The 105,368-nt window shown below is 74.1% G+C and carries 89 protein-coding genes and 1 pseudogene; 42 read left to right on the top strand and 48 right to left on the bottom strand.

The features are described 5' to 3' along the window. The first annotated feature begins 39 nt into the window (after positions 1 to 39). On the top strand, positions 40 to 1,623 hold the full coding sequence (locus Mco01_RS22100) for a glycoside hydrolase family 88 protein (protein WP_204058801.1): 1,584 nt from the start codon (positions 40 to 42) through the stop codon (positions 1,621 to 1,623). A gap of 63 nt (positions 1,624 to 1,686) precedes the next feature. Further along, positions 1,687 to 2,481, top strand: coding sequence for a heparin lyase I family protein (locus tag Mco01_RS22105; RefSeq protein ID WP_204058802.1), 795 nt, complete (start codon positions 1,687 to 1,689; stop codon positions 2,479 to 2,481). Here Mco01_RS22105 and Mco01_RS22110 read toward each other — a convergent pair. The 3 genes from Mco01_RS22110 to Mco01_RS22120 all read right to left on the bottom strand — a co-directional run bounded on the left by Mco01_RS22110 (position 2,459) and on the right by Mco01_RS22120 (position 5,039). After that, positions 2,459 to 2,887 (bottom strand): hypothetical protein, encoded by a 429-nt coding sequence (locus Mco01_RS22110; protein ID WP_204058803.1) that lies wholly within the window; start codon positions 2,885 to 2,887, stop codon positions 2,459 to 2,461. The genes Mco01_RS22105 and Mco01_RS22110 overlap by 23 nt on opposite strands. Positions 2,888 to 3,011: 124 nt before the next feature. Beyond that, on the bottom strand, positions 3,012 to 3,965 hold the full coding sequence (locus tag Mco01_RS22115) for a Ppx/GppA family phosphatase (RefSeq protein WP_204058804.1): 954 nt from the start codon (positions 3,963 to 3,965) through the stop codon (positions 3,012 to 3,014). A 57-nt stretch (positions 3,966 to 4,022) separates the two neighbouring features. Beyond that, the gene (locus Mco01_RS22120; RefSeq protein WP_204058805.1) at positions 4,023 to 5,039 is read right to left on the bottom strand and encodes an NADPH:quinone reductase; all 1,017 of its coding nucleotides are present in this window, start codon (positions 5,037 to 5,039) and stop codon (positions 4,023 to 4,025) included. Positions 5,040 to 5,149: 110 nt separating this feature from the next. Between Mco01_RS22120 and Mco01_RS22125 the strand changes: the two genes are divergently transcribed. Further along, on the top strand, positions 5,150 to 6,901 hold the full coding sequence (locus tag Mco01_RS22125; protein WP_204058806.1) for a RecQ family ATP-dependent DNA helicase: 1,752 nt from the start codon (positions 5,150 to 5,152) through the stop codon (positions 6,899 to 6,901). A 95-nt stretch (positions 6,902 to 6,996) separates the two neighbouring features. Beyond that, positions 6,997 to 7,395: a hypothetical protein gene (locus Mco01_RS22130; RefSeq protein WP_204058807.1), complete on the top strand. Its 399-nt coding sequence runs from the start codon at positions 6,997 to 6,999 to the stop codon at positions 7,393 to 7,395. A gap of 6 nt (positions 7,396 to 7,401) precedes the next feature. Here the strand turns inward: Mco01_RS22130 and Mco01_RS22135 are convergent, their stop codons facing one another. After that, positions 7,402 to 8,118 carry a hypothetical protein gene (locus Mco01_RS22135; protein WP_204058808.1) on the bottom strand — a complete coding sequence of 239 codons (717 nt, stop codon included), beginning with the start codon at positions 8,116 to 8,118 and terminating at the stop codon, positions 7,402 to 7,404. Between the two features lie 408 nt (positions 8,119 to 8,526). Here Mco01_RS22135 and Mco01_RS39840 point away from each other — a divergent pair, with 408 nt between their 5' ends. After that, on the top strand, positions 8,527 to 10,512 hold the full coding sequence (locus Mco01_RS39840; RefSeq protein WP_204058809.1) for a glycosyl hydrolase family 18 protein: 1,986 nt from the start codon (positions 8,527 to 8,529) through the stop codon (positions 10,510 to 10,512). 221 nt (positions 10,513 to 10,733) lie between these two features. Here the strand turns inward: Mco01_RS39840 and Mco01_RS22145 are convergent, their stop codons facing one another. Further along, positions 10,734 to 12,647, bottom strand: coding sequence for an APC family permease (locus tag Mco01_RS22145; protein ID WP_239103813.1), 1,914 nt, complete (start codon positions 12,645 to 12,647; stop codon positions 10,734 to 10,736). A gap of 238 nt (positions 12,648 to 12,885) precedes the next feature. Here Mco01_RS22145 and Mco01_RS22150 point away from each other — a divergent pair, with 238 nt between their 5' ends. Then, positions 12,886 to 15,252, top strand: coding sequence for a Tex family protein (locus Mco01_RS22150; RefSeq protein ID WP_204058810.1), 2,367 nt, complete (start codon positions 12,886 to 12,888; stop codon positions 15,250 to 15,252). A 179-nt stretch (positions 15,253 to 15,431) separates the two neighbouring features. On the opposite strand, the gene Mco01_RS22155 is transcribed toward Mco01_RS22150, so the two are convergent. The 5 genes from Mco01_RS22155 to Mco01_RS22175 form a co-directional block, all read right to left on the bottom strand. Continuing rightward, positions 15,432 to 16,622, bottom strand: coding sequence for an allantoate amidohydrolase (locus tag Mco01_RS22155; protein ID WP_204058882.1), 1,191 nt, complete (start codon positions 16,620 to 16,622; stop codon positions 15,432 to 15,434). A 101-nt stretch (positions 16,623 to 16,723) separates the two neighbouring features. Next, complete coding sequence (gene hutU / locus Mco01_RS22160; protein ID WP_239103814.1) at positions 16,724 to 18,394, bottom strand: urocanate hydratase; 1,671 nt, start codon at positions 18,392 to 18,394, stop codon at positions 16,724 to 16,726. Positions 18,395 to 18,474: 80 nt separating this feature from the next. Next, positions 18,475 to 19,521, bottom strand: a complete 1,047-nt coding sequence (locus Mco01_RS22165) for a MurR/RpiR family transcriptional regulator (protein WP_204058812.1) — start codon at positions 19,519 to 19,521, stop codon at positions 18,475 to 18,477. A gap of 80 nt (positions 19,522 to 19,601) precedes the next feature. Next, the gene (locus Mco01_RS39210) at positions 19,602 to 22,484 is read right to left on the bottom strand and encodes an aromatic amino acid lyase (protein WP_239103815.1); all 2,883 of its coding nucleotides are present in this window, start codon (positions 22,482 to 22,484) and stop codon (positions 19,602 to 19,604) included. After that, the gene (locus tag Mco01_RS22175; RefSeq protein ID WP_204058813.1) at positions 22,481 to 23,368 is read right to left on the bottom strand and encodes a hypothetical protein; all 888 of its coding nucleotides are present in this window, start codon (positions 23,366 to 23,368) and stop codon (positions 22,481 to 22,483) included. The genes Mco01_RS39210 and Mco01_RS22175 overlap by 4 nt, the downstream gene beginning before the upstream one ends. Positions 23,369 to 23,450: 82 nt before the next feature. Between Mco01_RS22175 and Mco01_RS22180 the strand changes: the two genes are divergently transcribed. From Mco01_RS22180 to Mco01_RS22210, 7 genes are all read left to right on the top strand, one after another. Beyond that, complete coding sequence (locus Mco01_RS22180) at positions 23,451 to 24,074, top strand: TetR/AcrR family transcriptional regulator (RefSeq protein WP_239103816.1); 624 nt, start codon at positions 23,451 to 23,453, stop codon at positions 24,072 to 24,074. A gap of 233 nt (positions 24,075 to 24,307) precedes the next feature. Then, positions 24,308 to 25,357, top strand: coding sequence for a sugar ABC transporter substrate-binding protein (locus Mco01_RS22185; RefSeq protein ID WP_239103817.1), 1,050 nt, complete (start codon positions 24,308 to 24,310; stop codon positions 25,355 to 25,357). Continuing rightward, entirely contained in the window at positions 25,354 to 26,829 is a 1,476-nt protein-coding gene (locus Mco01_RS22190; protein ID WP_204058815.1) for a sugar ABC transporter ATP-binding protein, read from the top strand. Before Mco01_RS22185 ends, Mco01_RS22190 begins: the two co-directional genes overlap by 4 nt. Next, complete coding sequence (locus tag Mco01_RS22195; protein ID WP_204058816.1) at positions 26,826 to 27,827, top strand: ABC transporter permease; 1,002 nt, start codon at positions 26,826 to 26,828, stop codon at positions 27,825 to 27,827. The genes Mco01_RS22190 and Mco01_RS22195 overlap by 4 nt, the downstream gene beginning before the upstream one ends. A 157-nt stretch (positions 27,828 to 27,984) precedes the next feature. Further along, on the top strand, positions 27,985 to 29,091 hold the full coding sequence (locus Mco01_RS22200) for an MBL fold metallo-hydrolase (protein WP_239103818.1): 1,107 nt from the start codon (positions 27,985 to 27,987) through the stop codon (positions 29,089 to 29,091). A gap of 131 nt (positions 29,092 to 29,222) precedes the next feature. Next, positions 29,223 to 30,206 carry an ATP-binding cassette domain-containing protein gene (locus tag Mco01_RS22205; RefSeq protein ID WP_204058817.1) on the top strand — a complete coding sequence of 328 codons (984 nt, stop codon included), beginning with the start codon at positions 29,223 to 29,225 and terminating at the stop codon, positions 30,204 to 30,206. After that, a complete protein-coding gene (locus Mco01_RS22210; protein WP_204058818.1) occupies positions 30,203 to 30,997 on the top strand; it encodes an ABC transporter permease in 795 nt (264 codons plus the stop codon). Before Mco01_RS22205 ends, Mco01_RS22210 begins: the two co-directional genes overlap by 4 nt. Here the strand turns inward: Mco01_RS22210 and Mco01_RS22215 are convergent. Continuing rightward, positions 30,979 to 34,554 (bottom strand): AfsR/SARP family transcriptional regulator, encoded by a 3,576-nt coding sequence (locus tag Mco01_RS22215; RefSeq protein WP_204058819.1) that lies wholly within the window; start codon positions 34,552 to 34,554, stop codon positions 30,979 to 30,981. The genes Mco01_RS22210 and Mco01_RS22215 overlap by 19 nt on opposite strands. Before the next feature lie 126 nt (positions 34,555 to 34,680). Between Mco01_RS22215 and Mco01_RS22220 the strand changes: the two genes are divergently transcribed. From Mco01_RS22220 to Mco01_RS22230, 3 genes are all read left to right on the top strand, one after another. Further along, positions 34,681 to 35,052 (top strand): hypothetical protein, encoded by a 372-nt coding sequence (locus Mco01_RS22220; RefSeq protein ID WP_204058820.1) that lies wholly within the window; start codon positions 34,681 to 34,683, stop codon positions 35,050 to 35,052. A gap of 94 nt (positions 35,053 to 35,146) precedes the next feature. Next, the gene (locus tag Mco01_RS22225; RefSeq protein WP_204058821.1) at positions 35,147 to 35,821 is read left to right on the top strand and encodes a DUF6766 family protein; all 675 of its coding nucleotides are present in this window, start codon (positions 35,147 to 35,149) and stop codon (positions 35,819 to 35,821) included. A gap of 164 nt (positions 35,822 to 35,985) precedes the next feature. Beyond that, positions 35,986 to 37,185, top strand: a complete 1,200-nt coding sequence (locus Mco01_RS22230; RefSeq protein WP_204058822.1) for a hypothetical protein — start codon at positions 35,986 to 35,988, stop codon at positions 37,183 to 37,185. A 66-nt stretch (positions 37,186 to 37,251) separates the two neighbouring features. On the opposite strand, the gene Mco01_RS22235 is transcribed toward Mco01_RS22230, so the two are convergent. Beyond that, positions 37,252 to 37,833, bottom strand: coding sequence for a hemerythrin domain-containing protein (locus tag Mco01_RS22235; protein WP_239103819.1), 582 nt, complete (start codon positions 37,831 to 37,833; stop codon positions 37,252 to 37,254). A gap of 182 nt (positions 37,834 to 38,015) precedes the next feature. Continuing rightward, on the bottom strand, positions 38,016 to 39,374 hold the full coding sequence (locus tag Mco01_RS22240; protein ID WP_204058823.1) for a cellulose-binding domain-containing protein: 1,359 nt from the start codon (positions 39,372 to 39,374) through the stop codon (positions 38,016 to 38,018). A 479-nt stretch (positions 39,375 to 39,853) separates the two neighbouring features. Between Mco01_RS22240 and Mco01_RS22245 the strand changes: the two genes are divergently transcribed. The 4 genes from Mco01_RS22245 to Mco01_RS39845 all read left to right on the top strand — a co-directional run bounded on the left by Mco01_RS22245 (position 39,854) and on the right by Mco01_RS39845 (position 42,864). Beyond that, positions 39,854 to 40,882, top strand: coding sequence for an ROK family protein (locus Mco01_RS22245; RefSeq protein WP_036319821.1), 1,029 nt, complete (start codon positions 39,854 to 39,856; stop codon positions 40,880 to 40,882). 87 nt (positions 40,883 to 40,969) lie between these two features. Then, the gene (locus Mco01_RS22250; protein WP_204058824.1) at positions 40,970 to 41,713 is read left to right on the top strand and encodes a class I SAM-dependent methyltransferase; all 744 of its coding nucleotides are present in this window, start codon (positions 40,970 to 40,972) and stop codon (positions 41,711 to 41,713) included. Between the two features lie 169 nt (positions 41,714 to 41,882). Then, positions 41,883 to 42,515, top strand: a complete 633-nt coding sequence (locus Mco01_RS22255) for a hypothetical protein (RefSeq protein WP_204058825.1) — start codon at positions 41,883 to 41,885, stop codon at positions 42,513 to 42,515. Positions 42,516 to 42,738: 223 nt separating this feature from the next. Continuing rightward, positions 42,739 to 42,864, top strand: coding sequence for a hypothetical protein (locus tag Mco01_RS39845; protein ID WP_275410544.1), 126 nt, complete (start codon positions 42,739 to 42,741; stop codon positions 42,862 to 42,864). Positions 42,865 to 43,164: 300 nt separating this feature from the next. Here the strand turns inward: Mco01_RS39845 and Mco01_RS22260 are convergent, their stop codons facing one another. Continuing rightward, on the bottom strand, positions 43,165 to 43,359 hold the full coding sequence (locus tag Mco01_RS22260) for a CsbD family protein (RefSeq protein ID WP_036319828.1): 195 nt from the start codon (positions 43,357 to 43,359) through the stop codon (positions 43,165 to 43,167). A 198-nt stretch (positions 43,360 to 43,557) separates the two neighbouring features. Here Mco01_RS22260 and Mco01_RS22265 point away from each other — a divergent pair, with 198 nt between their 5' ends. Further along, positions 43,558 to 44,010 (top strand): SPW repeat protein, encoded by a 453-nt coding sequence (locus Mco01_RS22265; protein WP_204058826.1) that lies wholly within the window; start codon positions 43,558 to 43,560, stop codon positions 44,008 to 44,010. A gap of 245 nt (positions 44,011 to 44,255) precedes the next feature. On the opposite strand, the gene Mco01_RS22270 is transcribed toward Mco01_RS22265, so the two are convergent. From Mco01_RS22270 to Mco01_RS22295, 6 genes are all read right to left on the bottom strand, one after another. Next, on the bottom strand, positions 44,256 to 44,921 hold the full coding sequence (locus tag Mco01_RS22270) for a dihydrofolate reductase family protein (protein ID WP_239103820.1): 666 nt from the start codon (positions 44,919 to 44,921) through the stop codon (positions 44,256 to 44,258). 115 nt (positions 44,922 to 45,036) lie between these two features. Further along, a complete protein-coding gene (locus Mco01_RS22275; protein ID WP_204058827.1) occupies positions 45,037 to 45,405 on the bottom strand; it encodes a VOC family protein in 369 nt (122 codons plus the stop codon). A gap of 182 nt (positions 45,406 to 45,587) precedes the next feature. Continuing rightward, positions 45,588 to 46,736 (bottom strand): glycosyltransferase, encoded by a 1,149-nt coding sequence (locus Mco01_RS22280; RefSeq protein ID WP_204058828.1) that lies wholly within the window; start codon positions 46,734 to 46,736, stop codon positions 45,588 to 45,590. Continuing rightward, a complete protein-coding gene (locus tag Mco01_RS22285; RefSeq protein WP_239103821.1) occupies positions 46,729 to 49,593 on the bottom strand; it encodes a bifunctional glycosyltransferase/CDP-glycerol:glycerophosphate glycerophosphotransferase in 2,865 nt (954 codons plus the stop codon). The genes Mco01_RS22280 and Mco01_RS22285 overlap by 8 nt, the downstream gene beginning before the upstream one ends. A 103-nt stretch (positions 49,594 to 49,696) precedes the next feature. Beyond that, positions 49,697 to 50,626 carry a M56 family metallopeptidase gene (locus tag Mco01_RS22290; protein ID WP_204058829.1) on the bottom strand — a complete coding sequence of 310 codons (930 nt, stop codon included), beginning with the start codon at positions 50,624 to 50,626 and terminating at the stop codon, positions 49,697 to 49,699. Between the two features lies 1 nt (position 50,627). Further along, the gene (locus Mco01_RS22295; protein ID WP_204058830.1) at positions 50,628 to 51,005 is read right to left on the bottom strand and encodes a BlaI/MecI/CopY family transcriptional regulator; all 378 of its coding nucleotides are present in this window, start codon (positions 51,003 to 51,005) and stop codon (positions 50,628 to 50,630) included. A gap of 96 nt (positions 51,006 to 51,101) precedes the next feature. On the opposite strand from Mco01_RS22295, the gene Mco01_RS22300 reads away from it, so the two are divergent. Together Mco01_RS22300 and Mco01_RS22305 are read left to right on the top strand one after the other, a co-directional pair. Next, positions 51,102 to 52,343 carry a glycosyltransferase family 4 protein gene (locus Mco01_RS22300; protein WP_239103822.1) on the top strand — a complete coding sequence of 414 codons (1,242 nt, stop codon included), beginning with the start codon at positions 51,102 to 51,104 and terminating at the stop codon, positions 52,341 to 52,343. Between the two features lie 17 nt (positions 52,344 to 52,360). After that, positions 52,361 to 53,335, top strand: coding sequence for a glutathione S-transferase family protein (locus Mco01_RS22305; protein WP_204058831.1), 975 nt, complete (start codon positions 52,361 to 52,363; stop codon positions 53,333 to 53,335). Here the strand turns inward: Mco01_RS22305 and Mco01_RS22310 are convergent. Together Mco01_RS22310 and Mco01_RS22315 are read right to left on the bottom strand one after the other, a co-directional pair. Continuing rightward, complete coding sequence (locus Mco01_RS22310) at positions 53,323 to 54,501, bottom strand: aminotransferase class V-fold PLP-dependent enzyme (RefSeq protein WP_204058832.1); 1,179 nt, start codon at positions 54,499 to 54,501, stop codon at positions 53,323 to 53,325. The genes Mco01_RS22305 and Mco01_RS22310 overlap by 13 nt on opposite strands. Before the next feature lie 45 nt (positions 54,502 to 54,546). Next, positions 54,547 to 55,455: a LysR family transcriptional regulator gene (locus Mco01_RS22315; protein WP_204058833.1), complete on the bottom strand. Its 909-nt coding sequence runs from the start codon at positions 55,453 to 55,455 to the stop codon at positions 54,547 to 54,549. 115 nt (positions 55,456 to 55,570) lie between these two features. Between Mco01_RS22315 and Mco01_RS22320 the strand changes: the two genes are divergently transcribed. The 4 genes from Mco01_RS22320 to Mco01_RS22335 all read left to right on the top strand — a co-directional run bounded on the left by Mco01_RS22320 (position 55,571) and on the right by Mco01_RS22335 (position 58,567). Next, positions 55,571 to 56,479: an MFS transporter gene (locus tag Mco01_RS22320; RefSeq protein ID WP_239103823.1), complete on the top strand. Its 909-nt coding sequence runs from the start codon at positions 55,571 to 55,573 to the stop codon at positions 56,477 to 56,479. Between the two features lie 48 nt (positions 56,480 to 56,527). Beyond that, positions 56,528 to 56,848, top strand: a complete 321-nt coding sequence (locus tag Mco01_RS22325) for a helix-turn-helix transcriptional regulator (protein WP_204058834.1) — start codon at positions 56,528 to 56,530, stop codon at positions 56,846 to 56,848. Between the two features lie 163 nt (positions 56,849 to 57,011). Beyond that, positions 57,012 to 57,956, top strand: a complete 945-nt coding sequence (locus Mco01_RS22330; RefSeq protein WP_204058835.1) for a TerC family protein — start codon at positions 57,012 to 57,014, stop codon at positions 57,954 to 57,956. A gap of 140 nt (positions 57,957 to 58,096) precedes the next feature. Beyond that, positions 58,097 to 58,567, top strand: a complete 471-nt coding sequence (locus tag Mco01_RS22335) for a DUF4231 domain-containing protein (protein ID WP_204058836.1) — start codon at positions 58,097 to 58,099, stop codon at positions 58,565 to 58,567. 66 nt (positions 58,568 to 58,633) lie between these two features. Here the strand turns inward: Mco01_RS22335 and Mco01_RS22340 are convergent, their stop codons facing one another. After that, on the bottom strand, positions 58,634 to 59,542 hold the full coding sequence (locus Mco01_RS22340; protein ID WP_204058837.1) for a LysR family transcriptional regulator: 909 nt from the start codon (positions 59,540 to 59,542) through the stop codon (positions 58,634 to 58,636). Positions 59,543 to 59,628: 86 nt separating this feature from the next. Between Mco01_RS22340 and Mco01_RS22345 the strand changes: the two genes are divergently transcribed. The 5 genes from Mco01_RS22345 (at position 59,629) to Mco01_RS22365 (ending at position 64,486) form a co-directional block, all read left to right on the top strand. Further along, a complete protein-coding gene (locus Mco01_RS22345) occupies positions 59,629 to 61,008 on the top strand; it encodes an MFS transporter (protein ID WP_204058838.1) in 1,380 nt (459 codons plus the stop codon). Between the two features lie 129 nt (positions 61,009 to 61,137). Beyond that, positions 61,138 to 61,959 carry a metallophosphoesterase family protein gene (locus Mco01_RS22350; protein ID WP_204058891.1) on the top strand — a complete coding sequence of 274 codons (822 nt, stop codon included), beginning with the start codon at positions 61,138 to 61,140 and terminating at the stop codon, positions 61,957 to 61,959. Beyond that, positions 61,956 to 62,591 carry a 4'-phosphopantetheinyl transferase family protein gene (locus tag Mco01_RS22355; RefSeq protein ID WP_204058839.1) on the top strand — a complete coding sequence of 212 codons (636 nt, stop codon included), beginning with the start codon at positions 61,956 to 61,958 and terminating at the stop codon, positions 62,589 to 62,591. The genes Mco01_RS22350 and Mco01_RS22355 overlap by 4 nt, the downstream gene beginning before the upstream one ends. A 184-nt stretch (positions 62,592 to 62,775) precedes the next feature. After that, the gene (locus Mco01_RS22360) at positions 62,776 to 63,543 is read left to right on the top strand and encodes a VOC family protein (RefSeq protein WP_204058840.1); all 768 of its coding nucleotides are present in this window, start codon (positions 62,776 to 62,778) and stop codon (positions 63,541 to 63,543) included. 265 nt (positions 63,544 to 63,808) lie between these two features. Next, complete coding sequence (locus tag Mco01_RS22365) at positions 63,809 to 64,486, top strand: endonuclease V (protein WP_204058841.1); 678 nt, start codon at positions 63,809 to 63,811, stop codon at positions 64,484 to 64,486. A gap of 87 nt (positions 64,487 to 64,573) precedes the next feature. Here the strand turns inward: Mco01_RS22365 and Mco01_RS22370 are convergent, their stop codons facing one another. Then, positions 64,574 to 64,930, bottom strand: a complete 357-nt coding sequence (locus tag Mco01_RS22370; protein WP_204058842.1) for an MmcQ/YjbR family DNA-binding protein — start codon at positions 64,928 to 64,930, stop codon at positions 64,574 to 64,576. Further along, a complete protein-coding gene (locus Mco01_RS22375; protein WP_269750534.1) occupies positions 64,927 to 65,238 on the bottom strand; it encodes a thiamine-binding protein in 312 nt (103 codons plus the stop codon). The genes Mco01_RS22370 and Mco01_RS22375 overlap by 4 nt, the downstream gene beginning before the upstream one ends. A 123-nt stretch (positions 65,239 to 65,361) precedes the next feature. Between Mco01_RS22375 and Mco01_RS22380 the strand changes: the two genes are divergently transcribed. Further along, entirely contained in the window at positions 65,362 to 66,429 is a 1,068-nt protein-coding gene (locus Mco01_RS22380; RefSeq protein ID WP_239103824.1) for an FAD-dependent oxidoreductase, read from the top strand. A gap of 122 nt (positions 66,430 to 66,551) precedes the next feature. Here Mco01_RS22380 and Mco01_RS22385 read toward each other — a convergent pair whose 3' ends face one another. Continuing rightward, positions 66,552 to 67,496: an SDR family NAD(P)-dependent oxidoreductase gene (locus tag Mco01_RS22385; protein ID WP_204058843.1), complete on the bottom strand. Its 945-nt coding sequence runs from the start codon at positions 67,494 to 67,496 to the stop codon at positions 66,552 to 66,554. A gap of 131 nt (positions 67,497 to 67,627) precedes the next feature. On the opposite strand from Mco01_RS22385, the gene Mco01_RS22390 reads away from it, so the two are divergent. Continuing rightward, complete coding sequence (locus Mco01_RS22390) at positions 67,628 to 68,215, top strand: TetR/AcrR family transcriptional regulator (protein WP_204058844.1); 588 nt, start codon at positions 67,628 to 67,630, stop codon at positions 68,213 to 68,215. 30 nt (positions 68,216 to 68,245) lie between these two features. Here the strand turns inward: Mco01_RS22390 and Mco01_RS22395 are convergent, their stop codons facing one another. Then, positions 68,246 to 69,280, bottom strand: coding sequence for a serine hydrolase domain-containing protein (locus Mco01_RS22395; protein ID WP_204058845.1), 1,035 nt, complete (start codon positions 69,278 to 69,280; stop codon positions 68,246 to 68,248). Further along, positions 69,273 to 70,175: an N-acetylmuramic acid 6-phosphate etherase gene (gene murQ / locus Mco01_RS22400; protein WP_204058846.1), complete on the bottom strand. Its 903-nt coding sequence runs from the start codon at positions 70,173 to 70,175 to the stop codon at positions 69,273 to 69,275. Before murQ ends, Mco01_RS22395 begins: the two co-directional genes overlap by 8 nt. A gap of 34 nt (positions 70,176 to 70,209) precedes the next feature. On the opposite strand from murQ, the gene Mco01_RS22405 reads away from it, so the two are divergent. After that, positions 70,210 to 71,319: an exo-beta-N-acetylmuramidase NamZ family protein gene (locus Mco01_RS22405; protein ID WP_204058847.1), complete on the top strand. Its 1,110-nt coding sequence runs from the start codon at positions 70,210 to 70,212 to the stop codon at positions 71,317 to 71,319. A gap of 2 nt (positions 71,320 to 71,321) precedes the next feature. On the opposite strand, the gene Mco01_RS22410 is transcribed toward Mco01_RS22405, so the two are convergent. The 11 genes from Mco01_RS22410 to Mco01_RS22460 all read right to left on the bottom strand — a co-directional run bounded on the left by Mco01_RS22410 (position 71,322) and on the right by Mco01_RS22460 (position 83,309). Next, positions 71,322 to 72,215 carry a GNAT family N-acetyltransferase gene (locus Mco01_RS22410; RefSeq protein ID WP_204058848.1) on the bottom strand — a complete coding sequence of 298 codons (894 nt, stop codon included), beginning with the start codon at positions 72,213 to 72,215 and terminating at the stop codon, positions 71,322 to 71,324. After that, a complete protein-coding gene (locus tag Mco01_RS22415; protein ID WP_204058849.1) occupies positions 72,212 to 73,237 on the bottom strand; it encodes an ABC transporter ATP-binding protein in 1,026 nt (341 codons plus the stop codon). The genes Mco01_RS22410 and Mco01_RS22415 overlap by 4 nt, the downstream gene beginning before the upstream one ends. Next, positions 73,234 to 74,250: an ABC transporter ATP-binding protein gene (locus Mco01_RS22420; protein ID WP_239103825.1), complete on the bottom strand. Its 1,017-nt coding sequence runs from the start codon at positions 74,248 to 74,250 to the stop codon at positions 73,234 to 73,236. Before Mco01_RS22420 ends, Mco01_RS22415 begins: the two co-directional genes overlap by 4 nt. A 5-nt stretch (positions 74,251 to 74,255) precedes the next feature. After that, entirely contained in the window at positions 74,256 to 75,188 is a 933-nt protein-coding gene (locus Mco01_RS22425; RefSeq protein ID WP_036319884.1) for an ABC transporter permease, read from the bottom strand. Beyond that, positions 75,185 to 76,219, bottom strand: coding sequence for an ABC transporter permease (locus Mco01_RS22430; protein WP_204058850.1), 1,035 nt, complete (start codon positions 76,217 to 76,219; stop codon positions 75,185 to 75,187). The genes Mco01_RS22425 and Mco01_RS22430 overlap by 4 nt, the downstream gene beginning before the upstream one ends. Continuing rightward, positions 76,216 to 78,024, bottom strand: a complete 1,809-nt coding sequence (locus Mco01_RS22435; RefSeq protein ID WP_204058851.1) for an ABC transporter substrate-binding protein — start codon at positions 78,022 to 78,024, stop codon at positions 76,216 to 76,218. The genes Mco01_RS22430 and Mco01_RS22435 overlap by 4 nt, the downstream gene beginning before the upstream one ends. Positions 78,025 to 78,100: 76 nt before the next feature. Next, on the bottom strand, positions 78,101 to 79,045 hold the full coding sequence (locus Mco01_RS22440) for a MurR/RpiR family transcriptional regulator (RefSeq protein WP_204058852.1): 945 nt from the start codon (positions 79,043 to 79,045) through the stop codon (positions 78,101 to 78,103). 40 nt (positions 79,046 to 79,085) lie between these two features. Then, positions 79,086 to 80,600, bottom strand: coding sequence for a glycoside hydrolase family 3 protein (locus Mco01_RS22445; RefSeq protein WP_204058853.1), 1,515 nt, complete (start codon positions 80,598 to 80,600; stop codon positions 79,086 to 79,088). Continuing rightward, positions 80,584 to 81,606: an N-acetylglucosamine kinase gene (locus Mco01_RS22450; RefSeq protein WP_239103826.1), complete on the bottom strand. Its 1,023-nt coding sequence runs from the start codon at positions 81,604 to 81,606 to the stop codon at positions 80,584 to 80,586. The genes Mco01_RS22445 and Mco01_RS22450 overlap by 17 nt, the downstream gene beginning before the upstream one ends. 120 nt (positions 81,607 to 81,726) lie before the next feature. Continuing rightward, the gene (locus Mco01_RS22455; RefSeq protein ID WP_036319889.1) at positions 81,727 to 81,951 is read right to left on the bottom strand and encodes a hypothetical protein; all 225 of its coding nucleotides are present in this window, start codon (positions 81,949 to 81,951) and stop codon (positions 81,727 to 81,729) included. 80 nt (positions 81,952 to 82,031) lie between these two features. After that, the gene (locus Mco01_RS22460) at positions 82,032 to 83,309 is read right to left on the bottom strand and encodes an alpha/beta hydrolase (RefSeq protein WP_204058854.1); all 1,278 of its coding nucleotides are present in this window, start codon (positions 83,307 to 83,309) and stop codon (positions 82,032 to 82,034) included. A 198-nt stretch (positions 83,310 to 83,507) separates the two neighbouring features. On the opposite strand from Mco01_RS22460, the gene Mco01_RS22465 reads away from it, so the two are divergent. Further along, a complete protein-coding gene (locus Mco01_RS22465) occupies positions 83,508 to 85,379 on the top strand; it encodes a bifunctional copper resistance protein CopD/cytochrome c oxidase assembly protein (protein ID WP_204058855.1) in 1,872 nt (623 codons plus the stop codon). 16 nt (positions 85,380 to 85,395) lie between these two features. On the opposite strand, the gene Mco01_RS22470 is transcribed toward Mco01_RS22465, so the two are convergent. Further along, positions 85,396 to 87,084: a DEAD/DEAH box helicase gene (locus tag Mco01_RS22470; protein ID WP_204058856.1), complete on the bottom strand. Its 1,689-nt coding sequence runs from the start codon at positions 87,082 to 87,084 to the stop codon at positions 85,396 to 85,398. Between the two features lie 206 nt (positions 87,085 to 87,290). On the opposite strand from Mco01_RS22470, the gene Mco01_RS22475 reads away from it, so the two are divergent. The 5 genes and pseudogenes from Mco01_RS22475 to Mco01_RS22495 all read left to right on the top strand — a co-directional run bounded on the left by Mco01_RS22475 (position 87,291) and on the right by Mco01_RS22495 (position 90,945). Next, the gene (locus Mco01_RS22475) at positions 87,291 to 88,532 is read left to right on the top strand and encodes a monooxygenase (protein ID WP_204058857.1); all 1,242 of its coding nucleotides are present in this window, start codon (positions 87,291 to 87,293) and stop codon (positions 88,530 to 88,532) included. 231 nt (positions 88,533 to 88,763) lie between these two features. After that, complete coding sequence (locus Mco01_RS22480; protein WP_204058858.1) at positions 88,764 to 89,135, top strand: alpha-amylase family glycosyl hydrolase; 372 nt, start codon at positions 88,764 to 88,766, stop codon at positions 89,133 to 89,135. Between the two features lie 5 nt (positions 89,136 to 89,140). Continuing rightward, positions 89,141 to 89,287 (top strand): annotated as a pseudogene (locus Mco01_RS40245) (alpha amylase C-terminal domain-containing protein); the annotation flags it as partial. A 52-nt stretch (positions 89,288 to 89,339) separates the two neighbouring features. Beyond that, the gene (locus Mco01_RS22490; protein WP_204058859.1) at positions 89,340 to 89,726 is read left to right on the top strand and encodes a carbohydrate-binding module family 20 domain-containing protein; all 387 of its coding nucleotides are present in this window, start codon (positions 89,340 to 89,342) and stop codon (positions 89,724 to 89,726) included. Between the two features lie 28 nt (positions 89,727 to 89,754). Next, entirely contained in the window at positions 89,755 to 90,945 is a 1,191-nt protein-coding gene (locus Mco01_RS22495) for an MFS transporter (protein WP_239103827.1), read from the top strand. Positions 90,946 to 91,061: 116 nt separating this feature from the next. Here Mco01_RS22495 and Mco01_RS22500 read toward each other — a convergent pair whose 3' ends face one another. From Mco01_RS22500 to Mco01_RS22535, 8 genes are all read right to left on the bottom strand, one after another. Then, positions 91,062 to 91,688 (bottom strand): GOLPH3/VPS74 family protein, encoded by a 627-nt coding sequence (locus Mco01_RS22500; RefSeq protein WP_204058861.1) that lies wholly within the window; start codon positions 91,686 to 91,688, stop codon positions 91,062 to 91,064. Between the two features lie 15 nt (positions 91,689 to 91,703). Continuing rightward, positions 91,704 to 91,967, bottom strand: coding sequence for a type II toxin-antitoxin system antitoxin (locus tag Mco01_RS22505; RefSeq protein ID WP_204058862.1), 264 nt, complete (start codon positions 91,965 to 91,967; stop codon positions 91,704 to 91,706). 2 nt (positions 91,968 to 91,969) lie between these two features. Further along, a complete protein-coding gene (locus Mco01_RS22510) occupies positions 91,970 to 92,896 on the bottom strand; it encodes an SPFH domain-containing protein (RefSeq protein WP_204058863.1) in 927 nt (308 codons plus the stop codon). Positions 92,897 to 93,072: 176 nt separating this feature from the next. After that, positions 93,073 to 95,793: a glycoside hydrolase family 3 protein gene (locus Mco01_RS22515; protein ID WP_204058864.1), complete on the bottom strand. Its 2,721-nt coding sequence runs from the start codon at positions 95,791 to 95,793 to the stop codon at positions 93,073 to 93,075. A 156-nt stretch (positions 95,794 to 95,949) separates the two neighbouring features. Next, positions 95,950 to 96,942, bottom strand: a complete 993-nt coding sequence (locus tag Mco01_RS22520) for a GlxA family transcriptional regulator (RefSeq protein ID WP_204058865.1) — start codon at positions 96,940 to 96,942, stop codon at positions 95,950 to 95,952. Between the two features lie 55 nt (positions 96,943 to 96,997). Then, positions 96,998 to 97,411 carry a universal stress protein gene (locus tag Mco01_RS22525; protein ID WP_204058866.1) on the bottom strand — a complete coding sequence of 138 codons (414 nt, stop codon included), beginning with the start codon at positions 97,409 to 97,411 and terminating at the stop codon, positions 96,998 to 97,000. Between the two features lie 28 nt (positions 97,412 to 97,439). Beyond that, complete coding sequence (locus tag Mco01_RS22530; RefSeq protein WP_204058867.1) at positions 97,440 to 98,654, bottom strand: YbfB/YjiJ family MFS transporter; 1,215 nt, start codon at positions 98,652 to 98,654, stop codon at positions 97,440 to 97,442. Positions 98,655 to 98,819: 165 nt separating this feature from the next. Then, positions 98,820 to 100,244 carry an acyl-CoA carboxylase subunit beta gene (locus Mco01_RS22535; protein ID WP_204058868.1) on the bottom strand — a complete coding sequence of 475 codons (1,425 nt, stop codon included), beginning with the start codon at positions 100,242 to 100,244 and terminating at the stop codon, positions 98,820 to 98,822. 485 nt (positions 100,245 to 100,729) lie between these two features. On the opposite strand from Mco01_RS22535, the gene Mco01_RS22540 reads away from it, so the two are divergent. Beyond that, a partial coding sequence (locus tag Mco01_RS22540) for a type I polyketide synthase (RefSeq protein ID WP_204058869.1) occupies positions 100,730 to 105,368 on the top strand: 4,639 nt, incomplete at its 3' end.

Consider the following 105,368-nt stretch of genomic DNA (forward strand, 5'->3'; position numbering starts at 1 on the left):
GGACGATTCCCCCCGTCGCCGAGCTAAGGAGACCGTCAGGTGTTCCTTCAGATCCGAGGTCCGAGAGCGCTCACGGCCGCGCTCGCGCTCATCGCGCCACTCGTGGCGGGCCTCCTGCCCGCCTCCGCCGCCGCCGGCAGCGCCGTCTACGAGGCGGAGAACGCCACGATCTCGCAGGGCGCCGTGGCGAGCGACCATCCCGGGTACACCGGCACCGGCTTCGTGGACTACACCAACGTCGCCGGCGGGTACATCCAGTGGACCGTCGCCGCGACCAGCGCCGGACGCCGGACCCTCACCCTGCGGTACGCCAACGGCACCGGGTCGGACCGCCCGCTGACCGTCAGCGTCAACGGGACCGCCGTGGCCACCTCGCTGTCCTTCCCCGGCACGGGCGGCTGGGACGCCTGGGCCACCCGGCAGGTCACCGCCGACCTCGCCGCCGGGACGAACGTCGTCAGGGCGACGGCCACGGGCTCCAGCGGGGGCCCCAACGTCGACTCGCTGACGGTCGCCGACGGCGCGCCCGCCACCGACTGGTCCACGGCAGTGGTCGAGTCGACGATGGCCCGCTACACCCCGTCGACGATCGGCGGCTGGAGCTACCCGGTCGGGCTCTACCTCTACGGCCAGTACCTCGTCTACCAGCGCACCCACGACCCCCGCTACCTGCAGTACATCAAGGACTGGGCCGGGCGCTTCGTGGACGCCGACGGGAACATCGGCCAGAGCTTCGGCAGCCTTGACAGCATGCAGGCCGGCAACATCCTGCTCGTCCTGTACAAGGAGACCGGCCAGAGCCGGTGGCGGGTGGCCGCCCAGAAGATCCGCACCCGGCTGAACAGCTACCCCCGCACCTCCGACCGCGGCTGGTGGCACGCCGACAACGACTCCCGCCAGGGCCAGCTCTGGGGCGACGGCGTCTTCATGGTCGACCCGTTCGTGATCCGGTACGGCCATCTGCTGGGCGACGCCGCGTGGGGCGACGACAACGCGGCCGAGCAACTGGCCGTCTACGCCAGGCACCTCCAGCGGACCACCGGCCCGCAGGCCGGGCTCCTCTGGCACGCGTACGACGAGCCCGGAGGGCTGACCGCGAGCTGGGTCCACCCGGAGCTGGGCAACACCAACGGCATCACGTGGTGCCGCGCCGAGGGCTGGTACGGCATGGCGATCACGGACATCCTCGAACTGCTGCCCGCCGACCACCCCCGGCGCGCCGCGCTGATCGACATCACCCGCAAGCTCGTCGCCGCGTTCGCCGCGTACCAGGACCCGGCCACGGGCCGCTGGTGGCAGGTCGTCGACAGGCAGGGGGCGTCCGGGAACTGGCTGGAGACCTCCTGCTCGGCCATGTACACCACGACGATCTCCCGGGCGGTCGAGCGCGGGTACGTCGACCCGGGCTACCAGGTCTACGCCGACCGGGGGTACCGGGGCGTGCTGGCCGAGGTGTCGCTCGGATCGGACGGCCGCACGAACATCAGGGACATCTGCGTCGGCACCAACGCCAGCGACTCCCTCGACTTCTACTACGGCCGCCAGCGGGCGACCAACGACAACCACGGCCTGGGCGCCTTCCTCATCATGAACGAGCAGATGATCAAGACCGGCCGGGCCTGACCGGCGGCCCGTGCGCTCCACGCATGACTTCACCCACCCGACCCCCTCCACGAGGTGACCCCCATGACCCGGACCCGCGCCCTCCCGCCCGCGCTCTGCGGACTCGCCCTGCTCGGCGCCCTGTCCCCCGCCCTGTCCCCCGCCTCCCCGGCCCACGCCGCCTCCTGGCAGCTCAGGTGGTCGCCGTCCGCCGCCAAGGACGGGCTCGCCGCGTTCGAGGGCGTCGAGGACGACCGGGCCGGCTCCCACCCCGGCGTGACGCACATCTACGTCCAGGGCGACGCCTACCGGTTCGACATGCACATGCGGGACCGCGACAGCTCAACCGACCGGCAGCGCCAGGAGGTCAAGGGCATGCGCAGCCCTGCGGGCGGGCCGTACCTCGTCTGGAAGAAGGGCCAGACCTGGCGGCTGACCTACGCCATGTACATCCCGGGTTCGCTGAAGGCCACGACGACCTTCACGCACATCATGCAGATGAAGATGCCCGGGAACGACAGCTCGCCGATCCTCACCACGTCCCTGCGCCGGTACGGCAGCACCCCGAAGATCGAGCTCAAGGTGGAGAACTCGGGGAACGCCCTGGTCGGGGCCGCCGACCTCGCCCCGCTGCAGAACAAGTGGATCAACGTCGAGTTCGAGATGAGGATCGACGACGCCCCGAACGGGACGGTCCACTGGGTGATCCGCGACGGCTCCACGACGGTCCTGGACGCCACCAAGACCAAGCTCGACACCTGGCTGAGCGACCGGGTCCGCCCGAAGTGGGGGATCTACCGGTCGCTGGGCGACAAGTCGGGCTCGCTCCAGGACTGTTACCTGCTGCTGCGCGACCTCAAGGCGTACCAGCTCGCCTGACGGGCGGCCGGCGGGCCGGCTGGGGGCTGGTTCGGGGCGTCTGCGCGGAGCGGGCCGGAGCGGGCTTGGCGGCCTGGCTCCTGGCCCGCGTCTCAGCCTGGCCCTGGGGCGACGGCCGGCGGGCCTGCGAGGAGCCGGGCGGGGACCCGGCAGGGGTGACGGGGGACGGCTCGGGCGGGGACGCCGGTAAGCCCGTCGCCGGCCAGGGCCGGGCGGGGGCGGGTGACGGGGCCCGGGCGGGAGCGGTCGCCCGCGGGACGTGCTCCCGCCCGTACGTCTCCCGTCCGGTGGCGGCGGCCATGACCCCCAGCGCGACCAGCGTCACGACCGAGATGACCACCAGCGCCAGCAGGACGAGTGCCGTAACGGCCGCCAGGGAGACGGCCGCTCCCAGCAGCTCCACCATCGCGTGCCCTCCACAGATCGACCCCGACATCCGGTGTTCCCGCACGGGAGAGCGCCGCGACGCGGCGGGCGAGCGGGAACGTCCGGGCAGCGTGTGCCTTGCCCGTATCCGTCCTTGTCATGCCTTACCGATCCGCCACCGCTGAGCGACTCAGGGGGAGCACGTCGAGGCGGCGGAGGATCATCCCCTCGCGGAGCGCCCAGGGGCAGATCTCCAGCTGCGGCAGCTCGAACAGGTCCATGGCGGCGTCGGCCACCACGGCCCCGGCGAGCAGCTGCTCCGCCCGGCCCGCCGACACGCCGGGCAGCTCGCTCCTGCGGGCCACCGGCATGCGGGCGAGCCGGTTCGTCCAACCGGTCAGGTCGTCGTGGGCCAGCGTCCGCTTGACGTACGGCCCCTCGCTGGAGGGGGCCGCGCCCGCGATCCGCGCGAGCTGGCGGAACGTCTTGGACGTCGCCACGACGTGGTCGGGCCTGCCGTACTTGGTGACGACGCCGACGGTCCGCGCGATCTGGGTGCGGGCGTGCCTGCGCAGCGCGCGGACCTCGTCCGGGTCCGGCGGGTCGCCGGTGAACCAGTCGCGGGTCAGCCGGCCCGCCCCGAGAGGCAGCGAGGCCGTCACGTCGGGCTCCTCGTCGATCCCCGACGCGATCTCCAGTGAGCCGCCGCCGATGTCCACGACCAGCAGGCGGCCGTACGACCAGCCGAACCAGCGGCGGACGGCGAGGAACGTGAGCCGCGCCTCGTCGTCGCCGGACAGGACCTGGATGTCCACCCGGGTGTCGGCCTTGATCTGGGCGAGGACCTCCTCGCCGTTCACCGCGTCGCGCACGGCGGAGGTGGCGAACGCCACGAGGTCCTCGACGCCCTTGTCCTCCGCGATGACCATGGCCTCCTGGACGAACCTCGCCAGGCGGGCGGCGCCCTCGCCGGAGAGGCGGTCGCCGTCCACGATGTGCTCGGCCAGCCGCATCTCCTCCTTGTGGGAGAAGGCGGGCAGAGGGCGGGCGCCCTGGTGCGCGTCCATCACCAGCAGGTGCACCGTGTTGGAACCGACGTCCAGGACTCCGAGTCGCATGGCCATGACGCTACAGCCTGCGACCGGGCAGCCGCTCCCGGGCACCGGCTTCCGCGATCACTCGTCCCCCGCCACGTCGACGAGCACCTTGCCGACCGTGCCGGCCTCGACCGCGTCGTGGGCCTCCGCCGTCCGCTCCAGCGGGAACCGGTGCAGCGGCAGCCCGGCCTCGGTGCCCACCCGGATCGCCCCGGCGGCGACGGCCGCGGACACGTCCTCCACCGCGGCCAGCTTGGCGGCCTCCGTCACGGTGTAGACGAGGACGAACTGGTAGCGGATGTTGCGGGTGAACAGCTCCCGCACCCGCACCGTGATCTCGTCTCCGCCGTTGTTGGCGTAGACGGCCACCACCCCGTCGGGCGCGAGCACCGCGGCGTCGAGCCCGGCGTTCGGCCCGGGTGCCACCTCGACCACGATGTCGATCCCGTCCGGCGCGGCCGCCCTGATCGCCCCGGCCGCGTCCTCCTCCCGGTAGTTCACGACGTGGGACGCGCCGGCGGCGCGGGCGAGCGCGGCCTTCTCCTCGCTGCTGACCGTGGTGACGACGACCGCTCCGGCCCAGCGGGCGAGCTGGATGGCGGCGTTGCCCACGGCCCCGGCGCCGCCCGCGACCAGCACCGTCCTGCCGTCGAGGGCGCCGGGGGCGAGCCGGTCCGGGCCGCCGTCCGCCACCGTGAGGCAGCGGTGGGCGGTCAGCGCCGGGATGCCGAGCGACGCGCCGAGGTCGAAGGACGCGCCGTCGGGCAGCGGGACGGCCTGACGCTCGGGCAGCACGACGTACTCCTGGGCCGTGCCGCCGGGACGCTGCCAGGCGGCCTCCCACAGCCACACGCGCTGCCCCGTCCGAAGGCCCTCCACCCCGGGGCCGATGGCGTCCACCACGCCCGAGCCGTCCTGGTTCGGGACGGCTTCGGGGAACTCCAGCCGGCCGCGCCGGGACTTCCAGTCGGTCGGGTTGACCCCCGACCTGACCACGCGGACCCGGACCTCCCCCGGTCCCGGTTCGGGCACGGGCCGCTCGGCCTCCCGCAGGACGTCGCTGTCGCCGGTCTTCTCGTACACGATCGCTCTCATACCGGCTCCAATTCCCTCGTACATGAGGGTATTCCGGCCGGGGCCAGGCCGGTGATTCGACGCCCCCGCCAGGGGTACTGCAACCGCCGATCGGCGAGGAGACGATGTCCATGGGCGTCACGCAGAGATTCGGGAGCCGCTCCGGCGGCACGCCGGGCGACCGGCAGAGCGGCGGCACGTGGGGCGGCTGGACCCGCGGCTGGACGGGGAGCTGGGCCAACGGGTGGGCGGGCGGCCGGTTCGGGAGGCGGTTCGGCCGCCGGGCGCGGGCGCTGCGCTCGACCGCACGGGACGCGTTCGGGTGGCAGCAGCTGCGGCCGGGCCAGCAGGAGGCGATGGAGCACCTGCTCGCGGGACGCGACGTGCTGCTCGTCATGCCGACCGGGGGCGGCAAGTCCGCCGTCTACCAGGTGCCCGGCCTGCTGCTCGACGGTCCGACCGTCGTGGTCTCCCCGCTCATCGCCCTGCAGCGCGATCAAGTCATGAGCCTGCTCAAGGCCGGCGCCGCGGGCGCGGTGGCGGTGAACTCGGCCGGGTCGGTGGAGGCCGGGCTCGACCAGGTGACGGCCGGAGCCGCGGAGTACGTCTTCCTCTCCCCCGAGCAGCTCGCCAAGCCCGACGTCGTGGAACGGCTCGCGCAGGCCAGGCCCTCGCTGATCGCGGTGGACGAGGCGCACTGCGTGTCGGCGTGGGGCCACGACTTCCGGCCGGAGTACCTGCGGCTCGGCAAGGTCATCGAGGCGCTGGGCCACCCGCCGGTGATCGCGATGACCGCGACGGCGGCCCCGACCGTCCGCGAGGAGATCGTCGAGTCCCTCGGGATCATGGGGGCCCAGCAGATCGTCCGCGGGTTCGACCGGCCCAACCTCGACCTGGAGGTCCGCCGGTTCACCTCCGACGACGACAAGCGCCGGGCGCTCGCCGGCCACGCCGCGGCGCTTGAGGGCGTCGGCCTCGTCTACGTGGCCACCCGGCGGCAGGCGGAGGAGTACGCCGAGGCGCTGCGCGGACGGGGCCGGCGGGCCGAGCCGTACCACGCGGGCATGGCGTCCAAGGAGCGTCGCCGGATCCACGAGATGTTCCAGGACGACGACCTCGACGTGGTGGTGGCGACCTCGGCGTTCGGGATGGGCATCGACAAGCCGGACGTGCGGTACGTGCTGCACGCCGCTCCCCCGGAGTCGCTCGACGCGTACTACCAGGAGATCGGCCGGGCGGGACGCGACGGCAACCCCGCGGCCGCGGTGCTGTTCTACCGGCCCGAGGACCTGGGCCTGCGCAAGTTCTTCACCGGCGGCCGGGCCGACGAGGACCTGATGCGGCGCATGGCCGTCGTCGTCCGGGAGCACGGCGGCGAGGTGGCCTCCGCCGAACTCCGCGAGCTCGTCGGCGTCGGCGCGGCCAAGCTCGCCTCGCAGCTCAACCTGCTGGAGCGCACCGGCGCGATCGAGGTGGCCCACGGCGGCGGGCTCAGGTACGCGGACGACGGGCCTTCCCCCGACGAGGCCGCCGCCCGCGCCATGGAGATCGACGCGACCCGGCACCGGCTGGAGGACTCCCGGCTCGCCATGATGCGCGGCTACGCCGAGACGACCGGCTGCCGGCGGCGCTTCCTGCTCGAGTACTTCGGCGAGCCGTACGAGCGGGCCTGCGGCGCCTGCGACACCTGCCGGGCGGGCACCGCCGCCACCCCGGAGACCGGCGACGGCCCCTACTCGATGCACGCGAGCGTCCGCCACGCCGAGTGGGGGCACGGGGTCGTGATGAGCCGCGAGGCGGACCGCATCACGGTGCTGTTCGACGAGGTGGGCTACAAGACGCTGGCTCTGGGCGTGGTCGACGACGTGCTCGACCTCACCTGAGCGATTGGTCGCTGTTAGCGATGAAATGATTACTCTTCGTGGCATACGTCCCCTTGCAGGGGTTCCAACCCGGCGCCCACACTCGAAAGCGGGAGATGTCGTATTCCACGGGGGTGATGGGGGTGCACGGGGAAAACAGCACCTACGAGACGTGGCCGTTCGAGTGCCTGCACTGCCTGCGGGTGTGGGAGGAGGAGTACCTGGTCCAGCGGGTCCCGGACGGGCACGGCGCCGACGTCGCCGTGTGGACGCGGGGCGGGGTGCAGGTCCAGCCTCCCTGGTCCGGGATGATCTGCCCCGAGTGCGGCTGCGGCACCGTGACGACGTTCCCCATCGGCTACCTCGCCCACCACAAGGAGATCCCCCTGACCCGTCCCGGGCCCGGCGCGGACGCCCCGGCGCGCCGGCCGAGGGCGCCGCTCGCGCCGCACACCGTGACGACCCTGGCGATCGTCCTGCTGGCCGGCCTCGGGCTGTACCAGCGCGTGCGCTGACCCCGGTCAGGCCGCCGTCTCCGAAGCCGCCGCCTCCGCCGTCGCCTCGGCGGTCGTGGGGAGCGCGGCGGACGGATAGTAGGAGATCCAGTCCGCGTCGGACATGCGCAGGATCCTCAGGCCGATCGAGCCGAGGGCGACCAGCGGCAGCGTCCACAGCACCACCGTGGCCGGTCCGTACGGCACGGGCAGCGCGCCGATGTAGCCGACCGCGGCCAGCGCGGGGACCCACCACCGGACGAACCCGGCCCGCCACACGGCGACCGTCACCAGCGGCACGCCGAACAGCGCGAAGAACAGCCACGGCATCTGGTAGCCGAAGATGACGCCGGGGAGGCCGAGGACCTCGTTGGTGAGCCGCTCCGCCTCCGCCACCGGGTAGTGCCGGCCGAACCACCACTCGACGGGGTCGACCAGCATGAGCGCCGACATGTTGATGGCGCCGAGGACCGACACGACCCCGGCGACGTGGCCGAGCACGACGGCCCTGCGCCGCACCACGTGCAGCACGCCGATCACCGCCACCGCGGTGAGCAGCCAGCTCCAGTGGAACAGCACCGACTCCAGCTGGGCGAGCGCCGGGTTGTCCCCATAGCTCACGGCCTCGCGGTCGTCGCCCCAGGTCCCCGGGTCCACGATGACGGCGAGCATCAGCAGGAGCGGGGCCAGGACCAGCAGTGCGCCCGTGGCGACGCGCCTGAACCTCGCGGATTGGGTGAACATCGTTCCCTCCTCGGCTGTGCCGTCGCGGCGCTTCCCGGGACGGCTTCCTTCCGGTCGAGCCGCCGGGTGCGACGGCTCCTGTCTCGTTCCGGACCGGAACGGTAGGCCCGCGACGGGCCACGCCTCGTCCGCCGTGAGGCTGATCCGCCGTCACCCGCGGAGGCGACCCGGGACGGCGGGATATTGACGGCCCTCCGGGCCGCGGGTACGTTCACCTCAAAACTAAAAGGAAACCTTACTAATAGTTTCCCTCAGCGTCACAGGCAGGAGCGTCCCCGATGCCGCGATCCCCGCCCGTATCCGTTCGTCCGGCCTGTGCCCGCACCGTTTCCGCGACCGGCTCCGCCGTCTCGCGCGCGTCCACCGCACCCCTCCCCCCGCCATCAGCCCATGGACGTGGAGCACCACATGAAACGAAGGATCATCCCGACTCTCCTCGCGGCCCTGGGGGCACTGCTGATCCCCCTGGCCGTCTCGGCGCCCGGCGCGTACGGCGCCGTGACCGTCCCGATCCGCGCCGACGCCAACGGCCCCGCCTTCACGGACGGCTCGGGCAACACCTGGTCGGCCGATAAGGCGTACTCCAGCGGGAGCTGGGGCTACGACACGCTCTACGGGGCGAGCTCGACGAGCAGCCCGATCGCCGGCACCGCCGACGACGCGCTCTACCAGACCTACAACCTGTTCAGCGGGTGGACGGGCTACAAGTTCGACGTGGCCAACGGCACCTACCAGGTCACGCTGAAAATGGTCGAGGACTGGGCGAACGCCGCGGGCCAGCGCAGGTTCGACGTGCGCGCCGAGGGCGTCACCGTGCTCACGGCCTTCGACATCTACGCCGCCTGCGGCGCGCTGACCGCCTGCGACAGGACGTTCACCACGACGGTCTCCGACGGCCAGCTGAACGTGCAGTTCAACATGAACGGCGGGGCCAACTACGCCACCGTCTCGGCGATCTCCGTGACCGGCGGCACGGGCGGAGGCGGGGACACCACCGCGCCGAGCGCGCCCGGCAACCTGCGCGTCACCGGCACCACCTCCTCCAGCGTCGCCCTCGCCTGGGACGCCTCCACCGACAACGTCGGCGTGACCGGCTACAACGTCTACCGCGGCAGCACCCTCGTCACCACCGTCACCGGCACCTCCTACACCGACACCGGCCTCGCGGCCAGCACCGCCTACAGCTACACCGTCAAGGCCAAGGACGCCGCCGGAAACCTCTCCGCCGCCAGCAACGGCGTCACCGGCACCACCCAGAGCACCGGAGGCGGCGGTGGCGGCAACAAGCTGCTCGGCTACTTCGCCGAATGGGGCGTGTACGGCCGCCAGTACTTCGTGAAGAACATCGAGACGAGCGGCTCGGCCGCCAAGCTCGGCTACATCAACTACGCGTTCGGCAACGTGACCAACGGCCAGTGCGCGATCGGCGACTCCTACGCCGACTACGACATGGCGTACACGACCGCGTACAGCGTGGACGGCAAGGCCGACACCTGGGACGCCGGCGTGCTGCGCGGCAGCTTCGGCCAGCTCCGCAAGCTCAAGGCCCTCCACCCGGGCCTGAAGATCCTCTGGTCGTTCGGCGGCTGGACCTGGTCTGGCGGGTTCGCGCAGGCCGCGGCCAACCCCACGGCGTTCGCCAACTCCTGCTACAGCCTCGTGGAGGACCCGCGCTGGGCCGATGTGTTCGACGGCATCGACATCGACTGGGAGTACCCGAACGCCTGCGGGCTCAGCTGCGACAGCAGCGGCACCGCGGCGTTCAAGAACCTCATGGCGGCACTGCGCGCCAGGTTCGGGCCCAACTACCTGGTCACCGCGGCCATCACGGCGGACGGCACCAACGGCGGCAAGATCGACGCCGCCGACTACGGGGGCGCGGCGCAGTACGTCGACTGGTACAACGTCATGACGTACGACTACTTCGGCGCCTGGGCGGCCACCGGCCCGACGGCGCCGCACTCACCGCTCACCTCCTACAGCGGCATCCCGACCGCCGGGTTCTATTCGGACGCGGCGATCCAGAAGCTGAAGAGCAAGGGCGTGCCGGCGAGCAAGCTGCTGCTCGGCATCGGCTTCTACGGCCGCGGCTGGACCGGCGTCACCCAGGCCGCCCCCGGCGGCTCGGCCACCGGCGCGGCCCCCGGCACCTACGAGGCCGGCATCGAGGACTACAAGGTCCTCAAGAACACCTGCCCCGCCACCGGGACCGTCGCCGGCACGGCGTACGCCAAGTGCGGCGGCAACTGGTGGAGCTACGACACCCCGAGCACCATCGGGGGGAAGATGAGCTACGCGAAGAACCAGGGCCTCGGCGGTTCGTTCTTCTGGGAGCTCAGCGGCGACACCACGAACGGCGAGCTCATCACGGCCATGAAGAACGGCCTGGGATGAGCGCGTAGGACCGGCTGATCCACACCGGCCGGGGAGGGCGCGCCGAACGTCTTCGGTGCGCCCTCCCCGGCCGGCACCGTCTCCATGCCCCGTCTTCATGCCCCGTGCCCACGCCCCCTCGCGCTCGGCCCTGCCCCCGTGCCCGCGTGCTCCACGTGCCAGGCGCTGCACCCGTGCCCGCGGCAGCGGCACGGGAGCGGGGGCGCGGGCGGCTGGCGTGGTCAGCCCACGTGGACCTGGGGGCGGCGGGCGACTTCGGGCTCGGCCTTGCGGATCACCTCCCGCGTCAGCGGGGGCACGTCGCCGCCGCCGAAGACGAGGTAGCGCAGCAGCGCGCCGACGGGGTTGCCCTCGGCCCAGTGGAAGTACACGTGGGGCCGCTTGCCCGTCATGTCGCGCAGGGAGAACAGGATCGCGGCGATCGTGTTGGCCACGGCGGGACTGGTGACGGTCAGCACCTTGTAGCCGTGGCGGGTCTCCCCGCGGACGCACAGCTCGGACTCGAACTCGGAGGCGTCCCCGAGCGTGACCTCCAGAAAGATCATCGGCTCGTCGTCGGGCAGGTGGTGGTACTCCCGGGTCTCGCGGTCCTTCTCGGCGTACTCCGCGGGATCGCGCGCGTCCGGCTCGTTGGCGATGAGCCGGAGCTCGCCGTCGATGCCCGTGACGATCTCCCTGGCCGTCTCGTCGAGCTCCACGTCCGTGGCGCGCAACTCGGTGCTGCGGGTGGCCCGGGAGATGAGCGAGGTGACCACGATGGCCAGGACGAAGAACAGCGCGATCTGCAGGCCGTCGGGGCGCTCCCGGATGTTCTCCACCGCCGCGTAGACGAGCACCGCCGCGATGAGGCCGAACAGGACCGCGCGGACTGTGCGGCCCTCGACGAACGCGGTGATCGTCACGGCCGCCGCCGCGGACAGGATCAGCGCGAGCACGCCGGTGGCGTACGCCCCGCCCTGGGGCTCGACCTGGGCGCCGAAGAGGATCGTGATGCCGAAGGAGATCACGGTGAAGACCAGGACCAGCGGGCGCACCGCGCGAGCCCAGTCGGGGGCCATGCCGTACCGGGGAAGGTAGCGGGGGACGATGTTGAGCAGGCCGGTCAGCGCCGACGCCCCGGCGAACCAGAGGATGGCGATGGTGCTCACGTCGTAGGCCGTGCCGAACCAGTCGCCGAGGTACTGATGGGCCAGGTAGGCGAGCGCGCGGCCGCTGGCCTTGCCGCCCTCCTGGAACTCCTTCGCCGGGATGAGCACGCTCGTCGCGACACTGCTGGTGAGCAGGAACACGCTCATGATCAGGGCGGCGGTCGTCAGCAGCCGGCGGGTGCCCCGGATGCGCTGCTCCAGGTCACCGTTGACCTGCGGCATCACCGCGACGCCGGTCTCGAAGCCCGACAGGCCGAGCGCCAGCTTCGGCAGCACGAGGAGCGACATCGCCACCATGGCGATCGGCCCGGAGTGCTCGGTCGTGAGCGCGTGCTGCCAGCCGCGGAGCAACTCGGGGTGGACGACGACCTCGCGCAGGGCCACGGCCACCACCACGACGTTGAGCGCGAGATAGGTGGCGACCAGCACGACGGCGAGCCCGATGGCCTCGCTGAACCCGCGCAGGAAGATCCCGCCGAGCACCGCGATGAGCAGCAGCGTGATGGGGACGCGCTGCCCGTCGAGGAACGCCGGGACGAACGGGTTCTGCAGGATGTGGGCCGTGGCGTCGGAGGCCGACAGCGTGATCGTGAAGACGAACGCCGTCGCCACGAAGCCCAGCAGCACGAGCACGAAGAGCTTGCCCCACCAGCGGGGAAGCAGCCGCTCCAGCATCGCGATCGAGCCCATGCCGTACGGGCTGCGCTCCGCGACGGCGCGGTAGGTGGGCAGCGCGCCGAACAGCGTGAGCGCCACCAGCAGCGACGTCGCGATCGGCGACAGCGCGCCCGCGGCGAGCGCCGCGATACCGGGCTGGTAGCCGAGGGTGGAGAAGTAGTCGACGCCGGTGAGGCACATGACCTGCCACCACGGGTGCCGCTTGCCCGGCTCGTCGGCGTGGGGGCCGGCGGAATGGCGGTCGCGCTGGAGGCCCTCGAGCAGCCAGGCGCGCACGGGCCCCGTCTCCTCCTGGGTGGACGTGGTCAACCCGCTCACTCTCCTTGTCTCGTGGTGACCCGCTGCCCATGCGGGCGGCTCTCACGCCGGCGCCGCCGGCACAGCTGGACAGACGATATCGGTGCCGCCGCGGTTCCCGGCGGGAAGATCGCCTCCTGTGGAAAACCCCGTGGGCACAGGCGCCGGAGGCGGGATATCCACAGGCCGGGCGAGGGGGCCGGTTGATCCGGCAGAATGAGAGCCCTCCCGGAAGAAGGCGGACAGGATCGTGACGACCTCCATTCAGCAGCGGATCGCCGAAGAGCTCGGTGTGCGCGAGAGCCAGGTGACCGCGGCCGTGGACCTGCTCGACGGCGGGGCCACGGTGCCGTTCATCGCCCGCTACCGCAAGGAGGCGACGGGCGCGCTCGACGACGCGCAGCTTCGCACGCTGGAGGAGCGGCTGCGCTACCTGCGCGAGATGGAGGAGCGGCGGACGGCCATCCTCGACTCGATCCGATCCCAGGGCAAGCTCGACGAGGCGCTCGAGGCGCGAATCCTGGCGGCCGACTCGAAGGCGCGCCTGGAGGACATCTACCTCCCGTTCAAGCCCAAGCGCCGCACGAAGGCGCAGATCGCCCGCGAGGCCGGGCTGGAGCCGCTCGCCGACGCCCTGCTCGGCGACCCGTCCCTCGACCCGCAGGCCACGGCCGAGGCGTACGTCGGCGAGAGTGTGGCCGACGCGGCGGCCGCGCTGGAGGGCGCCCGGGCCATCCTGGTCGAGCGTTTCGCGGAGGACGCCGACCTGATCGGCGACCTGCGTGAGCGGATGTGGGGCCGCGGTCGCCTCGTGTCGCAGGTGCGGGAGGACAAGCAGGAGGCCGGGGCCAAGTTCTCCGACTACTTCGACTTCTCCGAGCCGTTCACCAAGCTGCCGTCGCACCGCATCCTGGCGATGTTCCGGGGGGAGAAGGAGGAGATCCTCAGCCTCACGCTCGACCCGGCGGCCGAGGAGCCCAACGACTACGAGGCGCGGATCGCCCGGCGGTTCGGGGTGTCGGACCAGGGCCGTCCCGCCGACCGGTGGCTGTCGGACACCGTCCGGTGGGCCTGGCGCACCCGCATCCTCGTCCACCTCGGCATCGACCTGCGCACCCGGCTGTTCCAGGCGGCCGAGGAGGAGGCCGTCCGCGTCTTCGCCGCCAACCTGCGCGACCTGCTGCTCGCCGCGCCCGCGGGGACCAGGCCCACGATGGGCCTCGACCCGGGGCTGCGGACGGGTGTGAAGGTGGCGGTCGTCGACGCCACGGGCAAGGTGGTGGCCACCGAGACGATCTACCCCCACGAGCCGAAGCGGCAGTGGGACCAGTCCCTCGCCGTGCTCGGGCGGCTCGCCACCCAGCACGGCGTCGAGCTCATCGCCATCGGCAACGGCACGGCCTCGCGTGAGACCGACAAGCTCGCCGGGGAACTGGTCAAGCTGATGCCGCACCTGACGAAGGTCGTGGTGTCCGAGGCGGGCGCCTCGGTCTACTCCGCCTCGGCGTACGCGTCGCAGGAGCTGCCGGGGCTCGACGTGTCGCTGCGCGGCGCGGTGTCGATCGCCCGGCGCCTGCAGGACCCCCTGGCCGAGCTCGTGAAGATCGACCCGAAGTCGATCGGCGTGGGGCAGTACCAGCACGACGTGTCCGAGGTGAAGCTGTCGCGCTCGCTCGACGCCGTCGTGGAGGACTGTGTGAACGGGGTCGGCGTCGACGTCAACACCGCCTCGGTGCCCCTGCTGACCCGCGTGTCCGGCATCAGCTCCGGACTCGCCGAGAACATCGTGTCCCACCGGGACGCCAACGGCCCGTTCCGCTCCCGGCAGGGGCTGAAGGAGGTGTCGCGGCTCGGCCCGAAGGCGTTCGAGCAGTGCGCCGGCTTTCTGCGCATCCCGGGCGGCGACGACCCCCTCGACGCGTCCAGCGTGCACCCCGAGGCGTACCCGGTGGTGCGCCGGATCCTGCACTCCACGGGTGGCGAGCTGCGCACGCTGATCGGCAACACGGTGGTGCTGCGCAAGATCCGGCCGGAGGAGTTCGTCGACGGCAGCTTCGGACTGCCTACCGTCACCGACATCCTCAAGGAGCTCGAGAAGCCGGGCCGCGACCCCCGTCCCGCCTTCAAGACGGCGACCTTCAAGGAGGGCGTCGAGAAGATCTCGGACCTGACGCCCGGCATGGTGCTGGAGGGCGTGGTGACGAACGTCGCGGCGTTCGGGGCGTTCGTCGACATCGGCGTGCACCAGGACGGGCTCGTCCACGTGTCCGCCATGTCCAGCTCCTTCGTGAAGGACCCGCGCGAGGTGGTCAAGCCCGGCGACATCGTCCGGGTGAAGGTGCTCGACGTCGACATCCCGCGCAAGCGGATCTCGCTCACGCTGCGCCTGGAGGACGAGGTCGCGCGCAACGGGCAGCGGTCCGGGCAGGACGGCGAGGCCCGCGGCGGCGGACGGCAGGGCCGCCCGGGCGGGCAGCGCGACCAGTCCCGCCGGGAGCAGGGCGGATCCGGGCGTGGCAACGGCCGGGGCAACGGCCGCAACTCCGGCGCCCCCGCCGGTGGCGCCATGGCGGAGGCTCTGCGCCGGGCCGGCCTCACCGGCCCCGACTCCCGCTGACCACCCAGACCGTTCTGGAGAAGAACGCGCCGCCCTCCGGCCGCCGCACGCACACGGCGCGGCGGGCGGCGCGGAGCGCGCCGGGGCGGCGACGCAGACGGGCGGCCCGGACGGCGCCGGCGGCGCAAACGCACGGCGCCGCGCGGGGGCGCTGCCGGATGTCGAGTCGCGGTCGCCGATCAGCCGGGCGGGGGCGACGTGGCGGAGGCGGCGCCGAGGAGGTCGGCGAGGACGGTGGCGAGGGCGGAGGCGCCGGTGAGGCAGTCACGCTCCTCGGCGTGCTCGTACGGCGAGTGGGACACCCCGGTCGGGTTGCGCACGAACAGCATGGCCGTGGGAACGGCGGCCGCGAGGATCCCGGCGTCGTGTCCCGCACCCGTCGGCAAGACCGGGACCCCGCCGAGCACCCCCACCAGCCGGTCGCGCAGCGTGCCGTCGAAGGTCACAACCGGGGTGAAGGACTCCCTCGTGACCTCGGCGCCCTCCGAGGCCTCGGCGATCTCCTCCACCAGGGCGTCCACCACCGCGGAGTCGGGCGCCCGGCAGTCGAGCCAGGCCGAGACCAGCGACGCGATCGCGTTGGTGCCGTTCGGCTCGACCCGGACGCGGCCGAAGGTGGCCAGACCCCCGGCTCTCGCGGCGCTCTCCCTGGCCGCGAGGACAGCCGCGGCGTAGCCCAGCATCGGGTCGCGGCGGTCCTCCAGCCGCGTCGTGCCGGCGTGGTTGGCCTCGCCCCGGAAGTCGAAGCGCCAGCGGCCGTGCGGCCAGATCGCCGAGGCCACCCCGACGGCGTGCGGGATGTCCGCCAGGCAGCGGCCCTGCTCGACGTGCAACTCCACGTACACGCCGATGCGGGCGAGGCGTTCGTCGTCCCGCCCGAGGGCGGACGGGTCGATCCCCGCGCCCTCCATGGCGTCCGCCATAACGAAGCCGTCGGCGTCGCGCAGCGACCTCGCGGACTCGGGGGCGAGGGCCCCGGTCATGAGCCGCGACCCGGCGCAGGCCACGCCGAACCGAGAGCCCTCCTCCTCGGCGAAGTTCACCACCGCCAGCGGCCGGCGCGGCGACACCCCCGCATCGCGCAAGGCGTCGAGTGCGGCGAACGCGGACACCACGCCCAGCGGGCCGTCGTACGCCCCCCCGTCGGGGACCGAGTCGAGGTGCGAGCCGGTGACGACGGCGTCCCCGGCGGCGGGGTCCCCGAGCCAGGCCCACTGGTTGCCGTTCCTGTCGACCTCGTACCGCAGCCCGCGGCCGCGCGCCTGCTCGGCGAACCACGCCCGGCACTCGGCGTCGGCGGCCGTCCAGGCGTGACGCCGGTAGCCGCCGGTCGCCTCGTGCCGTCCGATCGGGAGCAGGTCGCGCCACATGAGGCGGAAGCCGTCCTCCACGAGCTCGGCAGGAACCGGCGAGAGAGCCGGCTCGCCGCCGGTGCTCGCCGGCCCGGCTCCGCCTGGCTGTCCGCCTGGGCTCACGCGCCGGCCTCGGCCATCGGCACCCGTACGCCCCGCTCGTGGGCGACCTCGGCCGCGCGGTCGTAGCCGGCGTCCACGTGCCGGATCACGCCCATCCCCGGGTCGTTCGTCAGCACCCGCCGGATCTTCTCGCCCGCGAGGGCGGTGCCGTCGGCGACCGTGACCTGCCCCGCGTGGATGGAACGCCCGATGCCGACGCCGCCGCCATGGTGGATCGACACCCAGGACGCGCCGGACGCGACGTTCACCATCGCGTTGAGCAGCGGCCAGTCGGCGATGGCGTCGGAGCCGTCCAGCATCGCCTCGGTCTCGCGGTACGGCGAGGCCACCGACCCGCAGTCGAGGTGGTCGCGGCCGATCACGATGGGCGCGGAGACCTCACCGGACGCGACCAGGTCGTTGAACCGCTCGCCGGCCCGGTCGCGCTCGCCGTACCCGAGCCAGCAGATCCGGGCCGGCAGGCCCTGGAACCGCACCCGCTCCCCGGCCATCGTGATCCACCGGGCCAGCGACTCGTTCTCCGGGAACAGGTCGAGCACGGCCCGGTCGGTGCGCGCGATGTCGGCGGGGTCGCCGGACAGGGCGGCCCACCGGAACGGGCCCTTGCCCTCGCAGAACAGCGGGCGGATGTAGGCGGGCACGAAGCCGGGGAAGTCGAAGGCCCGGGAGTACCCGGCCAGCCGCGCCTCCCCGCGGATCGAGTTGCCGTAGTCGAACACCTCGGCGCCGGCGTCCTGGAAGCCGACCATCGCCTCCACGTGCCGGGCCATCGACTCCCGCGCGCGCTGGGTGAAGCCGTCGGGGTCCTTGCGCGCCTCGGCGGCCATGTCCTCGAACGCGACGCCGATCGGCAGGTACGCGAGCGGGTCGTGGGCGCTGGTCTGGTCGGTCACCACGTCGATCTCCGCGCCGCGGGCGAGCAGCTCCGGGACGGCCTCGGCCGCGTTGGCCTCCACGCCGACGGACAGCGGGCGGCGGGCGTCCCGTGCCTCGTACGCCAGGCGCAGGGCCTCGTCCAGGTCGGCGGCCCGGACGTCCAGGTAGCGGTGCTCGATCCGGCGGTCGATGCTGCGCGGGTCGCAGTCGACGCAGATCGCGACGCCGCCGTTCATCGTGACGGCGAGCGGCTGGGCGCCGCCCATGCCGCCGAGGCCCGCGGTCAGCGTGATCGTGCCGGCGAGGCTGCCGCCGAACCTCTTCGCAGCGACCGCGCCGAACGTCTCGTACGTGCCCTGCAGGATGCCCTGGGTGCCGATGTAGATCCACGACCCGGCCGTCATCTGGCCGTACATCGTGAGGCCCAGCTGCTCCAGCCGCCGGAACTCGGGCCAGGTGGCCCAGTCGCCCACCAGGTTGGAGTTGGCGATCAGGACGCGGGGGGCCCACTCGTGCGTCGTCATCACCCCGACCGGACGGCCCGACTGCACGAGCAGCGTCTCGTCGCCGCCGAGCGTCGCGAGGGTGCGGACGATGGCGTCGTAGGAGGGCCAGTCGCGGGCCGCCTTGCCGGTGCCGCCGTAGACGACCAGCTTGTCCGGGTGCTCGGCCACCTCCGGATCGAGGTTGTTCATCAGCATGCGCAGGGCGGCCTCCTGCTGCCACCCCCGGCTGTTCAGCCCCGCGCCGCGCGGCGCCCGGATCGGCTCCCGGCCGTTGCCTTGGGCCACGTCCCCTCCTCCGAAAGCTCCCGTGTCCGACCCCGGCCACGGAGAATTCATTTATTCACCGATATCGCGTATGAATATCTTCAGTCAACGGGCTGGTCGATGAACAGCCCCCGCGAGGCCGCCGACAGCTCGAAGGCCTCCAGCCGGGCCTGGGCGCCGGGCAAGGCGTCGCACATCAGCTCCAGCAGCACCCGCCCGAGCACCATCGGCGCGCAGGCGGTGTCGAACACCAGCCGGGTGCCGACCGGCGCCGTCAGCAGCACGTCGGACAGCTCCGCCAGGGCGGTCAGGGCGCCGGCGGCGACGGTCACCACGCTCAGCCCGGCGGCCCGGGCCGCCGCCAGCGCGTCGAGCAGCTCGGACGGGTGCCGGGGCAGCGCGAAGCACAGCAGCGCGCCCGCCCCCGCGGCGGCCGCCTGCTCGATCCGGTCGGCCAGCAGGGAGCCCCCCTCGTCCAGCAGCCGTACGTCGGGGTGGATCTTCGCGGCGAAGTACGCGAACGCGGCGGCCTCGGCCGCGGCGGCGCGCAGGCCGAGCACGGGGAGCGGCCGGGACGCGGCCAGCGTCCGTGCGGCCTCCGCCACCGGTGCCGGGTCGGCGAGCAGCGCCCACACCTGCCCCAGGTTGGCGATCTCGGCCTCGACCGCGCGCTGGAGCTCGTTCGCCGCGTGCCGCCGAGATCGCCCGTCCGGCCCGGCGACGTCCGGCCCAGCAAGGTCCGGCCCAGCAAGGTCCGGCCCGGCAAGGTCCGGCAGCAGCCCGCCCCGACTCGGCCGCGCATCGCCCAGGCCCGCCGCGCCCGGCTGCCCGTGCCCCAGCCCCGCCGCGCCCATGAAGGCGCCCAGACCTATCTCGCCCGGCCGGCCCCCGTCCGTCCCCGCCTCGTGCAGGCCCACCTGGCGCAGCCGCCGCCGCAGCTCGGGGTAGCCCTCGAAGCCGAGCGCCGTCGCGAAGCGTGTGACGGACGGCTGGCTGACCCCGGCCAGCTCCGCCACCTCGACGCTCGACAGGAACGGCGCGTCCGCGGCGTGCTGGACCAGGCAATGGGCGATCCGGCGCTGGACGGGCGTCAGCCGCCGCCCCTCGAACAGGCGCAGCATGCGCGCCCGGACGTCGTCTCCGGTCATTCCTCTCCTCGGTCGGGGGCGGTGAGGCACAAGGGCGCAAGGGGCACAAGGCGTCGGGGGCACACCGCACCAGGCATCCGTCACAGGTCAGCGAGCCGGTCGAGCAGGGCGGTCGCGGCGGCCACGTCGGCGGTCAGCGGGCGGTCGGCCATCGATGGGTCGAGCGCGGCGTCGGCCAGGGCGAAGGCACGCCCGGCCGGCACGGACAGATCCTGCCAGACCGGGTCCTTGTCGCACTCTCCCATCGGCCGGACGGCGTGGTGCTGCCGCAGTGCCCGTACGGCGGCGACCAGTTCGCAGCCGAGCACGACGCGGTAGGCGTCGGCGGCGCGCAGCGTCTGGCGGGCCGACTGCGTCGCGAAGCTCGCCGCCTCCTCCACGCCGCGGGACAGCACGGCGTGGCCGAGCGTCGCGGGACCGGCCTCGCCCCACAGGGCGGCGAGCGCGGCGTTGGCGCTGTACTCGAGGATCAGCACCCCCGACCCGGCCGGCACGTCGTCGGCCAGGAACGGCCGCAGGCCGGTGACGGCGGGCTCGAACAGTGCCGACAGGCGGGCGGCCGACAGGCGGGCCGTCTGCAGGAGGGCGGGCCGCAGGTGGTCGAGCGCGAGCGCGAGATGGGCGGCGTAGAAGCCGCCATGGTGGTAGGCCGCCGGGCCGCCGCCGGGGCCGTCCGGGCTGATCAGCGGGTTCTCCGCGGCCGCGTTCAGGTCGACCGCGAGCACGTCGTCCAGCGCGGCGCACGCGTCGAGGGCGGCGCCGTGCACCTGCGGGAAGCACCGCAGCGCGTACGGGTCCTGCACCCGGTCGGCGGGCGGGGCCGGCCGGTCGGCGGCGCCGATGAGACGCCGGATCTCGGCGGCCGCCCTGATCGACCCGGCATGCGGGCGGCGGGCGTGCACGGGGGCGGCGAACGCCTCGGCCGATCCCCGCACGGCGAGCAGCGACAGCGCGGTGACCGCGCAGGACGCCTGGAGGAGCCGCCCGAGGTCCTGGCGGGCCAGCGCCGCCTGCCCCAGGCAGAGGGCGTTGCTGCTCATCAGCGCCAGCGCGTCACCGGTCTCCAGGCCGACCGGGGGCGGCGGGGTCCCCTCCCCCTGCCAGGGCAGCTCTCCGGCGAGGGCGAGCCCGAGCCCGGCCAGGGCGGACAGGTCGCCGGTGCCGACCGCGCCGTACTCGTGGATCTCCGGGTGCACGCCCGCGTTGAGCGCCAGGGCGAGGGCCTGGACGACGGCGGGCCGGACCCCGGATCCGCCCGCCAGGAGCTGGTTCAGGCGGACCGCCATCATGGCCCTGACCTGTCGGGCGGGCAGCGCCGTCCCGGCGCCGCCCGCGTGGCTGCGCAGGAGCCGCGCCCCGTGGGTTGCCGCGTCCTTCGGGTCCACCTCGACCGTGCGGTTGGCCCCGACTCCGGTGCTGCGGCCGTAGACCCGGCCGGAGGCCGTCAGCTGGGCCGCCCTGGCCCAGGCGTCCCCGGCCTCCCGTACGGCCCGCGGGTCGAGCGTCACCGCCGCGCCCCCGGCGATGCGCGCCACGGCCTCGCCGGTCAGGCCGCGCCCGTCGAGAGCCACCGGCGGGACCGTCCCGCCGGTCACCGGAGACGCCATGGCGCTCGACCTCCCCGCACCCGCCACGAGCAGGCGGCTCGCATGAATGAACCTATTCAGGCAGAGTCTGCCCGGGGCGGGCCGCGGCGGCAAGGGCGCCCGCTCCAGGAGTCCCCCGAGGCCTCCCGGCGGCGACGCGGGCAGGTCCCGGGGTCCGGCGCCCAGGGCGTCGGCGCAGACCTGGGCGAACCACCCGATCCCCGGTAGCAGGAGCACCCAGCCGGCCAGTGCCCAACCGAGGTGGAGGTGCCCGGCCGCATGAGCGAAGGCCGCCACGCCCTCGGCTCGCAGGCCGTCGGCCCGCTCGTACGTCATCCGCCGAGGCCGTCCGGGGTGGGCCTCGGCCGGCAGCACGCGCAGCCGGACGGGACGGCGGCGGGCGATCCACCACCCGAGGGGACGGCACAGGTCGCAGGTCGAGGAGACGTGGACCACGGCCTCCGGCATGACGGCGGCCGGACGGAGCCGGGGCAGCCAGGGGCGCACGCGCCGCCGGTAGGCCGCCCAGTCGTCCCCGTGTCGTTCGGCGAGCCGCAGGCCCTCGTGCCAGGCCGCCAGCCCCGCGCCGTACGCGACGGCCGAGGCGGCCGCCAGCAGGAAGCGGCCGTCCAGCGCGCCGAGGAGCGCGTAGACGGCGGCGATCGAGACCTGCATGGGATTGCGCACGTACGCGTACGGCCCACCGGTGACGAGTCGCGGCGGCGGGTCGTACGGCAGGGGTGTGCCGCCGCCGGCGGTGGCGAACTCCCGCGCCGCGGCGACGCCCAGCACCATGGGGACCGCGACGACCTGGACGGCCAGGCCGCACAGCCAGGCCGGCTGCCGCCACACCCCGGTGAGCGCCACCGGCACCGCCACCATGAGCCCCCCGGCGAGCACCACCTGGAGGGCCGCGCGCGCGGCCAGGCGGCGTCCCTCGCTCGTCCACCGGGCGAGCAGGAGCCCCGGGACCAGGCCCAGCGCGACCGCGAGCGCCTCCCCCAGCAGCCAGCCCCTCCCGAGCACGACGAGCGGCCGCGCGATCGGCATGAACGCCAGGTCCAGCCAGACGAGAACGGCCGCCGTGAGCGGGACCGGGAGCCGGGAGGCGGCGTGCGCGGGCAGCGCGCCCCACAGGAGGGCCCAGCCGAGCAGCACGTCGACGGGCACGCCCGCGACGACCGCTCCCTCGGCGCCGAACCTCCACCAGCCCGCCCCGAGCGCGACCGCGTTGACGAGGGACAGCGCGAGCAGGTTCCACGCCGTGGCGAGGATCATCGCGGCGACCGCCCTCTCCGAGGGCGGCCGCACGGCCGCGGCCACCCACACGGCGGCGAGCGGCGCGAACATGGCCAGCGCCCGTTCGGCCGCGATCACGGGACGAACGCGGCGGCGAGGTAGCCGGCCGCCTCGGAGAGGGCGTACCGCTGGAGGGGGCCGAAGTACCAGCCCGGGTCGAAGGTGCGGCGGTAGCGCAGCGTCACCTCGAGCCGGCCGTCCCCCCACCGGAACTCGGCCGCGTGCAGATCGAGCCACCGGGCCAGCGTGGTGTCGCGCTCCACCCCGAAGACGGCCAGGCCGGGCCCGCGGGAGACCACGCGGAGCGTCATGCTCCGCGGCTCCAGCGGCGCTCCGATGCCGAGCGACCGGCGGGGGGTGAAGACGACGGTCCGCGCGTCCCCGGCGGCGAGCCCGAGTCCCTCGGACCGGACCGGCCGGGGGAAGCCCAGCCGCAGGAACGGCGAGGTCACCGGCCCGAAGCGCGGCGACCCGGCGAGGGCGGCCTCGACGTCGGTCCCGGGCGCCACCGCCCGGACCGCGGTCACCTCCCCCTCTCTGGGCAGCGAGGTCGCCGGGGTGGCGCCCTCCAGGGCGACGGCGAGCAGCAGGGGCGCGACCACGAGGGACGCGTTCCTCCGCCCGGTGTCCCGGCGCATCCAGTCGACGGCCAGCCCGACGACCAGGCCGACCAGGTAGAAGAGCGGGGCCGCCATCAGCAGGCACACGACGCCCTCGCCCAGCAGCGGCCCGGCCAGCGCCAGCCCGATGGTGATCGTCGCCATGATCAGGCCGGTGCAGGTGCGCGCCCTGGCCGTCAGCGCCACCGTGATCGCGATCACCGCCGGGACGCCCACGTAGAACAGGGAGGTCTGCTGCAGGCCGTTCGCCTCCAGGACCTGGTAGAGGCCGAGGGCGGCGAACAGCCCGGCCAGGACGCCGGCCAGCGTCAGGCGGGCCCTCCATCCGGGTTCGAGACGCATGCGCGACCCCTTCACCGATCGATTTAACCAAGTGATTAAACCGTATGCTGAACGCCTGGCGGGATGTCAAGGGGAGGATCACGTGACCGACAGGCGGCAGCCGGGGACGGAGACGCGCGACCGGCTGATCGAGGCGGCGGCCGAGACGTTGCGGACCGAGGGGTACGCGGGGACGAGCGCGCGGGTGATCGCCAAGGCCGCCGGCGTGAACTCGGCGCTGGTCTTCTACCACTTCGGCGGGGTGGATCCCCTGCTGCTCGCGGCCCTCGACCGCTCGTCGGAGGAGCGCATGCGCACCTACCGGGAGAGCCTCGCCCAGGTGCGGACGCTGGAGGAGCTGGTCGAGGCCGCGACCATCATCTATCGGGCCGACCTGGAGGGCGGGCACATCACGCTGTTCTCCGAGCTGGTCGGCGCCGGCATCGCCCGTCCCGAGCTGCGCGAGGAGATCGTGAGGCGCGCCGAGCCGTGGATCGAGTTCGTCGAGGGGACGCTGGAACGGGTGATCGGGGGCTCGCCACTCGCCCGGCTGCTGCCCCCGCGCGAGCTGGCCTACGCCGCCATCACGTTCTACCTGGGCGTCAACCTCTTCACCCACCTGGACGCGGACCGCAGCAGGACCGAGGCCGTGTTCGCCCTCGCGGAGCGGGTGGCGCCGCGTGCCAGACTGCTCACCATGCGCCTGCCCCGTCGACGGCAGGAGTGATGGAACGCTCGGATGTCTGAGCGCCCTCTGTCACGTCGGCCCGTGCCTCGCCGCCGCCGTCGCCACGAGCCGGTCCCTCGCCGGAAATCCCTTGTACCGTGCGGGTTCTGGGTGGCGATCGGCTAGATACCGATCGCGTTTCGGCTGCCGTTCTCCCCGTTGACGCTACAAGAGCCCGAGCGCTATACATCGGATCATTAATGCGATGTTGCTGCAATGTTGCGGAGGGCGGCATGAACACACGCATTCCCATCGGGCTGGCGGCCGGGATGGTGGCGGCGCTCGCGCTGGCCGCCTGCGGGTCGACCGGGACCGGCACGGACGCGGGCACCACGGCGAGCGGAGGCGGCGGAGGCAAGATCGGCATCGATCACCCCCGCGCGGACTCCGACTTCTGGAACTCCTACATCAAGTACGTCCCGGAGCAGGCCAAGGCGCTCGGCGTCGACCTGCTCCCGGCCACCAACTCCCAGAACGACGTGCAGAAGCTCGTCGCCAACACCAACGCGCTCGTCGGCCAGGGCGCCAAGGCCATCGTCATGGCCCCCCAGGACACCGGGGCCATCGCCAACACGCTCGAACAGCTCGCGAACAAGAAGATCCCCGTCGTCTCGGTCGACACCCGCCCGGACAAGGGCCCCGTCTACATGGTCGTACGGGCCGACAACCGGGCGTACGGCGAGAAGGCCTGCGAGTTCCTCGGCGACAAGCTCGGAGGCAAGGGCGAGGTCGTCCAGCTCATGGGCTCGCTGTCCTCCGTCAACGGCCGCGACCGCGCCGAGGCTTTCCGCGACTGCATGAAGAGCAAGTTCTCCGGCATCACCGTCTACGAGGCCCCCACCGAGTGGGACGGCGGCAAGGCCGCGTCGATGCTCCAGACGCTCCTCCAGCAGCACCCGGGCATCAAGGGCGTCTACATGCACGCCGGCGGCGTCCACCTGGCCCCCACCCTGCAGGTGCTCAAGTCGAAGAACCTGCTCGTCCCGCCCACCGACCCCAAGCACGTGTTCGTCGTGTCCAACGACGGCATCCCCCAGGAGCTCGCCGCGATCCGCGACGGCCAGATCGACGCGACCGTCTCGCAGCCGGCCGACCTGTACGCGAAGTACGCCCTGTACTACGCCAAGGCCGCGGTGGAGGGCAAGACCTTCCAGCCCGGGCCCACCGACCACGACAGCACGATCATCCAGCTCCCCAACGGCCTCGAGGACCAGCTTCCCGCTCCCCTGGTGACCAAGGACAACGTGGACGACAAGGCGCTGTGGGGTAACCAGATCAAATGACGGCCGTCGAAGCGGTTGACGTCACCAAACGGTTCGGCGCCACGGTCGCCCTCGCCGCAGCGAGGATAAGGATCGAGGACGGCAGGACGCACGCCCTCGTCGGGCGCAACGGCGCGGGGAAGTCGACGATGGTGTCCATCCTGACCGGCCTCGCCCGGCCCGACGAGGGCTCGGTCCTGTTCGCGGGCGAGCCCGCGCCGCCCCTGTCCGACCGGGACGGGTGGCGGCGCAGGGTCGCCTGCGTGTACCAGAGGTCCACCGTCATCCCGAGCCTCAGCGTCGCCGAGAACCTCTTCCTCAACCGGCAGTCGGACGGCGGCCCGATCCGGTGGCGGCGGCTCCGGCAGGCGGCCCAGGAGGTCCTGGAGCGATACGGCGTGGCCGTCCCGGCGGACCGGCTCGCCGGGGACCTCACGGTCGAGCAGCGCCAGCTTCTGGAGATCGCACGGGCGCTGTCGGCGGGGGCGCGGTTCATCATCCTCGACGAGCCGACGGCCCAGCTCGACGGGCCGGCCATCGAGCGCCTCTTCGGCCGCATGCGCGGGATGAAGGAGCAGGGCGTCACGATGCTGTTCATCTCCCACCACCTCGACGAGGTGTACGAGGTGTGCGACGACGTGACCGTGTTCCGCGACGCCCGGCACGTGCTCACCGCGCCGGTCGCCGAGCTCCCCCAGGCGGACCTGGTCGCCGCCATGACGGGCGACGCGGTCTCGCTCGGCGAGCGGTCGGACCGGCCGTCCCCCGGCGAGAAGGTCGTGCTGCGCGCCGAGGGCCTCACCCTCGCCGGGCAGTACGAGGACGTCTCGCTGGACGTCCGCGGCGGCGAGGTGCTCGGGCTCGCGGGTTCGGGCAGCAGCGGCAAGGCGGCGGTGGCCGAGACCCTCGCGGGCCTGCGCCGCGCCGACTCCGGCGCCGCGTACCTCGACGGCGTGCCGCTGCGTCCCGGCGACGTGGCGGCCGCGGTCGCGGCCGGGCTCGGCTTCGTGCCGCAGGACCGCGGCAGGGAGGGCTTCGTCCCGCTGCTGTCGCTCGCGGAGAACGCCACCCTGCCCGTCGCCGGCCGCCTCGGCCGGTACGGCACGGTCTCGGCGCCGCGGCAGCGGGCGTACGCGACCCGGATGATCGACGAACTGGACATCCGGACGAGCGGGCCGGCGCAGCCGGTCGGCGAGCTGTCCGGGGGCAACGCGCAGAAGGCCGTGCTCGCGCGGGCCCTGTCCAACGACCCCACGGCCCTGGTCGTGATCGACCCCACGGCCGGGGTGGACGTGCGGGCGAAGGAGGCGCTGCTCGGCGCCGTCGAGAACGCGGCGCGCGGCGGCTCGGGGGTCCTGGTGGTGTCCGACGACCCGGACGACCTGCGCGTGTGCGACCGCGTGCTGGTGATGTTCCACGGCCGGATCGTGCGGGACCTGCCAAGGGGCTGGTCCGACCAGGAACTGGTGGCGCTGATGGAAGGCATCGCATGACGCAGCAGAGCGAGCGGATGAGGATGGCGCCGATCTCCATCCGGCTCGGACGGTTCAGGGACCTCACGCTGGTCCCGGTGATCATCGTGCTGTTGGGCGCCGGCGCGTTCGTCAGCCCGACCTTCCTCAGCCCGGAGAACCTCCTCAACGTCCTGCAGCAGCAGACGGCGCTGGCGCTGGTGGTCCTGGCCGAGACGCTGATCCTGATCTCCGGCAAGTTCGACCTGTCGCTGGAGTCGACGGTTGGCCTGGCGCCCGCGCTGGCGGTGATGCTGGTCATCCCGCCGGAGGCGGGCGGCTTCGGCATCGGCCTGCCCACGTTCCTCACGATCCCGCTGTGCCTGCTGATCGGGGCGCTGATCGGGCTGTTCAACGGCTTCCTGATCCTGCGCTTCCAGCTGTCGGCGTTCGTGGTCACGCTGGCGATGCTGATCGTCGTACGGGGTCTGCAGCTCGGCCTGACCGGCGGCAAGAGCCTGTTCCAGCTGCCGCAGTCGTTCCTCTACCTCGGCAGCGCGAGCTGGTTCGGGGTCCCCGTGTCCATCTGGATCACGGGGGTGCTGTTCGCCGCCGGCATCGCCGCGCTCGGCTACTTCCGGCTCGGCCGCGCCCTGTACGCCATCGGCGGCAACGCGGACGCGGCCCGGGCGGCCGGCGTGCGGGTCGAGCGGGTCGTGTGGGGCGTCTTCGTGATCGGCGGCGTGCTGGCCGCCCTCGCGGGCGTGCTCACGACGGGCTGGCTGGGCTCGATCAGCGCCAACCAGGGCAACGGCTGGATCTTCATGGTCTTCGCCGCGGCCGTGATCGGCGGCGTCAGCCTCGACGGCGGCAAAGGCACCGTGTTCGGCGCGCTCACCGGCGTCCTCGTCATCGGCCTGGTGGAGAACATCCTCACCCTCCGCGGCGTCCCCGGCGAGTGGAAGCAGCTGGTGTACGGCGGGATCATCCTGGTGGCGCTGATGATCAGCCGGGTGGCGGGGGGCAAGGCCCAGGACTGACGCTCCCGTTCCCCTCGGGGCGCCGCCACGCGCTCCCGTCCCCCCGGGGGCGCCTCGTGCGCTTCCGGGGGGGACGTTCGCGTCCGCCGACCGTGCGCGCGGCGGCGGCCGGACGACCTAGTCTGATCGGCAGGATTCCCAGCGAGGAGAAACACCGTTGATCAGTACAAACGGCCGGACGGCGCGCCTGGCCGCGGGCGCCCTCGCGCTCGCGGCCCTGGCCTGGGCGGCGCGGGACGTCCCCGCGGCACTCGGGGCGCGCCCGTCCGGCGACCGCGCCGGGCGCGTCCGCCGCTCCCGGCAGTTCCGCGGCGGCGCGTTCCGCAACACCCAGCCGAGCCCGATCCTGCCCCCGGGCGTGCGGCGCCAGGTCATCCGGGACCTGCTGTTCGGCAGGGAGCCCAAGAGGCCACGCCTGCCGGTGCCGCTCGCCACCCCCGGCTCGCCGTCCGGCGGCGACCTCGACGCCGTCTGGTACGGCCACTCGTCGGTCCTCGTGGAGATCGAGGGGCGGCGGGTGCTGCTCGACCCGGTCTGGAGCGAGCGCTGCTCCCCCGTCTCCTTCACCGGCCCCCGGCGCCTCCACCCGCCGCCGGTCCCCCTGTACGAGCTGCCCGAGCTCCACGCGATCGTGATCTCCCACGACCACTACGACCACCTCGACATGGCGACCGTGCGGGAGCTGGTCCGCACCCAGTCGGCGCCGTTCCTCGTGCCGCTGGGCGTCGGCGCCCACCTCGAACGGTGGAAGGTGCCGGCCTCCCGGATCGTGGAGCTCGACTGGGACGAGGAGGCCGTGGTCGGCGGCCTGCGGTTCGTCGCGACGGCCGCCCGCCACTTCTCCGGCCGGGCGTTCCGGCGCGACGGGACGCTCTGGGCCTCCTGGGTCATCGCGGGCGAGCGCCGCCGGGTGTTCTACACGGGCGACTCGGGCTACTTCGACGGGTACGCCGAGATCGGCGCCGAGCACGGGCCGTTCGACCTGTCGGTGATCCAGATCGGCGCCTACAGCGCCGGCTGGCCGGACATCCACATGACGCCGGAGGAGGCGATCCTCGCCCACGTCGACGTGCGGGCCGACCTGCTCCTGCCGGTGCACTGGGGGACGTTCAGCCTGTCGGCCCACGCCTGGGGCGACCCCGTCGACCGGCTGTGGCGCGAGGCGAAGAACCGGGGCGTCCGCCTCGTCGTGCCCCGCCCCGGCCAGCGCGTCGCGGCCGGCGACCCGCCGCCGGTCGACGGCTGGTGGCAGACGATCGCCTGACTCGCCGCCGCCCCGCTCCGCCGTTCCGGCACGGCGGCGTGCCCGCCGCGCCGGCGGCGTGCGGGGCGGGCCGCGCGCGATGACAGCGGCGTGTGCGCGCGGTGTCAGCGCCCCCGGCGATCGTGGGCCGCATGGATTCCACGTACGCGATCCAGGCCGAGGGCCTGGTGAAACGGTACGGGGAGACGACCGCGCTCGACGGGGTCGATCTCTCCCTTCAGCCGGGCCGGGTGCTCGGGCTGCTCGGGCCCAACGGCGCGGGCAAGACGACGGTGGTCCGCGTCCTCGCCACGCTGCTGCGCCCCGACGCGGGCACGGCGCGCGTCGGCGGGTTCGACGTGGTGCGGCGGCCGCAGCGGGTGCGCGAGCTGATCGGGCTGACCGGGCAGTACGCGGCCGTCGACGAGGACCTGACCGGCCAGGAGAACCTGGTCCTCGTCGCCCGGCTGCTGGGCCTGACCCGGGCGGAGGCGCGACGACGCGCCGGCGAGATGCTCGACCGGTTCGGGCTGGCCGAGGCGGCCCGGCGCCCCGTGCGGACGTACTCCGGGGGGATGCGCCGCCGGCTCGACCTCGCCGCGAGCCTCATCGGCCGCCCGCGGGTGCTGTTCCTGGACGAGCCGACCACGGGGCTCGACCCCCGCTCGCGCGGCGACGTCTGGGACCTGGTGCGGGACCTGGTGACCGACGGCATGACCGTGCTGCTGACCACCCAGTACCTCGACGAGGCCGACCGGCTCGCGGACGAGGTGGTCGTCGTGGACCACGGCCGGGTGGTCGCCGCGGGCACCCCCGCCGAGCTCAAGGCGAGGACCGGCGGCCAGACGCTCGACGTGCGACCGGCCGACCGCGCGGCGGCGGCCGCGGTGGCCGCGATCGTCGCGGAGGCCGGGGGCGCCGCGCCGGTGCGGGAGGCCGCCGACGGCCTCGTGTCGGCCCCGGTGGAGCCCGGCAGGTCGGGGGCGCAGGTGCTCGCGGAGGTCGCGCGGCGGCTCGACGCCGCCGGCGTCCCCGTGGCCGAGCTCGGCCTGCGGCTGGCCGGGCTGGACGAGGTGTTCCTCGCGCTCACCGGCGGGCCGCGCGGGCGTGCCGCGGACGAGGGGGCGGTGCGATGACCGCGACGTCGACGGCCTCCCGGCCGGCCGCGCCGGTGCGGATCGCCCGGGAGGGGCTGACGCTCGCCTGGCGGAGCCTCCTCAAGATCAGGCACTCACCCGACCAGCTGCTCGACCTGTCGCTCATGCCGATCACGTTCGTGCTGCTGTTCACGTTCCTGTTCGGCAAGGCCGTCGCCGGGGACTGGCACGCGTACCTGCAGTACGTGCTTCCCGGCGTGGCCGTCCAGGCGCTGGTGTTCGCCTCGATGAACACCGCCCTGGGCTTCAACTCCGACCTGCGCTCCGGCGTCTTCGACCGGTTGCGCAGCCTGCCCATATCGCGGGCCGCGCCGCTGATCGGGCGGGTCCTCGGCGACGCCGTCCGCAACGTGGTCACGCTCGCCGTGGTGGCGGTCGTCGGAGCCGTCCTCGGGTACCGTCCGCACGCGGGGCCGCTGCCCGTCCTGGGGGCCTGCGCGCTGGTGCTGGCGTTCTCGCTGGCCATGTGCTGGGCGGCCGCGCTGGCCGGGCTGCTGGCGCGCGGCCCGGAGACCATCGGCGGGTTCGTCTTCGTGGTGACCGTCCCGCTCACGTTCGGCAGCACGGTGTTCGTGCCGACCGCCGACCTTCCCGGCTGGCTGGGCGGATGGGTGCGGATCAACCCGGTGACCCGCGTGTCCGAGGCGGCCCGCGCCCTGGTGACGGGTACCCCGGCCGGCCTCCACATCCGGGACTCCCTGCTGTGGACCGCGGCCGTCCTCGCGGTGTTCGCCCCGCTCGCGATCCTGGCCTACCGCCGCAGGACCTGAGGGTCCTCCGCGGCCGCGTAGGCGGCATCGAGGGGCCCTGCGGCCGTGTGCGCCACGGCCGGCCCGAGGGCCGCCGTGGCCGCGGAGGCGGGATCGAGGCCCGCCCCGCCCGCGTGCGCCGCGTCCGGGCCGGCCCCTGAGGCCGCGTACGGCTCGTCCGGGCCGAGGGCCGCCGTGGCCGCGTACGCCGCGTCGGGGTGGAGGGCCGCGGCCGCGGAGTAGGCGGCGTCGTAGGCGCGATCTCCCAGGGCGGCCCGGGCCGCGGCCTCCGTCCTCCGGACGTCGGGGCTGCCCAGGTCGGGCGCCCCCCGCACGGCCGCGGCGAGGCCGAGCAGCCGGGCCGCCTCCCGGGGACGGCCCTCGGCCCCGGCGACGGCGGCGAGCCCCTCGACCGCCGCGGCCACGACCGGCCGTTCGCCCGCCGTCCGGGCCACGGCCAGCGCCGCGGCCACGCGGTCCCGGGCCCCGTGGACGTCGCCGTCCGCGAGGCGGACGCGGCCGTCGGCGGTGAGGGCCCGCGCCCGCAGCTGGCCCGGAACGCCGGCGACGCCCTGGAGGTCGCGGAGGGCGGCGCTCAGCAGGGCCCGCGCCGCGGGCAGGTCGCCGCGGACCCGGGCCAGGTCCCCCAGCCCGGTTCGCGCCGAGAGCGCGAGCACCGGTGAGCGCCGGGCCCGCCCGTACGTCTCCGCCTCCTCGAGGTCCGACCGGGCGACGTCGAGGTCGCCCATGCGCGTGCGCTCCAGGCCGAGCTCCACGAGCATCCAGGCGGCGTCGTCGCCTGAGCCGAGCACCCGGAGGAAGCGCAGGCCCTCGGTCAGGGCCGCGACGGCGGTGGCGTGGTCGCCGCCGAGGCTGTGCGAACCGCCGAGCGAGCTCACGGCGACGGCCGTGCCCCAGCGGTCGCCGAGCACGGCGAAGGCGTCCCGGGCCGCGGTGAGGTCGGCGGCTGCGCGGCCCGCCCCGCCGAACGCGGTCAGCGCGAGCCCGCGGAACAGCCGGGCCGCCGCCGCGAGCCAGGGGTCCGGGCTCGACGTCAGGTCGTCGAGCCGCCGATGCGCGTCCGCACCGCCGTGGCCGTTGTCCGGATGCATGTCCGCGAGCACCGACATGAGCGCGATCACCGGGTCGTCCGCGAGCCCGGGCTCGGCCGCCGTGAGCCGTCCGGTCTCGGCCGCGGACCGCAGGGCCGCCTCCGGGTCCTGGACGGCGAAGTGGTGCATCGTGTGGAAGGCGTACGCGCGGGCGAGGGCCCGGCCGGACACGGTGCCCGGCGCGCCGGCGCCCGGCAGGGCCAGGGCGTCGCGCAGCCAGGAGGCCGCCTCCTCGTGCGCGCTCATCAGGTTCCAGAACCAGCCGAGCGCGGCCGTCAGCCGGATCGCCGTCCCCGCGTCGGCCTCGTCGACGGACCGGCGCAGGGCCGCGGTGAGCTCGGCGCGTTCGCGGCCGAGCCGGGCCAGCCACTCCAGCTGGGCGGAGGTGCGCAGGGCGGGATCGGCCGCCTCTGCCAGCGCCAGGAAATGGGCGGCGTGCGCGCGCCGCACCCGCTCGGCCTCCCCCGGGGCGGCCGGCGTCGCCGCGGCGTACGCCCGGATCGTGTCGAGCATCCGATAGCGCGGCGGCCCTCCGGGCGGCTCCACGAGCACGACGAAGGACTTGTCGACCAGCCCGGCGAGCGCGGGCAGGACGTCGGGCCCGGCCAGGACACCACCCAGAACGCCGGACGCGTCCAGGAGACCGGACGCGCCCAGGACATCACCCAGGACGCCGGACGCCGCCTGGACGTCCGGGCGGCCGTCCAGCCCGGACGGCGCCCGGGGATCGGGCGGGTCGGCGCAGACGGCCTCGGCCGACTCCGCGGTGGCGCCCCCGGCGAAGACCGCGAGCCGGCGGGCGAGCGTCCGCTCGGGCTCGGTCAGCAGGCCCCAGCTCCACTCCACCACCGCCAGCAGGGTGCGGTGCCGCGGCAGCGCCGTCCGGCTTCCCGCCGTGAGCAGGCGGAACCGGTCCTCCAACCGGCGGGCGATCTCCTCCAGCGGCAGCGTCCGCAGGCGCGCGCAGGCCAGTTCGAGGGCCAGCGGCAGGCCGTCCAGACGGCGGCAGACCTCGGCGACGGCGGGCAGCGTGGCCTCGGTCAGGGCGAACCCCGGGCGGACGGCGGCGGCCCGGTCGAGGAACAGGCGGACGGCCGGGAACCTGGACGCCTCCGCCACGGAGACCCCCTCCGGCGGCACGGCGAGCGGGCCCACGGGGTGAAGGACCTCGCCGGTGACGGCCAGCGGCTCGCGCGAGGTGGCGAGAACGCGCAGGCCGGGACAGCGGCCCAGCAGCTCCTCGGCCAGCCGCGCGCACGCCTCGACGAGGTGTTCGCAGGTGTCCAGCACGATCAGCGCCCGGCGCTCCCGCAACGCCTCCGCCAGCCGCTCCACCGTCCCGCGCGCCCCGTCGCGCTGGGAGGTGTCGCGCTGGGAGGTGTCGCGGACGCCGAGCGCGGCGGCGACGGCGGACGGCACCCGGGCCGGGTCGTGCACGGCGGCCAGGTCGACCGGCCAGATCCCGCCCGGCATCTCTACCCGCGCCGCGACCTCGCAGGCCAGCCGCGTCTTGCCGGCGCCGCCCGGCCCGGTCAGCGTGACCAGTCGCGTCCCGGGGACGAGCGCGGCGAGGCGCGCCAGGTCCTCCTCCCGGCCGACGAAGCTGGTCAGCGGCACCGGGAGGGCGGCGGGCGGCGCGGTGCTCGGCTCCGCGGCCTGCCGGGCGTCCGACGGCGACCGGTGACGGGGAGCTCCCCGCAGGATCGACACGTGCAGCGCCCGCACCTCGGGCGAGGGGTCGGCGCCCAGCGCGTCGGCGAGCGTGCGGCGCAGGTCGTCGTAGACGGCCAGGGCCTCGGCCGTTCGGCCGGCGGCGTCGAGCGCCCGCATCCGCAGCGCCCACAGCCGCTCGCGCAGGGGGTGGGCGGCCGCGAGCCCGTCCAGCTCGGCGACCAGGGCGGCGGGGTCGCCGAGGGCGAGCCTGGCCTCGGCGAGGTCCTCGACCGCCCGCAGCCGCGTCTCCGTCCACCGGGCGACCTCGGCCGACGCGAAGGCCGCGTCCCCGAGGTCGGCGAGCGGCGCGCCGCGCCAGAGGGCGAGGGCCTCGGCCAGCCGCTCCGCCGCCTTTCGCAGCTCGCCGTGGCGGAGGTCGTGCGGATCACCCCGCGGGCCCAGCGCGGCGGCGAGGGCGGACCGGCCGTCCGCGGCGAGCCGTTCGAACCGGCCCGCGTCGACGTCGCCCTCCCCCACGCGCAGCCGGTACCCGTACGGCAGGGACTCCAGCAGAGCGGCGTCCGCCGAGGGGAGCGCGCGGCGCAGCCGGGAGACGAGCGACTGGAGGGCGTTCGCCGCTCCGGCGGGCGGGTCGTCACCCCAGATCGCGTCGGTCAGCGCCGCCGGCGCCACCGGGCGCCCCGGCGTGAGGGCGAGCCGGGCCAGGAGCGTGCGGAGGCGGAGCCCGGCGACCTCGATCGGGAGGCCGGCGTCGTCCCGGGCCTCCACCGGGCCCAGCAGCGCGATCCGCACGCCGTCAGCGTCTCACAGGCGCGATCTCCCGGCACACGCCGCGAACCGCCGGCCAGGCCGCGCACACAGGTGAGAACGGACACAGGGCCGCCGGTTTCCCGGCCGCACCACGGGTAGTGGGCGGCCATGGGCATGCGAGCGACGGCGGTCGTCTGCCTTCTGCTGCTCGTGACGGGGTGCGCGTCGGCGGGCGGCGACCCGGCCGCGCGTACGGCCGCGCGCTTCCTGTCCGCCGCCGCCCAGGGGCGCGGGCAGCAGGCGTGCGACCTTCTCACCCCCCGGGCGGCCGAGTCGGTCGACGACTGCGCGACGGAGATCCTCTCGATGGGCCTGCGCGCCGGCGCGGTGGGCGACACCCAGGTGTACGGGGACGAGGCACAGGTGCGGGTGGGGGGCGACACGGTGTTCCTGCACCGGTTCCCCGGCGGCTGGCGGGTGCGGGCGGCCGGGTGCCGGCCACGATCGGGACAGCCGTACGAGTGCGAGGTGGAGGCGTGAACGGGGCGCGCACGCTGTACGTGATCATGCTGGTGGCGGTGGCGCTGGGTCTCGCCTACGTGGCCGTGCTGGGCCTGCTGCGGAGGTAGGGGACGTGAGACGGGCGATCCGGGACAACGCCCTCGGGCTGTGCTTCCTGCTGCTGTTCCTGCTGAGCCTGGCCGGGCAGTCGGTCTCCGGGCTGGCGGCGTTCAACGAGGAGCAGGTGGCGCAGGGCGGCGCGCCGATCTCGTGGGCGGCCTACGTCACCTCGTCCGACTTCGGGGTGGACGTCGCGGAGAACTGGCAGTCGGAGTACCTCCAGTTCTTCCTCTACATCCTCATCACCGTGTGGCTGGTCCAGCGGGGGTCGCCGGAGTCGAAGGAGCCGGGCGAGGAGGGCCAGGAGTCCGACGCCGACCAGAAGGTGGGCCGCCACGCCGGCGCGGACTCCCCCGCCTGGGCGAGGGCCGGGGGCTGGCGGCTGACCCTGTTCTCCCATTCGCTCGGGGCGGTGATGGGCCTGATCTTCGTGCTGTCGTGGCTCGCGCAGTCGGTCGCCGGGGTGGCCGCGTACGACGCCGAACGGCTGTCGCGGCTGGAGGACCCGGTCGGCTGGACAACGTACGTCACCTCCGCCGAGTTCTGGAACCGGACCCTGCAGAACTGGCAGTCCGAGTTCCTGGCCGTCGCCTCGATGGTGCTGCTCGCCGTGTTCCTCAGGGAGCGGGGATCGCCGCAGTCGAAGAAGGTGGGCGACCCCCACGCCGCGCCCGTGCCGGGCCGCTGAGGGCGCGCGGGCCTCGACTGTCACGGGACGCGGCCAAACGGCAGCACATCGGGCGGCAAAACCTCCCTGACCTGCCCATATGACGCTACACGGGGAGGTTTGTCGCGTTCTGGCCTTTGGGTACGCCCAGCCCAATTGGGCGCCCGGGGGAAGGAGCAGCCGAGATGACGTTCAACCCGCTGCAGGAGCGCGGCATCCCGCTCGACCGTCAAATCCGCAACTGGCGGGAACTGAACGTGACGCCCATCGATCCGGATCACGCGGATCCGTACACGCGGTGCCGGATCATCACGATGAACGGCATCGAGATCGAGGCCATCATGTTCAGCCACCACTTCAGCCGCCGCTGCCCGGATCTCGAGGTACGGCAGAAGATGGCGGAGACGCGGTACGTCGAGGCGCAGCAGCAGAAGGCCGTCAACTGGCTGCTGCCGGGCCTGAACTCGGTGCTGGAGACGACGATCGGCTACGAGCAGGTGGCCGTGGACCTGACGGCCTGGGTGGCCCGGATGGAGCCCGACCCCTACCTCAAGCAGGCCTACCAGTTCGGCGTCCTGGAGGACTTCGACCACCTGTACCGGTACGCCAACCTCTACGAGATGATCGAGCACCGCAAGGCCGAGAAGATCGTCGACCAGCTCACCGAGGTCATGCCCGGACGGCCCACCAAGATGCACCACCGGCACCCGATCGACAACGTCAGGGACCACTACGACAAGGACCGGGCAGCCCCGATCAGCAAGCTGCACGCGTTGACGATCATGTCGGCGGAGCAGCAGACGATGAACTTCTACATGAACGTCGGCCCGACCTACATGGAGCCGATCGCCCGGCAGCTGTACCAGGAGATCGGGCTCATCGAGGAGGAGCACGTCACCCACTACGAGTCGCTCGTCGACCCCGGTGAGACCTGGTGGGAGCAGCTGCTCAACCACGAGTACAACGAGTGCTACCTGTACCACTCGTTCATGGAGACCGAGTCCGACCCCAAGGTGAAGGCGATCTGGGAGCTGCACCTGAACATGGAGCTGGAGCACCTGCGCATCGCCGCCGACCTGTTCCGCCGCCACGACGGCCGCGACCCCGAACAGGTGGTCGCCCCCACCCTGCCCCAGCCGGTCACCTTCGAGCCGAACAAGGGCTACCTGCGCGAGCTGATCGCCACCCAGATCGACTACACCACCCTCGGCACCGGCTACGTCCAGGAGGCCCACGAACGGTTCCAGCGGTTCCAGGAGCAGATCCACGACGCGGTCGAGCCGGCGAGCGAGCGCGTCATCGACGAGAACCGCGCCCGGTCGGGCGAGGAGTACCGCCTGGAGACCGAGGGCACCCACCCGCTCTACAGCCTGCGCAGCCACTGAGACGCCGTACGGCCCGGGTCGGGCGGTCCGGGCCGTACGCGCAGGTGGTGAGTCCTGGTGGGCGGGTCAGCGGCCGGTGGCCCGGCGGATCAGGTCGCGGGCCCGGTCGACGATGGCGGCCGGAGGGCCGAACAGCAGGTTCTTCGTGGCCGACTCCACCCCCGGATGCGGGCGGGTGGGGGCCATCGCCTGGGCCGCCCGCACGCCGAGCGCCATGGCCCGCCGCTCGGCGGCCGTGGCCTCGGCCCGCAGCCGGCTGAACTCGTACCGCTCCTCGGCCCTGGCGTGGGCGAGCACGGCGACGCGGAGCAGGTCGAGGTTGGCCATGAAGTCGGGGTGGTCCACGCCCTGCCGGTCGAGCAGCGCGAGCAGCCGCTTGGCCTCGTGCTCCTCGCGCAGCCGGTCCTCGACGATGCCGGCGCCCCCGTCGACGCGCCGCCGCGCGTAGGGGTGGACGATCTCCTCCTCCGCCGTCTCGTGGACGGCCAGCATGCGCACCAGCCGCCGGAACGGCTCGCGGCGCTCTCCGGGCGCGGCCCGCTCCACCTCGTCGAACATGTCCCGGATCAGACCGTGCTGGTGGATCAGCAGATCGACGACGTCGGGCTCCTTCATCAGCTCGGGAACCGGGTGCCGTCCCTCGGTCATGTCCCTCTCCCTTCGGATGCGGTGCCCGGGCCGCCTGAGGCGGCCCGGACGGCTGCGGGGGGAGCGGTGCGCGGACGAATGCCGACGACGATGCGGTTGCCTGCTCGCATGTCTACCCGTTCCCGGCGCGATGACGCCGGGCGCGGGGCCGGGCCGGACTCTCCCCGCCCGGCCCCGCCGGGTCAGCAGGACAACGGGTTGGGGCCGAGCGCCACGTCGTCGTACCAGAGCGTGTCCGAGTCGCCGCCGTAGCTCTCCCAGCCGAGGCGCAGCGTGGTCGGCCGGGGGGCGGTCGTACGGCGCAGCCACTGGGCGTCCACGTCCTGGGTGGGCGTGGAGTCCACGTGGAGGCCGGCCACCTCCCGGTCGTCCAGGTAGGTGCGCATCGACTGCTGGGTGGTGTCGACCTGGAACCGCAGGCAGACCCAGCGGCCCGTGGGCAGCGGCGTGCTCTGGGCGACGCCCGCGGGGCTCTGCTCCGGCAGGGTGGCGTCGTCGGACTCCCGGTTCCACTGCAGGGCGCCGTTCTGGCCGCCGATCCGCAGGTCCTTGCCGCCGTCCCGGGAGTCGGCCATCGTGATCATGGCGATGTGGTTGGCCGGGAGGGCCGTCGTGTGCCGCACCCACATCCGCCCGTACACGACGGGGGCGATGGACGAGACGTTCTTCGTGGTCGCGGCGAAGGCGTGGCCGCAGTACCCGCCGGCGCCGTTGATCCGCAGCGATCTGCTCCCGCTGTGCGCGGTGGAGGCGTCGATCACGGCGGTGCCGCTGCCCTGGCAGTTGGGGAACACGACCTGCCAGTCACCGGCGGGGGACGTGCCGTTCTGGTCCTCGAAGCCCGAGCACACCACGGCGCCCTGGCAGCCGCCGCCCGTCGGCGTCGGCGTCGGCGTCGGGGTCGGCGTGGGAGTCGGCGTCGGGGTGGGCGTCGGGGTGGGCGTCGGCGTAGGCGTGGGGGTCGGCGTGGGCGTGGGGGTCGGCGTAGGCGTGGGGGTGGGGGTCGGGGTGGGGGCGCCGCCGCAGGGGACCCCGTTCAGGGTGTAGCCGGTCGGCGTGGGGAGAGATCCCGACCAGGTGCCCTGGAAGCCGAAGTCCGCGCTCGCGCCGGTGGCCAGCGCGCCGTTCCAGGAGGCGTTCACGGCCGTGACCGTGGTGCCCGACTGGGTGACCTGGGCGCTCCAGGAGTTCGTCACCTGCTGGCTTGAGCCGGCGGTCCACCGGAGCGTCCACCCGTTCACGGCGGGACCGAGGTTCGTCAGCTTGACCTGGGCGGTGAAGCCGCCGGTCCACTGGTTGACGGAGTAGTCGACCCGGCAGACCGGGTCGGCCGCCGAGGCCGCTCCGGGCACCAGCGCGACCGCCGATCCGGCCGTCAGCGCCGCCGCCGCGGCGAGCGCGACCCGCGTCCACGCCCGGGGCCGGGCCTCCCGTGCCGGGTCCGGGATCGGTGCGCCGCCGCCGCGGGGCCACAGGGCCGCCCGGAGGCGGTGCCGGAGCCCCTCCCGTCTCGGGGCGGGAGGGAACTGGGGACCGTTCATGACGTTCCTCGCTTCCTGCGCGTCTCCTCGTTCGCGGTGCCCGTCGGGCGCCGCCGGAGGAGCGGCCCGGCCGGGCCCGCGCCCGCTCGCCGTACCGCCGGTCCGGCCGCCCGGTGTACGGCCGGGCCGGCGGCACGGGGCACGCGCGCCGGACAGGCCGCAGGACCGGGCGCGCGGGCGGGGTGGCGGGACCGCGGGGCGCGGGCCGTGGCCGCCCCGGACGCCGATGGTTCGTCCGCCCCCGCCGCCGGGTCAACGCGGGCCCGCGCGCCCCCGGCGCGCGTCGCCCCGGGGCCGTCCGCTCCCCCGCAGGTCACAGCCGTGCGGGAGCCTCCCCTCGCGGACCGCGCCACCTGAATCTTTCACCTCTCCGGCATTCCGGATCCCGGGCGGAATCCGACCCCGGCGCGGGCTGGTGCTCCCGCGGCCAAACTCTCGTAGTCTTCGCTCTGACAAGCGCGACAGAAGGACATCCCCCTATGGCAGATGCAGGGTCGTGGGTCGTCGTCGGCCTCGACAACGGCGGCACCAGCAACAACGCGACCGTCCTCGACGCCGCCGGACGGTTCCAGGTGGAGCGGCTGGTCGAGACCCCCAGCCTCGTGCGGGAGGGTCCCGCGGTGGCGGTCGAGCAGCTCGTGCTCGCCCTCGACAACGTGCTGGAGCTCACCGGCACCCCACGCTCGCGGGTGCGCGCGATCGGGCTGGACACCCCCGGCCCCGCGAGCGCCGACGGGGTGATCTCCTCCAAGGGCGCGACCAACTTCGTCGACCCCGGCTGGTACGGCTTCGACTTCCGCGGCGCCCTGGAGGCCCGGGTCGGCGTGCCGGTGATCTACAACAACGACGGCAACGCCGCCGCGCTGTACGCCCACCACGTCCACTTCGGCCCCGACTCCTGGGAGCGCTCGTCGGTCTCGGCCATCGTCGGCACCGGGCTCGGCGGCGGCGTGGTCGAGGCCGGGCACGTCGTGAAGGGCGCGGCCGGCATGGCCGGAGAGCTGGGCCACGTCCACATCCCCCTGCACGGCCTGCTGGAGGACGGCCAGCCGATCCCCGCGTGCAACTGCGGCTTCGAGGGCGACGCGGAGAGCGTGGCGTCGCTGACGGGCATCGAGAAGAACCTCCTGCCGTTCTGGCTCACCCGCTTCCCCGACCACGAGCTGGCCCGGGTCGAGCCGATCGGCAAGGCCGCCAAGCTGCTGCGCGGCCACGGCGAGAACGGCGACCCGCTCGCGCTGAAGGTGTTCGAGCAGCAGGCGATGGCCATCGGCCGGCTGTTCACCGTCGCCGCAAACTTCACCGACCCGCACGCGTACTTCCTCGGCGGCGGCGTGGTCGAGGCGGCTCCGCACTTCCGCGAGTGGTTCCTGGAGACGGTCAAGGAGAACATCCTGCTGCGCGAGGAGCAGCGCCGGGTCGCCACGATCGCGCTGGTGCGGGACCTCGACATGGCGGGGGCCCGGGGCGCCGCCCTGGCCGCGCTCGCCGCCATCGTCGGCCGCTGACCGGGCGGCCGCCGGCGGCGCACCAGCCATACCCGTAGCGTCGAAAATCGTTGGACAACGCGTACGGCCCGTCGCGATCGTGAAGAAATGCGACAGGAGGAGATCTGGGACGCCGACACGGCCGGGAGTTACGACACGCCGGGCGTCGGCATGTTCGCGCCCGAGGTCGTCGGACCCGCCGTGGACCGTCTCGCCGAGCTCGCGGACGGCGGGCGGGCACTGGAGTTCGCCATCGGCACCGGCCGCCTGGCCGTCCCGCTCGCCGGCCGCGGGGTGCCCGTCACCGGCGTCGACCTGTCAGGCCCGATGATCGAGCGGCTGCGGACGAAGGCGGACGAGGAGACGATCCCCGTCATCGTCGGCGACATGGCGACCGTCACCGTCCCGGGGCGGTACACGCTCGTCTACCTCGTCTACAACACGATCTCGAACCTGCTCACGCAGGCGGAGCAGGTCGCGTGCTTCCGCAACGCCGCCCGCCACCTCGTCCCCGGCGGCCGGTTCGTGATCGAGCTCTGGGTGCCCGAGCTGCGCAAGCTCCCACCGGGTCAGCAGGCCACGGTGTGGCAGTGCGCGCCCGGCTACATCGGCCTGGACACCTACGACGTCCTGCGCCAGCACGTCGTGTCGCACCACTTCACGTTCGACGACGGCAGGCAGGCGCGGCTGACGCGCAGCCCGCACCGGTACATCTGGCCGGCCGAGCTCGACCTCATGGGTCAGCTGGCCGGGTTCGAGCTGGAGAGCAGGCACGCGGACTGGGCCGGAGCCGAGTTCACCGACGAGTCACGCACCCACGTGTCGGTCTACCGCCTCCCTGCGGACGCCTGACGTCGTCCCTGGGAGGAAGGACCGCGGCAAAACTCGGCAAACAACCGCTATCAGCACCAGAAACCTCACCAGGCACGATGGAGGATAGAAAGGTCATTTTGCAAGGGACACCTCGCGGGCCGCTCGTCGGCGGTCCGTTCACGAGGGTTACGCATTCGGGGGAGGAACCATGACCGTGACCGAGGCGACCCGAACGGGCCAATCGACGCGGACGTCCCGGGGCCGCACGACGACCGCGACCCCTGCCACAACCGCCGAGAAGCCGGTGCCCACGCCGCCGGTATCCGCGGAGAAGACGGACCAGGGATTCAACCTGAGCCTGCCGTTCCTGCGGATCCAGGTCCGGCCGCCGGACATGCACCTGCCGCACGTGGGGCTGCCGAAGATGAACCGGCGTGACATGGGCCACGCCGTGGACATCGCACGGACGTTCCTGCCGCCGCCGGAGCGCATCGTCTACTACGGCGGGCTTGGCGCGCTGGCTGCGATCGGGCTGCTCGACTGGCCGGTGGCGGCCGCCATCGGCGCCGGCACGATGATCGCCCAGCGAACACGGGCGAAGGACCAGCGCTGGTCGCCGCTGCGCGGGCAGCAGGAGCAGCCGGGACGGCAGGCCACCGGGGCCGCCGCGACCGCCGGGGCCACCAGGGCCACCAGGGCCGGCGGCCGGACCACCGGGGGCAGGACGGCCGCGCAGACGGCCGGGGCCGGCACGACGACCGGCCGCGCCGCCGGCCAGAGGGCCGAGGCGCGGACCACGGCCAGGAGCACGACGGCCCGTTCCAGGGCCGGAACCAAGTGACGGGCCCCGTCAGTACGCCGTCCTGACAACGGGACGACCGGCCGGCGTCACGACCTCCGGGTCGGGACGCCGGCCTCGCCATGTCCGCTCATCTGCGACGATCGACGTCACGGACAGTGAACGGTCACTGACAGTTCACCAAACGGTAACCTGAATGATGCCGATCTGGGAGGTTTATCGGTCACTCTTCCATAGAAGCCACTTTGTCCATCTGAGGTATACCGTGTCTGATTTCCTCGCCGCCATTCTCGCCAAGGCGGCTCTGATGGTCCTGGAGGCCCTGCTCATGCGGCTCCTCCAGGCTCTGGTGACGTCGTCGTTCCGCTTCATGGCTCCGCAGGCGGCCTGACCGCCCGCTCCATCGCCACGCCGGATCGGCGCCGCCCCTCATCCACCCGGCCGCACGGGCGGCCGGTCCCGCGGTCCCGCCGTACGGGACCGCGACCGCACCCCCGGTTCCGCCTACCCCGATTCGCGCCGTCCGCGGCGCCCCTTCCACTTCCCCGGCTCCCGGCCCGGACATGCGACGGGGACGAGGTCGCGGAGGCCGCCCGGCCTCTCTGCGTTCCCTCGTCCCCGGTGACGGCGCCCGGTCGCGCCCGCATCGGCGGGCGCCGGACCGGCGCCGTGGTTCCCGCCCTCGGGCGGGTCAGTCCGTGAAAGCGTCCTTCACCTTGCCGGCGGCGTCCTTGACCTTCTCGCCCGCCTGCTTCATGCGGCTCTTCGACTGGTCGGCCTGACCCTCGGCCTCGAGGCTCTCGTCGTCGGTCACCTTGCCGAGCCCTTCCTTGGCCTTGCCGGTGACCTCTTCGGTCTTGTTGCGGAACTTGTCCTCCGTGCTCATCGGTCGTGCTCCTCTCCCGTGGTTAGGCGACCCCACCCCTCTTTCCGCTGGTGGGCGCCCTAAACGCGACGCACCCGGGCGTGACCGGCGTCACGGTCATCACACCGACAAAACCTCATAAAACGGGAAGAACGGGCGAAACGGGCGTACTCTTGGAGTAACGGATCCACTACCGTCCCAAGAAGGGTGGTGTGACGGATGAGCCACAGTGCGGACATCGGAACGCACCCCGACATCATGCAGATGCGCGCCCGCTACGACACCGCGGCCGCCAATCCCGCAGCACAGCTGGCAGACGGGTTGACGCTGCTCAGCGGCATGTACCTGGCGCTCTCGCCATGGATCGTGGGGTTCGACCGGATGACCCCTCTAACCGTCAACAACCTGATCACGGGTATCGTGGTCGCGCTTCTCGCTCTCGGCTACAGCTCGGCCTTCGGCCGCACCTACGGCATCTCCTGGGTGGCTCCCGTGATCGGCCTGTGGACCATCGTCGCGCCGTGGATCATCCGGGGAGGCATGGCCACCACGGGGACGATCGTGAACAACGTGATCGTCGGCGCGCTCATCCTGATCCTGGGCCTGGCCACCATGAGGTTCGGCATGATGGAGCGCGGCCGGCCGGGCGGTTTCCGGGGCGCCGCGGCCTGACGGAGCGCCACGAGTCCCCCCGGACCCCCTGACCCGCCGCGGGCAGGGGGTTCTCGCGTCCCGTAAGCCGTTCGCCGCAGACGAACGGGGGTGGCGGCGGGGCCTCCCCAGCACGCCCGCCGCCTCCCCCGGTCTCCCCTGATCACGACGACCGGCCGGGTCACCGTTGTGCCACACGATAGACGGCGCCAGGTAAGCGTCCGGTGAACGCGGAGGCGGCGACGATCCTTCGCCGCGAAGCCTCGCTACTTCCCGGGCACCCGGTCTTTGACCTCGTCGTAGCCGACCTTGGCGGGTGCCTCGGCCGGCGAGTAGATCAGGCGGATCACGCCCGTCGGAAACACCTCTGCCGCCGTCGTCGTGAGGTGGTACGGCGTATCGCCGTCGTCGAACAGCCTGCGGCCCTTGCGCGCCGCCACCGGGTGCACGAGCAGGCGCAGCTCGTCGACCAGCCCCGCGGCGAGCAGTTGCTGCACCACGGAGATCGAGCCGGGGATCAGGATGCCTCTGATGCCGGCATCGGCCTTGAGCGTCGCGACGGCCTCGAGAAGGTCGCCCTCGATCAGCTCGGAGTTGCGCCAGGAGAACTCCAGCGGCTGGCGCGAGACGACCACCTTGCGCACGTCCCCGAGTCGCTTGGCCATGGGTGCGTCGTCCCCACCCGCCGCCTCCCGGCCGGGCCACGCTCCTGCGAAGCTGTCGTAGGTCACGCGGCCGATGAGAAGCACGTCGGAGGTGTCGTAGTCATCGGTGACGGCGCGGCCCATGTTCTCGTCGAAGTACGGAAAGTGCCAATCAGGGTCGATCTCGGCCACGCCGTCGGCCGAGATGAACAGCGTGGAGATGACCTTTGCCATCGCGGTGATCCCTTCGAGCTCGGGTGGTGTCATGCACTGGTACGGCATCCGCATTTCGTCGTCCGGCCACGGATCCGTCTCCGCCGGCGATCACGGCCGCGCTCGACGGGAGAAGAGGGCGGTTCGGCGGGACGGCAGACGTGTCCGGAGCGAGGATGAAGCGGTTGGTTCAGCGAGATCGGTGGCAGACCGCCTCGACGTTGTTGCCGTCCGGGTCGCGTACGAAGGCGCCGTAGTAGTCAGGGTGGTACTCCGGCCAGACCCGCGGCTCATGCAGGACCTCCGCGCCGGCGCCGACGGCCGCCGCGAAGAACGCATCGACGAACTGGCGGTCGGTTGCCGCGAAAGCGATGTGCGACTCACGGAAACCGTCGCCGGTCGCCTGCTGACCGATCCAGAACGTGGGGCTGTCCACGCCGTACCCGATCACCGGACCGAACTCCATGATCCGCCGGCCGCCGAGCGGCGCCAGAACAGCGTCGTAGAAGGCCGCGCTCCTGCCGAGATCTCCGCACTGAATCGAAAAGTGATCGAGCATGGCGGCAGTCTGCCAGACGCCACCGACAGCAAACGTGACGATGATTGACGCACCATGCCTGGCGACTGGCTCATCAGGCTTTGCGATAGGCCCTTGGGCGGCGCCAGGTCAGCGCCCGGTGAGCGCGGAGCCAGGCGAACGGAGGCGCCGACCTCGCGGCCACGGCCGTACCGGGGCCGCGGTCAGCGATCGAGGAGCGCGAACAGGCGCTCCCACCGGTCCACGACCGCGTCCGGCGAGAACCGCCGGACGGACTCGCGGGCGGCCCCGCCGAGCCGCCGGCGCAGCTCGTCGTCCTCCATGAGCCGGGTCAGCGCGCCGGCGAACCCGGCCGTGTCGCCCGGCGGGACGAGGAGCCCGGCGGCCTCGTGGGCCACCAGCTCACGGACCCCGGGCGCGCAGTCGAACGCCACGACCGGCAGACCGTACGCCATGGCCTCCATGACGGACATGGGGAAGCCCTCCTCCCGGGACGACAGCGCGAACACCGAGCCGCCGGTGAGCGCCCGCTCCAGGTCGTGGGTCGGCCCGGCGAACTCGACGCCGCCGTCCACTCCGAGCTCGCTCGCGAGCGCCCGGATCCCGGGCTCCTCGGAGCCGGAGCCGTACAGCCGCAGCCGCCAGCCGGGGTACCGCGGCGCCACCCGCGCCCAGGCCTCCAGCAGCAGGTCCAGGCCCTTCTCGTACGACATGCGGCCCAGCCACACCACGACCCGCTCGTCCAGCGAGGCCGTACGGGCGGGGTGCACGTGCAGCGGGTTCGGCATCGCGGCGGCGGCCGGCATGCCCGCCACGGCCCAGGCGTCGGCGTCCTCCCGGGTGAGCGCGAGGAAGGCGTCGGCGCCGGAGAAGTACCTCTTCACCCGTTCGTAGCGGGAGGACGCCCGGGTCGCCGCGTACGACTCGTGGCTCATGCCGACGACCGTCATCCCCCGGGTGTCGGCGAGCGCCACCCACTCCATCGCCCACACCTGGGCGGCGATGACGACGGCCCCCGGACCGGCCGTGCGGAAGATCTCCGTCAGCCGTCCCGCGGCCCTGCGCATGCCGGCGCGCCGCACGGCCATGCGGGTCCAGGCGGCCGCGTCGAGCCGGTCGAGGGCGGTGCGGGGCCGCCACCTCGGCGCGGGCGGCCGCTCGTACAGCACCGAGATCTCGTACGGTGTGTCCCGGCCGTAGTCGTGGGGGTGGTCGGCGTGCGTGACCCCGACCAGGCGCACCCGGTGGCCGCGCTCGGCCAGCAGCCGGCCGATCTGGTGAGCCCAGCGCTGGAGGCCGCCCAGCTCCTCGACGTTGTTGCAGACGACGAACACGTCCCGGTGCTCACCCACGGGGGCCTCCGGCGAAGATCGCGTCGACGACGGCCTTGGCGGCCGAGCCGGTGTCGTACTCCCCGAACCGCTCGGCGAAGCGCCGCCGCCGCCCGGCGTGCCGGTCCGGGCCGGAGCGGGCCTCCCGCAACGCGTCGAACAGCTCGTCCTCCCCGGTGACGACGGGCCCGGGCGCCACCTCGGCGAGGTCGAAGTAGGCGCCGCGCCGGCTCACGTAGGCGTCGGCGTCGGGGGTGTGGAACACCATGGGCCGGTCGAGCAGCGCGTAGTCGAACATCAGGGACGAGTAGTCGGTGACGAGCACGTCCGACAGCAGCAGCAGCGGGGTCACGTCGTGCACCTCGCCGACGTCGACGACGGCGTGCCCGAGGCCGGGCGGCACCACGACCGCGCTGAGGTAGTGGGCGCGCACCAGCAGGACGTGGGTGCCGCCCAGTTCCCGGACGAAGCGGCCGAGGTCGAACGGGATCTCGAAGCGCCGCTCCGGCCTGCCCTTCTCGTCGGCGCGGAACGTCGGCGCGTACAGCACGACGGTCCGGCCGGCCGGCAGCCCCAGCCTGCGCCGCAGCGCGTCCAGCTCCCCGGGGTCGCCGCCGTTGACGAGCGGGTCGTTGCGCGGGTAGCCGGTGGGCAGCAGGTCCGCCGTCACGCCGAGGCCCCGGACCAGGGTGCGCCGGTCGTGCTCCGAGCGGATGAGGAAGTGGTCGTACCGCTCCACCATGGCGCGCATCCGCTCGCGCCGGGCGCGGGTGCCCGCCTTCGTCCGCGGCTCGTCGAGGCCCATCCGCTTGTACGCCGAGCCGTGCCAGGTCTGGAGGTACGTCGTCTCCGGCCGCTTGACCAGCCCCGCGGGGAAGCCCTGGTTGTCCACCCAGAACTCGGCCCGCGCGAGCGCGTGGTAGTAGGCCCAGGAGCCGCGCCTGACCAGCTCGGCGTCCGCGGGGAAGCCCTTGGCTGCGCCGCGGTACGACCAGACGGCCCGGTGGCCGGTCTTCCGGCGGCGCAGCTCCTCGTAGACGTACTTGGGGTTGTCGGAGTACTGCGCCCCGAGGTGGCTTTCGAACACGACGGTCCCCCGCCGGATCGGGAGCCGCCGCAGCAGCGCGTTGTAGACGGCGATCTTGGTCCTGCGGCTCCTCAGCGCGGCGAGGACCGCGCGCTCGCGCCGGGTCACGGCCCGCCAGATTCGGGCGCCGCCGCCGCTCGCCGCGATCCTGCGGGCCAGGGGCAGGGTGGCTCTGGCGATCGCGCCCCTGGCCACCGTGCGGAGGGCGAGCTCGCCCGACTCCGGCACGTAGAACTCCATGAAGTCGCCGGCCACGCGGGTCAGGCGCGGCCGGACGGCCAGTCCGGGCTCCTCGTAGCCGACGTCGGAGGAGGTGAGCCGGACCGTGACGTTCCGCCCGTCGGCCGACAGCACCAGCCACAGCCCGAACGTCTGGTCCACGAGGCCGATCGGCCGGATCACCCTCCCCGGATGGAAGGACGCCTCCCAGCGGATGCGCCTGCCGTCCGTGGAGACGGCGGCCGGCACCGAGAACGCCCTGCCCTTGCGCTGCCGGTCCCGGAACTCCAGCCTCCCGGTGAGGCGGTCCGGGGCGATGCGGCCCAGCGGGTTCACCGCGTCGCCGGCGACGCGCACCTCGCTTCCCCGCCGGGTCACCGAGGTCACCCGCCCGCCCAGCTTGAACGACCGGAACGGCGCGCTGTGCACGCCGAGGTCGGTCACGTCGAGCACGCGCCGGGCGAACGCGCCGTCGAGGTGGCGGTCGCACCAGTAGACGCGGCCGTCGCGCTCGACCAGGTCGGTCGACAGCGTCGGGCGCACGCCCTTCCTCGGCCGGTAGTCGGCCGCGGCCAGCGCCGCGTCGTAGTCGCCGCACAGGACCATCAGCCCGGCGATCGCGGGGATCGGCCGGCCCTCCTCGAACGCGGCGGGGCCCAGCTCCGCGAGGTACTCCCGGGCCAGGTCGAGGAACTCCCGGCGGTACTCCGCGTCCCGGCTGCGCAGCTCCCGCAGGTAGAGGATCAGGTCGTGGTTGAGGAACTTGGCGTCCTTGCGGCGCTTGAGCCCGGCCGCGCCGTGCCACAGGAACTCCTCGTCCACGGCCCGGTGCACGGCCAGCCGGTCGGCGAAGTTGCGCAGGTCCGCCCGGCGGTTCGTGATGGACAGGTTCGGCCCGCGGCGCACGACGGCCCAGTTGTAGACCCGGTGCGGCACGACCGCGATCCGCCGGGCGGCCAGGTACGCCTGGGCGCTCCACAGCAGGTCCTCGTAGTGGAGGCCCTCGACGAAGCGGAGCCCGGCCCGCTCGATGAAGTCGCGGCGGTAGCACTTGTTGGTGCTGAGCGTGTCGTACAGGAGGTCGGGGTTGTCGAGGACGCTCTCGTAGACAGCCGAGCGCCGGTACTGGCCGGGGTACCAGGCGCGCTCCTCGCCCGTGTCCGTGAACACCCGCACGCAGCGCCCGGAGACGAGGTCGGCCCCGGTCTCCTCGGCCGCGGCGAGCAGGGTGCGGCAGGCGTGCCGGTCGAGGGTGTCGTCGCTGTCGAGGAACATCACGTGGTCGCCGCGGGCGTGCTCCAGGCCCACGTTGCGCGGCCGGCCGCATCCGCCCGAGTTCTCCGGCAGCCGCACGACCCGCACCCGGTCGGGATGGGACGCCGCGAACCGCTCGGCGACCCGGGCCGAGCCGTCCGTGCTCGCGTCGTCGACGATCACCACCTCGACCGACCGCAGGGACTGCTCCAGCACGGACCGCACCGCGTCCGGCAGCCGGCGGGCGTCGTTGTAGACGATCACCACCACGCTGACCGCGACGCCGCCGGACGCCCCCCGCGAGGACACCACGGGCACCCACCACCCCTCGATTACTACTACCGCCGTAGTAGTCGCGAGATGCTAGTACCCGCTCGGTTAACTCCGGGTTCACGGAGTTAGCGCAATGTGCCGGAAATGTTCACGCATGCGAGGTGAGCGTGGCGGGCTCCGACCTCTCGAACAGCGACTCGGTGTCGGCCCTGGCCTCGTTCACGGCGATCAGGCACAGGGTCAGGACCGCCACGAGCGCGGCCACCGCGAACGGCCGCCGCCGCGGCGGGGCGTCGAGCAGGCAGGTGATGCGGTCGGGCACGGCGCCGTCGCTGAAGGCCAGCGCGGCCGGTCCCACGGCGTGCCTGCTGGTCGCGAGCGCGGCGCGGATGACGGCGCGGGCGGCCAGGCGGCGGTCGCCCACGTGGGCCGCGGCCCGCTCGTCGGCCCATCGCTCGGTCGTGTACTCGACGGTCCGCGGCAGCGCGGCGAGCATCGGGTTCAGCGCGGCCGTGACGGCCGCGGCCAGCCGGTAGAGGTGGTGGCGGTCGCCCAGGTGAGCCCGCTCGTGCGCCAGCAGCACCCGCCGCTCCTCGGCGGTGAGCGCGCGGAGCATCCCCGTCGTGACGACGATCCGGCCCGCGCGCCGCCCGGGCACGGCCCGGGCGCGGGGTACGGCGTCCCTCACGATGACCAGGTCGCCGGCGCCGGGGTGGGCCCCCCGGCACGCGCGGGCGGCCTCCGCGAGGGCCAGGCCCCGCCGTACGGCGGTCGCGGCGGCGAGGACGGCGAGCACGGCCAGCAAGCCCAGCGCGGCCTGGCCGACCAGCGGCGGCACGGGATCGTTGGCCTTCAGCAGCCGCACCGACCAGTCCCCGAACGCGGCCACGGCCGGAAGCTGGCCGACGTAGGTGCCGGCGAGCGCGGCCAGCGCGAACGCCGTGCTGAGCGCGCACGCGGCGCCCGAGGCGACCAGCAGCCGGGTCCCCGTGGCCGGCGCCAGCCGCCGCCCGAAACGCGGGATCGTCAGCCCGAGCAGGGCCGACACGAGGAACGGCAGGTAGACGACGAGGCGCATGTCAACCGTCGACCTCCCGGAGCAGCCGCTGCAGCACCTGCTCGTCGTCCGGCGACAGCCGGGAGACGAACTCGGCCAGCACGGCGGCGCGGTCGCTGCGGCGTGCCAGCAGGTCGCGCATGGCTTCGGCCGTGTGCGCGGCCTCGCCGACCGCGGGGGCGTAGACGAACCCGCGACCGGCCCGCTCCCGCGTGGCCAGGCCCTTGCGGTGCAGCCGGGCCAGCGTGGTCATCACGGTCGTGTAGGCGAGCGAGCCGCCCAGCTCCGCCTGGACGTCGGCCGGGCTCATCGGCCCGGCGGCGGCCCACAGCGCGGCGAGGACCTCGTCCTCCAGCATCCCGGGCGACCTCTTGTCGGAGTGTCCCTGATCCCCGGCCATGGGAACGCGCCTCCCTTTCACCACGTCCTACTATCGGGATAGTAGAAACTATCGGGGTAGTAGTTCAGGAGCCTACACGGGCGAAGGAGGCGGCGGATGGAACCGTCGGAGGACGGCACGGCACGCGAGGGGGGCCGCATGACGGTGCGCTACCTCCTCATGAACGCCTACAGCGTCGGCGGCACGATCCGGACCGTGATCAACCAGGCGAACGCGATGGCCGCCGCGGGACACGACGTCGACCTTGTGAGCGTCTTCCGGACCCGGCAGGAGACGAGGTTCCCCGTCGACCCCCGGGTGCGGCTGCGCTCCCTCGCCGACCTGCGCGGGCCCGAGTGGCGGCACCCGCTGCGCACCTGGCTCGTCCGCCGTCCGAGCACCCTCGTGCCGCCGGCCGAGGTCCGTTACACGACGTTCAACCGCTTCAGCGACCCCCGGATCGTCGCCTACCTGCAGACTTTGCACGGCGGCGTGCTGGTCACGACGCGGCCCGCATTGAACCTGCTGGCGGCCCGGTTCGCGCCGAGGGACGTGGTCCTGGTGGGGCAGGAGCACATGCACCTCGACTCGCACAAGGCCGGCCTGCGGGCCGAGATCGAGCGCTGGTACCCCCGGCTCGACGCGCTGGTCGCGCTCACCGAGACCGACGCCGCCCGGTACGGCGCGCTGCTCGCCGGGAGCGACGCCGCGGTGGTCGCGATCCCGAACGGGCTCACCCCGGCCGAGCGGCGCCCGGCGGACGTGGACGGCACCACCGTGGTGGCGGTCGGCCGGCTGACCCCGCAGAAGGGGTTCGACATGCTGATCACGGCGTTCGCCGCCGTCGCCGCGGCCCATCCGGAGTGGCGGCTGCGCATCTACGGGGACGGCAGGGAGCGGGCCCGGCTGCTCAGGCTGGCCGGCCGCCTCGGCCTGCGCGACCGCGTCTTCCTCATGGGGACGACCATGAAGATCGAAAAGGAGCTGGCGAAGGGGTCGCTGTTCGTGCTCAGCTCCCGTTCCGAGGGCTTCGGCATGGTCCTCATCGAGGCCATGGCCCACGGCCTGCCCGTGGTCAGCTTCGACTGCCCCGAGGGCCCGGCGGAGATCGTCACGCCGGAGCGGGACGGTCTGCTGGTCCCGCCCAAGGACGTGGACGCCCTCGCGGCCGCGATCACGCGCCTCGTCGAGGACCCGGCGCTGCGCGCGTCCCTGGGGGCGGCCGCCCGCGCGTCGTCGGCCCGCTACGGGATGGACGTCGTCCACGCCCGCTGGGAGGCCCTGTTCGCCCGGCTCCTGACGGCCCGCGAGAACGCCGGAATTCAGGGAGGTACGCTCGGAAAGGCCGCGAACCGGTGACGAGAGGACGACCGCCGATGACCACCACAGCCCCTGTCGCGAGCCCCGTCGACTTCGCCGCCTTCGGCGACTACACGGTCAAGGCCGCCACCCGGCCCGACGGCTCCTTCGTCCGCCCGCTCTACCCGTTCCGGGACCGGATCACGGCGGACGGCTCCAGCGGTTTCCCCGCCGAGCCCGGCCGCTACCACCTCTACGTGTCGCTGGCCTGCCCGTGGGCGCACCGTTCGGTCATCGTCAGGGCGCTGCTCGGGCTGCAGGACGTGGTGTCGATGTCGGTGGTCGACCCGATCCGCGACGGGCGCGGCTGGGCGTTCCGCGAGGGGCCTGGCCACGGGCCGGACGAGGTGAACGGCTTCACGCTGCTGCGCGAGGCGTACGAGGCGACCGAGCCGGGGTACGACGGCCACGTCTCCGTGCCCGTGCTGTGGGACCGGCGGACGGGCCGGATCGTCAGCAACAACTTCCCCGACATCAGCATCGACCTCGGCACGCAGTTCGGCGCGTGGGCCGCGCCGGGGATCGACCTCTACCCCGAGGCCCTCCGCCCGGAGATCGACGCCCTCAACGACACGGTGTACGCCACCGTCAACAACGGCGTCTACCGGTGCGGCTTCGCCGAGAGCCAGGCCGCGTACGACGAGGCGGTGACCGCGTTGTTCGCCACGCTCGACGAGCTGGAGGAGCGGCTGGCCGGCCGCCGGTACCTGTTCGGCGACCGCGTCACCGAGTCGGACGTGCGCCTGTGGGTGACGCTCGCCCGGTTCGACTCCGTCTACGTGACGCACTTCAAGGCCAACCTGCGGCGGCTGTCGGACTACCCCAACCTGTGGCGGTACGCCCGCGACCTCTACGGGAACCCGGCGTTCGGCGGCACCACCGGCTTCGGCCACATCAAGCGGCACTACTACGGCACCCACCCGCGGCTCAACCCGCTGCGGATCGTCCCCGCCGGCCCCGTGATCGACTGGAGCCTTCCTCAGGAGGGGTGACCGGGGAGCGCGGCGCAGAGACGGTCGAGCTCCTCCTCCGTGTTGTAGTAGTGGACCGAGGCCCGGACCATCGGCGGCAGCCCGCGGGCCTCGAAGTCCCACCGTGCCGAGGTCGGCCAGGACACCGACACGTTGATCGCCTGTTCCGACAGCGCGCGGGCGACGCCGGCGCTCTCGTGGCCGTCGACGGTGAACGTCACGATGCCGCAGCGCCGGACGCCCGTGTCGCGCACCGTCACGCCGGGGATCGCGCGCAGGCGCTCGCGCAGGGTCTCCGCCAGCCCGGTCACCCGCTCCTCGATCGCGTCAAGGCCGAGGCCGAGGGCGTAGTCGGCGGCCACCCCCAGGCCGATCTTGCCGGCCACGAAGCCCTCCCAGTTCTCGAACCGGCGGGCGTCGTCGTGGACCGTGTACCCCCCGGCCGAGGTCCAGGTCGCCGCGTGCAGGTCGAGGAACGGCGGCTCCAGATCACGGAGGATCCGGCGGGAGCAGTACAGGAACCCGGTGCCCCGGGGTCCGCGGAGGAACTTGCGGCCGGTCGCCGACAGCAGGTCGCAGCCGATCTCGCGGACGTCCACCCGCATCTGGCCGACCGACTGGCACGCGTCGAGCAGATAGGTCACCCCGGCCTCGCGGGCCACCCGGCCGATCTCGGCCGCCGGGTTGACCAGGCCGCCCTGGGTGGGCACGTGGGTGACGGCGATCAGTCGCACCCGCTCGTCGATCATGTCGCGCAGGGCGCCGGCGGACAGCGCGCCGCTCTCGTCGTCCGGGACCGGCTCGACGCGCACGCCGTGCCGCCGGGCGATCTGGAGGAACGGGATCACGTTGCCGGCGTACTCGGCGCGGGATGTGAGGATCCGGTCGCCCGGCCGCCAGGGCAGCGAGTAGAAGGCCATGTCCCAGGCGCGGGTGGCGTTCTCCACGATGGCGATCTCGTCGCGGCCGGCCCCGACGAGCGCGGCCAGCGCGTCGTAGGCGTGCTCGGTCCGCGCCTCCTCGGCGCGGGCGGCCCTGTAGCCGCCGATCCGCTCCTCCAGCCGCAGGTGCCCGACGACGGCGTCGGTCACCGGCCGCGGCGGCAGGGACGATCCCGCGTTGTCGAGGTGGACCACCTCCGCGCATCCCGCCGTGTCGGCCCGCACCCGCTCGACGTCGATCCCCACGGCCACCTCCGCGTACGGTCCCGGACGACCATTCTGCCCGCCTGATCACCGAGGTGACCGGACGGCGTCCTGTCCCAGCACGTGGTGGTCGACGAGGTCGAGGAAGGCCCGCACGGCCGCGCTGGGCCGCCGGGTGGCCGAGGTGGCCACGGACAGCGACCAGGTCAGGGTGGCGCCGGCGGTCCGCAGGACCCGCAGGTCGGGGTCGTGCGGCGCGACGAACTCGGGCAGGAACGCGACGCCGAGGCCGTGCCGGACGTAGGCCGAGCCGGTCGCGACGTCGGCCACCTCCAGCCGGACCCGCCGCTCCACCCCGGCGGCGGCGAAGGCCCGGTCCACGACGGTCCGGTTGCCGTACCCGGGCGGGAAGTCGATGAACTCCTCCTCCGACAGCCGCGCCAGCGGGACGGCCTCCTCCCCCGCCAGCGGGTGGTCGGCCGGCACGACGAGCACCAGCGGCACCGCCGCCAGCTCCCGTATGGCGAGCCCCGGCAGGGGCCCGGGCAGCGAGACGAACGCGGCGTCGAGTTCCCCGGCGACCAGCGCCTGGGCCAGCCCGGCCGAGCCGGTCGGCGCGATCCGCAGGCGCATGGTGACGCCGGGATGCTCCGCGTGGAAGCGCCCGAGCAGGGCGGGCAGGTCGACGAGCGGCAGCGAGGTCAGCGTGCCGATGTCGATCGTGCCGCGCAGACCGTCCTCGGCCGCCTGGACGGCCTCCCGGGCCGAGCGGACCGCGTCCAGCACGGCTCTGGCCTCGGGTAGCAGCACGCACCCGGCGTCGGAGAGGGAGACCCGCTGGGAGGTGCGGTCGAACAGCGTCACCCCGAGCTCCCGCTCCAGCGACCGGATGGCGGCCGAGACCCCGGACTGCACCACGTGCAGCCGCCGGGACGCACGAGTGAAGTTCAGCTCCTCGGCGACGGCCACGAAATACTCGAGATGACGCAGCTCCATACTGCGATTATCACAGATCGTGATTGATCTCAGCACCAGCATTCGTTGGACTCGATCGCTGGGCGACGGCCATCCTTGTCGTGGACGAGGACCACCGCGAGCGAATGGACGAGACGTGCCCATCGCCCCCCGGACGCAGATCGAGATCCGCCGGACCGCCGGCCGTCCCTCCGCGTCCCACCACGCCGGATTCTGGTTCGCCGCCGTCGCGTTCGCCGTCCAGATGGGGTTCGGCACGGCGCCCACCCCGCTCTGGCCGCTGTACGAGGCCGGTGACGGCTTGGGGCCCACGACGGTGACCGTCGCCTTCGCCCTGCTCATGGTGGGGGCGGCCGCGAGCTTCCGCACCCTCGGCCACCTGTCCGACCGGCACGGCCGGCGGCGGGTGATCGTCCTGGCGCTGCTGACGGCGACGGCCGCCACCCTCGTGCTCCTCGCGTGGCCCTCGCTCCCCGGCCTGCTCGCCGGGCGGTTGCTGACCGGCGTGGCCCTCGAGATGCCGGCCTCCACGGCCACGACGCACCTGTCCGACCTGTACGGCCGGGCGCACCCCCGCCGCCCCGGGTCGGGCGTGCCCGACGTGGTGGCGACTGCGGCCATGATCAGGGAGCGGCTCGGCATCGGCGCCCCGCTCGCGGGCGGGCTGCCCGGGTTCGTCACGTTCCTGGCCGCCGCCGGGGGCCGGCTCGCCCTCGGGCACGCCGCGCCCCGGCGGATCCTCCTGACCGGGCTCGCGCTGTTCCCCGCCGGCCTGGCGCTGGTCGCCGTGTCGCTCGGCCCCCCGGCCCTGTGGCTCTACCTGCTCGCCTCGGCCGCGGCGGGAGCGGGAGCCGGGCTGCTGTTCAAGGGCGTGCTCGCCGTGTTCTTCGTCGTCGCGTACGCCGTCATGGGCCTGCAGGCGATCGGGTTCGGCGTCGCGAACCAGGGCTTCGGGCTGCTGCCGTCGATGATCGGCTTCGCGGTCCTGCTGTCGGCGGGAGCGGCCGCCTCGGTGGCCGCCCTGCCGGGCAGAGCCGGCGCCTGAGGCACAGGCGCTGTTCTATTCGCGAATCGGGGCTCGCATAATCGGGACATGACCGAAACGAGCCCCGTCCGCGCGGAGGGGTGGGCGTTCCTGACCAACCACGCGCACGTGCTGCTGGCCATCGCCCGCGACCCCGACGCCCGGCTGCGCGACGTGGCCGAGGCCGCCGGCATCACCGAGCGCGCGGCCCAGGCCATCGTGGGCGACCTGGAGGAGGCCGGCTACCTGCGCCGGGAGCGGGTGGGCCGCCGCAACCACTACGAGATCAACGCGCTGGCCCGGCTGCGGCATCCCGCGGAGCGGGAACACGGCGTCGCCGACCTGCTCGCCCTGTTCGGGCCCCGGCCCGCCCTTGACGGCGGAAGTTGATTTCGTGAATACTGAAACGTAGTTCGAGGGGGAGTACCCGCACGCCTCAGCGTCGTCACCACGGCCGCCGCCGACCGGCGGTCCGGCGCGAGGGCCGTCCTCCGGCCCGGGGAGACCGTCGACCCGCTCTGTCCGCCGTACGGCGGAGATGGAGAGGTTGACGATGCCGTCGAATGTCCCGTTGTGGGCGTGGGCCGCGGTTCTCGCGATCATCCTGCTCATGCTCGCGATCGACCTGGTGGCCCACCGCAGGGCCCACGTCGTCGGGTTCCGGGAGGCCCTCGCCTGGTCGGGGGTCTGGGTGGCGCTCGGCCTCGGGTTCGGGGCCGTGGTCTGGCTGACGCTCGGCCCGGACGCCGGGGGGCAGTACCTGGCGGGATACCTCATCGAGAAGTCCCTCGCCGTGGACAACGTGTTCGTGTTCGCGCTGCTGTTCGGCTTCTTCGCGGTGCCCCGGGAGCTCCAGCACCGGGTGCTGTTCTACGGCGTGCTCGGCGCGCTCGTCTTCCGCGCCCTGTTCATCGGCGTGGGCGCCGTGCTCCTGCAGAACTTCCACTGGGTGCTCTACGTCTTCGGGGCGTTCCTGCTCTACACGGGCGTGAAGATGGCCCGCCACTCCGCCGTCGAGGTGCACCCGGACCGCAACCCGGTGCTGCGCGCCATGCGCCGGGTCGTGCCGGTCGCCGGGGAGTACCACGGCGCCCGCTTCTGGATCCGCGACAACGGGCGGCTGGTCGCCACCCCGCTGATGGCCGTGCTCGTCGCGGTCGAGACCACGGACATCGTCTTCGCCGTCGACTCGATCCCGGCGATCTTCGCGGTCACGAACGACACGTTCCTGGTGTTCACGTCCAACGCGTTCGCGATCCTGGGCCTTCGGGCCATGTACTTCCTGCTCGCCGGGGCCTTGCACCGGTTCGGCCACCTCCGGTACGGCCTGGCCGCGATCCTGGTGCTGGTGGGCGTGAAGATGCTGCTCGCCGACGTGTACAAGGTGCCCGTCTGGCTGTCGCTGTCCGTGATCGCGGCCTGCCTCGCGGCCTCGGTCGCCTGGAGCCTGGTCGCGAGCCGCCGGTCGGAGCACGTCCCCGAGCCGTCCCGCGAGTGACGGCCGGGCGCGACGGCGGCGGAACCGGGCCTCGCGCGCGGAGGCCGGCTCGCCCTACGCTGCGGAGATCGACGATCTGGCAACGTGGCCGGCGGCACGGGACGACCGGCCGCCGGCACGCGGGAGGAGAGGTATCCGCCGTGGTGAACGGATCCGCCCCGGACGACGCCGCCGCGGTCGCGCTGACGAGGGTGACCGGCATGCGCGACTGGTACGCCCGGCAGGCGGCCAGGGCCAGGCTCGGGCACCGGGGCACCGAGCTGGGCGTCATCGTGCTCGGCGCGGCGGTCCCGCTGACGGCGGCGCTGGGCCTGGGCAGCACGGTCGCCGCCGTGCTCGGCGCCGGGGTCGTCGTCCTGACGGGCGTCCGCGGGCTGTACCAGTGGCACGAGAACTGGCTCGCCGCCATCGACGCGCAGCTGTCCCTCGAGACCGAGCTCGCGCTGTTCGCGGTGGGCGCGTCCCCCTACGACGGCCCCGATCGCGCGGCGGTCCTGGTCCGGACGGCCGAGGCGGTGAAGACGGCGGACGCCCGGCAGTGGAGCAGCCGCCGCCGAGCGGCTCGCGTCCCCGACGGCGCCGGAGCCGGTTCCGCGGCCGACCTCAGCTGACCGCGCGGCCCGGCGCCGGTCTCGTGGCCGACTCCGGACGACCTCGCGGGGCCGGCGCGGGCGGGGTCAGGAGAGGGCCTGGCCGACCGGGTGGCGGCGGGCCAGCCGCAGCAGGGCCTGCACCGACGGCTCGACGGGCCCGAGGCCGGGCCGCCACCACGCCTGGACGGCCACCGTCGCGGGCCCGGGGACGTCGAGGGCCACCAGGTCGCCCGACGCGAGATCGGCGGCCACCGCGAGCCGCGGCAGCAGGCCCACGCCGCGCCCCTGGGCGATCATCCGTCCGAGCGCGGCCTTCGAGCCGGTGACCACGGTGCGGGACTCCACCGGAGCCGCGCCGTCGAGCCGGGAGCCGAGATGGGAGTAGAGCATCTGCGAGGTGCAGCCCTCCTCGGCGAACACGAACAGGGCGGCCGCGAGCGCCTCGGGGGTCGCGGCGCCCGGCTCGGCCAGCGGGTGGCCGGGCGCGGCGACCAGCACCACCCGGTCCCGGCCGATCACGGCGTGCGGGCCTGGCGCCGGCGCCCCGTTGTCGTACAGGAACAGCAGGTCGAGCCGTCCCTCCGAGAGGGCCTCGCGGAGCCGCTCGCGGGTGTCGACGGTCAGCGTCACGTCGACGGCCGCGGCGCGCCCCGCGGCGCCGTGGTCGAGGGCGGTGAGCAGGTCGGGCAGCCAGTGGAAGGCCAGCGTCTCCTGCGCGCCGACTCGCAGCCGGGGCCGCAGGCCCGCGACGGCCCGGCGCATGCGCTCGTCGAGGTCGAGGGCCTCCCGCGCGTACGGCAGGAGCGTCAGCCCGGCCTCGGTGGGGGTCGCGCCCGAGCTGCTCCTGTGCAGCAGCGCGACGCCGAGCTCCCGCTCCAGGCGGCCGAGCTGCGCGCTGAGGCTCGACTGGGCGTAGCCGAGCTTCTCGGCCGCCGGGGAGATCCCGCCGAGGTCGGCCACGGTCACGAACGCCTGCAGGAGCCGCGAATCCACCGGCTCATCGTCGCATCGGACACTCCGATGGGGCCATCGGATATCCGGCGTGGCCGGTTCCGCGGTCTCGCCGCGACCCTCGGCACATGGCACTCATCACCGCCCGGGGGCCGCGCACCGCCCCCGCCTTCGCCGCTGTCGCGGCGGGCAACTTCCTGGTGCTGCTCGACACCTCGATCCTCAATGTCGCCCTCCCCGACCTGCGCCGCGACCTCCATGCCCCCGTCGCCGCGCTCCCGTGGGCCGTCGACGCGTACACGGTCGTCTTCGCGGGGCTGCTCCTCGCGTCGGGGTCGCTGGCCGACCGGTGGGGGCCGCGCCGGGTCTACCGGGTGGCGCTGGCGGCGTTCGGCCTGGTGTCCCTGCTCTGCGCGGCCGCCCCCGGCGCCGGGGCGCTGATCGGCGCCCGCGCCCTGCTTGGCGTCGCGGCGGCCGGGCTCGTCCCGGCGTCGCTCGCGGTGCTGGCCGCGCTGTACCCCGAGCCCGCCCGCCGGGCCAGGGCCGTGGGCGCGTGGGCGGCCGTCACGAGCCTCGGCCTGATCAGCGGTCCGGTGCTCGGCGGCGTCCTCGTCGCGCTCGGCGGGTGGCGGCTCGTCTTCCTGGTCAACCCGCCCGTCGCGCTGGTCGCCCTCCTCGTGTCGCGCGGGCTGCCGTCCGGGCCCGCCCGCGGGGGGCGTCCGGTGGACCGCGCGGGCCTCGCCCTGTCGGTGGCCGGGCTCGGCTGCCTCGCTTTCGGGCTCATCGGCGCGGGGACCGAGGGGTGGACCCGGCCCGTCCCCCTCGCGGCCCTCGCCGCGGCGGCGCTCGCCTTCGCCCTGCTGGCACGGGTGGAGCGGCGCCTGGCCCGGGACCCGGCCCGTTCACCCGTGCTGCCGCCCGTGCTGCTCGCGACCGGCCGCGTCCGCGCCGGCCTCGTCACCGGCCTCATGGCGACGTTCCTCGTGTACGGCCTGCTGTTCGCGCTGACCCAGTGGCTCCAGGAGGACGCCGAGATGAGCCCGCTGCGGACCGGCCTCACCCTGCTGCCGCTGACGCTGCCGATGGGCTTCATGCCGTTCGTCACCGGACGGCTCGTGGCCAGCGCCGGAGCCCGGCCGGTGATGCTCGCCGGGCTGGCCGCCGACGCCGCGGGCGGGGCGCTGCTCCTCCCGGCGGGCGTACACGGGCCCATCCCGCTGATCGTCGCCGCCCAGGCCGCGCTGGGCCTCGGCAGCACGCTGGCCATCCCCGCCGCCATCGCCGACATGGCCGGGGCCGCTCCCCCCGCGCTCGCGGCCACCGCACAGGGGGCGCTCAACGCCGCCCGGCAGGCCGGCGCGGCGCTCGGGGTGGCGGTGCTCGGGACGCTCCCCACGCTGCCCGCCGCGGGCGCCGTCCTCGCGGGCGGAGCCTGCCTCGCCCTGGTCGTCGCCGCGCTCGCCGGAGGCCGTACGGCCCGCGAAACGGGGCTTTTGATTTCCCGCTGACGATCGCCCACAATCAGGAATGATCCGGACGGTGAGAGGGGCGCACGCGATGCGGGAGACGGGGGCGGAGCGGCTCCCCCGCGGGTCGTCCCCGGTCGCCGTACCGACGCCGCCGACGACGGAGGTGGCCTGATCCCCGGCCTGTACGGCATCAGCGACCTGCACGTCGGCCATCCCGAGAACCGGGAGATCGTCGAGGCCGTGCGGCCCGTCTCCCGGGACGACTGGCTGATCGTGGCGGGGGACGTCGCGGAGACCCCGGCCGACGTGGAATGGGCGCTCGGCACGCTCGCGGCCCGCTTCGCCCGGGTCATCTGGGCCCCCGGCAACCACGAGCTCTGGACCACGGCCGACGACCCCGTGCGCCTGCGGGGCGCCGCCCGGTACGACCACCTGGTCGGCCTCTGCCGCGACCTCGGCGTCGCCACCCCCGAGGACCCGTACCCGGTGTGGGACGGGCCGGGCGGACCCGTCGCGGTCGCCCCGCTGTTCGTGCTGTACGACTACAGCTTCCGCCCGGCCGGCGCCGCCACCAGGGAGGAGGCCCTCGCCACGGCATTCGCGGCCGGCGTCGTGTGCACGGACGAGTTCCTCCTCCACCCCGATCCGCACGAGAGCCGGGACGCCTGGTGCCACGCCCGGGTGGCCGAGACCGAGCGCCGGCTCGCCGCGACCGATCTGCCGACCGTCCTCGTCAACCACTTCCCCCTGGTCAGGGAGCCGACGCTGGTCCTGCATCATCCGGAGTTCGCCCTGTGGTGCGGCACCGACCGCACGGCCGACTGGCACGTCCGGTTCCGGGCGGCCGCCGTGGTGTACGGCCACCTGCACATCCCGCGGACCACCTGGCACGACGGCGTCCGTTTCGAGGAGGTCTCGCTGGGCTACCCGAGGGAGTGGCGGACCCGGGCGTCCGGGCCGTCGCGGCCGCGGGCGGTGCTCGTCCCGTGATCGAGCGCATCCTCCCCGAATGGGCGGCCACGGCCGAGGAGTTCGGCGACGTGCCGGAGGACACGCTGTTCCCCGAGGAGCGGCCGCTCGTCGCGCGGGCCACGGGGATGCGGCGACGGGAGTTCGTCACCGGGCGGCACTGCGCGCGGCAGGCGCTGTCCCGGCTGGGCGTGCCCCCGGGGCCGATCCCGCGCGGCGAGCGGGGCGCGCCGGTCTGGCCGCCCGGGACGGTGGGCAGCATCACGCACTGCTCCGGGTACCGCGCCGCGGCCGTGGCCGAGGGACGGGTCGCGGCCGCGATCGGCATCGACGCCGAGCCCCACGGGCCGCTCCCCTCCGGGGTGCTGCCGACCGTCGCCTCCCCCGGCGAGATCGCGGCGCTGGGCGCGCTAGGTCCCGGGGCGTGCTGGGACAGGATCCTTTTCAGCGCCAAGGAGGCCGTCTACAAGGTGTGGTTCCCCCTCACCCGCCGATGGCTGGACTTCGCCCAGGCCGTCGTCGAGATCGACCCGGACGGGGGCTTCACGGCGTCTCTCCTGGTGGCCGACCCCGCGATGGGCACGCGCACGCTCGGCGGCCGCTGGCTCGTGTCGGACGGCCTGGTCGCCACCGCCATCGCGCTTCCGCGGTAGGTTCTCCCGGCCGCCACGCCGCTTGACCCCGCGCTTACCGGTTTTTTGCCCGCGTGAGGTGTGCCGGGGCGCGCCCTGTCGTTTGGATTGCTCCTCGGGTCCCCGGAAATTGTCGGTCGGCCCTGCGAGGCTGTGGCCCGGACCGCGAGAGCCGGCACGAGGACCATCGGACGAGGAACCGCCCATGCTCACCACGCAGTACGTCACCGGAGCTCCCAACTGGATCGACCTCGGGACGCCCGACACCGAGGCCGCCGTCGCGTTCTACACGCGGCTGCTCGGCTGGGAGTACCAGTCGGCCGGCCCCGATTCGGGCGGGTACGGCTTCTTCCACGTCGGCGGGAAGACCGTCGCCGCCGTCGGCCCCCTCATGGACGAGGGCGCCTCCTCGGCCTGGGTTCTCTACTTCCAGACGCCCGACGCCGACGCCACGGCCAAGGCCGTGCGGGAGGCGGGCGGCGTCGTCCGGTTCGAGCCCTTCGACGTCTTCACCAACGGCCGGATGGGCGGCTTCACCGATCCCGGCGGCGCCGAGTTCGCCGTCTGGCAGCCGGGCGAGACCAAGGGCCTCGACGCGGTGCGCGTGCCCGGGTCGCTGGCCTGGACCGAGCTCTACGTGCCCGACCCGAGCGCCGTCCGCCCGTTCTACCAGGCCGTCTTCGACTGGCGGGTGGAGGAGACCCCGTTCGGAGACGCCACCTACATCGTGCTGTCGACCGCCGAGGGCCAGGAGCCCGACTTCGGCGGCGTCATGCCGCTCCAGCCGGGCGACCGGCCGCACTGGCTCGTCTACTTCGAGGTCGCCGACAGCGACGCCGCGGTGGAGATCGCGCGTGAGCTGGGCGGCGAGGTGATCGTGCCCCCGATGAGCGTCGAGGGCGTCGGCCGGTTCGCCATCCTCACCGACCCCTTCGGCGCCCGGTTCGCCGTGATCACCAGCGTCACCACCTGACCCCGCTCTGACCCCGCTCTGACCCCGCCCTCCCCCGCCCCGCCACCGGCCCGTTCAGGTCCACACCCACCTGTGCACCACCTGCCGGGCCGGTGGCCCCCGGGCGTGTCGCGCGCCTGAGCCGCCCACCCGTCCGGGACACGTGCCGAAGCCGTGCCCCAAAGGAACTCAGGCCGCGCTGCTGTCGGGGCCCGAGCCCCACCGTCCATTTTCGGGGGCCGAGCGCCGCCGTCCACGCCCGCGTGAAGCGCCTATTGTCGCCGGTGTGAAGGTGTGCGCCCCTCCGGTGTGGCCGTCGTCGGTAACGGAGGCCGAGGCCGTCCAGGAGTCCCTGCGCCCGCGGCTCGACCTCACAGGGCCCGGGCCCCTGCGGCCCTCGACGGTAGCCGGCGTGGACGTCGCCTACGCCGGCGACCGCTTGGCCGCCGCGGTCGTGGTGCTCGACGGGACCAGCCTGGAGGTGCTGGAGCAGGTGACCGTGACCGGGCCGGTCGCGTTCGGGTACGTGCCCGGGCTGCTCGCCTTCCGTGAGCTTCCGAGCCTGGTCGAGGCGCTGGAGCGGCTCACGCTGACGCCCGGGCTGATCGTGTGCGACGGGTACGGCCTGGCGCACCCCCGGCGCTTCGGGCTGGCGTGCCACCTGGGGGTGCTGACCGGGCTGCCCACGATCGGCGTGGGGAAGACGCCGTTCGTCGGGACCTTCGACGAGCCGGGGCTCCCACGCGGGTCGTGGAGCGAGCTCCGCCTCGACGGGGATGTCGTCGGGCGGGTCCTGCGCACGCGCGACGGCGTCAGGCCGGTGTACGTGTCGGTGGGCGACCGGATGGACCTGGAGACGGCCTGCCACAACGTGCTCGCCCTCACCCCGCGCCACCGGCTGCCCGAGACCACCCGCGCCGCCGACCGCCTCTGCCGCCGGGCGCTCGCGGACAGCCTCACCTGAGGCGAAACCGGCGTCGCCGGCCCTGCCTCCGGGGAGGCCGCGAGGAACCCCTCAGGCACCAGGTGAGCAGGTCTCGAGGTTGACTCCTCAGGCCTCGGGTGAGGAGGTCGCGAGGTGGGCGGCGGCCACCTTCTTGGGGACCACCATCCGCCAGGCGTCCACGATGATCTCCCGCATCTCCGCCTCGTCGATCGCGGCCAGCCAGACGCGCACCCAGTTGTACCGCTCGTCCGACGGGCGGGGCATGTGGAACTTGTCCGGCTCGGCCGCCACCAGGGCCGCCCGCTCCTCCTTCGGGAACGCGAACCCCATGGACGTCTCGTCGGCCGATATCGCGGCGTAGACGATCCGGCCCACCCGGAAGGTGATCCGGTCTCTGACCAGCCTCTCCTCGGTCCTCGGCAGGCCGTTCGCCACCCGCCGCACGTCGTCGGCCGTGATCACGCCGCACCGCCCGACAGGTGGCGCTCTACCGAGGCGACCTTGGACTCCAGCCGCCCGCCGTCCCCGGGCCGGGCGTCGGCCTTCAGGACCAGGCTGACGCGGGAGGAGCGCGCCTCGACGGCGGCCACCGCGTCCTTCACCACCGCGAGCACCTCGTCCCAGGTGTCGCCCTCGACGGTGGTGAACATCGCGTCCGTGCGGTTGGGCAGGCCCGACGCGCGGACCACCCGGACGGCCTCCGCGACGATCTCCCCGACGTCCTCGCCGACCCCGATCGGCGTGACGCTGAACGCCACGAGCACCGACATGGCTTCCCCTCCCTGTCTCCTGCCGCCCTACGGCCCGAACGCTAGCAGCGCCCACCGACAGGACCCGTGGTGCAGCGGCGTACGAGAGGAAGCAGCGGGCCGGCCGGGTTGTTGACCACTGCCGTGAGCACTCCGCACGAGGTGGACGCCGTGGTCGTCGGCGCGGGCCAGGCCGGCCTGTCAGGCGCGTACTTCCTGCGCCGCTTCGGCCTGGATCTCGTCGTCCTCGACCGCGAGGACGGTCCTGGCGGGGCGTGGCGGCACCGGTCGCCGACGCTGACGATGGAGAAGATCCACGGCATCTTCGACCTGCCCGGCGTACCCCGTTCCGGCGCGCCCGATCCGTCGCGTCCGGCGGCGGAGGCGGTTCCCGAGTACTACGCCGACTACGAGCGCCGCACGGGGCTCCCGATCGTCCGTCCCGTCACCGTGCGCGCCGTCACCCGCGGACCCGGGGACCGGCTGGTCGTCGCGACCTCGGACGGCGCCTGGGCCGCCCGCGCCGTCGTCAACGCGACCGGCACCTGGACCCGGCCCCACTGGCCCTACTACCCCGGCGCCGCGGACTTCGGGGGCAGGCAGCTGCACTACGCCGATTACCGGGGCCCGGACGAGTTCGCCGGTCTGCGGGTGGTCGTGGTGGGCGGCGGCCACTCCGCGGCCCACGTGCTGTCGGAGATCGCGGGAGTCGCCGCCTCGACGCTGTGGGTGACCAGGCGGCCCCCCGAGTTCCGGGACGGGGACTTCGACCTCGACGAGCGCCGGGCCGCCGTGGCCCGGGTCGAGGCGCGCGTGCGGGCCGGCCTGCCGCCGCAGAGCGTGGTCGGCGCGACCGGGCTCGGGTCCTCGGTCGTCGTACGGCAGGCGCTGGTGAAGGGCGCGCTCGAACGGCTGCCGATGTTCCGCGAGATGATCCCCGGCGGTGTGGCCTGGGACGACGGCACCACGGCCGAGGCCGACGCGATCGTGTGGGCCACCGGCTTCCGCTCGGCTCTCGACCATCTGGCGCCCCTCAGGCTGCGCGCCCCCGGCGGCGGGATCGTCATGGACGGCACCCGCGTGGTCGCCGAGCCGCGCCTGCACCTCATCGGGTACGGCCCGTCCGCCAGCACCGTCGGGGCCAACCGCGCGGGCCGGGCTGCCGCGCAGGAGATCCGCCGCCTGCTCGCCGCCTCCCCCGCAGCCGCCTGATCCCGCCGCCCGCCCGGCCTCGCAGCAGGCCCGGCCTCCGAGGCGGCGCGGTGCCGGCTTCGGGAGGCCTTGGATGAGCGGCGGCCGTCCGGCCCCCGTGTCGCGGACGGCCGCCGCACGTTCTACGCGGCGAGGGTGTCGATCGACACCTGCCACAGCAGGGCGGCCGCCTCGGGGTCGAGCGCGTAGGGCGCCACACCCCGGCGGGTGCCCTCCTGGTGGGGCTCCGCCTCGTTGCAGTCCTCGAAGTAGCGCCCGCCGACGCCGTCCAGCAGCGGCGACGTCGCGACCAGGACGGACGTGGCGGCGCCCTGCTCCGGGGTCTTCCACACCAGGCCGGCCGCGCTGCTCTGCCGCACCATGGCCTGGAGGTCCTCCTCGGCGACGTGCCGCTGGAGGTTGGTCCGGATGCCGCCCGGCATCAGCGCGTTGACCGCGATGCCGTCGGCGGCCCACCGCTTGCTCGCCTCCACCGCGAACAGCACGTTGGCCGTCTTCGACTGCCCGTACGCCAGCCACGGCTCGTAGGCGCGCTCCCGGAAGTGGATGTCCTCGAAGACGACCGGCGACCGCAGATGGGCGCTGGAGCTCACCGAGACGACCCGGGCCCCGCCGGCCGCCGCCAGGGCCGGGTGCAGCCCGGTGGCCAGGGCGAAGTGCCCGAGGTGGTTGGTGGCGAACTGCAGCTCCCAGCCCTCAGGCGTACGGGTCTCGGGCGAGGCCATCACGCCCGCGTTGTTCACCAGGATGTGCAGGGGGCCCTCCCAGGCCGCGACGAACGCGGCGACGGACGCGCGGTCGGCGAGGTCCAGAGGCGCCACGAGCACCTGCTTGTTGCCGGTGGTCGCCACGATGTCCTCGGCCGTGCGCTCCCCCGCCTCGAGGTTGCGGACGGCCAGCGTCACCTCGGCTCCGGCGCCCGCGAGCGCGCGGGCGGTCTCGACGCCGATGCCCGAGGCGCCGCCGGTGACGACGACGCGGCGGCCGGTGAGGTCGACGCCCTCGACGACCTCGGCGGCCGTGGACTGCGCGGTGAACGGCGTGGTGATGCGGCGTGTGTCGGTCATGGTCTTCCCGTCTCCCTCGGCCCCCGGATGGGGAGCACCCGCCGGTACAATGACGAAAGCGGAGGATCCTCCGTTACATGGACGACTCTAAGCGGAGAAAACTCCGGTTAGCAAATCGATCAGGAGGAGCAGTGCCCGACAACGGGTCCGCCGCGGCCAGGCCGCTGCGGGCGGACGCCCGGCGCAACCGCGACCGGCTGCTGGAGTCCGCCGTGCGGGCGTTCTCGCAGGAGGGTCCGGACGTGACGCTGGACGCGATCGCGAAGGACGCGGGCGTGGGCATCGGGACGCTCTACCGCCACTTCCCCACCCGTGAGGCCCTGGTTGAGGCGGCGTACCGGAACGAGCTCGACCGGCTGTGCGACGCGGTGCCGGGCCTGCTGGAGGCCGCGCCGCCGGACCGGGCCACGCGCGCCTGGATGGACCGGTTCGTGGACTACATGACCACGAAGCGCGGCATGGCCGATGCTCTGCGCGCCGTCATCGCCTCCGGCGGCAACCCGTACGCCCACAGCCGCGACCGGCTGGTCGGCGCGATCGCGACCCTGCTGGAGGCGGGCGCCGCGGCCGGTGCGGTACGGCGGGACGTCGAGCCGGGCGACGTCCTGACCGCCCTGAGCGGCGTGTCGCTGGCGGCGGGCGACCCCGCCCAGCGCGAGCAGGCCGGACGGCTGCTCGACCTGCTCATGGACGGCCTGCGCCACGGCACCACGCCCTGACCGCGCCCGCGGTGTGAGGCCCGTTGACCGCTATCCGCCGGCGAGGCGCAGGGCCTCGGCGGCGACGGCTGAGCGGAGGTCGCGGATGCCGGGCCGGCCGCGCAACGGGTGGACGTTGTTGGTGAGCAGCACGACGGTCAGCCGGCGGCCGGGATCGACGACGAGCGAGGTGCCGGTGAACCCGGAATGGCCGAAGGCGTCGCCCAGCGGCCCGACGATGGCCGGGTCGCCGATGCGCACGCCGAGACCCTGCCGATAGGCCGCTCCGGTCACGCCCTGGTCGCGGATCATCTCCTCCACCGAGGCCGGGCCGAGGACGCCGCCGCCCCCGGTGCGCAGCGCCTCCCCGAAGCGCAGCAGGTCGGCGGCCGTGGAGAACAGCCCGGCGTGGCCGGTCACGCCGCCGAGCGCGTGGCAGGTCTCGTCGTGCACCTCGCCCCGCACGCAACCGTGGGACGACCGCTCCGGCTTGTACTCGGTGGCCACGATCCGGCCGGACGGCGCGGGCCGGAAGCCGGTGTCGGCGAGCCCGAGCGGCCCGGTGATCCGTTCGCGGACGAGCACGTCGAGCGGGGCGTCCCCGGCAGCCTCCGCGACCCGCCCCGCCGTGATCATCCCGACGTCCGAGTAGACGTGCGTTCCCAACGGGAAGGCGGCGGGCGTGGACAGCACCAGCCGCCACCGGTCCTCCTCGGGCTCGCCGCCCACCCGGTTGCTCGCGGGCAGGCCCGAGGTGTGGGTCAGCAGGTGGCGGACCGTGACCTCCGGCCGTCCGGCGTAGTGCTCCGGCAGCCAGGCCGCGACCGGGGCGTCCAGGTCCACCCGGCCGTCCTCGGCGAGCGCCAGCAGGACGGCGGCCGTGAACGCCTTGGTGACCGACGCCAGGTCGAAGACCGCGTCAAGCCCGGCGGGCGGCCGTTCGGCCGCCAGGGTCTCGGCGGCGTCGGCGAACCGCACGGCCTCCCCCACCGCGGCGCCGGCGACGACCTCCCCGTCGTGGGAGACGAGGGCGACGGCGGCCGAGGCGACCCCGGGCACGGCCGCCCGCAGGCGATCCTCAAGCATCCCGCAGCGCCGCGGCCAGCCGGTTGCCGTGGGCCGCGAGCACGGCCCTGGCGTCGTCGGCGCCCACGCCGCATTCGATCATGACGACGGCGGTCTTCACGTCGCGCCCGGCGTCCTCCAGGACCTCCCGGGCCCGGGCCGAGGGGGCGCCGGTGATGTCGGCGACCATCCGGGCGGCGCGGTCGACCAGCTTGGAGTTGCTCGCCACCACGTCGACCATGTGGTTCCCGTACGTCCGGCCCGTCTTGATCATCGTGATCGTGGAGATCATGTTGAGCACGAGCTTCTGGGCCGTCCCGGCCTTGAGCCGGGTCGAGCCGGTGACGATCTCGGGCCCCACGACGACCTCGATCGCGTGGTGGGCCGCCGCGCCGAGCGGGGTGCCGGTGTTGCAGGCCAGCCCGACCGTGAGCGCCCCCCGGCGGCGGGCCTCGGCCACGGCGGCGACGACGTACGGCGCCCGGCCGCTGGCGGAGATCCCGACGACGGAGTCGAGCGGCCCGGCGCCCTTGTCCCGGATCACGGCGGCGCCGGCCTCCGCGTCGTCCTCGGCCCCCTCGACCGACCGGACCAGCGCGACCTCGCCGCCCGCGATGATCCCCTGGACGAGGTCGGGGTGGGTGCCGTAGGTGGGCGGGCACTCGGAGGCGTCGAGGACGGCGAGCCGCCCGGACGTGCCCGCGCCGACGTAGAGGAGGCGGCCGCCCGCGGTCATCCGCCCGGCGATGCCGTCGATCGCGGCGGAGATCGCCGGGACGGCCCGGCCCACGGCGGCGGGCACGGTGGCGTCGGCCGCGTTCATGAGCCGCGCGATCTCCTCCGTCGGGAGCGTGTCAATCCCGCTGTATCGGGGATCGCTCTGTTCAGTGGCGAGAGCGGCAAGTGACTGCGTCATGGTTCCTCATCTTCGAGATATCCGAAAGATCCAGATGACTCGCGTGCGCACGGGCCTCGAACGGCTGACCGGGCACCCCCGGCCGGTCGGACGGGACCGCGTCGGCCTCGTCACCAACCCCACCGGGGTCCTGCCCGATCTGACGCCGTCGGCACCGGCGCTGCTGGCGGCGGGCGTCCGGGTGACCGCGCTGTTCGGCCCCGAGCACGGGCTGCGCGGCGCGGCCCAGGCGGGCGAGGGCGACGCGGCACCGGCCGACCCCGTCACCGGCCTGCCCGTGTTCGACACGTACGGCAGGTCGGGCGGGGACCTCGACGCGCTCGTGGCCTCCGCCGGCGTGGACGCCCTGGTGTTCGACATGGCCGACGTCGGCGCCCGCTTCTACACGGACGTCTGGACGATGTACGACCTGATGGAGTCGGCGGCGCGGCTCGGGCTGCGGTTCGTCGTGCTCGACCGGCCCGACCCGATCAGCGGGGCGCTGGCGGAGGGACCACAGCTCGACCCGGCCTTCGCGAGCTTCGTCGGGCGCGCGCCCGTCGCCGTGCGGCACGGGCTGACGCCCGGCGAGATAGCGCTGCTCGCCAACCGCACGATCAAGGCGAGGCTGGACGTCGTCCCGCTGAGCGGGTGGCGGCGGGAGCGCTACTTCGACGCGACCGGCCTGCCGTGGGTGATGCCGTCGGCCAACATGCCGACGCTGGACACCGCGATCGCCTACCCGGGCACCGGGCTGTTGGAGGGCACGAACGCCGCGGAGGGCCGTGGCACGACCCGGCCGTTCGAGCTGGCCGGGGCGCCGTACGCCGACGGGCGGCTGGTCCCGGCGCTCGCGGACCTCGGGCTGCCGGGCGTCCGGTTCCGCGAGACCTGGTTCACGCCGACGTTCGGCCGGCACGCGGGCGCGGTCGTGCGCGGCGTCCAGCTCCACGTGACCGACCGGCTCGCGTTCCGGCCGGTGCTGACCGGCGTGTCGATGCTCCACACGCTGCGCGTGCTGTATCCCGGCGCGTTCGCCTGCGACCCGTTCCTCGACCTGCTGTGGGGGTCGGACGCCCTGCGGCGCGCCCTCGACGCGGGCCGCGACCCGCGCGGCCTCGTCCCGGACGGCGGCCCGGAGGGGGCGGAGCTCCTGTACGGCTGACATCAGTCCAGCGGGCGGCGGTAGAGCCAGAAGACGCGCTCGGCGCGCGCGGCCACCGCCCGCGAGTAGAAGCGCAGGGGACCCACCCAGCCGATCTCGACCCGGCGCAGACCGGCGGCGGCCTGCTCGGCCAGGCACCGGCGCAGCAGCACGCGGCCCACCCCGAGCCCGCGGGCGGCCTCGGCCGTGCCCATCGGCCCGAACCAGTTCGGCCGCGAGCCCCAGGCGGCGAAGCCGAGGATCTCCGCGTCCCGGACGGCGTAGTGGCAGCCGGTCGCCTGCTCCGCCTCCCAGGCCCAGCGGTCGTTCCACTGCTCACGGACGAACGCGCTCACGGCGGCCCGCTCCTCCGGCGCCGCCGCCGCGACGGCGACCCCGGCCTCCGCGAGCCGCTCCAGGTCGGCGTCCTGGTCCCAGGACGCCGGGTGCCATCCGGTGACCAGGTCGGCGGTCATGTTCCACGCCACCCGGTACCGCTCGTACCCCCGGCTCTCCGCGAGGCAGGCCGCGGGGGTGTACCGGACGTCGATCCCGGGCCACCCGTAGCACGGCGGGTTCCCGGCGAACCGCGCCTCGGTGGCCCCCTCGGCCCGCAGCCACTCCTCCGCGGCGCCGACCAGCGCCCGGCCGAGGCCGCGGCCCTGGGCGGCCGGGTCGACCGCGACCAGGTCGAGGTGGCCGCCGCCGTCGCGGCCCACGGACGCGAACACCACGCCGTCGAGGCCGGGCGTGACCAGGGCCGTCCAGCGGCGATCCGGGGGCGGGGCCGCGAGCCGCCGCACGACCTGCGCGGCGTCGCCGGCGTCGGCCCACAGCGCGGCCGCGGCCAGGTCGCCGAGGCGCCCCGCCGCCTCGGCCGCAACCCGCCCGGGAGCGAGCGGCGCGACCGCGGTCACCCGCCGGCCCCCGCGTGGCGCCCGGCTCCCACGGGGATGACGCTGCGCCGCTGGGGGTGGAAGCAGGCGTGGCGCTGCCCGCCCTCCCCCGGCCGTCCGAGCACGGGCATCTCGCTCACGCACCGCTCGGTGGCGAACGGGCACCGGCGGGCGAACAGGCAACCCCCGTCTGCCTGCGCCTCGTCGAGCGCCTCGGTCGGCACCACGCGCTCGGGTCCCGGCCGCTCCAGCCCGTGCAGGACCGGGATGGCCGACAGCAGCGACTGCGTGTACGGGTGGACCGGGTCGGCGATGACCGTCTCGGTGTTCCCGCGCTCGACGACCTGCCCCCGGTAGAGCACGTACAGCTCGCTGTCGTCCCCGATGTAGCGGGCCGTGGCGATGTCGTGGGTGATGAACAGCACGCCCACCCCGAGCCGCAGCCGCAGGTCCTTCAGCAGCGAGAGGATGCCGAGCCGCAGCGAGACGTCGATCATCGAGACGGCCTCGTCGGCGACGAGCACCTCGGGGTCCATGGTGAGCGCGCGGGCGATCACCACCCGCTGCCGCATGCCTCCGGACAGCTGGTGGGGGTAGCGCGGCAGCACGTAGCCCGGGTCGAGGCCCACGAGGGACAGCAGCTCCTCGGCCCGCTCGTCCGTCCACGACCGGGATCGGTCCGTCTGCCGGGCGCGCAGCGCGAGCGGCGCCTGCAGCGTCTGGTGGACGGTCCGGGTGGGGTTCAGCGCCGAGTACGGGTCCTGGTGGATGAGCTGGATCCGGCGGAAGTACGGCTGCCGCCTGCGGTGGCTCAGCCCGGACATCGAGACGCCGTCGATGACGATGTCGCCCGAGTCGTACGTCTCCAGCCCGGCGATGATCCGGCCGAGCGTCGTCTTCCCGCAGCCCGACTCGCCGATGAACGAGACCGCCCCGCCCTTGGGCACGGCGAAGTCGACGCCGCGCAGCGCGGGCACGTCGCGTCCGCCGAGGACGCCGCCCCGCTGCTTGTACGTCTTGGTGACGCCGGTCCCGACGATCACGCGAACTCCTTCCGCTTGACGAGCGCGAGCGGGTGGTCGACGGCGTGGCAGGCCACGGTGCGCCCGTCGCGGAACACGGGGATCGGCTCGTCGGTCTCGCAGACGGCCATGCGGCGCTCGCAGCGCTCCCGGAACACGCACCCGGCGGCGGGCAGCGTCCCCAGCGTAGGCGGGCGTCCCGGCAGCGCCCGGGCCTCGGAGATGTCGCCCGACAGCCGGGGGATGGCCCGGATGAGGCCCTGCGTGTACGGGTGGCGGGGCGCGCCGAGCACCTCGGTGACCTCGCCGTGCTCGACGACCCTGCCGCCGTACATGACGGCGAGGCTGTCGGCGACCTCGGCGATCGCGCCGACGTCGTGGGTGATGACGAGCGTGGTGAGGGACCGCTCGTCGTGGACCTCGCGGATGATCCGCAGGATCGTCGCCTGGGTGATCATGTCGAGGGCCGTGGTCGGCTCGTCCAGCACGACGACCTTGGCGTTGAGGACGAGCGCGAGCATGATGCCGACGCGCTGGCGCATGCCGCCCGACAGCTCGTGCTGGTGGGAGTCGAGCACCCGGGCTCCGTCCATGCCCATGCGGGCCAGCAGCTCCTTGGCGTCGCGCACCAGCCCCCGCAGGTCCTCCACGTCGTGGGAGCGGCCGAGGTCGAGCAGCTGCTTGCCGATGGTCTTGAGCGGGTTCAGCGAGTTCTGCGCGGCCTGGAAGACGTACCCGACCTGGCGGCCGCGGGCCCGCCGCAGGTCCTCGCCGCCGAGGGTGAGCACGTCGCCGAGGCCGTCGATCTCGACGCTGCCGGCCGCGATCCTGCCGGGCGGCTGGACGGCGTTGAGCAGCGACAGCGCGAGCGTGGACTTGCCCGAGCCCGACTCGCCGACGACGCCGGTGATCGTGCCGGGCTCCAGGCTCAGGTTCACGCCGGAGACGGCGGGGAGCTCGCCGGCGGGGGTCTTGTAGACGACGGTCAGGTCGCGGATCCGCACGCCGGGGGCGGTGACGGTGGTGGGGGTCATCGGGGCTACTCCTCCCGCAGCCGGGGGTTGAAGATCTCGTCCATCGCGTCGACGATCAGCACGATGCCCAGCGTGAGCAGCAGGATCGCGAGGAGGGGGGCCAGCAGGTACGGCAGGGCGGCCGGGGTGGTGAGCGCGCCGCCGTTGAAGACCGCGAGGTTCAGCATCACGCCCCAGTTGTTCGACTCGAACGGCAGGACGCCGAGGAAGAACAGGCCGACCTGGGCGTAGACCGCGCCGGTGACCGCGATGAGCATGTTCATGGCGATGTACGGCGCCATCCCGGGCAGCAGCTCCCGCCCGATGATGTGCCGGGTCGGCAGGCCGAGCCCCCGGGCGGCCTCGATGAACCCGCGCTCCCGCAGAGACAGGGTCTGGGACCGCACGGCGCGGGCGATGCCGCCCCATCCGAGCAGCCCGAGCACCAAGCCCATCTCGAGCGGCCCCTCGAACTTCCACACCGTGGACAGCACGAGCAGCAGCGGCAGGCCGGGGATGGCCAGGTTCATGTCGGTGAGCCGCATGAGCACCGTGTCCCACCGGCCGCGCCGGAACCCGGCGAACAGCCCGATGGCCGTCCCCACCGCCACCGTGATGGCGGCCGTGGCGAGGCCGGTGAGCAGGACGTACCGGGCTCCGGTGACGACGAGCGCGAGCACGTCGGTGCCCTCGAAGTCGGTGCCGAAGGGATGGGCGAGGCTGGGCGGCGCGTAGAGCGCGTTGTCGTCCCTTGGCAGGTTGTCGGGGTAGAGCAGCGGCCCGGCGATCCCCATCAGCGCGAACAGGACGATGATGACGACGCCCGCCATCCGGCTCGGCTTGCGGCGCAGCACCCGCCAGACGCCGCGCCAGAAGTTGCGGCGCAGCGTCGCCCGGGTGGTCCTGGCCGGCGAGGCCTGGGGGTCGGCCACCCCCTCGGGGTTGATGATGACCGTCATGCGGCGCCTCCGCTCCTGACCCGCGGGTCGATCGCCGTGTAGAGCAGGTCGGCCACGATGTTGGCGACCACGATGCCGATGGTGATCACCAGGAACGTGCCGCCCATGAGCGCGTAGTCGCGGCTGGTGATGCTGTTGACCAGCAGCAGGCCGAGGCCCGGATAGTTGAAGATCTCCTCGATGAAGATCGAGCCGCCGAACAGCATGCCGATCGACAGGGCGAGGATCGTGAACAGCGGCAGGATCGCGTTGCGCGCGAGGTACCGGAACACGATGCCCCGCTTCAGCCCCCGCAGCTCGGCCGCGAGGATGAAGTCGTCGCCGAGCACGGCGACCACGTTCGACTTCATCGCGAGGATCCAGCCTCCGTAGCTGGCCAGCGTGTACGTCACGACCGGCAGCACGGCGTGCTGCAGCAGCGAGCCCAGATAGCCCGGGTTGAGGCCGGGGACGAACTCGACGTCCACCGGGCCGCCCGACGGCAGGATCGGCCACAGCGTCGCGAAGATCGCGGTGAGCAGGAGCCCGATCACATACACCGGAACCCCGTGGAGCAGCGAGCCCGACAGCGCGAGCATGTCGCCGAGCTTCCCGGACCGCTTGATCGCGGCGTACACGCCCATGGTCACGCCGAGCAGGAAGCTCAGCAGCGTGCCCGCGAGGACCGGGAGCACGGTCCACCGGGCCGCCGACCCGATCAGCGTGGTGACCTCGACGCCCGGCGTGCTCAGCGAGCGCCCGAGGTCGAGGTGGAGCAGCGAGCCCATGTAGCCGAGGTACTGCTGCCACAGGCTGCCCGTCGGCAGGAAGCCGTACAGGACGGCCGTGGCCCGCTCGGCCTGCTCGGGCGACATGCCCTTCTGGATCAGGCTCTCGTACTGCCCCAGCACCGGGTTGCCGGGGATCTCCCGGATGATGACGAAGCTGATCGTCGCCACGACCCAGACCATCACCAGGCCGCGGACCAGATGGCCGCCAGTCTTGCGGGCGACGGCGCCCCACCGGGGCCGGCCCCGGACCGCGTTCGTCATGCCTGCCTCTTCTTGATCATCCCGAGCTGCATCCACACGCCGGACGACAGCCGCAGCGACTCGTCGTCGTCCGGCGGGAACGCCGTGTACCGGGAGGTGTTCACGAACTGGGTGTTGACGTAGTCCCACAGCTGGATCACGGGGACCTGCTGGTTGGCGATCCGCGCAAGGACGCCCACGATCTGCTTCTGCTCCTGCGGCGAGGCGAAGTTGAGCCTGGCGGTCAGCTCGCCCGGATCCACGCGGCCGTCCGCGCCCGCGTCCACGACCTGCGGGCCGCCCATCCAGTTTCCCTCGGTGCCCGGCGCGACGTGCCGCAGCCTGCCGCCGAACATCTGCCAGCCGTTCGCCTGCCCGAACAATCGCTGGAAGATGTTGTACGGCGAGGGTCCTAGCCCGATCAGCCAGAACCCGACGTCGTACTTGCCGTCGGCGAGCTCGCCCAGGTACAGCGTGTAGTCGGCGGCCGTGACCACGGTGGCGTCGATGCCGTGGTCCACGAGCTGGCTGCTGATCGACTTGGCCGCGGACACCCAGTCGGAGAACGACGCGGGCACGTGGATCTGCACCTTCCACGGCTTGCCGTCCGGCATGGCCCACTTGCCTCCGCGCAGGACCATGCCGGCGGCGCGCAGCTCGGCCGCGGCCTTCGCCGGGTCGACGCGGTAGGGGTCGAGGCGGTCGAACCCGTCGCCGAGCCAGGCCCGGGCGGCCTTGGCGTGGATGCCGGAGGTGGTCGCGGCCGGGGTGCCGCCCTCCGGGGAGGCGATCCTGGTGACCTGCGCCCGGTCGATCAGGTAGGCGAGCGCCCGGCGCACGTGCGCGTTGTCGTACGGCTTGTGGGCCTGGTTGAAGGCCATCGCGGTGGAGACCGGCGAGTAGCCGCGGACGACCCGGCTGCCCCGCGCCTCCTGGATGCGCTCCATGACGGCGGTCGGGACCGAGGTGAAGGGCGCGTTGTCGAGCCTGCCGGAGATCAGGTAGTTCCAGATCTGCTCGTTGCCCGTGTAGTTGAGGACCTTGACCTTGTCGGGCGCGATCGCCCGGCTGTTGTAGAAGTACGGGTTGCGCCTCAGCAGCGCCGCGCCCGGGTTGACCCGCTCCAGCACGAACGGCCCGGCGGACACGTCGTGCGGCGGGGCGAACCCGATGACCTTCTCGGCGAGGCCGGTGATGCGCGACTTGGCGCGCTCGGCGGCCTGGCCGCTGCCGGTCTGGGCGAGCTTGAGCGTGCTCCAGAAGTCCCCGGGCAGCAGCCGCCCGAAGACGTGGGCCGGCACGACCACCGTCGAGAGCAGATTGCTCAGGAACATGGAGCTCCGGTTGGCGCCCTGGGTGATCCTGATGGTCTTGCCGTCCACGACCTGGATGTCGGCCGCGGCGCCGGCCGCCTTGGGGTCGAGCGCGTACGCCGTGCCGCCCTGGGTGTAGGCGAGGCCGATCGACACCCGGACGTCCTCGCTGGTGACCGGCTCGCCGTCGGACCAGCGGGCGTTCGGCTGGAGGTGGATCACGACCTCGCGCTGGTCGGGGCTGACCGTCCAGCTGCTCGCGATGGCCGGGTAGTACTGGTTGGGGTCGATCGGGTCGTTCTTCGGCCAGGCCAGCGCCATGCCGTTGTACCCCGAGAAGACCGATCCCACGGGGTTGAACGGGTTGATCGGGGCGCTCGCGTTGATCTGCTTGCTGCCGTCGATCGTGGTGTAGACGCCCCCCGCCGTCGCGGTGTCGGTCGTCCCGGTACTGCCGCACGCGGTGGCTGTGGCGATGGCCGCCAGAGCCGCGATCGCCGCGAGTCGCTTCATGGGCTGCTCCTGGTTCCCGATTGCCTGGACAATACGGGCGGCGTCAGGGAGGCGTCAATTTTTTCCGCGTAAGGAGTCAGCTGCGGAGTAAATTTTTACCCACGTCTTCTACCTGGGACGACATAGCGCGCGGGCGTCGCCGGACGTCGCCGAGGAACCGGTCGAGGGCCTCCCTGGTGGCCTTCAGCGCGCCCTCCGAGGCGTCGAACGTGCGCTGCGCGAGGCCGACGAAGACGCAGTCGACGATCAGCAGCTGGCTGATCCGGCTCGCGAGCGCGCCCGGCCGGAAGGCCGTCTCCCGGCCCGCCGAGACGAGCACGTGGTCGGCCAGCCCGGCGAGCGTCGAGCGGGGGTTGTTCGTGATCGCCACCGTCGTGGCGCCGGCCGCCCGCGCCGTGCCGATCGGCTCGAGGACGTCCGGCGTCTCCCCCGAGCAGCTCACACCGACCGACACGTCGCCCGGACCGGCCAGCGCCGCCCCGGTCAGCGCCAGGTGCACGTCGGTGAAGGCGTGCCCGGCCACGCCGATGCGCAGCAGCTTCTGGGCCATGTCGGCGGCGACGAGGCCGGAGGCGCCCACGCCGTAGACGGCGACCCGGCGGGCCCCGGCCAGGGCGTCCACCACCGCGCCCAGGCGGTCGGGGTCGAGCTGGGCCGCCGTGTCCGCGAGCGCGTCCGACTCGGCCCGGGCCACCTTGGCGATCACCTCGGCGAGCGGGTCGTCCGGGGACAGGTCGCCGGGCACGAGCCGTTCGGGCCGTTCCCTGGCCGAGGCGGCGGCGAGCGCCAGGCGCATCTGCGAGTAGCCGGTGAAGCCCAGCGCCCTGGCCGTACGGACGATCGTCGCCTGGCTCGTCCCGGAGGCCGCGCTCAGCTCCGTGATCGTGCTGCCCGCCACCATGGCCGGATCGTCGAGGATGAGGCGCGCGATGGCCCGCCCTGCGGGGGTGAGCGAGGGCAGCACGGCGCGCACGGTGGCCACCAGGCCGTCGGGATCGGCGGCGGGAGGACGCTGGTCCATCGGAATCTCCTTGGGGAAATCGGGGTCGGTGGCGCAGGGGTCAGCCGGCGTGGCGGCCGGTCAGCCAGCGGGCCGCGGCCCGGGCCGAGGCCGTCGAGGCGCCGTGCGTCGCGAGGTACACGCGCCCGCACGGCGGCCCGGGCACGCCCGTCTCGACCACCACGGTGTCGGGCCGGGCCCGTACGGCCTCGTCGAGCAGCCGCCGCATCCACTCGTGCCGCCCGGCGTCGTGGACGGCGACCACGAGCGGACGGCCGGGGCCGGCGAGGGCGGCCAGATCGGGCGGCGCGTCGCCGGGCCCCACCTCGACGCCGGCGGTCCCCGGCAGGTGCTCGGCGAGCGCCTCGGCGAGGGTCAGGGGCGTGGCGCGGCCGACGGCCTGGCTCCGCCACCCGTACAGCCGGACCACCAGCGGCGCGGCCTCCAGCACCGGCGTCTCGACGGCTTCGGCCGGGCGCAGCCCTCCGGCCGGATCCGCGACGCGGAGGGCCGCAGCGGCCGTGGCGAGCCCGAGACCCTCGACGGCCCCGGCGGCGGCCCCGGCGCGGTCGCCGGCCCGCTCCGCGTACCAGGCGGCCAGCTCGTGGACGCGACCGGCCGCCTCCGCCAGCCGCTCCTCCGGCAGCCGCCCCTCGCGCACCGCCCGGACGATCGCGTCGCGCAGCGCGTACACGCTCTCCCCCTGCGCGGACGAGACGCCCACGCACACCACGTCCACCCCCGCGACCAGCGCGCGGACCGCGATCTCGCCCGGGTCGTGCAGCGCGGCGACCGCCTGCATCTCGATCGCGTCGGTGACCACGAGGCCGTCGAAGCCCAGCTCCTCCCGGAGCAGCCCGGTCACGATGGCGCGGCTGAGCGTCGCCGGCTCGTCGTCCAGGGCGGGCACCCGCAGGTGGCCGCACATGACCGCGCGGACGCCGGCGGCGATCGAGGCCCGGAACGGCGGCAGGTCGCGCCGCTCCAGGACGTCCCTGGACGCCCGGACCGTCGGCAGCTCCAGGTGGGAGTCGATCACCGTGTCCCCGTGTCCGGGGAAGTGCTTGGCGCAGGCCGCGACCCCCGCGCTCTGGAAGCCCTCGATCCAGGCGGCGGAGTGACGGGAGACCTCGTCCGGGTCGGACCCGAAGGACCGCACCCCGATGACCGGGTTGCGCGGGTCGGCGTTCACGTCGACGACGGGGGCGTAGTCGAGGGTGATCCCGGCGGCGCCGACCATCCGGCCGATCTGCCGGCCCACCCGGCGGGTCAGCGTCTCGTCCCCGACCACGCCCAGCGCCAGGTTGCCGGGCCAGGAGCTGCCGCCGGCGGCCTCCAGCCGCGTCACCGAGCCGCCCTCCTCGTCGATGGCCACGACGGCTCCCGGGCTCTCCTCGCGCAGGGCGGCCACGAGGGCGGCCGTGCCCGCGGGACCGGCGACGTTGCGGGCGAACAGCAGGACGCCGCCCAGGCCGTCGGCGAGCGCGCGCCGCACCCAGTCGGGCGGGACGGTGCCCTCGAAACCGGGCTGGAGGACGGTCAGGGCCGCCCGCTCCACCTCACCCGCGACCGTCATCGGCCCTCCGCTCCGGCCGGTCCGCGAACGTCCGTCCGATCAGCGCCCGGTGACCCTCTCCCGCGCGGGGATCGCCGGGGGGCAGGGCGGCACGCAGCGCGAGAGCGGCCGCCCCGGCGGCGCCGTCCCCCGCCGGCAGCGACGTCGTCCGGGGTCCCAGCTCGGCCCGCACGAGACGGGCCAGCTCGGTCGGCTCGGTCAGCAGCGATCCCGCCAGCACCAGCGGCCCCCGCTCCTCCCCGGTCCCGTCGGGCTCGCCCACCACCCGCGCCGTACGGCCGAGCCTGCGGGCGGCCTCGCGCACGATGTCGCGCGCCACCTGGTCGCCCCGCCGGGCCGCCGCGTCCACGGCGGGCGCGAGCGACCCGAGCCAGGCGGGCCCCGCCTCGGCGATCCTGTCGTACGCGGCGGCGACGAGGGCCGGGACGTCCTGCGGATCGCCCGCCTCCCCCAGGAGCGCGGCGGCCACCGGCCCGATCAGCGCGGTCGGCGCGCCCCGGCCGTCGAGGGCCGTCAGCGCGGCCGCCACCGCCCGGCGGCCGAGCCACACCCCCGACCCCTCGTCGCCGAACAGCCATCCGAAGCCGTCGGCACGCCGGACGATCCGGCGGCTCCGCACGCGCGCCCCCACGGCGCCGGTGCCCGCGACCAGGACGGTCCCGTCGGCGGCGTCGGTCGTCCCGGTGAAGGCGACCAGCATGTCCGGCACCACCCGGGGACGGCCCGGCAACTCCGCCTCGCTCCAGGCGCGCTCCGCCAGCGCGCGGGCCTGCGCGGCGCCGGCCAGCCCGAACACCCCGCCCGCGACCCGGGAGCGGTCGAGGCTCCCCAGGGCGGCCAGCAGTGCCGCCAGCAGGTTGGCCGACGGGTCGCGGACCGACACGGCGTTGGCACCGCCCGCGCGGCCCCGGCCGAGGATCTCCCCCGACTCGGCGGCCACGACGCAACGCGTGCTGGTGCCCCCGCCGTCGACCCCGACGAACAGCGCCCCCACGACCGCCCCCAACGTAGATACCTTCCAACAACTTATAAGGCGATGGAGAATATCTACAACGGCCGTCCGGCGTCCCCCGAGGAGGGAGAAACGGCGCGACGGCGGGCTCCGGCGAGGCGGGCCGGCGAGGCTCTACTTCTTGCTGTCGGTCAGGTCGACCAGCGCGGTGGCGGCCCGGAAGAACTTGTTGCGGCCGAGGTCGCCCACGGTCTTGATGTTGAAAGCCTTCTTGAGCATCTCGGCGTCGCCCTCGCTCACCCCGGCGAGCGCCTGCACGGGCGCCTTGATCAGCTCGTCCAGGCTCATCTCCTCGTACTCCCGGTCGAGCAGCTTCGCCAGGTCAACCGAAACAGCCATGAGTCCCCCCCGAGTCCAGTGAACCCCGATACCTCTGAGGTGCCCCAACGGCGCTTTTCCGAAGCATCCCGACACGCGGGTCAGGTGAGGAGGAAGGCCAGGGCTACCGGAAGCCGCTGGGACCACCAGTAGGCGTCGTGGCCCCCGATCCACTCCTCGTGCCGTACGGCACAGCCCCGGCCGGAGAGGGCGACGGCCCAGTCCCGCGCGCTCTCCCGGAATCCGCTCTCCAGCGTTCCCGCGCCGAGGTAACAGCGGGCGGGCACTCCTCCGGCCGCCGACGGGTCGTCCCGGGACGGCGGGGAGCCGGGACTCAGCGCCGCGACCCCCCGGAACAGATCCGGCCGCCGGCAGGCGGCGCCCAGCGCCCAGTCGGCGCCGTTGGACACCCCGGCCGCGATCCACGGGCCCGCCGCCGCCCCGCACGTCTCCCGCGCCCAGCCGAGCACCGAGTCCGCCACGAACGCCAGGTGGGCCGCGAAGCGCGGAGGGTCGGTCGAGGGGATGTACTCGCGTCCCCGGGCGTCGCCGGTCTCGTCGGCGCCGCCCGCACCCGACGCGCAGTGGACGCCCACCAGGACGAAGGGCGGCACGTCCCCGGCGAGCACGGCCGGCTCCAGGGTGCGGGCGAGAGCGGGCACGAACTGCCCGTCCGCCATGACACAGCCGGGCAGCGGGCCGGCGGCTCCGGGCGGGCGGTAGACGGTGACGCCGCGCGCCTCCCCCAGGAACCGGAGCTCGTGCCGTTCGACCATGCCCGTCACCACGGCCGCGCCCGGCGCCGGCGAGGGCGCCCGCGGCCCCCGCCACCGGACGGTCACCTGCCCGTCCGCCCGGTGCTCGCCGCGGTCCCCGTGCTCGCCGCGGTCCCCGTGCTCGCCGTGGTCACGGTGCTCGCGGTGGGAGGGCCGCTCGGGCACGACGCTCAATTCGATGACCGCCTCGTCCAGGCCGCGTACCCTGATCGACGCCTCCCACAGGTCAGGGGCGCCGTCGACCGGCCACAGCACGGGCTGCACGCCGCCGCCGACCGCGGGCGGACCGTCCTCGCCACGCCACAGGACGTGCAGGACCTCGCCTTCCGCCCACACGGCCAGGCGCTCGCCGCCCAGCCGGGCGCGCAGGTCGCGCGGATCGCGGGATGCCCACACGCGCAGGACGTCCTGCCCCTCGGGCAGGGCGGCTTCCATGGCGAGCGCCGCCCGAGAGCGGTTCTCCACCAGGAGGGCGGCACGGAGGGCCGCCAGGGTCTCCCGGCCCGCCGCCGCCCGCTCCTCGTCCGTCACGCCGGGACGGCCCCAGGCGATCTGTTCGCCGTCCCGTTCGAACGTCCACAGGCCGAGCCGGTCGTCGTCCACGTGATCGACGGTACCCCGGCCCGGGCCTTCCGTCCCGACCCCCGGCGCGCGGCAGGCGGTCGCCGCCTGCCGCGAGCAGCACCCGCGGCATCGGCGGCATTCCTCCGTTTCGTCCTCCTGGGTGACCCCCTCTCGACATACTCGGAGCAACGTGAGATCACCGGTGCGGGATCGGTGCCGAGCCGAGGAAGCCGACGAATGACTTCTGCCAGGACGACGTCCTCCGTGGGGCGGCACGCGCTCGTCTCCGCCGGCATGCCGGCCGCGGCGTTCGCCGTGCTGCTCCTGGCCCTGTGGTTCGGCGGGGGCAGGCCGAGGCCGGCCATCGAGGGGCTCCCGTCCCCCGGCCCGCTGACGACTTGGGGGCTGCCGCTCGTCCGGCTCGTGCACGATCTGTCCGCCGTGGCGACGGTGGGCGTGCTGCTGACCGCCGTCCTGCTCGCCCAGGACGAGGACGAGCGGCGCCGGATCGCCCGCGCGGCGGCGCCGTGGGCCCTCGTCTGGGCGGCGAGCGCGGCGCTCACCGAGGTCCTGACGCTGTCGGACTTCCTCGGCCTGCCGGTGGGCGACGCACTGCGCTCCGGCGTGCTGACGACGTTCCTCTACTACATCCCGCAGGGCCAGGCGTTCCTGCTGGTCACCCTGGTCGCGCTGACGGTCGCCGTCGGCGCGCTGCTGCCGCTCGACGCGGGGGGACGGGCCCTCCTGCTGGCCCTCGCCGTGTTCGCCGTGCTCCCTCCGGCGTACGCCGGCCACTCGGCCTCCGCGGCCGACCACAACCTGGCCATCTCCAGCCTGATGGCGCACATCCCGGGGGTCGCGCTGTGGGTCGGCGGCCTGGCCGGGCTCGTGGCCTTCCTGCCCGGCTCGGCCGGCCTGCTCACGGCGGTCCGGCGCTTCAGCGCGCTGGCCCTGTGCTGCTTCGTGGCCGTCGGCGTCTCGGGCACGGTCAACGCCTGGGTGCGCCTCGGGGAGGTGTCCCAGCTCTGGGAGTCGCGGTACGGCCTGCTGGTGCTGGCCAAGGCGGCCGCGCTCGCCGCTCTCGGCTGGTTCGGGTGGCGGCACCGCCGGGCCACGATCGCCGCCCTGGAGACCGAGGGGCCCCGGCCGTTCCTGCGGCTGGCGACCGTCGAGGTGGCGGTGATGCTGGCGACCGTCGGCCTCGCGGTCGGGCTGTCGCGCACCGCGCCGCCCGCGTCCGACGGAGTGCCGGGAGTGGCGCAGCACCAGCACGACGCCCTGGGCTACACGCTCCCGCCGTACACCCCGGGGCGCCTGGTCACCGAGATCCGGCCCGACCCGATCGCGCTGCTGGCCGTGGCGGGTCTCGTGGCCGCCTACCTGGCCGGTGTGCGGCGCCTGTCGGCCCGGGGAGAGGGCTGGCCCGCGTGGCGGACCGCGTCGTGGCTGGCCGGGCTGCTCGTCCTCGCGTACGGACTGGCGGGCGGTGTCGCGGCGTACGGCCCCGCCGTCTTCTCGATCCACTCCGCCCAGTACGCGCTGCTGGGCGCCGTCGGCCCGGCGCTCCTCGTGCTGGGGGCGCCGCTCGGCCTGTACCGGCGGGCCGTCCCGTCCGCGGGCGAGCGCGAGGACGGGCCGTGGGCCCGCGCGCTGTCCCTCCCCTGGGTGGCGACGGCCCTCTACGCGGCGCCGTACGTGGCGCTGTACCTCACCGGCCTGTTCGAGGCCGCCCAGACGAGCCTCGCCGTACGGCTGGGCCTCCAGGCGGTGGTGGTGGCGACCGCCGTCGTGTTCCTGGAGGTCGCCACGGGCGTCGACCCGCTCCCGCGCCCGATACGGCCGCAGGTCAGGGCGGCCATGCTGCTGGCCGGCGTCGCGGTGCAGGCGTGGGTCGCCCTGGAACTGCTGGCGGGGCCGCTGCAGGGCCCCGGCTGGTACGCGTCGCTCGCGCTGCCGTGGGGCCCCGAGCGGAACGGCGACCAGCAGCTCGGGGCGCTGCTCGGCCCGGGAGCCGCCGCCCTGACGCTCGCCGCCCTGCTCGTCCTGCTGCTCCTGCGCTGGCGCGATGCGCGGCGGCGGCTGTCGGCCGGCGTCGCCCGGGCGGGCTGACGGCCGGCACGTCCGCTCAGCGGCGGCGGGGCACCTCGTCGCGGTCGAACCGGACCGTCGGCTTCCTGCCCTTGAGCGTGGTCCGCCGCAGGGCCGAGATGACCTCCTGCGCGGCCCCCTCGGGGATCTCCACGAGCGAGAACCGGTCGGCGATCTCGATGGCGCCAATGTCCCGGCCGGAGACGCCGGTCTCGCCGGTGATCGCGCCGACGATGTCCTGCGGGCGGACGCCCGCGCTGCGGCCCGCCCCCACGAAGATCCTGGTCATCCCGCCCGTCTGCCTGCGCGGGCGCCGGTCGTCGCGTCCCGGCCCCTCGCGCCGGCCCCGGTCCGCCCGCTCCGGCCGCGGCGCGACATCGGGGATCTCCTCCTCGTCGGCGGCGGCGCCGGTGGACTCGTGGGCCAGCTTCACGGCCGCGAGCGCGATGTCCATGAGGTCGAACTCGTCGCACAGCGTCTCGACCACGACACGGAAGCGGTCGAGGTCGCCGTCCTCCATGATGCTCTCCTCGAGGGCGGCCCTGGTCAGCTCCAGCCGCCGGGCCCGCAGGTCGGCGACCGTCGGGACCTTCTCTATCGTGATCCGGCTGCGTGTCACCCGCTCGATGGTCTTGAGCATCCGGTGCTCGCGGGGCTCGGCGAGCGTGATCGCCACGCCCTCGCGGCCCGCCCGGCCGACCCGGCCGATCCGGTGCACGTACGCCTCCGGGGCCGACGGCACGTCGTAGTTGATCACATGGGTCAGCTGCTCGATGTCGAGGCCGCGGGCGGCGACGTCGGTGGCCACCAGCAGGTCGGCCGTGCCGGCCCGCAGCCGGCCCATGACGCGGTCGCGCTGCTCCTGGCCCATGCCGCCGTGCAGGGCCTCGGCGCGGTAGCCCCGGCCGTTCATGGTCTCGGTGAGCTGGTCGACCTCCTCCCGCGTGCGGCAGAAGACGATGGCGGCCGTCGGCGCCTCCACGTCGAGCACGCGGCCGAGGGCGGCCGGCTTGTGCGCGCGGGACACCACGTACGCGCTCTGCCGCACCAGCGGGGCCTCGCCTGCCGCCGGGGCCTCGCGCTCGATGCGGATGCGGACGGGCTCGCGCAGGTGACGGCGGGCGATCCCGTCGATGCGGGGCGGCATCGTGGCCGAGAACAAGACCGTCTGGCGCTCCTCCGGGACGTCCTGGAGGATGGCCTCGATGTCCTCGGCGAAGCCCATGTCGAGCATCTCGTCGGCCTCGTCGAGGACGACCATCGCGATGCCCTTCAGCGGGAGCGTCCCCCGTCCGATGTGGTCGAGCGCGCGACCGGGGGTGGCGACCACGATGTCCACGCCCCGCTCCAGCGCCCTGAGCTGCCGCCCGATCGGCTGGCCGCCGTAGATCGGGAGCACCCGCGCCCCGAGGTCCCTGCCGTATCGGTGCATGGCCTCGGAGACCTGGACGGCGAGCTCGCGGGTGGGGACGAGGACGAGCGCGGACGGGGTCTCGCCGCTGCCCTCCTGCAGCCGCTGCAGCACCGGCAGGGCGAAGGCCGCGGTCTTGCCGGTGCCCGTGGCGGCCTGGCCGAGCAGGTCGCGCCCCTCGAGCAGCGGCGGGATCGCCTCGCGCTGGATAGGTGTGGGCTCCTCGTACCCGAGGTCGGACAGGGCCTTGAGAAGCTCGGGACGCAGCGCCAGGTCGGCGAAGCCGGGTCCCTCGTCGCTCATGTCTTCGACCATGTCGGGGCTCCTCATGGGGCTGATGTGCACGGGATGACACTACGGTCTTTCCGCCCCTACCCCGAACTCCGCGTCCGGCGCCTTCCTCTTACGCAGTAGGCCGCGACTCAGCCTGGCGGAGGAGCGGGTTCGGTCTTCCGGGGGATGGCGGGCCGCGCCCGGAGGGGCAGCCTGGAGACGAGGAGCCGATCCGACGAGGGGGTCCCATGGAAGGCACGGTCCGGTGGACACGGTGGGCGGGCGTCGCGGTGGTCGCGCTCGCGGCCGCCCTCCTCGTGGTCTCCTGCGGCACGCGGCACTCCCCGGGAGCCGGGAGCGGCGCGGCGCACGCGGCCCACGCCGCGGCGGGCACGGACCCGGCCGGCGGCGCGGAGGACGGCGCCACGGCGGGCCACGGTGGGCACGGGACGGCGGCGCCGCCGCCCCCGGCGCCGCTGCGGCCCGGGGAGCGGTTCGTGACGCTCACGCTGCCGCAGCCGTACCGGCCGGCGGCCCCCTCGGGCGGCACCGACGAGTACCGGTGCTTCCTGCTCGACCCGAAGCTGACCGCGCCGGCCTTCCTGACCGGCAGCCAGTTCCTCCCGCAGAACACCGCGATCGTGCATCACGCGATCGTCTTCCGGGTGGGACCCCAGGAGGCGAAGGCGGCGCGGTCCCTGGACGCCTCCACCCCGGGCGAGGGGTGGACCTGCTTCGGGGATGCCGGCGTGGAGAACGGCGCCTGGGTCGGCCACTGGGCCCCGGGCGCCAATGAGACCCTGCTCAGGCAGAAGGCGGGATATCCGATGCCGGCGGGCAGCCGGATGATCCTGCAGATCCACTACAACCTGCTGGCCACCGGCGGCAGGCCGGGCGGCACGGACCGGTCGGGCATCCGGCTGCGGCTCGCCGAGGGCGCGGACGGCCTCATCCCCCTGGAGACGGGCCGGCTGGTCGCGCCGATCGAGCTTCCCTGCACGCCACAGGAGTCGGGTCCGCTGTGCGACCGGGCCGCCGCCGTCCGCGACGTCGCCCACCGCTTCGGCGAGCAGGCCCGGGGCATGGTCGACGGCCTGACGCAGATGTGCGGGAAGGGCGCGCCCCCGGCCCCCGGGCCGACGCAGCACTGCGACGTCAGGCCGGAGCGGGGCGGCACCATCTACGCGGTCGCCGGGCACATGCACCTGCTCGGCCGGTCGATCAGGATCGAGCTCGACCCGGGCACGCCGAAGGCCAGGACGCTGCTCGACATCCCGTCGTACGACTTCGACGACCAGGCCATCCATCCGCTGGCGACGCCCGTCGCGGTCAAGCCCGGGGACACGCTCCGGGTGACCTGCACGCACGACGCCGGGTTGCGCCGCCTGCTGCCGGCCCTGCGCGGCCTGCCGCCCCGCTACGTGGTCTGGGGCGAGGGCACCAGCGACGAGATGTGCCTGGGGCTGCTCGTCTGGTCCATGCCCCGTTGACAGCAGTTGCAGAAATATTCTGAAAAACAGGCCGTTCTTGCGCAAAGCATTGCACTCAGCGGCGCAGTAACTTCCGGGCGACGTCCGGGACACACGGAATCCGGGCGGTGGAAGGAGTCGGGCCGGGCGTAGGCGCGCCCGGCCCGACGGAGGGATCCCATCCGCACTGTCAGGAGACCCCGCCATGAGATCCTACAAACCCCTGGCCGCCGTGACGGCGGCCCTGCTGACGTGCGCCGGGCTCGCGGCGCCCGTGGCGCTCGCCAGGCCGGCCAGGGCAGTTCGAGCTACGGCGGCTACTCCTTCGGCAAGTACAGCTACCCCGGCCTCTACTCCTCCGCCGACTTCCACTCCCCCACCTGCGCCATCACGAACTACGGCGACGCGTCGAACGTGCAGGGCTGCGAGCTGTCCGGCCTGGCCGACCTGAACACCGGCTCCTCCTACGTCCGCGACCAGATCGCCGCGTACCTGAACAAACTGACCTCGCTTGGGGTGGACGGCTTCCGCGTCGACGCGGCCAAGCACATCAGCCCGGCCGCGGGTTCGTCACCGACGCCGACTGCTCGAACGGCCGCTGGACCTGCTTCCACCGCCAGATGACCGGCATGGTGGGCTTCTACGACACGGTCGCCGGCACCGGGGTGGCCGACTGGTACGACAACGGCGACAACGTCATCGCGTTCAGCCGGGGCGCGAAGGGCTGGGTGGCGATCAACAACGGAGTCGCCCCGCTGACGCGGACCTTCACCACCGGGCTGCCCGCCGGGACGTACCAGAACGTCGCGGGGAGCGGGGTCGGTCACCGTGGCCGCCGACGGGACCGCGCCGGTCACGGTGGCGGCGAAATCGGCGGTGGCCGTCCGCGTCGGCGCGCCGGCGTCGCCGCCGCCCACCGGCGGCACGGTCGCGGCCACGTTCACCGCGACCGCGACCACCGTCTGGGGCCAGAACGTGTACGTCGTGGGGAACATCCCGGCGCTCGGGTCCTGGAACACGGCGAACGCGATCCCGATGTCGCCGGCGTCGCACCCGGTGTGGTCGGCCACGGTCACGCTGCCCGGCTCGACCGGGGTCGAGTACACGTACATCAAGAAGAACCCGGACGGCTCGGTGACCTGGGAGAGTGGGGCGAACCGGACCTTCACCACAGGATTCGGCGGATCGGTCACACGCTCCGATACCTGGCGATGACCCCGGGCCCAGCGGGTAGCGTGTGCGCGTGGATCATCGGGGACTGACACGGGCACGGGTCGCGGTCGCGGCCACGTTCGCCCTGCACGGCGCGGTGACCGGTAGCTTCGCGACCCGGATCCCGTGGATCCAGGACCACCTGCACACCGGGCCCGGCGGCCTCGGCCTGGCCCTGCTCGCGCCCGCCGTCGGGTCGCTCGTGGCGATGCCGACCGCGGGCCGCGTCACCCACCGGTTCGGCGGCCGCGCGGTCACCCGCTGGCTCATCGCGCTGTGGTGCGCGATGCTCGCCTTCCCCGCGCTCGCACCCAACCTGCCGTCGCTGTGGCTCGTCCTGTTCGTGTACGGGGCTGTGGCCGGGATGTGCGACGTCGCCATGAACGCCCAGGGCGTCGTGGTCGAGCAGCGGCTCGGCCGTTCGATCATGTCGGGCCTGCACGGCATGTGGAGCGTGGGCGGCCTGGTGGCCGGCGGCGTCGGGATCCTTGCCGCCCACGCCGGCCTCGACGCCCGCGTGCACCTGGGGGCGATGGCCGTCGTGCTGATCGTGGCCGGCCTCGGCGTCGGGCCCTTCCTGCTGGACGTGCGGCCGGGGGCGGACGAGGCCGCGCCGCCGCACTTCGTCCTGCCGGCGCGGGAGGTCCTGCTCATCGGGCTGATCGGATTCGCCGGGATCTTCGGCGAGTCGGCCAGCCAGGACTGGTGCGCGGTCTACCTGAAGCAGGTCGCCGGAGCCTCGCCCGCCGTGGCGGCGGCGAGCTACACGGCGTTCGCGTTCATGATGGCCGCCGGCCGCCTGTGCGGGGACGCCGTGGTCCGCCGCGTGGGCCCGGTCCGCACCGTCCGCGCCGGAGGGGCGCTCGCGACGCTCGGCGGCGTCCTCGTGGTGGCCGGGCGGGCGCCGGTCCCGGCCATCGCCGGGTTCATGCTGATCGGCCTCGGCATCGCCGTGGTGATCCCGCTGGTCTTCGCCGCCGCCGGCAACGCCGGGCGGACACCGAGCGAGGGCGTGGCCGGCGCGGCCACCGTCAGCTACGCCTCGGGCTTCGTCGCGCCGAGCGCCATCGGCGGCATCGCCGCCGTCACCGGGCTGCCGATCTCCTTCGGGCTCGTCACGGCCCTCCTGGCCGCCGTCCTGCTCGGGGCGGGCGTGCTCCGCCCCTCCGCCGCCGGCGCGCGCACCCGCCTCACCCCCGACTCCCCCGCCGAGCCCGCCTGAGGTCACCTGCAGAGGCCGCGGGAGCCCGCCACCCAGGCTGAGCCCGCCCGAGGCCGCCGGTCCTGGCTCTCGTCCGCGCGCCCTCAAAACCGCGCGGCTGGAGGGCTGGACGGTGCTCAGCCCGAGTAGGCGGCGCGGGCCTGGCGGACGACGCTGCGCAGGGCAGGCGACGCCGGTCCGCTCCGCTCGGTCAGCTGGGCGATCCGCTGCCGGTGCTCCCGCCGCTTGGCCGACGGGAGCACGGTCCCGACCTCGCCCGCGGCCGCGAGCGCGACGAGCGCCGCGTCCCGCGCGTCGACGCGGGAGACGGGACCGGTGAGCGCGCCGTGGACCCGGTCCGCGAGCCGCCGGGACACCCGGGTGTCGCGGACCCGGACGAGACGCGTGCTGAAGATCAGCAGCTGCTTGCGTGTCTCCCTCCGGACCAGCCGCTTCTCCTCCAGCCTGTCGAGGACCGCCTCCACCGTCCTGCGGCGGTCCTTGCCGATCCAGTGCCGCCACGTCCGGGGCGGGGAGGCGGCGAGGGCGGCCAGCAGGTCGTCCAGGACCGGATCGCCGACGGCCTCCTCGGTCAGGACGCGCACCCTGCCGCCGTCGTCGGCGATGCGGCCGCGCAGCAGCAGGTCGGTGAGCGCCGCCGCGCGGAGGAGATAAGGGAACGGCAGGCCCGTCACCACCCGCTCCCTGCGGGGGTCGTAGCCGAGGAGGCAGAGCTGCTCCGCCAGGGAGCCGGGGATGTCCACGCGGACCGCCTTCTCTCAGTCGTCGTCGGATGGGGCCCCGGCGTCCGGCGGCGCGACGCCCTCCGGAGCTTCGGCCGGGGCGGGTGACTTGGGCGGACGGCCGCGCCGGGGGATGCGGCCGGCGCCGCCCGGGAGCCGTCCCGCGTCGGACAGCGCCCGCCGGAGCAGGAACTCGATCTGCGCGTTGGTGCTGCGCAGCTCGTCGCCGGCCCACCGGGCCAGCGCGTCGTGCACGGCGGGGTCGAGCCGGAGCAGGATGCTCTTTCGCTCGGTCGCCACGGCTACTGGTACAGGGAGCCGGTGTTGACCACAGGCTGCACGTCGCGGTCGCCGCAGAGGACGACGAGCAGGTTGCTGACCATCGTGGCCCTGCGCTCCTCGTCGAGCTCGATCACCTCGTTCGCCTCGAGACGGGCCAGGGCGGCCTCGACCATGCCGACCGCGCCGTCCACGATCCGCTGGCGGGCCGCCACGACGGCGCCGGCCTGCTGGCGGCGCAGCATCGCCTGCGCGATCTCCGGCGCGTACGCCAGGCGGGTGATGCGCGACTCGATGACCTTCACCCCGGCGGACGCCACCCGGGCCTGGATCTCGGCCGACAGGCGGCCGGTGATCTCGTCGGCGTTCTCGCGCAGCGAGAGCGTGTCGTCGTGCCCGTCGTACGGGTAGCTGCCCGCGATGTGGCGGACGGCCGTCTCCGTCTGGAAGGCGACGAACTCCACGAAGTCGTCCACCTCGAACACGGCCTTCGCCGTGTCCTCGACCTGCCAGACCACCACGGCGGCCATCTCGATCGGGTTGCCGTCGGCGTCGTTGACCTTGGTCACGTCCGTCTCGTGGTTGCGGATGCGGGTCGACACACGCCGCTTGTTCGTGAAGGGGACCACGAAGCGCAGGCCGGGGGCGCGCACGGTGCCGACGTAGCGGCCGAGCAGCTGCACCACCCGCGCCTCGCCGGGCGCGACGGCGGTCAGGCCGGTGAAGACCACGACCACGCCCAGGAGGAGCAGCAGCCCCGCGACGATCAGGACGGCGCCCCTGCCGTCGTCGCCCCCGGCCGCGGCGTCGCCGCCCAGGGCGATCAGCACGGGCGAGGCCAGCAGGCCCAGCAGGGCCGCCGCCAGCAGCGGCCATCCGGAGACCGCCCGGGTCGTCCGCTCGCCGATCCGCGGCGTCGGCATGTCGACGGCGATGTGCGTGTCTGTCATGACTCCTCCTCGATGTCTATCGCCAATCTAGCAAAGTGATATCACTTTTGCCAGAGGGGCCCGGACGGCGGAGGTGACGGGATGTGCGTCCGGCTCGCGGCGAGGGCGGACGCCGCCCTGGCCCGGGGAGGCCGTTTTCGCGGACCACCCGGGCCAGCGCGGGTGCGCTGCGCCGCCTAGGTGAGGTCGGCGCAGCTCAGCGCGTCGGGGTCGGTGGCGGCCTTCGGCACCCAGCGGACGTTGGCGAACGACGCGGAGAACGCGCCGTCGGTGTAGACGAGGAAGGGCGTGTTCACCACCTCAAGGTCCAGGCCCCCGGCGGCGAAGCAGGAGATGGGGATCTTGACGGTGGTCTTCACGCCGGCCGGCATCCTCTGGAACAGCGAGGTCGCCACCACCTCGGCGTAGCAGGGATAGACGCAGTGCACGCTCACCACGGTCCGGTTGGCCGGCGGAGAGTGCACGATCGTGTCGAACTCCAGCGCCGCGTCGGCGTTCAGGTATCCCCGCAGATCGGTGCCGCCCGCCGGGTTCTGCATGTAGATCTGCGCGGGCCCGGTCCCCGTCCAGGTGGCCTTGAGCCCGTCCTGCTGGACGTTGACGTCGGAGGGCTCGACGGTGATCTCCGAGTGCGCGGCGGCGCCGTCGGGCCCGATCTCGGTGCCGCCCCAGTTCTCCGCCGAGCCGATGTAGCTCTTGTACGGCGGGACGTCCTGGCGGTCGAAGATCTCCAGGTCCTCGGTGGCGGTGCCGCCGCCGCCCGTGCTGCCGCACGCCGCCCCTGGCGAGGTCTCGTCGAGCGTGCCGACCTTCCCGGTCTGGCCGTAGCGCAGGCCGTACCCGGCGGGGAACAGCGGGTCGTAGCCCTCGTCGCCCACGTTCAGGGGCGTCTGGCAGGCGCCCCGCGGCCAGGAGTAGGACAGCGTGCCGGTGTACCCGGCGCCGCTCCGCCTGCCGCGCACGAGCAGGTCGGCCACCCCGCCGCCCTCGGTGCCGGGCAGCCAGGCCGCGACGAACGCGTCCGACCGGTTGAGCTCGTTGTTGACGTAGAGCGGGCGGCCGGAGACGAAGACGGTGACCACAGGGGCGCCCTTGCCGCTGACCTTGTCGAGCACGGCGAGGTCGCCGGGGTAGAGCTTGGCCGCCTCCAGCGTCTTGCGCCCGAGGTCGCCCACGCCCTCGGCGTACGGCGTCTCGCCGATCACGGCGACGACCGCGTCGTAGGCGGACGGGTCGACGCCGTCGGCGTTCTCGCTGAACGTCACGTGGTCCGCGCCGAGCGCCTCCTTGAGGCCGTCGAGGATCGTGGTGCCGTCCGGGAAGTCGGCGTTGGTGTTGCCGGTGCCCTGCCAGCTGAGGCTCCAGCCGCCGGTCTGGTTCTGCAGGTTGTCGGCGCTCTTGCCGACGACGAGGACCTTGGAGCCCGGTGCGAGCGGCAGGACCCTGCCGTTGTTCTTGAGCAGGACCTGCGACTCCCGGACGGCCCTGCGTGCGAGCGCCCGGGCCTGCAGGGCGTCGGCCGACCCGGCGTGCGCGCGGGCCGACGGCTTCGGCTCGTCGAAGACCCCGGCCCGGAGCTTGACCCGCAGGATGCGGGTGACCGCGTCGTCGATCCGGGACATCGGGATGTCGCCCGACTGCACCTGCGCGATCGTGTTGGCGATGAACGCCTTCCAGTCGTTGGGCACCATCACGACGTCGATCCCCGCGTTGATCGCCCGGGGGCAGCTCGCGTTGGTGCATCCGGCGACCTGGCCGATGCCGTTCCAGTCGGACACGACGAGCCCGTCGAAGCCCATCTTCCGCTTGAGGATCTCGGTGAGGGCCTTCTCACTGCCATGGATCTTGCCCTCCTCGATGCCGAGGTCGGGGTTGGTCCAGCTGTTGAACGACGCCATCACGGTCTGGGCGCCGGCCGCCAGGGCGCCGTAGTAGCCCTGGCCGTGGATGTTGATCATGTCGGCCTCGGACGAGGGGTTCACCCCCTGGTCCTGGCCCTTGGCCGTGCCGCCGTCGCCGATGAAGTGCTTGGCCGTGGCGAGCACGCCGCCGAGCCTGTGGCCGTGACCGCCCTGCAGGCCGCGGACGATCTCGTAGCCGTACGCCCGGGTGACGCGCGGGTCCTCCGAGAAGCCCTCGTACGTGCGGCCCCACCGGTCGTCCCGCACGACCGCGAGGGTGGGCGCGAACGCCCAGTCCTGCCCGGTGGCCCTGATCTGGGTGGCGGTGGCCGCCCCGACGTCCCGGACGAGGCAGGGGTCGTGGGCGGCGCCCAGGCCGATGTTGTGCGGGAAGAGCGTGGCCCCGTACACGTTGTTGTTGCCGTGCACGGCGTCGATGCCCCAGATGATCGGGATCTTCGTGCGGGTGGAGACCGACGCCTGCCAGTAGGCGTCGGCGAGGTCGAGCCAGGCCTTGGGGGCGGCGTGCTTGTCGCGGCCGGGCCAGGAGCCGCCGCCGTTCAGGACCGAGCCGATGGCGTACTGCCGGACCTCGTCGGGGGTGATCGCGGAGATCTCGGGCTGGGTCATCTGGCCGACCTTCTCGGCGAGCGTCATCCCGGCGACGATCGTCGCGATGCGCTTCTCGTCGGCCGGGTTCCGCCCGATCTCGCTGCGCACCCGCGGCCAGTCGGGCAGGGTGGGCAGCCGCTTCTCGATGCGGGCGCAGCCGCCCACCTTGTCGGGGCTTCCGACGACCGGTTGCCGGTCGGGACGGGCGGCGTCCCCGCCTGGGGCCGCGTCCCCGCCTGGGGCGGCGGCCGCGGCGCCGGGACGGGCCGCGCCGGCCTCGGCGGCCTCGGCGGCGGGGACGGCGGCCGCTCCGCCGGTCAGCAGGGTCAGGCCGGCCAGCGCGGCGAGGGCGCGCCGGGGAACGCGGGCGGGGGATGTGCTCATGGACGTCCGTTCTCGAGGCGACCAGGGCGACGGTTACGACCGTGTTTCGCCAGATCGTCACCCGGCGGGCCGCCCCGGTCAACCGCCACAGAGAGCGCTCTCTGACTGTGCAGGTCAAACGACGACGCCGCTCCCGCGCGAGGACGGCAACCGCTTTCAGGAGCCGGGCCGGCCGGCGCCCGTCGTGCGGAACCGGGACCGGTAGACGGCCGGCGGCACCCCGAGCTCGCGGGCGAACGCCCGGCGCATGGTCTCCGGCGAGCCGAACCCGGCCTTCCTCGCCACCGCGTCGAGCGGGTCGTCCGCCGACTCCAGCAGGCCGCGGGCGGTCTCCACGCGGACCAGCTCGACGTACCTGGCCGGCGTCGTGCCGGTCTCCCTGCGGAAGAGCCGGGTGAGCTGGCGGACGCTCAGCCCCGCGCGCGCCGCCATGGCGGACAGCCCGTGGTCGGCGGCCGGGTCGACCGCCACCGCGTCGAGGAGCCGCCGCACGGTCCTGTCGCGCGTCCCGCCCGACCGCAGGCGCACGCTGAACTGCGACTGGCCGCCGGGCCGCTGCATGAAGACGACGAGGTGCCGGGCGACCGTCCGCGCGAGGTCGGCGCCGTAGTCCTCCTCGACGAGGCCGAGGGCCAGGTCGATGCCCGAGGTCACCCCCGCGGACGTGATGATCCGGCCGTCCCTGACGAAGATCGCGTCCGGGTCGACGGTCACGCGGGGGAACGCGCGGGCCAGCCGCTCGGCGAGCACCCAGTGGGTGGCCGCCCGGCACCCGTCGAGCAGCCCGGCCTCCGCGAGGACGAAGGCCCCGGCGCACACGGACGCGGTCCGCCCGGCGGCCGCCGACAGCCGCCGTACCTGGTCGAGAAGCTCCGCGTCCCGGGCGGTCGCCACGTCGGGGCTGCCCGGCACGATCAGCACGTCGATCCCGGCGGCGTCGAGGTCCTCCAGGGCGACGTCGGCCCCGATCCGGACGCCGCCGCTCGTGCGGATGTCCAGGCCGCCCGGCGAGGCCGTGCGGGTCCGGTACGCGGCGCCGTGCTCGCCGGCCACGGTGAACACCTCCAGGGGGCCGGTCACGTCCAGCAGCCGGACGCCGTCGTACACGACGACGACCACGGTGCGACGCGGCCCCCTCCGGGTGGTCATGCGTTCAGTCTGCGGCACGGCCGCCGGCCCCTCCGACGGCCGGGTGGCACGGCCCTCACACCACCAGCAGCAGCGAGACCGGCGTGTGCAGGCTCACCTCGTGGGTGACGCTGCCGCCGAGCAGCGCGCCGATCCTGCCGTGGTGGCGGGGGCCGAGCACGACGAGGTCGGCCCGCAGCGCACGGGCGCGTTCGAGGACGGCGTACGGGACGTTCTCGTGGAGCACTTCGACCACCTCGCCGTCCGCCGTGAGGCCCGCGGCGCGCAGCCGGGCGACGGCCTGGTCGACCGTGGCCGCGGCGGTGGCGCCGTCCTCCAGCTCGACCATCTGGTCGTAGACGACCTCGCTCTCGTCGGCGTGCAGGACGTGGACGGCCGCGCCGGTCGCCCGGGCGAGGTCCTCCACCTCCGTGAGGATGCGGCCGGACCGCGAGGAGGCGTCGACGGCGACGAGGATGCTCGTGAACATGAGGACTTCCTTTCAGAGGTACGGAGTGTCAGGCCGGGGAGTGCTCGCGCTGGAACAGCGCGGCGGCGGCGGCGAGGACCAGCAGCACGGCCGACAGCCACAGGCCGCGGGCGATGCCGCCTGCGCTGTCGGACAGCAGGCCGGACACGAGCGGCCCGACGGCCTGCCCCACCGAGAAGGCCACGGTCAGCAGGGCGATGCCGGCCGTCCAGACGTTCTGCGGCAGCATCCGCCGGGCGATGACGGTGGCGGCGGTCGGACCGGCCATGAACCCGGAGCCGAACACGACGGCCGACAGCAGCGCGGCGCCCGCGCGGGCGGGCAGGAGCAGCACCGGGAGCACGCCGAGGAACACGAGCCCGGCGACGAGCGCGGTCGCCCGGCCGCCCCTCAGCCGCCCGGCCAGGTGGCCCCACACCGACAGCGTCGCGACCGCGGAGGCGACGCCGAGCACGACGAAGAACACGGCGACCATCGAGGCGCCCAGCCCCCGCTCCCTGAGCAGGGCGACCACGAAGGTCATGTAGCTGACGTAGCCCGCCCCGAACAGGACGTACCACACGAACGTGGGCACGAGACGGCGCACCTGGTGGCCGGCGAGCACGGCGGCGTGGGGTCCGGACGGCTCGGGGACCCGGCAGGCTCCGAGCCAGGCGGGGAGCAGGGCGAGGACGGAGGCCACGCCCATCAGCAGCCAGCCGAGCCGCCAGCCCGCGTCGCCTCCGGCGGACAGGGCGGCCGGGACGACGACGCCCGCGATCACCACGCCGGCGCCCACGCCCGCCATGTAGACGGCGACCGGCAGAGCCGCGCGCCGCCGGTCGGCGCCGGTGGCGACGCGGGTGGCGAGGGCGGAGCCCACGACGAACGCGACCGCGGTGGTGAATCCTCCGGCGAAGCGGAAGGCGAGCAGCGCCCAGAACACGGCGGTGGCCGCGGTGGCCAGCAGGGCCACGGCGCTGAGCGCCAGCGCCCACAGGAAGGCGGTCCGGTTGCCGAGGCGCCGGGCCAGCAGGGCCGCGCCGGCGGCGCCGATGATGTAGCCCAGGGCGTTGGCCGTGTTCATGCCTCCCGCCTGCGCGTACGACCAGTGCAGCCGCTCGTGCATGGGCGGCAGCAGCAGGGCGTAGGCGAAGCGGGTGAAGCCCAGGGCCACGACCGGCCCACAGGCCAGCCCCAGCGCGGTCAGCACCTCACGGGCGAGGCCGCCCTCCCGGGCCGGCGGCGCGGCGACGGCGGTCACGATACGTCACCGGTACGGAGATCAGCGTGGTCGGCCCACATGGGGATGGTCCTCCTTCGACACGAACGGCTTGGTCATCACTCACCAAGTCCGTCCGCGCGAAGATCCATCGCGGCCGTTCGGGACGCCTGTCCCTCGGATCCGGCCATCCCGGCCGGAAACCGGTCACAGGGGGATGTTGTTGTGGACCCCCCGCCGGTCCGGGGCGGCGGCGAGGGCCTCGGCGAGGCGGCGCCGCGTGGTACGCGGCTCGATCACCTCGTCCACCACCCCGAGGTCCAATGCCCTGCGCACCCCGCCCGAGAGCCGTTCGTGCTCGCGCACCAGGTCGGCGCGCAGCCGCTCCCGTTCCTCGTCGGTCGGGGCGGCCGCCAGGCGACGGCGGTGGAGGACGCCGACGGCGGCCTCGGCCCCCATCACGGCGACCTCGGCTCCGGGCCAGGCGAAGACGGCCGTCGCCCCCAGCGAGCGGGAGTTCATGGCGATGTAGGCCCCGCCGTACGCCTTCCGGATCACGACCGTCGCGCGCGGCACGGTCGCCTCGGCGAACGCGTGCAGCAGCTTCGCTCCCCGGCGGACCACTCCCCCCCATTCCTGGTCGACGCCGGGCAGGTAGCCGGGGACGTCCGTCAGCACGACAAGCGGCAGCCCGTGCGCATCACACATCCGGACAAAACGGGCAGCCTTCTCGGCGGACAGCGAGTCGAGGCAGCCGCCCTTGCGCAGCGGGTTGTTGGCGACGACGCCGACGGCGCGGCCGGCCAGGCGGCCCAGCCCGACGACCACGTTGGGCGCCCATCCGGCCTGGATCTCCACGAACCCCGGACCGCCGGCGTCGAGGATCTCGCGGACGAGGGGGCGGATGTCGTAGGCGCGGCGCGGCGACTCCGGCAGCAGGGCCGCCGGGTCGCGGTCGTCGGCGAGGGCGTCCGGGTCGAAGCGTCCGCGGACGCCGAGGAGCGCGGCGAGCTCGCGGGTCCGCCGGTACGCGTCGTCCTCTCCCGCCGCCACGACGTGGACGACCCCGGATCTGCGGCCGTGGGCGCCGCCGCCGCCGAGCCCTTCCATGTCGATGTCCTCGCCGGTCACGCTGCGGACGACGTCGGGGCCGGTGACGAACACGCGGCCGTTCTCGGACATGACGATCAGGTCGGTCAGGGCGGGCCCGTACGCCGCGGCGCCGGCGGCCGGGCCGACGATGACGGAGATCTGCGGCACCCGGCCCGAGGCGCGGATGTTCGCGGCGAAGACCAGTCCGGCGCCGTGCATCGACTCGACGCCGTCCGCGAGCCGGGCGCCGCCGCAGTGCCACACACCGATGACCGGGGAGCCGCGCCGGAGGGCCTCGTCCACCGCCGCGACGATGTGACGGGCACCGGCCAGGCCGAGGGCGCCGCCCATGACGGTGGCGTCCGTGCAGAAGGCGACCACAGGCGCGCCGTCGATCCTGCCCGTCACGGCGAGCACGCCACTCCCGTCCGCGGGATGCAGCGGCGCCGCGGACCCGGGGTCGAGCAGGCGGGCGAGCCGTGCGGAGGGCTCACGGAGATCGGCCCCGGTCCCGGCCGCCACCGCCGCGACAACGGTCATGGACTACCCCTCACTGCTCGCGGGTTCGGTCGAACGCTTTCCTCGCACCGTAGGCAGGGCGGTCCCGCCGGGTCCAATTACGATTTCCAATGAGTGCCGGAAAAGAAATGCTTATGAAAAGGCCCGGAACGCTCGTGATTCACGTCACAGTTGACTCTTTCACGAAATTCATGCGAATGTCGATCGGGTGAGCCGGTCATTGTCCCGGGGTTCGGGCGTCGGCGCGGGGATCGGGGAACACCGCTATGACGTGCGGTTGAACCCCGTCACGGCGCCCTCGCCATTTCCCGCGACTTTCGTACGGCGCGGCGCCCGAGCAATTCCCCGCGCGAGCGGACATCGCCGACGCACGGCCGTACGCCGATATCGGGGTGATCGCGCCACGGGCTCCCGCGGCGGAATTCACGACCCATGACCGGCCGGGAAAACGACGGCGAGACGGACGCGCCGGAGACGGCGCTGGACGACACGAGGCGGACGGTGCGATGGCAGCAGACGGAACGACGGCGCCGGCCCCGCCGGCCGGGGCGGACGGCGGCCCGATCGCGGTGATCGGCCTGGCGTGCCGGCTGCCCGGCGCGCCCAGCCCACGTGACTTCTGGGGGCTGCTGCGCGAGGGGCGCGAGGCCGTCGCAGCGCCGCCGGACAGCCGAAGAGCGGCCGGACCGCCGCCGGGCGGGCTCCGGGCGGGGTTCCTGGAGCAGGTCGACCGGTTCGACGCCGCCTTCTTCGGGATCTCGCCGAAGGAGGCCGCCGCCATGGACCCCCAGCAGCGGCTCGCCCTGGAGCTCGCCTGGGAGGCGCTGGAGGACGCCGCCATCCGCCCCGCCGACCTCGCGGGGGCGCCGGCCGCCGTCGTCCTCGGCGCCATGGCCTCCGACTACGCCACTCTGGCCGCCCGGCACGGCGAGGCCGCCATCACCCGCCACACGCTCACGGGCCTCACCCGGGGCATCCTCGCCAACCGCGTCTCGTTCACGCTGGACCTGCGGGGGCCGAGCCTGACCGTGGACACCGCGCAGTCGTCCGCCCTCGTCGCGGTGCACCTGGCCTGCGAGAGCCTCCGGTCGGGCGAGGCGTCGGCCGCGCTCGCGGGCGGGGTCAACCTGAACCTCGCCCCGGAGAGCACGGTGACCGCCGAACGGTTCGGCGGACTGTCCCCCGACGGCCGCTGCTTCACCTTCGACGCCCGGGCCAACGGGTACGCGCGGGGCGAGGGCGGCGGCGTCGTCGTGCTGAAGCCGCTGGAGCGCGCGCTGTCCGACGGCGACCACGTGTACGCCGTCGTCCTGGGCAGCGCGGTCAACAACGACGGCGCGACCGGCGCCCTCACCGTGCCCGGCGCCGCCGCGCAGGAGGAGGTCGTCCGGCTCGCCGTCCGCCGGGCCGGGGTGGACCCCGCCGCCGTGCAGGTGGTCGAACTGCACGGCACGGGCACCAGGGTGGGGGATCCGATCGAGGCGGCCGCGCTCGGGGCGGCCCTCGGCTCGGCCAGGCCCGCCGGGTCGCCCCTCGTCGTGGGCTCGGCGAAGACGAACGTCGGCCATCTGGAGGGCGCGGCCGGGATCGTGGGGCTGCTCAAAGCCGTGCTGAGCATCCACCATCGGGAGGTCGCGCCGAGCCTCAACTTCGCGACGCCGAACCCGGACATCGACCTCGCGGCTCTGAACCTGCGCGTGGCCACCGAGCTCGGCCCCTGGCCGCGGCCCGGCGCGCCGCTCGTCGCCGGGGTCAGCTCGTTCGGGGTGGGCGGCGTCAACTGCCACGTCGTCCTCGCCGAGCCGCCCTCGCGCGGCGCCCGCCGGGTGGACGGAGGGTCCAGCCGGGCGGACGCGCCGGCGGGAACGGCGCCGGGGACGCTACCGGGGGCGCACTCCGCGCCTGACGACGCAACCCCACAGCCGGTGCTCTCCGCGGCGCCTGACGACACAGCCCCACAGCCGGTGCTCTCCGCGGCGCGTGACGACACAGCCCCGCAGCTGCCGGAGGTGACGGTGCCGCTGGTGCTGTCGGCCCGCGACGAGGTGGCCCTGCGCGAGCAGGCGGGGCGGCTGGCGGCCGCCCCGGCCCTGGCCGGGGACGCCGGCGTCGTGGGCGAGGCCGGCGACGGGGGCGAGTCCGGCGACCTGGGCGATGTCGCGTACACGCTCGCGACCGGTCGTACGTCGTTCGGCCATCGGGCTGTGATCGTGGGGAGGAACGGCGGGGACCTGCGGGAACGGCTGCGGGCGTTCGCCGCCGGCGATCCAGCGGCGGGCGCCGTCCAGGGGCGCGTCCGCCGCCCGCCGGAGGGCGGCGGGACGGTCTTCGTCTTCCCCGGGCAGGGCGGCCAGTGGGCCGGCATGGGACGCGATCTGGCCGCGTCCTCCCCCGTCTTCGCCGGGCACCTGGCCGCCGCGGCCGAGGCCCTGCGTCCGCACGTGGACTACTCGCCACAGGACGTGCTGTGGGGCCGTCCCGGAGCGCCCTCGTTCGAGCGCGTGGACGTGGTCCAGCCCGCGTTGTTCGCCGTCATGGTCGCCCTCGCCCGTCTGTGGGAGTCGTTCGGGGTCCGTCCGGACGCCGTCATCGGGCACTCACAGGGCGAGATCGCGGCGGCCCACGTCGCGGGCGCGCTGTCCCTCGAGGACGCCGCCGCGCTCGTCGTGCTGCGCAGCAGGGCGATCGCCGCGATCTCCGGGCGGGGCGGCATGGCCTCGGTCCCCCGGCCGCGGTCCGACGTCGCCGAGCGCCTCGGCCGGTACGCGGGACGGCTGGAGATCGGGGGGGTCAACGCGCCCGAGGCCACCGTGGTGTCCGGCGACGCGGAGGCACTCGACGCGTTCGTGGCCGGCTACCGCGCGGAGGGCGTCGACGTCCGGCGGGTCGCCATCGACTACGCGTCGCACTCCGCCCACGCGGAGGCCGTACGGGAGCGGCTGCTGGCCGACCTCGCCCCGTACACCGGCCGGAGCACCGGCGTGGCCTTCTACTCCAGCCTCACCGGTGACCTGGCCGACACCGCCGCGCTCGACGCCGACTACTGGTACCGCAATCTCCGCCACACGGTCGAGTTCGAACGGGCCGTCCAGGCGGCCGTGCGCGACGGGCACGACGTGTTCGTCGAGGCGAGCCCTCACCCGATCCTCGCCGCCGGCGTCCGCCGGATCCTCGACCTGGCCGGCGGCGACGCGACGACCGGGAGCGTGGTGACCGGGACCCTGCGGCGGGACAACGGGGGGCCCGCCCAGTTCCTCCGGTCGCTGGCGCAGGCCCACGTCACCGGAGTGCCGGTCGACTGGACCCCCGCCGTCCGGCCCGGCGCACGACGGGTCCCCCTGCCCACCTACCCCTTCCAGCGCGATCGCCACTGGCTCGACCTACCGGCCGGGGACGACGCCGAACGGCAGCCCACCGCCCCCCACCCGGCGGTCACCGAGACGCCGCCCGCCGCCGAGGCCGCCCAGAAAACGGGAGATCCAGAGACGAAGGACCCGGAGAGGCTGCTCCGCCTGGTGGTCGCGGTGACGGCCGGGGTCCTCGGGCACGCGGACGCGGGAGGCGTGGCCGCCGACCTGACGTTCCGGGACCTCGGCCTCGACTCGCTGGGCGCGGTGGAGTTGCGCGACGCGCTGACGGCCGCCACCGGCCTGTCCGTCCCGGCGACCGTCACCTACGACCACCCCTCGCCCCTCGCGCTCGCCCGGCACCTGCACGCCCTGGCGACCGGCGAGCCGCCCGCCGCCCCCGCGGCCGTACGGACGGCCACGGGGACGGATGAGCCGATCGCCGTGGTCGCGATGGCGGGACGGTGGCCCGGCGGGGCAGACACCCCCGAGAAGCTGTGGGACCTGGTCATCGGCGGGACGGACGCCATCGCGGCCTTCCCCGCCAACCGCGGCTGGGACGTGGAGGCGTTGTACGACCCCCACGCCGAACGCTCCGGGACGTCGACGACGCGGGAAGGCGGCTTCCTGCACGACGCCGACCGGTTCGACGCCGAGTTCTTCGGCATCAGCCCCCGCGAGGCGGCGGCGATGGACCCCCAGCAACGGCTGCTGCTGGAGGTCGCCTGGGAGGCGTTCGAGCAGGCCGGCGTGGTGCCCGGCTCCCTCGCGGGGAGCCGGACCGGCGTGTTCGTCGGCCTGATGCCACAGGACTACGGGCCGCGTCTGCACGAGACGGCGCAGGGTGCGGAGGGCTACGCGCTGACCGGGACGGCCACGAGCGTGGCCTCCGGCCGGATCGCCTACACCTTCGGCCTGGAGGGCCCGGCCGTCACGGTGGACACCGCCTGCTCGTCGTCGCTGGTGGCGCTGCACCTGGCCGTCCGGTCGCTGCGGTCGGGCGAGTCGGACCTGGCTCTCGCGGGCGGGGCGACCGTGATGTCGAGCCCCGGCATGTTCACCGAGTTCTCGCGGCAGGGCGGCCTGGCGCCGGACGGGCGGTGCAAGGCGTTCTCCTCCTCGGCGGACGGCACCGGCTGGGCCGAAGGCGTCGGCCTCCTGCTGGTCGAACGCCTGTCGGACGCCCGCAAAAACGGCCACCGCGTCCTGGCCCTGATTCGCGGCACCGCCGTCAACCAGGACGGGGCCTCCAACGGCCTGACCGCGCCGAACGGTCTGTCGCAGCAGCGCGTCATCCGGCAGGCGCTCGACGACGCGGGGCTCAGCGCGGGCGAGGTGGACGCGGTGGAGGCGCACGGCACCGGCACCGCGCTGGGCGACCCCATCGAGGCCCAGGCGCTGCTGGCGACGTACGGCAGGGACCGGCCGGAGGGCCGGCCGGTGTGGCTGGGCTCGCTCAAGTCGAACATCGGCCACGCCCAGGCCGCCGCGGGAGTGGGCGGGGTGATGAAGATGGTGCTGGCCATGCGGCACGGCGTCCTGCCGAAGACCCTGCATGCCGACCGGCCGTCCCCCCACGTCGACTGGGCGGCGGGCGGGCTCGCGCTGCTCACCGAGCCGGTGCCCTGGCCCGACACCGGCCGGCCCCGCCGGGCGGGGGTGTCGTCGTTCGGCATCAGCGGCACCAACGCCCACGTCATCGTCGAACAAGCCCCCGACCCGGTGGACGGCGTGCGGGAGCCCACCGAGCGGCCAGATGCAGGGGTGCCGGTGGCGTGGGTGGTGTCCGGCAAGACGG

It is taken from the genome of Microbispora corallina (genome assembly GCF_016863035.1).
In the GTDB taxonomy this organism is placed as follows: Bacteria; Actinomycetota; Actinomycetes; order Streptosporangiales; family Streptosporangiaceae; genus Microbispora; species Microbispora corallina.

Bases quoted from the DNA above. Each gene is read 5' to 3' on its own strand.
- Mco01_RS22105 (WP_204058802.1), top strand. From the start codon at position 1,687: ATGACCCGGACCCGCGCCCTCCCGCCCGCGCTCTGCGGACTCGCCCTG.
- Mco01_RS22110 (WP_204058803.1), bottom strand. From the start codon at position 2,887: ATGGTGGAGCTGCTGGGAGCGGCCGTCTCCCTGGCGGCCGTTACGGCA.
- Mco01_RS22115 (WP_204058804.1), bottom strand. From the start codon at position 3,965: ATGCGACTCGGAGTCCTGGACGTCGGTTCCAACACGGTGCACCTGCTG.
- Mco01_RS22120 (WP_204058805.1), bottom strand. From the start codon at position 5,039: ATGAGAGCGATCGTGTACGAGAAGACCGGCGACAGCGACGTCCTGCGG.
- Mco01_RS22125 (WP_204058806.1), top strand. From the start codon at position 5,150: ATGGGCGTCACGCAGAGATTCGGGAGCCGCTCCGGCGGCACGCCGGGC.
- Mco01_RS22130 (WP_204058807.1), top strand. From the start codon at position 6,997: ATGTCGTATTCCACGGGGGTGATGGGGGTGCACGGGGAAAACAGCACC.
- Mco01_RS22135 (WP_204058808.1), bottom strand. From the start codon at position 8,118: ATGTTCACCCAATCCGCGAGGTTCAGGCGCGTCGCCACGGGCGCACTG.
- Mco01_RS39840 (WP_204058809.1), top strand. From the start codon at position 8,527: ATGAAACGAAGGATCATCCCGACTCTCCTCGCGGCCCTGGGGGCACTG.
- Mco01_RS22155 (WP_204058882.1), bottom strand. From the start codon at position 16,622: ATGTGGCGCGACCTGCTCCCGATCGGACGGCACGAGGCGACCGGCGGC.
- Mco01_RS22165 (WP_204058812.1), bottom strand. From the start codon at position 19,521: ATGACCGGAGACGACGTCCGGGCGCGCATGCTGCGCCTGTTCGAGGGG.
- Mco01_RS22175 (WP_204058813.1), bottom strand. From the start codon at position 23,368: ATGCGTCTCGAACCCGGATGGAGGGCCCGCCTGACGCTGGCCGGCGTC.
- Mco01_RS22185 (WP_239103817.1), top strand. From the start codon at position 24,308: ATGAACACACGCATTCCCATCGGGCTGGCGGCCGGGATGGTGGCGGCG.
- Mco01_RS22190 (WP_204058815.1), top strand. From the start codon at position 25,354: ATGACGGCCGTCGAAGCGGTTGACGTCACCAAACGGTTCGGCGCCACG.
- Mco01_RS22195 (WP_204058816.1), top strand. From the start codon at position 26,826: ATGACGCAGCAGAGCGAGCGGATGAGGATGGCGCCGATCTCCATCCGG.
- Mco01_RS22205 (WP_204058817.1), top strand. From the start codon at position 29,223: ATGGATTCCACGTACGCGATCCAGGCCGAGGGCCTGGTGAAACGGTAC.
- Mco01_RS22210 (WP_204058818.1), top strand. From the start codon at position 30,203: ATGACCGCGACGTCGACGGCCTCCCGGCCGGCCGCGCCGGTGCGGATC.
- Mco01_RS22220 (WP_204058820.1), top strand. From the start codon at position 34,681: ATGGGCATGCGAGCGACGGCGGTCGTCTGCCTTCTGCTGCTCGTGACG.
- Mco01_RS22230 (WP_204058822.1), top strand. From the start codon at position 35,986: ATGACGTTCAACCCGCTGCAGGAGCGCGGCATCCCGCTCGACCGTCAA.
- Mco01_RS22235 (WP_239103819.1), bottom strand. From the start codon at position 37,833: ATGACCGAGGGACGGCACCCGGTTCCCGAGCTGATGAAGGAGCCCGAC.
- Mco01_RS22240 (WP_204058823.1), bottom strand. From the start codon at position 39,374: ATGAACGGTCCCCAGTTCCCTCCCGCCCCGAGACGGGAGGGGCTCCGG.
- Mco01_RS22245 (WP_036319821.1), top strand. From the start codon at position 39,854: ATGGCAGATGCAGGGTCGTGGGTCGTCGTCGGCCTCGACAACGGCGGC.
- Mco01_RS22250 (WP_204058824.1), top strand. From the start codon at position 40,970: ATGCGACAGGAGGAGATCTGGGACGCCGACACGGCCGGGAGTTACGAC.
- Mco01_RS22255 (WP_204058825.1), top strand. From the start codon at position 41,883: ATGACCGTGACCGAGGCGACCCGAACGGGCCAATCGACGCGGACGTCC.
- Mco01_RS22260 (WP_036319828.1), bottom strand. From the start codon at position 43,359: ATGAGCACGGAGGACAAGTTCCGCAACAAGACCGAAGAGGTCACCGGC.
- Mco01_RS22265 (WP_204058826.1), top strand. From the start codon at position 43,558: ATGAGCCACAGTGCGGACATCGGAACGCACCCCGACATCATGCAGATG.
- Mco01_RS22270 (WP_239103820.1), bottom strand. From the start codon at position 44,921: ATGCGGATGCCGTACCAGTGCATGACACCACCCGAGCTCGAAGGGATC.
- Mco01_RS22275 (WP_204058827.1), bottom strand. From the start codon at position 45,405: ATGCTCGATCACTTTTCGATTCAGTGCGGAGATCTCGGCAGGAGCGCG.
- Mco01_RS22290 (WP_204058829.1), bottom strand. From the start codon at position 50,626: ATGCGCCTCGTCGTCTACCTGCCGTTCCTCGTGTCGGCCCTGCTCGGG.
- Mco01_RS22295 (WP_204058830.1), bottom strand. From the start codon at position 51,005: ATGGCCGGGGATCAGGGACACTCCGACAAGAGGTCGCCCGGGATGCTG.
- Mco01_RS22300 (WP_239103822.1), top strand. From the start codon at position 51,102: ATGGAACCGTCGGAGGACGGCACGGCACGCGAGGGGGGCCGCATGACG.
- Mco01_RS22305 (WP_204058831.1), top strand. From the start codon at position 52,361: ATGACCACCACAGCCCCTGTCGCGAGCCCCGTCGACTTCGCCGCCTTC.
- Mco01_RS22315 (WP_204058833.1), bottom strand. From the start codon at position 55,455: ATGGAGCTGCGTCATCTCGAGTATTTCGTGGCCGTCGCCGAGGAGCTG.
- Mco01_RS22325 (WP_204058834.1), top strand. From the start codon at position 56,528: ATGACCGAAACGAGCCCCGTCCGCGCGGAGGGGTGGGCGTTCCTGACC.
- Mco01_RS22330 (WP_204058835.1), top strand. From the start codon at position 57,012: ATGCCGTCGAATGTCCCGTTGTGGGCGTGGGCCGCGGTTCTCGCGATC.
- Mco01_RS22345 (WP_204058838.1), top strand. From the start codon at position 59,629: ATGGCACTCATCACCGCCCGGGGGCCGCGCACCGCCCCCGCCTTCGCC.
- Mco01_RS22360 (WP_204058840.1), top strand. From the start codon at position 62,776: ATGCTCACCACGCAGTACGTCACCGGAGCTCCCAACTGGATCGACCTC.
- Mco01_RS22375 (WP_269750534.1), bottom strand. From the start codon at position 65,238: ATGTCGGTGCTCGTGGCGTTCAGCGTCACGCCGATCGGGGTCGGCGAG.
- Mco01_RS22385 (WP_204058843.1), bottom strand. From the start codon at position 67,496: ATGACCGACACACGCCGCATCACCACGCCGTTCACCGCGCAGTCCACG.
- Mco01_RS22395 (WP_204058845.1), bottom strand. From the start codon at position 69,280: ATGCTTGAGGATCGCCTGCGGGCGGCCGTGCCCGGGGTCGCCTCGGCC.
- murQ (WP_204058846.1), bottom strand. From the start codon at position 70,175: ATGACGCAGTCACTTGCCGCTCTCGCCACTGAACAGAGCGATCCCCGA.
- Mco01_RS22405 (WP_204058847.1), top strand. From the start codon at position 70,210: ATGACTCGCGTGCGCACGGGCCTCGAACGGCTGACCGGGCACCCCCGG.
- Mco01_RS22420 (WP_239103825.1), bottom strand. From the start codon at position 74,250: ATGACCCCCACCACCGTCACCGCCCCCGGCGTGCGGATCCGCGACCTG.
- Mco01_RS22425 (WP_036319884.1), bottom strand. From the start codon at position 75,188: ATGACGGTCATCATCAACCCCGAGGGGGTGGCCGACCCCCAGGCCTCG.
- Mco01_RS22430 (WP_204058850.1), bottom strand. From the start codon at position 76,219: ATGACGAACGCGGTCCGGGGCCGGCCCCGGTGGGGCGCCGTCGCCCGC.
- Mco01_RS22435 (WP_204058851.1), bottom strand. From the start codon at position 78,024: ATGAAGCGACTCGCGGCGATCGCGGCTCTGGCGGCCATCGCCACAGCC.
- Mco01_RS22440 (WP_204058852.1), bottom strand. From the start codon at position 79,045: ATGGACCAGCGTCCTCCCGCCGCCGATCCCGACGGCCTGGTGGCCACC.
- Mco01_RS22445 (WP_204058853.1), bottom strand. From the start codon at position 80,600: ATGACGGTCGCGGGTGAGGTGGAGCGGGCGGCCCTGACCGTCCTCCAG.
- Mco01_RS22455 (WP_036319889.1), bottom strand. From the start codon at position 81,951: ATGGCTGTTTCGGTTGACCTGGCGAAGCTGCTCGACCGGGAGTACGAG.
- Mco01_RS22465 (WP_204058855.1), top strand. From the start codon at position 83,508: ATGACTTCTGCCAGGACGACGTCCTCCGTGGGGCGGCACGCGCTCGTC.
- Mco01_RS22470 (WP_204058856.1), bottom strand. From the start codon at position 87,084: ATGGTCGAAGACATGAGCGACGAGGGACCCGGCTTCGCCGACCTGGCG.
- Mco01_RS22475 (WP_204058857.1), top strand. From the start codon at position 87,291: ATGGAAGGCACGGTCCGGTGGACACGGTGGGCGGGCGTCGCGGTGGTC.
- Mco01_RS22510 (WP_204058863.1), bottom strand. From the start codon at position 92,896: ATGACAGACACGCACATCGCCGTCGACATGCCGACGCCGCGGATCGGC.
- Mco01_RS22515 (WP_204058864.1), bottom strand. From the start codon at position 95,793: ATGAGCACATCCCCCGCCCGCGTTCCCCGGCGCGCCCTCGCCGCGCTG.
- Mco01_RS22520 (WP_204058865.1), bottom strand. From the start codon at position 96,942: ATGACCACCCGGAGGGGGCCGCGTCGCACCGTGGTCGTCGTCGTGTAC.
- Mco01_RS22525 (WP_204058866.1), bottom strand. From the start codon at position 97,411: ATGTTCACGAGCATCCTCGTCGCCGTCGACGCCTCCTCGCGGTCCGGC.
- Mco01_RS22535 (WP_204058868.1), bottom strand. From the start codon at position 100,244: ATGACCGTTGTCGCGGCGGTGGCGGCCGGGACCGGGGCCGATCTCCGT.